The sequence below is a fragment of the Sphingomonas sp. J344 genome (genome assembly GCF_024700005.1).
Classification (GTDB): domain Bacteria; phylum Pseudomonadota; class Alphaproteobacteria; order Sphingomonadales; family Sphingomonadaceae; genus Sphingomonas.
Genome location: NZ_JAJONB010000002.1, coordinates 1 through 113,353, shown reverse-complemented (window position 1 = coordinate 113,353; position 113,353 = coordinate 1). Strand labels below are relative to the sequence as shown.

The 113,353-nt window shown below is 65.5% G+C and carries 104 protein-coding genes, 2 tRNA genes, 1 other RNA gene and 12 pseudogenes (1 of these 119 cut by a window edge); 54 read left to right on the top strand and 65 right to left on the bottom strand.

The genetic code is table 11. The features are described 5' to 3' along the window. The 5 genes and pseudogenes from LRS12_RS16615 to arsC form a co-directional block, all read left to right on the top strand. Positions 1–1,045, top strand: the 3' portion of a protein-coding gene (locus LRS12_RS16615; RefSeq protein ID WP_257845643.1) for a CHAT domain-containing protein. The gene continues 311 nt to the left of window position 1, outside the view; 1,045 of the gene's 1,356 nt are visible here — the last part of the coding sequence; its start codon lies off the left edge, out of view; it ends in the stop codon at positions 1,043–1,045. Between the two features lie 59 nt (positions 1,046–1,104). Then, on the top strand, positions 1,105–1,539 hold the full coding sequence (gene aroQ, locus LRS12_RS16610) for a type II 3-dehydroquinate dehydratase (RefSeq protein ID WP_257845642.1): 435 nt from the start codon (positions 1,105–1,107) through the stop codon (positions 1,537–1,539). A 65-nt stretch (positions 1,540–1,604) separates the two neighbouring features. Then, positions 1,605–2,080: pseudogene (accB, locus tag LRS12_RS16605) on the top strand (acetyl-CoA carboxylase biotin carboxyl carrier protein). Positions 2,081–2,084: 4 nt separating this feature from the next. After that, positions 2,085–3,445 (top strand): annotated as a pseudogene (accC, locus tag LRS12_RS16600) (acetyl-CoA carboxylase biotin carboxylase subunit). After that, positions 3,442–3,777, top strand: a complete 336-nt coding sequence (arsC, locus tag LRS12_RS16595) for an arsenate reductase (glutaredoxin) (protein ID WP_257845641.1) — start codon at positions 3,442–3,444, stop codon at positions 3,775–3,777. Before accC ends, arsC begins: the two are co-directional and overlap by 4 nt. Here the strand turns inward: arsC and LRS12_RS16590 are convergent. Then, positions 3,774–4,121, bottom strand: coding sequence for a PAS domain-containing protein (locus LRS12_RS16590; RefSeq protein WP_257845640.1), 348 nt, complete (start codon positions 4,119–4,121; stop codon positions 3,774–3,776). The genes arsC and LRS12_RS16590 overlap by 4 nt on opposite strands. 101 nt (positions 4,122–4,222) lie before the next feature. Between LRS12_RS16590 and LRS12_RS16585 the strand changes: the two genes are divergently transcribed. Beyond that, positions 4,223–5,683 carry a phospholipase D-like domain-containing protein gene (locus tag LRS12_RS16585; protein ID WP_257845639.1) on the top strand — a complete coding sequence of 487 codons (1,461 nt, stop codon included), beginning with the start codon at positions 4,223–4,225 and terminating at the stop codon, positions 5,681–5,683. Here LRS12_RS16585 and LRS12_RS16580 read toward each other — a convergent pair. Beyond that, entirely contained in the window at positions 5,666–6,007 is a 342-nt protein-coding gene (locus LRS12_RS16580) for a hypothetical protein (protein WP_257845638.1), read from the bottom strand. The genes LRS12_RS16585 and LRS12_RS16580 overlap by 18 nt on opposite strands. 239 nt (positions 6,008–6,246) lie before the next feature. Next, the gene (locus tag LRS12_RS16575) at positions 6,247–6,966 is read right to left on the bottom strand and encodes an energy transducer TonB (RefSeq protein WP_257845637.1); all 720 of its coding nucleotides are present in this window, start codon (positions 6,964–6,966) and stop codon (positions 6,247–6,249) included. A 79-nt stretch (positions 6,967–7,045) separates the two neighbouring features. Between LRS12_RS16575 and LRS12_RS16570 the strand changes: the two genes are divergently transcribed. From LRS12_RS16570 to LRS12_RS16555, 4 genes are all read left to right on the top strand, one after another. Further along, the gene (locus LRS12_RS16570) at positions 7,046–8,224 is read left to right on the top strand and encodes a cupin domain-containing protein (protein WP_257845636.1); all 1,179 of its coding nucleotides are present in this window, start codon (positions 7,046–7,048) and stop codon (positions 8,222–8,224) included. A 57-nt stretch (positions 8,225–8,281) separates the two neighbouring features. Continuing rightward, positions 8,282–10,501 carry a phosphoribosylformylglycinamidine synthase subunit PurL gene (purL, locus tag LRS12_RS16565; RefSeq protein ID WP_257845635.1) on the top strand — a complete coding sequence of 740 codons (2,220 nt, stop codon included), beginning with the start codon at positions 8,282–8,284 and terminating at the stop codon, positions 10,499–10,501. A gap of 125 nt (positions 10,502–10,626) precedes the next feature. Then, positions 10,627–11,043: a DUF3052 domain-containing protein gene (locus LRS12_RS16560; protein WP_257845634.1), complete on the top strand. Its 417-nt coding sequence runs from the start codon at positions 10,627–10,629 to the stop codon at positions 11,041–11,043. Between the two features lie 57 nt (positions 11,044–11,100). After that, entirely contained in the window at positions 11,101–12,345 is a 1,245-nt protein-coding gene (locus LRS12_RS16555; protein ID WP_257845633.1) for a DUF418 domain-containing protein, read from the top strand. Here the strand turns inward: LRS12_RS16555 and LRS12_RS16550 are convergent. Beyond that, positions 12,335–12,940, bottom strand: a complete 606-nt coding sequence (locus tag LRS12_RS16550) for a hypothetical protein (RefSeq protein WP_257845632.1) — start codon at positions 12,938–12,940, stop codon at positions 12,335–12,337. The two genes, LRS12_RS16555 and LRS12_RS16550, sit on opposite strands and share 11 nt — an antisense overlap. A 219-nt stretch (positions 12,941–13,159) precedes the next feature. On the opposite strand from LRS12_RS16550, the gene LRS12_RS16545 reads away from it, so the two are divergent. Next, the gene (locus LRS12_RS16545) at positions 13,160–13,330 is read left to right on the top strand and encodes a bacterioferritin-associated ferredoxin (protein ID WP_224919999.1); all 171 of its coding nucleotides are present in this window, start codon (positions 13,160–13,162) and stop codon (positions 13,328–13,330) included. A 133-nt stretch (positions 13,331–13,463) separates the two neighbouring features. Next, positions 13,464–13,946, top strand: a complete 483-nt coding sequence (gene bfr / locus LRS12_RS16540; protein ID WP_257845631.1) for a bacterioferritin — start codon at positions 13,464–13,466, stop codon at positions 13,944–13,946. A 12-nt stretch (positions 13,947–13,958) separates the two neighbouring features. Here the strand turns inward: bfr and LRS12_RS16535 are convergent, their stop codons facing one another. The 5 genes from LRS12_RS16535 to panB all read right to left on the bottom strand — a co-directional run bounded on the left by LRS12_RS16535 (position 13,959) and on the right by panB (position 18,930). Beyond that, on the bottom strand, positions 13,959–14,372 hold the full coding sequence (locus LRS12_RS16535) for an Hpt domain-containing protein (RefSeq protein WP_257845630.1): 414 nt from the start codon (positions 14,370–14,372) through the stop codon (positions 13,959–13,961). A 210-nt stretch (positions 14,373–14,582) separates the two neighbouring features. Beyond that, positions 14,583–15,947, bottom strand: coding sequence for a ribosome biogenesis GTPase Der (gene der, locus LRS12_RS16530; protein ID WP_257845629.1), 1,365 nt, complete (start codon positions 15,945–15,947; stop codon positions 14,583–14,585). A 26-nt stretch (positions 15,948–15,973) separates the two neighbouring features. Next, positions 15,974–17,296 carry a PQQ-like beta-propeller repeat protein gene (locus tag LRS12_RS16525; RefSeq protein WP_257845628.1) on the bottom strand — a complete coding sequence of 441 codons (1,323 nt, stop codon included), beginning with the start codon at positions 17,294–17,296 and terminating at the stop codon, positions 15,974–15,976. Beyond that, a complete protein-coding gene (locus LRS12_RS16520) occupies positions 17,293–17,997 on the bottom strand; it encodes a tetratricopeptide repeat protein (RefSeq protein WP_257845627.1) in 705 nt (234 codons plus the stop codon). The genes LRS12_RS16525 and LRS12_RS16520 overlap by 4 nt, the downstream gene beginning before the upstream one ends. Before the next feature lie 72 nt (positions 17,998–18,069). Next, positions 18,070–18,930, bottom strand: a complete 861-nt coding sequence (gene panB / locus LRS12_RS16515; protein WP_257845626.1) for a 3-methyl-2-oxobutanoate hydroxymethyltransferase — start codon at positions 18,928–18,930, stop codon at positions 18,070–18,072. 124 nt (positions 18,931–19,054) lie between these two features. Here panB and LRS12_RS16510 point away from each other — a divergent pair, with 124 nt between their 5' ends. Further along, the gene (locus tag LRS12_RS16510) at positions 19,055–19,477 is read left to right on the top strand and encodes a hypothetical protein (protein ID WP_257845625.1); all 423 of its coding nucleotides are present in this window, start codon (positions 19,055–19,057) and stop codon (positions 19,475–19,477) included. Continuing rightward, a pseudogene (locus tag LRS12_RS20115) lies at positions 19,470–19,601 on the top strand (helix-turn-helix transcriptional regulator); the annotation flags it as partial. The gene LRS12_RS16510 and the pseudogene LRS12_RS20115, both read left to right, overlap by 8 nt. Positions 19,602–19,703: 102 nt before the next feature. On the opposite strand, the gene LRS12_RS16500 reads toward LRS12_RS20115, so the two are convergent. The 3 genes and pseudogenes from LRS12_RS16500 to guaA all read right to left on the bottom strand — a co-directional run bounded on the left by LRS12_RS16500 (position 19,704) and on the right by guaA (position 22,110). Next, positions 19,704–20,138 (bottom strand): hypothetical protein, encoded by a 435-nt coding sequence (locus tag LRS12_RS16500; RefSeq protein WP_257846206.1) that lies wholly within the window; start codon positions 20,136–20,138, stop codon positions 19,704–19,706. Between the two features lie 67 nt (positions 20,139–20,205). Next, positions 20,206–20,597: pseudogene (locus tag LRS12_RS16495) on the bottom strand (ArsC family reductase). Further along, positions 20,554–22,110 (bottom strand): glutamine-hydrolyzing GMP synthase, encoded by a 1,557-nt coding sequence (gene guaA / locus LRS12_RS16490; RefSeq protein WP_257845624.1) that lies wholly within the window; start codon positions 22,108–22,110, stop codon positions 20,554–20,556. The pseudogene LRS12_RS16495 and the gene guaA overlap by 44 nt, the downstream one beginning before the upstream one ends. 155 nt (positions 22,111–22,265) lie before the next feature. Between guaA and LRS12_RS16485 the strand changes: the two genes are divergently transcribed. Next, the gene (locus tag LRS12_RS16485) at positions 22,266–22,844 is read left to right on the top strand and encodes a CHAP domain-containing protein (RefSeq protein ID WP_257845623.1); all 579 of its coding nucleotides are present in this window, start codon (positions 22,266–22,268) and stop codon (positions 22,842–22,844) included. 38 nt (positions 22,845–22,882) lie between these two features. Then, the gene (locus LRS12_RS16480; protein WP_257845622.1) at positions 22,883–24,061 is read left to right on the top strand and encodes a VWA domain-containing protein; all 1,179 of its coding nucleotides are present in this window, start codon (positions 22,883–22,885) and stop codon (positions 24,059–24,061) included. Positions 24,062–24,073: 12 nt separating this feature from the next. On the opposite strand, the gene LRS12_RS16475 is transcribed toward LRS12_RS16480, so the two are convergent. The 4 genes from LRS12_RS16475 to LRS12_RS16460 all read right to left on the bottom strand — a co-directional run bounded on the left by LRS12_RS16475 (position 24,074) and on the right by LRS12_RS16460 (position 27,465). Then, positions 24,074–24,150: transfer RNA gene (locus tag LRS12_RS16475), tRNA-Pro, on the bottom strand. A 46-nt stretch (positions 24,151–24,196) separates the two neighbouring features. Continuing rightward, positions 24,197–24,273: transfer RNA gene (locus LRS12_RS16470), tRNA-Ile, on the bottom strand. Positions 24,274–24,290: 17 nt separating this feature from the next. Then, a complete protein-coding gene (locus tag LRS12_RS16465) occupies positions 24,291–25,259 on the bottom strand; it encodes a polysaccharide deacetylase family protein (RefSeq protein WP_257845621.1) in 969 nt (322 codons plus the stop codon). Between the two features lie 82 nt (positions 25,260–25,341). Further along, on the bottom strand, positions 25,342–27,465 hold the full coding sequence (locus LRS12_RS16460) for a HAMP domain-containing sensor histidine kinase (RefSeq protein ID WP_257845620.1): 2,124 nt from the start codon (positions 27,463–27,465) through the stop codon (positions 25,342–25,344). 190 nt (positions 27,466–27,655) lie between these two features. Between LRS12_RS16460 and LRS12_RS16455 the strand changes: the two are divergent. Beyond that, a pseudogene (locus LRS12_RS16455) lies at positions 27,656–28,117 on the top strand (Lrp/AsnC family transcriptional regulator). Positions 28,118–28,169: 52 nt separating this feature from the next. Here the strand turns inward: LRS12_RS16455 and LRS12_RS16450 are convergent. Beyond that, positions 28,170–29,435 carry a hypothetical protein gene (locus tag LRS12_RS16450; RefSeq protein WP_257845619.1) on the bottom strand — a complete coding sequence of 422 codons (1,266 nt, stop codon included), beginning with the start codon at positions 29,433–29,435 and terminating at the stop codon, positions 28,170–28,172. A gap of 259 nt (positions 29,436–29,694) precedes the next feature. Here LRS12_RS16450 and gyrA point away from each other — a divergent pair. Beyond that, positions 29,695–32,447, top strand: a pseudogene (gyrA, locus tag LRS12_RS16445) (DNA gyrase subunit A). Further along, a pseudogene (locus LRS12_RS16440) lies at positions 32,444–32,792 on the top strand (DUF952 domain-containing protein). The pseudogenes gyrA and LRS12_RS16440 overlap by 4 nt, the downstream one beginning before the upstream one ends. Here the strand turns inward: LRS12_RS16440 and LRS12_RS16435 are convergent. Together LRS12_RS16435 and LRS12_RS16430 are read right to left on the bottom strand one after the other, a co-directional pair. Next, positions 32,782–33,231: a DUF488 family protein gene (locus LRS12_RS16435; RefSeq protein ID WP_257845618.1), complete on the bottom strand. Its 450-nt coding sequence runs from the start codon at positions 33,229–33,231 to the stop codon at positions 32,782–32,784. The pseudogene LRS12_RS16440 and the gene LRS12_RS16435 sit on opposite strands and share 11 nt — an antisense overlap. 3 nt (positions 33,232–33,234) lie before the next feature. After that, positions 33,235–33,624 carry a VOC family protein gene (locus tag LRS12_RS16430; RefSeq protein ID WP_257845617.1) on the bottom strand — a complete coding sequence of 130 codons (390 nt, stop codon included), beginning with the start codon at positions 33,622–33,624 and terminating at the stop codon, positions 33,235–33,237. A 40-nt stretch (positions 33,625–33,664) separates the two neighbouring features. Between LRS12_RS16430 and LRS12_RS16425 the strand changes: the two genes are divergently transcribed. The 3 genes from LRS12_RS16425 to LRS12_RS16415 all read left to right on the top strand — a co-directional run bounded on the left by LRS12_RS16425 (position 33,665) and on the right by LRS12_RS16415 (position 35,545). Continuing rightward, complete coding sequence (locus LRS12_RS16425) at positions 33,665–34,213, top strand: GbsR/MarR family transcriptional regulator (RefSeq protein WP_257845616.1); 549 nt, start codon at positions 33,665–33,667, stop codon at positions 34,211–34,213. 76 nt (positions 34,214–34,289) lie between these two features. Beyond that, positions 34,290–35,126: a fatty acid desaturase gene (locus tag LRS12_RS16420; protein ID WP_257845615.1), complete on the top strand. Its 837-nt coding sequence runs from the start codon at positions 34,290–34,292 to the stop codon at positions 35,124–35,126. Then, the gene (locus tag LRS12_RS16415) at positions 35,126–35,545 is read left to right on the top strand and encodes a hypothetical protein (RefSeq protein ID WP_257845614.1); all 420 of its coding nucleotides are present in this window, start codon (positions 35,126–35,128) and stop codon (positions 35,543–35,545) included. The genes LRS12_RS16420 and LRS12_RS16415 overlap by 1 nt, the downstream gene beginning before the upstream one ends. Here the strand turns inward: LRS12_RS16415 and LRS12_RS16410 are convergent. Beyond that, positions 35,521–36,081, bottom strand: coding sequence for a lysoplasmalogenase (locus LRS12_RS16410; RefSeq protein WP_257845613.1), 561 nt, complete (start codon positions 36,079–36,081; stop codon positions 35,521–35,523). The genes LRS12_RS16415 and LRS12_RS16410 overlap by 25 nt on opposite strands. A gap of 219 nt (positions 36,082–36,300) precedes the next feature. Between LRS12_RS16410 and trmFO the strand changes: the two genes are divergently transcribed. Continuing rightward, complete coding sequence (gene trmFO, locus LRS12_RS16405; protein ID WP_257845612.1) at positions 36,301–37,653, top strand: methylenetetrahydrofolate--tRNA-(uracil(54)-C(5))-methyltransferase (FADH(2)-oxidizing) TrmFO; 1,353 nt, start codon at positions 36,301–36,303, stop codon at positions 37,651–37,653. A 1-nt stretch (position 37,654) separates the two neighbouring features. Here the strand turns inward: trmFO and LRS12_RS16400 are convergent, their stop codons facing one another. Both LRS12_RS16400 and LRS12_RS16395 read right to left on the bottom strand, forming a co-directional pair. Next, positions 37,655–38,134: an EF-hand domain-containing protein gene (locus LRS12_RS16400; RefSeq protein WP_257845611.1), complete on the bottom strand. Its 480-nt coding sequence runs from the start codon at positions 38,132–38,134 to the stop codon at positions 37,655–37,657. A 57-nt stretch (positions 38,135–38,191) separates the two neighbouring features. Further along, the gene (locus LRS12_RS16395) at positions 38,192–38,836 is read right to left on the bottom strand and encodes a hypothetical protein (protein WP_257845610.1); all 645 of its coding nucleotides are present in this window, start codon (positions 38,834–38,836) and stop codon (positions 38,192–38,194) included. A 109-nt stretch (positions 38,837–38,945) separates the two neighbouring features. On the opposite strand from LRS12_RS16395, the gene LRS12_RS16390 reads away from it, so the two are divergent. The 3 genes from LRS12_RS16390 to LRS12_RS16380 are packed head-to-tail and all read left to right on the top strand — an operon-like array spanning position 38,946 to position 42,270. Further along, positions 38,946–41,000, top strand: coding sequence for a TadE/TadG family type IV pilus assembly protein (locus LRS12_RS16390; RefSeq protein ID WP_257845609.1), 2,055 nt, complete (start codon positions 38,946–38,948; stop codon positions 40,998–41,000). Next, complete coding sequence (locus LRS12_RS16385; protein ID WP_257845608.1) at positions 40,997–41,626, top strand: TadE/TadG family type IV pilus assembly protein; 630 nt, start codon at positions 40,997–40,999, stop codon at positions 41,624–41,626. Before LRS12_RS16390 ends, LRS12_RS16385 begins: the two co-directional genes overlap by 4 nt. After that, entirely contained in the window at positions 41,623–42,270 is a 648-nt protein-coding gene (locus LRS12_RS16380; RefSeq protein ID WP_257845607.1) for a TadE/TadG family type IV pilus assembly protein, read from the top strand. The genes LRS12_RS16385 and LRS12_RS16380 overlap by 4 nt, the downstream gene beginning before the upstream one ends. 40 nt (positions 42,271–42,310) lie before the next feature. Here LRS12_RS16380 and LRS12_RS16375 read toward each other — a convergent pair whose 3' ends face one another. The 6 genes from LRS12_RS16375 to eno all read right to left on the bottom strand — a co-directional run bounded on the left by LRS12_RS16375 (position 42,311) and on the right by eno (position 48,254). Next, on the bottom strand, positions 42,311–43,717 hold the full coding sequence (locus LRS12_RS16375) for a pyruvate dehydrogenase complex E1 component subunit beta (RefSeq protein WP_257845606.1): 1,407 nt from the start codon (positions 43,715–43,717) through the stop codon (positions 42,311–42,313). 1 nt (position 43,718) lies between these two features. Beyond that, positions 43,719–44,780, bottom strand: coding sequence for a pyruvate dehydrogenase (acetyl-transferring) E1 component subunit alpha (pdhA, locus tag LRS12_RS16370; RefSeq protein WP_257845605.1), 1,062 nt, complete (start codon positions 44,778–44,780; stop codon positions 43,719–43,721). Between the two features lie 269 nt (positions 44,781–45,049). Then, a complete protein-coding gene (locus tag LRS12_RS16365) occupies positions 45,050–45,514 on the bottom strand; it encodes a hypothetical protein (RefSeq protein WP_257845604.1) in 465 nt (154 codons plus the stop codon). 309 nt (positions 45,515–45,823) lie between these two features. Further along, the gene (locus tag LRS12_RS16360; protein WP_257845603.1) at positions 45,824–46,540 is read right to left on the bottom strand and encodes a hypothetical protein; all 717 of its coding nucleotides are present in this window, start codon (positions 46,538–46,540) and stop codon (positions 45,824–45,826) included. A 93-nt stretch (positions 46,541–46,633) separates the two neighbouring features. Beyond that, a complete protein-coding gene (locus tag LRS12_RS16355) occupies positions 46,634–46,945 on the bottom strand; it encodes a septum formation initiator family protein (protein WP_257845602.1) in 312 nt (103 codons plus the stop codon). Between the two features lie 31 nt (positions 46,946–46,976). Further along, positions 46,977–48,254: a phosphopyruvate hydratase gene (eno, locus tag LRS12_RS16350; protein WP_257845601.1), complete on the bottom strand. Its 1,278-nt coding sequence runs from the start codon at positions 48,252–48,254 to the stop codon at positions 46,977–46,979. Between the two features lie 142 nt (positions 48,255–48,396). On the opposite strand from eno, the gene LRS12_RS16345 reads away from it, so the two are divergent. The 5 genes from LRS12_RS16345 (at position 48,397) to LRS12_RS16325 (ending at position 50,301) form a co-directional block, all read left to right on the top strand. Further along, positions 48,397–48,918 carry a hypothetical protein gene (locus LRS12_RS16345; RefSeq protein WP_257845600.1) on the top strand — a complete coding sequence of 174 codons (522 nt, stop codon included), beginning with the start codon at positions 48,397–48,399 and terminating at the stop codon, positions 48,916–48,918. An 18-nt stretch (positions 48,919–48,936) separates the two neighbouring features. After that, positions 48,937–49,278, top strand: a complete 342-nt coding sequence (locus LRS12_RS16340; protein WP_257845599.1) for a phage holin family protein — start codon at positions 48,937–48,939, stop codon at positions 49,276–49,278. Beyond that, positions 49,275–49,634 carry a hypothetical protein gene (locus LRS12_RS16335; protein ID WP_257845598.1) on the top strand — a complete coding sequence of 120 codons (360 nt, stop codon included), beginning with the start codon at positions 49,275–49,277 and terminating at the stop codon, positions 49,632–49,634. Before LRS12_RS16340 ends, LRS12_RS16335 begins: the two co-directional genes overlap by 4 nt. 79 nt (positions 49,635–49,713) lie before the next feature. After that, the gene (locus LRS12_RS16330) at positions 49,714–49,962 is read left to right on the top strand and encodes a hypothetical protein (RefSeq protein ID WP_257845597.1); all 249 of its coding nucleotides are present in this window, start codon (positions 49,714–49,716) and stop codon (positions 49,960–49,962) included. Between the two features lie 120 nt (positions 49,963–50,082). Then, positions 50,083–50,301: a DUF4170 domain-containing protein gene (locus LRS12_RS16325; protein ID WP_257845596.1), complete on the top strand. Its 219-nt coding sequence runs from the start codon at positions 50,083–50,085 to the stop codon at positions 50,299–50,301. Between the two features lie 34 nt (positions 50,302–50,335). On the opposite strand, the gene greA is transcribed toward LRS12_RS16325, so the two are convergent. From greA to carA, 3 genes are all read right to left on the bottom strand, one after another. After that, on the bottom strand, positions 50,336–50,812 hold the full coding sequence (greA, locus tag LRS12_RS16320; RefSeq protein ID WP_257845595.1) for a transcription elongation factor GreA: 477 nt from the start codon (positions 50,810–50,812) through the stop codon (positions 50,336–50,338). Positions 50,813–50,895: 83 nt separating this feature from the next. Next, positions 50,896–54,228, bottom strand: coding sequence for a carbamoyl-phosphate synthase large subunit (gene carB, locus LRS12_RS16315; protein ID WP_257845594.1), 3,333 nt, complete (start codon positions 54,226–54,228; stop codon positions 50,896–50,898). Between the two features lie 328 nt (positions 54,229–54,556). Beyond that, positions 54,557–55,717 carry a glutamine-hydrolyzing carbamoyl-phosphate synthase small subunit gene (gene carA, locus LRS12_RS16310; protein ID WP_257845593.1) on the bottom strand — a complete coding sequence of 387 codons (1,161 nt, stop codon included), beginning with the start codon at positions 55,715–55,717 and terminating at the stop codon, positions 54,557–54,559. A gap of 134 nt (positions 55,718–55,851) precedes the next feature. Here carA and LRS12_RS16305 point away from each other — a divergent pair, with 134 nt between their 5' ends. From LRS12_RS16305 to LRS12_RS16265, 9 genes are all read left to right on the top strand, one after another. After that, a complete protein-coding gene (locus LRS12_RS16305) occupies positions 55,852–56,304 on the top strand; it encodes a GatB/YqeY domain-containing protein (RefSeq protein WP_257845592.1) in 453 nt (150 codons plus the stop codon). A gap of 105 nt (positions 56,305–56,409) precedes the next feature. After that, positions 56,410–57,639: a tryptophan synthase subunit beta gene (gene trpB / locus LRS12_RS16300; RefSeq protein WP_257845591.1), complete on the top strand. Its 1,230-nt coding sequence runs from the start codon at positions 56,410–56,412 to the stop codon at positions 57,637–57,639. A 41-nt stretch (positions 57,640–57,680) separates the two neighbouring features. After that, a complete protein-coding gene (locus tag LRS12_RS16295) occupies positions 57,681–57,821 on the top strand; it encodes a hypothetical protein (RefSeq protein ID WP_257845590.1) in 141 nt (46 codons plus the stop codon). After that, positions 57,814–58,620 (top strand): tryptophan synthase subunit alpha, encoded by an 807-nt coding sequence (gene trpA / locus LRS12_RS16290; RefSeq protein ID WP_257845589.1) that lies wholly within the window; start codon positions 57,814–57,816, stop codon positions 58,618–58,620. The genes LRS12_RS16295 and trpA overlap by 8 nt, the downstream gene beginning before the upstream one ends. Next, a complete protein-coding gene (gene accD / locus LRS12_RS16285; RefSeq protein ID WP_257845588.1) occupies positions 58,617–59,477 on the top strand; it encodes an acetyl-CoA carboxylase, carboxyltransferase subunit beta in 861 nt (286 codons plus the stop codon). The genes trpA and accD overlap by 4 nt, the downstream gene beginning before the upstream one ends. A 50-nt stretch (positions 59,478–59,527) precedes the next feature. Then, complete coding sequence (locus LRS12_RS16280; protein ID WP_257845587.1) at positions 59,528–59,911, top strand: endonuclease domain-containing protein; 384 nt, start codon at positions 59,528–59,530, stop codon at positions 59,909–59,911. Further along, positions 59,911–60,873 carry a folylpolyglutamate synthase/dihydrofolate synthase family protein gene (locus LRS12_RS16275; RefSeq protein ID WP_257845586.1) on the top strand — a complete coding sequence of 321 codons (963 nt, stop codon included), beginning with the start codon at positions 59,911–59,913 and terminating at the stop codon, positions 60,871–60,873. Before LRS12_RS16280 ends, LRS12_RS16275 begins: the two co-directional genes overlap by 1 nt. Beyond that, positions 60,797–61,222 (top strand): glutamate ligase domain-containing protein, encoded by a 426-nt coding sequence (locus LRS12_RS16270; protein ID WP_257845585.1) that lies wholly within the window; start codon positions 60,797–60,799, stop codon positions 61,220–61,222. The genes LRS12_RS16275 and LRS12_RS16270 overlap by 77 nt, the downstream gene beginning before the upstream one ends. Positions 61,223–61,252: 30 nt before the next feature. Then, entirely contained in the window at positions 61,253–61,738 is a 486-nt protein-coding gene (locus LRS12_RS16265) for a DUF6628 family protein (protein WP_257845584.1), read from the top strand. Here the strand turns inward: LRS12_RS16265 and LRS12_RS16260 are convergent. Continuing rightward, positions 61,735–63,090 carry an MFS transporter gene (locus LRS12_RS16260; RefSeq protein WP_257845583.1) on the bottom strand — a complete coding sequence of 452 codons (1,356 nt, stop codon included), beginning with the start codon at positions 63,088–63,090 and terminating at the stop codon, positions 61,735–61,737. The genes LRS12_RS16265 and LRS12_RS16260 overlap by 4 nt on opposite strands. A 64-nt stretch (positions 63,091–63,154) precedes the next feature. Continuing rightward, positions 63,155–63,586 carry a response regulator gene (locus tag LRS12_RS16255; RefSeq protein WP_257845582.1) on the bottom strand — a complete coding sequence of 144 codons (432 nt, stop codon included), beginning with the start codon at positions 63,584–63,586 and terminating at the stop codon, positions 63,155–63,157. Between the two features lie 106 nt (positions 63,587–63,692). On the opposite strand from LRS12_RS16255, the gene LRS12_RS16250 reads away from it, so the two are divergent. Both LRS12_RS16250 and rsmD read left to right on the top strand, forming a co-directional pair. Further along, positions 63,693–65,060: a pseudouridine synthase gene (locus tag LRS12_RS16250; RefSeq protein ID WP_257845581.1), complete on the top strand. Its 1,368-nt coding sequence runs from the start codon at positions 63,693–63,695 to the stop codon at positions 65,058–65,060. Beyond that, on the top strand, positions 65,057–65,593 hold the full coding sequence (gene rsmD, locus LRS12_RS16245; protein ID WP_257845580.1) for a 16S rRNA (guanine(966)-N(2))-methyltransferase RsmD: 537 nt from the start codon (positions 65,057–65,059) through the stop codon (positions 65,591–65,593). The genes LRS12_RS16250 and rsmD overlap by 4 nt, the downstream gene beginning before the upstream one ends. Here rsmD and LRS12_RS16240 read toward each other — a convergent pair. Further along, positions 65,590–66,849: an MFS transporter gene (locus LRS12_RS16240; protein ID WP_257845579.1), complete on the bottom strand. Its 1,260-nt coding sequence runs from the start codon at positions 66,847–66,849 to the stop codon at positions 65,590–65,592. The genes rsmD and LRS12_RS16240 overlap by 4 nt on opposite strands. Positions 66,850–66,884: 35 nt before the next feature. Beyond that, on the bottom strand, positions 66,885–67,103 hold the full coding sequence (locus LRS12_RS16235) for a hypothetical protein (protein WP_257846205.1): 219 nt from the start codon (positions 67,101–67,103) through the stop codon (positions 66,885–66,887). 88 nt (positions 67,104–67,191) lie between these two features. Between LRS12_RS16235 and LRS12_RS16230 the strand changes: the two are divergent. Beyond that, positions 67,192–69,522: pseudogene (locus tag LRS12_RS16230) on the top strand (ATP-dependent helicase). A gap of 1 nt (position 69,523) precedes the next feature. Here the strand turns inward: LRS12_RS16230 and LRS12_RS16225 are convergent. From LRS12_RS16225 to LRS12_RS16205, 5 genes are all read right to left on the bottom strand, one after another. Further along, positions 69,524–70,144 (bottom strand): transglycosylase domain-containing protein, encoded by a 621-nt coding sequence (locus tag LRS12_RS16225; RefSeq protein ID WP_257845578.1) that lies wholly within the window; start codon positions 70,142–70,144, stop codon positions 69,524–69,526. 190 nt (positions 70,145–70,334) lie between these two features. Further along, positions 70,335–71,084, bottom strand: coding sequence for an IS5 family transposase (locus LRS12_RS16220; RefSeq protein ID WP_257845577.1), 750 nt, complete (start codon positions 71,082–71,084; stop codon positions 70,335–70,337). 87 nt (positions 71,085–71,171) lie between these two features. Then, positions 71,172–71,950 (bottom strand): IS5 family transposase gene (locus LRS12_RS16215; protein ID WP_374580061.1). Its coding sequence is split into 2 segments (ribosomal slippage): positions 71,172–71,593 and positions 71,593–71,950, totalling 780 coding nucleotides; the frame shifts between segments, so codons are not numbered across the junction. Between the two features lie 267 nt (positions 71,951–72,217). After that, a protein-coding gene (locus LRS12_RS16210) for an IS5 family transposase (RefSeq protein WP_374579991.1) occupies positions 72,218–72,995 on the bottom strand; the annotation gives its coding sequence in 2 pieces (ribosomal slippage) (positions 72,218–72,635 and positions 72,634–72,995; 780 coding nt in all). Positions 72,996–72,998: 3 nt separating this feature from the next. After that, positions 72,999–73,409, bottom strand: coding sequence for a hypothetical protein (locus LRS12_RS16205; protein WP_257845576.1), 411 nt, complete (start codon positions 73,407–73,409; stop codon positions 72,999–73,001). Between the two features lie 215 nt (positions 73,410–73,624). On the opposite strand from LRS12_RS16205, the gene LRS12_RS16200 reads away from it, so the two are divergent. Continuing rightward, positions 73,625–74,326 (top strand): hypothetical protein, encoded by a 702-nt coding sequence (locus LRS12_RS16200; protein WP_257845575.1) that lies wholly within the window; start codon positions 73,625–73,627, stop codon positions 74,324–74,326. 59 nt (positions 74,327–74,385) lie between these two features. Here LRS12_RS16200 and LRS12_RS16195 read toward each other — a convergent pair whose 3' ends face one another. Further along, on the bottom strand, positions 74,386–75,273 hold the full coding sequence (locus LRS12_RS16195; RefSeq protein ID WP_257845574.1) for an IS1595 family transposase: 888 nt from the start codon (positions 75,271–75,273) through the stop codon (positions 74,386–74,388). An 88-nt stretch (positions 75,274–75,361) separates the two neighbouring features. Between LRS12_RS16195 and LRS12_RS16190 the strand changes: the two genes are divergently transcribed. Then, positions 75,362–75,787: a hypothetical protein gene (locus LRS12_RS16190; protein WP_257845573.1), complete on the top strand. Its 426-nt coding sequence runs from the start codon at positions 75,362–75,364 to the stop codon at positions 75,785–75,787. 29 nt (positions 75,788–75,816) lie between these two features. Here LRS12_RS16190 and LRS12_RS16185 read toward each other — a convergent pair whose 3' ends face one another. Together LRS12_RS16185 and tpiA are read right to left on the bottom strand one after the other, a co-directional pair. Further along, positions 75,817–76,251, bottom strand: coding sequence for a hypothetical protein (locus LRS12_RS16185; RefSeq protein ID WP_257845572.1), 435 nt, complete (start codon positions 76,249–76,251; stop codon positions 75,817–75,819). Positions 76,252–76,254: 3 nt separating this feature from the next. Further along, positions 76,255–77,001, bottom strand: coding sequence for a triose-phosphate isomerase (gene tpiA / locus LRS12_RS16180; protein ID WP_257845571.1), 747 nt, complete (start codon positions 76,999–77,001; stop codon positions 76,255–76,257). Positions 77,002–77,155: 154 nt separating this feature from the next. Here tpiA and LRS12_RS16175 point away from each other — a divergent pair, with 154 nt between their 5' ends. The 3 genes from LRS12_RS16175 to LRS12_RS16165 are packed head-to-tail and all read left to right on the top strand — an operon-like array spanning position 77,156 to position 80,614. Next, positions 77,156–78,826, top strand: a complete 1,671-nt coding sequence (locus LRS12_RS16175; protein WP_257845570.1) for a SurA N-terminal domain-containing protein — start codon at positions 77,156–77,158, stop codon at positions 78,824–78,826. Continuing rightward, positions 78,826–79,101, top strand: coding sequence for a hypothetical protein (locus LRS12_RS16170; RefSeq protein ID WP_257845569.1), 276 nt, complete (start codon positions 78,826–78,828; stop codon positions 79,099–79,101). The genes LRS12_RS16175 and LRS12_RS16170 overlap by 1 nt, the downstream gene beginning before the upstream one ends. A gap of 4 nt (positions 79,102–79,105) precedes the next feature. After that, a complete protein-coding gene (locus LRS12_RS16165) occupies positions 79,106–80,614 on the top strand; it encodes an anthranilate synthase component I family protein (protein ID WP_257845568.1) in 1,509 nt (502 codons plus the stop codon). Positions 80,615–80,617: 3 nt separating this feature from the next. Here the strand turns inward: LRS12_RS16165 and LRS12_RS16160 are convergent, their stop codons facing one another. After that, complete coding sequence (locus tag LRS12_RS16160; RefSeq protein ID WP_257845567.1) at positions 80,618–81,034, bottom strand: hypothetical protein; 417 nt, start codon at positions 81,032–81,034, stop codon at positions 80,618–80,620. A gap of 145 nt (positions 81,035–81,179) precedes the next feature. Here LRS12_RS16160 and LRS12_RS16155 point away from each other — a divergent pair, with 145 nt between their 5' ends. Beyond that, positions 81,180–82,763: a class II 3-deoxy-7-phosphoheptulonate synthase gene (locus LRS12_RS16155; protein WP_257845566.1), complete on the top strand. Its 1,584-nt coding sequence runs from the start codon at positions 81,180–81,182 to the stop codon at positions 82,761–82,763. A 9-nt stretch (positions 82,764–82,772) separates the two neighbouring features. On the opposite strand, the gene LRS12_RS16150 is transcribed toward LRS12_RS16155, so the two are convergent. The 12 genes and pseudogenes from LRS12_RS16150 to LRS12_RS16100 all read right to left on the bottom strand — a co-directional run bounded on the left by LRS12_RS16150 (position 82,773) and on the right by LRS12_RS16100 (position 96,276). Next, positions 82,773–84,692, bottom strand: coding sequence for a CHAT domain-containing protein (locus LRS12_RS16150; RefSeq protein ID WP_257845565.1), 1,920 nt, complete (start codon positions 84,690–84,692; stop codon positions 82,773–82,775). A gap of 298 nt (positions 84,693–84,990) precedes the next feature. Next, a pseudogene (locus LRS12_RS20440) lies at positions 84,991–85,125 on the bottom strand (hypothetical protein); the annotation flags it as partial. Positions 85,126–85,268: 143 nt separating this feature from the next. After that, positions 85,269–87,320 (bottom strand): tetratricopeptide repeat protein, encoded by a 2,052-nt coding sequence (locus LRS12_RS16140; RefSeq protein WP_257845563.1) that lies wholly within the window; start codon positions 87,318–87,320, stop codon positions 85,269–85,271. Positions 87,321–87,390: 70 nt separating this feature from the next. Beyond that, positions 87,391–87,787, bottom strand: an RNA gene (gene rnpB / locus LRS12_RS16135) — RNase P RNA component class A. Positions 87,788–87,973: 186 nt separating this feature from the next. Further along, positions 87,974–88,336, bottom strand: a pseudogene (locus tag LRS12_RS20435) (DUF2306 domain-containing protein); the annotation flags it as partial. 101 nt (positions 88,337–88,437) lie between these two features. After that, complete coding sequence (locus tag LRS12_RS16130; protein ID WP_257845562.1) at positions 88,438–88,809, bottom strand: hypothetical protein; 372 nt, start codon at positions 88,807–88,809, stop codon at positions 88,438–88,440. A gap of 19 nt (positions 88,810–88,828) precedes the next feature. Then, positions 88,829–90,550, bottom strand: coding sequence for a dihydroxy-acid dehydratase (gene ilvD / locus LRS12_RS16125; RefSeq protein WP_257845561.1), 1,722 nt, complete (start codon positions 90,548–90,550; stop codon positions 88,829–88,831). A gap of 7 nt (positions 90,551–90,557) precedes the next feature. Then, complete coding sequence (locus tag LRS12_RS16120) at positions 90,558–91,289, bottom strand: N-formylglutamate amidohydrolase (protein ID WP_257846166.1); 732 nt, start codon at positions 91,287–91,289, stop codon at positions 90,558–90,560. A gap of 96 nt (positions 91,290–91,385) precedes the next feature. Continuing rightward, positions 91,386–92,015 (bottom strand): annotated as a pseudogene (locus LRS12_RS16115) (enoyl-CoA hydratase/isomerase family protein); the annotation flags it as partial. A gap of 175 nt (positions 92,016–92,190) precedes the next feature. Next, the gene (locus tag LRS12_RS16110; RefSeq protein ID WP_257846165.1) at positions 92,191–93,021 is read right to left on the bottom strand and encodes a 4-(cytidine 5'-diphospho)-2-C-methyl-D-erythritol kinase; all 831 of its coding nucleotides are present in this window, start codon (positions 93,019–93,021) and stop codon (positions 92,191–92,193) included. Next, positions 93,021–94,577: a tetratricopeptide repeat protein gene (locus tag LRS12_RS16105; protein ID WP_257845560.1), complete on the bottom strand. Its 1,557-nt coding sequence runs from the start codon at positions 94,575–94,577 to the stop codon at positions 93,021–93,023. The genes LRS12_RS16110 and LRS12_RS16105 overlap by 1 nt, the downstream gene beginning before the upstream one ends. Before the next feature lie 37 nt (positions 94,578–94,614). Continuing rightward, a complete protein-coding gene (locus tag LRS12_RS16100; RefSeq protein ID WP_257845559.1) occupies positions 94,615–96,276 on the bottom strand; it encodes an electron transfer flavoprotein-ubiquinone oxidoreductase in 1,662 nt (553 codons plus the stop codon). 116 nt (positions 96,277–96,392) lie between these two features. Here LRS12_RS16100 and LRS12_RS16095 point away from each other — a divergent pair, with 116 nt between their 5' ends. The 4 genes from LRS12_RS16095 to moaB are packed head-to-tail and all read left to right on the top strand — an operon-like array spanning position 96,393 to position 99,416. After that, positions 96,393–96,866 (top strand): hypothetical protein, encoded by a 474-nt coding sequence (locus LRS12_RS16095; RefSeq protein WP_257845558.1) that lies wholly within the window; start codon positions 96,393–96,395, stop codon positions 96,864–96,866. Then, positions 96,772–97,221: a uracil-DNA glycosylase family protein gene (locus LRS12_RS16090; protein WP_257846164.1), complete on the top strand. Its 450-nt coding sequence runs from the start codon at positions 96,772–96,774 to the stop codon at positions 97,219–97,221. The genes LRS12_RS16095 and LRS12_RS16090 overlap by 95 nt, the downstream gene beginning before the upstream one ends. Then, on the top strand, positions 97,169–98,899 hold the full coding sequence (locus tag LRS12_RS16085; protein ID WP_257845557.1) for a lytic transglycosylase domain-containing protein: 1,731 nt from the start codon (positions 97,169–97,171) through the stop codon (positions 98,897–98,899). Before LRS12_RS16090 ends, LRS12_RS16085 begins: the two co-directional genes overlap by 53 nt. Further along, positions 98,889–99,416: a molybdenum cofactor biosynthesis protein B gene (gene moaB, locus LRS12_RS16080; protein WP_257845556.1), complete on the top strand. Its 528-nt coding sequence runs from the start codon at positions 98,889–98,891 to the stop codon at positions 99,414–99,416. The genes LRS12_RS16085 and moaB overlap by 11 nt, the downstream gene beginning before the upstream one ends. Positions 99,417–99,529: 113 nt before the next feature. Here moaB and LRS12_RS16075 read toward each other — a convergent pair whose 3' ends face one another. Next, the gene (locus LRS12_RS16075; RefSeq protein ID WP_257845555.1) at positions 99,530–100,732 is read right to left on the bottom strand and encodes an MFS transporter; all 1,203 of its coding nucleotides are present in this window, start codon (positions 100,730–100,732) and stop codon (positions 99,530–99,532) included. An 87-nt stretch (positions 100,733–100,819) separates the two neighbouring features. Beyond that, complete coding sequence (locus LRS12_RS16070) at positions 100,820–101,347, bottom strand: YbjN domain-containing protein (protein WP_257845554.1); 528 nt, start codon at positions 101,345–101,347, stop codon at positions 100,820–100,822. Between the two features lie 109 nt (positions 101,348–101,456). Between LRS12_RS16070 and LRS12_RS16065 the strand changes: the two genes are divergently transcribed. Continuing rightward, positions 101,457–102,548 (top strand): PA0069 family radical SAM protein, encoded by a 1,092-nt coding sequence (locus LRS12_RS16065; RefSeq protein WP_257845553.1) that lies wholly within the window; start codon positions 101,457–101,459, stop codon positions 102,546–102,548. Between the two features lie 6 nt (positions 102,549–102,554). Here LRS12_RS16065 and LRS12_RS16060 read toward each other — a convergent pair whose 3' ends face one another. The 7 genes and pseudogenes from LRS12_RS16060 to LRS12_RS16030 all read right to left on the bottom strand — a co-directional run bounded on the left by LRS12_RS16060 (position 102,555) and on the right by LRS12_RS16030 (position 112,775). Continuing rightward, on the bottom strand, positions 102,555–104,300 hold the full coding sequence (locus LRS12_RS16060) for a caspase family protein (protein ID WP_257845552.1): 1,746 nt from the start codon (positions 104,298–104,300) through the stop codon (positions 102,555–102,557). A 59-nt stretch (positions 104,301–104,359) separates the two neighbouring features. Continuing rightward, positions 104,360–105,955, bottom strand: a complete 1,596-nt coding sequence (locus LRS12_RS16055; RefSeq protein WP_257845551.1) for a long-chain fatty acid--CoA ligase — start codon at positions 105,953–105,955, stop codon at positions 104,360–104,362. 131 nt (positions 105,956–106,086) lie between these two features. Further along, on the bottom strand, positions 106,087–109,569 hold the full coding sequence (gene dnaE / locus LRS12_RS16050) for a DNA polymerase III subunit alpha (RefSeq protein WP_257845550.1): 3,483 nt from the start codon (positions 109,567–109,569) through the stop codon (positions 106,087–106,089). Between the two features lie 199 nt (positions 109,570–109,768). Next, positions 109,769–110,249, bottom strand: a pseudogene (locus LRS12_RS16045) (glutathione peroxidase). A 9-nt stretch (positions 110,250–110,258) separates the two neighbouring features. After that, positions 110,259–110,861, bottom strand: a complete 603-nt coding sequence (lepB, locus tag LRS12_RS16040; protein WP_257845549.1) for a signal peptidase I — start codon at positions 110,859–110,861, stop codon at positions 110,259–110,261. Continuing rightward, positions 110,858–111,532, bottom strand: a complete 675-nt coding sequence (locus LRS12_RS16035; RefSeq protein WP_257845548.1) for an ABC transporter ATP-binding protein — start codon at positions 111,530–111,532, stop codon at positions 110,858–110,860. Before LRS12_RS16035 ends, lepB begins: the two co-directional genes overlap by 4 nt. Then, positions 111,525–112,775 (bottom strand): lipoprotein-releasing ABC transporter permease subunit, encoded by a 1,251-nt coding sequence (locus LRS12_RS16030; protein WP_257845547.1) that lies wholly within the window; start codon positions 112,773–112,775, stop codon positions 111,525–111,527. Before LRS12_RS16030 ends, LRS12_RS16035 begins: the two co-directional genes overlap by 8 nt. Between the last annotated feature and the right edge of the window lie 578 nt (positions 112,776–113,353).

The window sequence follows — 113,353 nt, the reverse complement described above, 5'->3', positions numbered from 1 at the left end:
TGGCTGGCTGCTCGATGGATCTGGCGTGATTGCCAGCGGCAACGGCGCGGAGCCCTACCAAAGCATGGACTTTCTGCTCGACGCGCTGCGGGTCGATGCGCGGACGGCCACCCGCGCGCCGGTGAAGCGCGGCGCACCGCGACCGCCCCCGCCGTCCGCCACCGCACCGACCGATCCGCGCGCCGAATTTGCCCGCGCCCGTGACCGCCTCCTGCCCGGAAACATTGCCTCGACGCTTGCCGAGGGGCGCGGGCGTCTGCTCATCCTGCCCGCCCGCGACACCGGGTCGGCGCCCTATGCCGCGATGCCGCTTGGCGATGCGATGCTTGCCGATCGCTGGTCAACGGTCATCCTGCCCGACATCGAGACGCTCGCGGATTCGCGCCGCGTGTTCGACACGCGTCTGAACCCGCGCAACGCGCTCGTCGTCGGCAATCCGGATCTGTCGAGCGATCCTGCCTATGAATGGAGCGAGCTGCCCGGCGCCGCGGAAGAGGCTCAGGCATTTGCGCGGATATTCGGCGTGCCACCCACCCGCGTCCTCACCGGCAAGGCAGCAACCCGCGAACGGGTGCTGGCCGGAATCGACAATTATGGCGAGGCGAGCATCGTTTATCTTGCTACCCATGGCCTCGCCAATTCGGTCAACCCGATGGACGGCAGCTTCCTCGCACTGGCGGACGGGCATCTCTACGGGCGCGATCTGCGCACCAAGCGGTTTGAGGCATGGGCCGCGTGGCATCCGCTGGTGATCCTCAGCGCCTGCCAGACCGCGCTCGGCAAGACATTCGACGGCGGCACCTATGGCGTCGCACGGGGATGGGTATCGGCGGGCGCGGGACAGGTCGTGGCGAGCCTGTGGAACGTGAGCGACACCGCGACCCAGCTGCTGATGCTTCACTTTGCCGAACACGCATTCCTCAAGCGCAAGCCGCCGGAGGAGGCGCTCCGCCTCGCCCAGCTCGATGCGCGCGGAGCATTCGGCGACGATCCGGCCGCCTGGGCAAGCTTCACCCTGTTCGGGGCACCTTCGGCATCCGGTTGAAGCCTCGACCTTCGCCCACCGCGCCGCTACAGCACGGCCACAATTTCGCGAGTGCAATGATGCCCGATACGATTTTCGTCCTCAACGGCCCGAACTTGAACCTCCTCGGCACGCGCGAGCCGGAAATCTACGGCTCGGACACGCTCGACGACATTGCGGGAATGCTGGAGGACCGCGCCCGCGCACTCGACCTGACCGTCGATCTGCGCCAGTCGAATCACGAAGGGCACCTGGTCGACTGGATGCACGAGGCGCAGGCGCGGGGCGCAAAGGCGGTGCTGCTCAATGCCGGCGCCTTCACCCACACCAGCATCGCACTGTACGACTGCATCAAGAGCATCCGTACCCCGGTGATCGAGGTGCACCTCTCCAACCCGCACGGCCGCGAGGACTTCCGGCATTTGAGCTATGTCGGCCGTGCGGCTAAGGGAACCATCGCAGGGTTCGGCGCGCTTTCGTACCTGCTTGCGCTTGAAGCCGCCGCCCGACTCTGACACAGGGCGCGTTTTCCATGCGCCCGCTTGGGGCAGGGCGCGCGTATTGAACCATTCGAGGTCGCATGAGCGAAGAACATAAAAAGGGGATGCACGTGGATATCGAGCTGGTGCGCCAGCTCGCCGCAGTGCTGGACGACACCAACCTGACCGAGATCGAGGTCGAGGACGGCGATCGCAAGGTGCGCGTCGCGCGCACGATCAGCGCCGCGCCGATGGCCTATGCCGCGCCTGCTCCCGCCGCCGCTCCGGTTACTGCCGCCCCCGTCACGATGCCGTCCGACCCCGCATCGATCACCCCCCGCATGAGAATGCGGTCAAGTCGCCGATGGTCGGTACCGCCTATCTCTCCGCCGAACCCGGCGCGAAGCCGTTCATTGCCGTCGGCCAGTCGGTCAAGGCCGGCGAGACACTTTTGATCGTTGAGGCGATGAAGGTGATGAACCCGATCGCGGCCCCGCATGGCGGGACGGTCAAGGCGGTGTTGGTGGATAATGGCCAGCCGGTCGAGTTCGACCAGCCACTCGTCGTCGTCGAGTAAGCCCGTGCCGGAGATCAAGAAGCTCCTGATCGCCAATCGCGGCGAGATCGCGTTGCGCATCCATCGCGCGTGCCATGAAATGGGGATCAAGACGGTGGCGGTCCACTCGACCGCCGATGCCGATGCGATGCATGTCCGGCTGGCGGACGAGGCGATCTGCATCGGCCCGCCGGCTGCGGCGGAAAGCTATCTCAACATCCCCAACATTATCTCGGCGGCCGAGATCAGCGGCGCCGACGCGATCCATCCGGGCTATGGCTTCCTCAGCGAAAACGCCAAGTTCGCCGAGATCGTCGAGCTGCATAACCTGATCTTCGTCGGGCCGAAGCCCGAGCATATCCGCACCATGGGCGACAAGATCGAGGCGAAGCGTACCGCTGGTGCGCTCGGCTTGCCGCTCGTCCCCGGATCGGACGGCGCGATCAGCGATCTGAACGAGGCCAAGGCGATCGCCGCCAAGGCCGGCTACCCCGTCATCATCAAGGCCGCATCGGGCGGCGGTGGTCGCGGCATGAAGGTCTGCACGTCCGAGGACGAGCTCGAGACGTTGATGCAGCAGGCAGGCAGCGAGGCGAAGGCCGCGTTCGGCGACGCCACCGTCTATCTCGAGAAATATCTGGGCAACCCGCGCCACATCGAAATCCAGGTGTTCGGCGATGGCAACGGCAACGCCATCCATCTGGGCGAGCGCGACTGTTCGCTCCAGCGCCGCCACCAGAAGGTGCTCGAGGAAGCCCCCTCCCCGGTCCTGTCGACCGAGGAGCGCAACCGCATCGGCGAGATCTGTGCCAAGGCAATGGCGGACATGGGCTATCGCGGCGCGGGGACGATCGAGTTCCTGTGGGAAAATGGCGAATTCTACTTCATCGAGATGAATACCCGGCTGCAGGTCGAACATCCGGTGACAGAGGCGATCACCGGCCTCGATCTCGTCCGCGAACAGATCCGCGTCGCCGAAGGCCACGGCCTGACGCTGCGGCAGGAAGACGTGCAGTTCCGCGGCCACGCGATCGAGTGCCGCATCAATGCCGAGGATCCGCGCACCTTCGCGCCCTCGCCGGGCAAGGTGACGCAATATCACGCGCCGGGCGGGATGAATGTCCGCGTCGATAGCGGCCTCTATTCGGGCTACAAGATCCCCCCTATTACGACAGCATGATCGCCAAGCTGATCGTGTACGGCACGACCCGCCAGGGCGCCCTGCGCCGTCTGCGCCGCGCGCTGGAAGAGTTCGTGATCGAGGGTCAGGGCATGAAGACCACGATCCCGCTGCATCAGGCGCTGCTCGACGTGCCGGAGTTCCAGCAGGGCGACTATACGATCAAGTGGCTGGAAGAGTGGCTGGCGAAGCAGGACGCGGCGTGAACGCCACGATCCTGCACAACCCGCGTTGCTCCAAGTCGCGTGAGGCGCTGGCGGTCCTTCAGGACGCCGGCGCCATCGCGACCGTGATCGAATATCTCAAGACCCCAACGTCGCGCGACGAGCTGGCGCGGCTCTATGCGAAGGGCGGGATGTCGCCGCGCGACGGGCTGCGCAAGGCGGAGGCGGGCGCGAAGCTGCTCAAGGATGCGTCGGACGATGCGATCCTCGACGCGATGGCCACCGACCCGATCCTGATCGAACGCCCGCTGGTCGAAACCGACAAGGGCGTTCGGCTGGGGCGCCCGCCCGAAGCGATTCGCGAAATTCTCTAGGCCGCGACCGCCGCTCCGATGATCTCGTCGGTCACGTCGATCTTGGTGCCATAAAGGTAGCGTGCCACCCCGTCCTCGACCACGACATCGGCGGTCACCCGCATCCAGCGCAACTGGCCATCTGGGCGACGGATCTTCGCCTCGAACGTGAAGCTGCCGCACTCGGCAATCGCCCCTTCGCGCAGCCGCCGCAGCTCCTCACGCGATTCGGCGGAGTACATCGCGACAATGTCCTCGCGCCGCACGGGCGCGCCGCGTTCGAGGCCGAACAGGTCATAGACCCCGTCGCTCCATGTCAGCGGATCGTCGCTCAGGTCGCATTGCCAGCTGGCGTGGATCGGCATCAGTCGTTGCGCGGGCGCGTCCATGCACATTGGTTAGCAACCGGGTTGCTAAAGTCCAGTGAACACGTGACCTTTCCCTTGCACACCGGTATTCCCGCAACATGTCCGCCGGCCCCGACGACTCGCTGCTCCTTGAGCCCGGCCGCAATTGCTGGCGCGCGGCACAGGCGACGCGCCTGTCGGTCATCGTCGATGCGGAGGATTATTTCCGCGTGGCGCGCACCGCGATGCTGCAGGCGAAGAAGCAGCTCCTGCTGATCGGATGGGACTTCGACGCGCGCATCCTGCTGACCCATGACGATCCCCCCGAGCATCCCGAGGCCCCGCGCGAGGTGGGAGCGTTCATCAGCTGGATCACCCGCCGCAACCCGGATCTGGAGGTGCATATCCTGCGCTGGGATGTCGGCGCGCTCACCTCGTTGTTCCGCGGCAAGACGCTCCAGACCCTCGTCGCGTGGAAGCTGGCCAAGCGCATCCATCTGAAGCTCGATTCGACCCACCCGCCCGGCGCCTCGCATCATCAGAAGATCGTGGTGATCGACGACTGCCTCGCCTTTTGCGGCGGGATCGACATGACGCTGGGCCGCTGGGACACGCGGGGTCATGCCGATGGCGATCCGGGACGGACGGACCCCGGCGGCGACCGCTACATGCCGTGGCACGACGCGACGACCGCGATTCAGGGGCCTGCCGCCACGATGCTGGGGGATCTGTGTCGGGAACGCTGGCACCGTGCGGGCGGGCATCGCCTGAAGCGCCCCGATGTCGAGCAGGAATGCTGGCCCGACCGGCTCACGCCCGATTTCACCGATATCCGTGCCGCCATCGCGCGGACCCAGCCCGAGCTGAACGGCGAAGCACCGGTACAGGAGATCGAAAAGCTCTACCTCGACCTCATCGGCAGCGCGCGCCGCTTCGTCTATGCCGAGAGCCAGTATTTCGCCTCCCGTGCGATTGCCGAGGCGATCGCCAAGCGGCTGGCCGAACCGGACGGACCGGAATTCGTCATCGTTAACCCGCGCCGCGCCGATGGCTGGCTCGAACAGACCGCGATGGACACCGCCCGCGCCCGCCTGTTCCAGGCATTGAAGCAGCGGGACCCGCATGACCGGCTGCGCCTCTACCACCCCTACACGCGTGCCGGGGACCCGATCTATGTCCATGCCAAGGTGCTGGTGGTCGACGACCGCTTCCTGCGGGTGGGATCGTCCAACTTCAACAACCGCTCGCTCGGCCTCGACACCGAATGCGACGTGGCGCTGGCGTCACGCACTCCGGAGGAGGCAGGTCGCATCGCGGCGATCCGCGACGGCCTGCTGGCCGAACATCTCGGCACCGATTCGCTCAGCGTGGCGAAGGCGATCGAGGACGGTGGGTCATTGATCGCAGCGGTCGAGGCGTTGCGCGGCACCGGGCGCTCGATGCGCCCCTACCAGGTCCCCGATCTTGCCACCGTCGAGGAATGGCTGGCGGAGAACCAGATCCTCGATTCGGGTGATGAGTCACCGTTCGAGGCGATGACGAAGGGCGGCTTGCTCCGGAGGCTAGGCCGCCGACGATGACCGCGCGCGTATCCAGCGCCACAGCACGCTGAGCAGGATCGCAACGTTGATCGCGATGAACAGGCTCGACACCCAAATCCAGACGCCTTCCGCGTCGAAAAGCATGTCGATGCCAATCCCGACGCCGACGATCGCTACTGGCCATGTCGGCTGGCTCGAACTGAACGCGCGCGCCGCTTCGAGCGGCACGCGGGGTTCCGCCAGCTCATTCGCCCGGCGCAGCGCGTACATCAGGGTGACCAACATCATCACCCCGAACAGAAGTGCGACCATGAACGCCGCCACGCCAGAGCCCTGCAGGTACAGGATAGCCGGAAAAGCCACCCCCAGCGCAAGCCACCCGCCCCAGAGGAAGGGGGTTCATCCACACTCGACGCCAATCGACGAGCAACTGCGCGACCTCTGCATGCGACAGGTGAACCTCATAACCCCATTGGGTGAACAGAAATCCGCCATCCACCGGTCTAAACCGTTTCAGATACCAATGTTCCAGCCGGCTCACCCGCACCCCCTGCGCCATGTCGTGCGCAAGCTATCAAGGGTTTACGCGCTCGAACACCCATTCATGGCTTTCGCGGATCAGCGCCGGAACCGGCTTCCCCCGCCCCGCTGCGCGATGGGCGAAAGCGGAAGCGTTCGCGGATCAGGCGACAGGTGAGCGCGTCGAGACGCGGCACGCCGCTCGACCCCACCACATCGCAGTCGCTGACCCGGCCATTGGTTTCGACCAGATACAGCACGGTCACCCGCCCGCCGATCCCCGCATCGGCAAGGTCCTCGGGATAATCCGAATCGCGAATGTCGCCGCGAATCCAGCGCGGCGGGGTCGCATCGGGGTCGCCGGCGCCGCGCCCGTCACCGCTGCCGCCTGCGCCGAAGCCATCTCCCTGACCGCCCGCACCGCTCCCCGGGCCCGGAACGTCCGCAGCCCCGCTGGTCGCTTGACTGCTATCCGCTGCTTTCTCGGCCACAGGCAAAAGCGGCGGCGGCAGCGGCAATGGCACCATCGGCTCCGGCACCACCACCGGCGTCGCTCGTGAGGTGAGATTGGGCGGAGCCGCCTCCCCCTCGGGCCGGGTGTCGCGCTGTGGCGCGCGGATCGCTTCGGGCGGCGGCGGCGCATCGGGGGCGACGCGGAACAGCGCCATGCCGTCTTCCTCAACCACGACCTGCGCCCGCACCGCCAGCCCGGCAACCAGCAACGCACCGAGGCCCAGCGTCAGCGCCGCCGCTGCCGCCGCACCGCCCGCGCGCTCGCGCCGATGGGACAGGATCGCAACCATGCACCCTCAACGCACAACCCCGCTGAACCGACGCTTGCTCGTGCTCGACAGTGCGCCGACGTGCGCTAGACTGCGGCGCGTGACCTTTGCCGATTTCCTCGCACCGCTACCCGAAGGCGATTTTCTCGACCGCCATTGGGACCTCCGTCCGGTTCACATTCCGGCGACCGAGGCACGGCGCATTGCGCCGCCGATCGGGTGGAGCGATCTCAACGCCCTGCTTGCCCAGCGCGCGCCGTGGACGCCCGACCGCTTCAAGCTGATGCTCAACGGGCGCGCGGTCGATCCTGCGCACTATCTCGCCGAGGCTCCGGGCAAGGCACCCGCCGGGGATCCGGCGCGGATCGAACATCTGCTGGCGATGGGGGCCAGCCTCGTCCTCGATCATCTTGAGGATCTGCTCCCCCCAGTACGCGCGCTGGCCGATCTGCTCGCCGATCGCTTCGCCGCGCTGGTGGGTGCCAATTGTTACGTCTCGTTTCAGGGCGTTCAGGCGTTCGCCTCGCACTACGACACGCATGAGGTGTTCGCGATCCAGTGTGCCGGGGAAAAGCGCTGGCGCATCTATGCCCATCGCGCCGACATGCCGCTCGATCCGCCACAGGGCGACGACGCACAGGCGTGGATTGACGCCGCGAAGGGGCCGGTGCTGATGGACGTCACCACCCGCCCGGGCGATCTGCTCTATATTCCGCGCGGTTTCTTCCACGACGCGATTGCCACCGATACCCAGTCGCTCCACCTGACCTTTGGCGTCGCGCCGTTTTCGGGGCGGCTGTTGCTTGAACTTATCCAGCAGACCGCGCTCGCCGACCCGGCCTTTCGCGCCTGGCTCCCCGACGCGCGCGGCGAGGACGGCGATGCCCTCAACGCTCATCTGACCGACCTCGGCGCGCGTCTTGCGAGCCTTGCCAGGTCGCCCGCGCTGCGCGACTCGATCCGGCTGCGACAGCGCAAACTGGCGACCCCGGCGCATCCCGTCGCGCTCCCCGCCCGCCCGGCACTCGATTTCTACGCGCGCACCGGTCTTCCCGCACAGGTCAGCAGGGATGAATCGGGAAGCTGGCTCGCCACGAACGGTACGCGCGCGCCGCTCGGTCTGCTGGCCGACGCGGCCGAATGGATGCTCGCCCGGCCCGCCTTTTCCGCGCAGGAAGTGCGCGCCCAGTTCCCGCATCATCCTGTGGCCGAACTGGATGCACTGGTCGCCCGGATCGTGCGCGATCGACTCGCCGAACCCTATCGCCCGCGTGTCTGATCGCGATCTGCGTTCACCGGGGTGACGCGGCGCTTCTCTCCCGCTATGCGCGCGACCATGACTCAGATCACGCCCGAAATCGTCGCCGAGCACGGCCTGTCGCCCGAGGAATATGAACGCGTCCTGCACGCCATGGGGCGGGAGCCGAACCTGACCGAACTCGGCATCTTTTCGGTGATGTGGTCGGAGCATTGCAGTTACAAGTCGAGCCGCATCCATTTGAAGAAGCTGCCGACGACTGCCCCCTGGGTGATCTGTGGCCCCGGCGAGAATGCCGGCGTGATTGATATCGGCGACGGGCAGGCGGCGATCTTCAAGATGGAGAGCCACAACCACCCGAGCTACATCGAACCCTATCAGGGCGCGGCGACCGGCGTGGGCGGAATTTTACGCGACGTGTTCACCATGGGCGCGCGCCCGATCGCCAACATGAACGCGCTGCGCTTCGGTCGCCCCGATCATCCAAAGATGAAGCACCTGATCGCGGGCGTGGTCCACGGCATCGGCGGCTATGGCAATTGCGTCGGCGTGCCCACCGTCGGCGGCGAGGTCAATTTCCACAAGGCCTATGACGGCAATATCCTGGTCAACGCAATGACCGTCGGCGTCGCGCAGACCGACAAGATCTTTTATTCGGCCGCTTCCGGCGTCGGCAATCCGATTGTCTATGTCGGTTCGAAAACCGGGCGTGACGGCATTCATGGCGCGACCATGGCGAGCGCCGATTTCGGCGAAGATGCCGACGCCAAGCGCCCGACCGTTCAGGTCGGCGACCCCTTCACCGAGAAGCTGCTGATCGAAGCCTGCCTCGAACTCATGGCGTCCGACGCAATCGTCGCGATCCAGGACATGGGCGCGGCGGGCCTCACCTCGTCCAGTGTCGAAATGGCGTCGAAGGGCGGCGTCGGCATTGAACTCATCATGGACGACGTGCCCCAGCGCGAAACGGGCATGACCCCCTATGAAATGATGCTGTCGGAGAGCCAGGAGCGGATGCTCATGGTGCTCAAGCCCGGCCGTGAGGCGTTCGCCGAAGCCATCTTCCACAAATGGGAGCTGGACTTCGCCGTCATCGGTCACGTTACTGATACGGGCCGCATGGTGCTGAAGTGGAAGGGCGACACCGTCGCCGACATCCCGCTCGCCCCACTTGCCGACGACGCGCCGCTCTACGATCGTCCGCATGTCCCCACGCCCAAGCCCGCCGACCTCGCCGACGAGCCGGAAAGCACCGACATCGCTGCCGATCTCGTCAAGCTGATGGGCTCGCCCGACATCGCATCGCGCCGCTGGATCTGGGAACAATATGACCACATGGTCGGCGCCGACACCGTCCAGCGCCCCGGCGGCGATGCTGCGGTCGTCCGCGTTCACGGCACCGACAAGGCGCTGGCGATCACCACCGACTGCACTCCGCGCTACTGCTTCGCCGACCCGGTCGAGGGCGGGAAGCAAGCGGTCGCCGAGGCATGGCGCAACCTGACCAGCGTCGGCGCGACCCCGCTGGCGATCACCAACTGCCTCAACTTCGCCAACCCGCAGCGGCCCGAGATCATGGGCCAGATCGTCGGCTGCCTCGAGGGCATGGGCGATGCCTGCCGCGCGCTCGACTTCCCGATCGTGTCGGGCAATGTCAGCCTCTATAACGAGTCGAAGGCGACCGGTGGCGGATCGGCGATCCTCCCCACCCCCGCGATCGGCGGCGTCGGCATCCTCGCCGACTGGGCGAAGTCGATGACGATCGGGTTCAAGGCGACCGGCGATGCGATCATCGCGGTGGGCGAGCGGATGGGCCATCTCGGCCAGTCGATCTGGCTGCGCGAAATCCATGGCCGCGAGGAAGGCCCGCCCCCGCCGGTGGACCTGAAGGCCGAAAAGCGCACCGGCGACTTCGTCCGCGACATGATCGGGCGCGGTCTGGTCAATGCCGTGCATGACGTGTCCGACGGCGGCGTCGCGGTGACGCTCGCCGAAATGGCGCTCGCCAGCGGCATCGGCGCGACGATCGACCAGGCCCAGCCCTTCGGCATCGCAGGCAGCTTCTTCGGCGAGGATCAGGGCCTCTACATCGTCACCGTGCCCGACGAGGCGCTGACCGAATTCCTCACCGCCGCCGCCGAAGCCGATGTCCCCGCCGACCCGATGGGCCGCACGATCAAGGACCGGCTGATCTTCGAACTCGACGAAGGCGACTGGTGCGTAACGATCGATACGCTGCGCGACGCGCATGAAGGCTTCTTCCCCGCGCTGATGGGGCCGGACGCGGCACTGGCGTGACAGCCATCGCATTCCCACGATGGTCGTAATCTGCCACCTTCGGTTCGACTCGCCGCAATGCACCCAATCCGCGCCTCGTGCGTAGGCAGGGACAGGTTGCAACGATTAGACCCGCAGGAGGGGCCATGACCGCCGGCTATTCGACCACCCCGCTCGCCGACAAGTTGGGCTTCAAGCCCGGGATGCGGCTGTTCATCGCTGACATGCCCGCCAGCGTGCGGGCAGAAGCGCGGGTCGATGACCTCGGCCTCGAAGTCCTCGCGGCGCCCTGCACCGGGATCGACGCGGCGCATGTGTTCGTCACGGACCGCGCGACGCTCGATCGCGAGCTCAGGGCGCTGCGCCAGTTGATCGCGCCGAGCGGCTTCATCTGGGTATCCTGGCCCAAAAAGGCGGCGAACCTCGATACCGACATCGTCGAAGACACGATCCGCGAGATCGCCCTGCCCCTTGGACTTGTCGATGTGAAGGTCTGCGCGGTGGACGAGACCTGGTCCGGCCTCAAGCTGATGATCCGCAAGGAGTTGCGCGGCGCGTGTTGAGGCTGGCGCGCCGCAACAAGGCGGTGTATTCCTCGGCTAACACGGGGGAGACGATCGATGGCCACGACTATGGCGGGTGACCGTCATCTGACGCTCGACGCCGTTCGCGGGGTCGCGGTGCTCGGCATCCTTCTGCTCAACATCATCGCCTTTTCGATGCCGATGCCGGCCTATTTCAATCCGGCGGCCTATGGTGGCGCGGAAGGCGCAGACCTCGCCGTCTGGTTCGGCAATTTCGTGCTCTTCGACGGCAAGATGCGCGGGCTGTTCTCCTTCCTGTTCGGTGCCTCCTCCCTGCTGGTGATCGAACGCGCGACTGCGAAGGGCGAGAACGCCGCGAAGGTCCACTATTCGCGCATGACCTGGCTGCTCGTCTTCGGCCTGCTCCACCTCTGGCTGGTCTGGTGGGGCGACATTCTCAACAATTACGCGCTAATGGGCATGGTCGCCTTCCTGTTCCGCAACTCGCGGATCAAGACCCTGCTGATCGTCGGCTGTATCCTGCTGGTAGTCCAGTTCATCGTCTCTGCCTTCATTCCGATGATCGCGGCGATCGCCCAGGCGACGCCCGACAATCCGGAAATGCGCGAAGCCCTTGTCGGCATTGAACGCGGCTTTGGCCGACCATCGTCGGACTGGCTGACGGGCCAGGTCGCGATCCACCGGGGCGATTGGTGGGGCATCACGGTCGAGCGGTTCAAGGAAGTCGCCTGGGGACCGTTGCTGGGTGTCATCCAATATGGCTGGGAAACGCTCGCTTACATGCTGTTCGGTATGGCCGCGTTCCGCAACGGGATGCTGACCGGACAGTGGGAACGTCGCCGATATGTTCGCTGGGTCGCGATCGGCTTCGGCATTGGCGTCCCGTTCTACAGCGCGCTCGCCGTCTGGATGATACGCTCGGACTATGGCGTGGTTCAGGTGACAGCCTCGACGATGGTTCTGACCATCCCCGTCCGTCCGCTGATGATCATGGGCTGGGCGAGCCTGATCGTCCTGCTGATGCGCCCTGGGGGAGCGCTGACTGATCGGCTGGCGGCAGCGGGGAGGATGGCGTTCACCAACTATCTGGTGACCAGCCTGATTTGCACCACGATCTTCTACGGCTACGGCCTTGGCTGGTATGGCGAATTGTCGCGGGCAGAGGTCTATCTGGTGGTGTTCGCGGTTTGGGCGCTGATCCTGCTCTGGTCGAAGCCCTGGCTTGAGCATTTTGCCTACGGCCCGCTCGAATGGCTGTGGCGCAGCCTGTCGCGCGGGCGCCCTCAGGCGATGGCGGGTGGGGTACTGATCAAGGGTTGAGGATCGCGGTCGCGTCTGCAAGCGGACGGATGCGAACTGGTTTGCTCTGCTCGTCCAGCTTGGGAAGCGGCCGGCCATCGGGAAGGAAGCTACGCTCGATCAAGGTCCCATCGGGCTGCTCAAAGGCGATCGAGCAGACCTCCATCTGGCGCATCCGTTCGGCCATCAGTCGCACGAACATCACCGCAAAGCGCATTTCCTCGCTCAAGGGTGCGTCGCCAGGTTTCAGAATGGTCAGCGTTTCCCACCCTCTTCCGCAACGTGCGTTTCCGCGGCGCACGAGCTTTGCGCTGGCGCGCATCCAGACACCGTCGCCCAGTTCCGATATGGTTTGCCAGTGGACGTCGCCGGACATCGGCTGCCCCGGCAGGTCGAGCACAGGTTCAAGCCCCGGCGGATTCGGGAGCGTCCCCTCTCCATAGTGATCGACTGAACGATCACCCGCCATGTCGCTGATCGTCGCCGTCCGATTGATACCCTCCGGATGGGCCGCCATCCGTGCGACGAGATCGACGCCCTGGACTTCCCAGTTCGGTCCGGCTTGTTCGCCAGGCGCCAACAGTTCGGCCATAGCCCCGTTGACGATGCGAACCACCTCGTCCGGTGGAGTCAGATCGGCGGTCGGGGTCCGCGGCTTGTCTGCGGCAACTGCCGGGACCTGGGTGAGAATCAGGGCGAACGGGAGGAAAGGGCGCATACTGCATAGTTCCACGTTGCAAACCGGCGGCCAATCAGCATTTTCGCGAATGCCTCGCAATAGGCTTGCAGATCACTCTCAATCGCCTTAGCTAGAGCGAGAGAGTGAGAGGGTCTGATGGTCGTCTGCGTCTGTAACGCCATTCGTGAGAAGGATGTCCGCGCTGCGGCGCGTGACGGAGCGATCAGCGCGTGTCAGGCATATCGTGCGCTCGGTCGTCAGCCGAAATGCGGTCAGTGCGTGCCGTTCGCGCGAGCCATTATCGACGCCGAACGCGCTGCTGCGTAGCGTTCGCACCTCCGCAAACCCGCAGAAATCCGCCATTTTTTGACTGTCTGAAGCGCCCAAGTCGCGCTATACTCGCGTGCGAAAGAGATTGGTTCAGCTCCGCTGGAACAAACGAAAACGCGAAAGGTGCGACATGAAGGGCGATCCCAAGGTCATCGACTATCTGAACGAGGTGCTCAAGGGCGAGCTGACCGCGATCAATCAGTATTGGCTTCACTATCGTCTGTTCGATCACTGGGGCGTCAAGAAGCTCGCCGAGTTCGAGCGCCACGAGTCGATCGACGAGATGAAACATGCCGACATGCTGGCGGAACGCATCCTGTTCCTCGACGGCCTGCCCAATTTCCAGCTGCTCGGTCGGCTGCGCATCGGCGAGACGGTCGAAGAGGCGCTCAAGGCGGATCTCGAGCTGGAATATGAGGCGGTGGCGGTGCTCAAGGACGCGATCGAGCATTGCGAGAAGGTCCGCGACTATGGCAGCCGCGACCTGTTCCAGCGCATCCTCGACAGCGAGGAAGAGCATGTCGACACGCTCGAAACCCAGTTCGAGATGCTCGAGCGGATGGGGATCCAGAACTACATCCAGCTCAATTCCAAGGCGGAAGAGGCGGAGTAACGGGTCGGGGTCCTACGCCCCCGGGCGACGTCCGAACATCGGGCGTCGTTCGACCAGCGGGTTCGCTTCCCGCTCCAGCAACGTCAGCGTCGCCTGGAACAACGGGCGCAACTCGACAACATGCTTCAGCGCCTCGCTCGGCTCATAGCGATTCTCGACGCACTGGCGGGCGATCTCTTCGATCGCGGCGGCGCATTCGGCCAGCGGTTCGGCGCCGAACTGGTGCGATTCCCCCTTCAGCGTGTGTGCGGGCAGCACCATCGCGGCGGCATTGTTCGACCGCATCGCGTCCTCGATCAGTCCGACCGACTTGACGCCATCCTCCTGAAAATAGCCGAGGATTCGGACGAAATTCGCGCCAAGCTGCGTCCGGGCATGCGCGAACGCGGTCCAGTCCACCAGCCGGTCTCCATCGAGGGTCGCCAAATCAACCTCCAGCACACGCATTACGTCCGGATCACAAATATGGGTAAGCTGGTAAACGTCCGGTTGACGGGAAACCGTTTTCCTAACGGGCAACCGGATAGACCATCGACCCGCAAACCCTCGCCTTTTCAGCCACCGGAACACGCGTGGACGCGGCCGCCTGCAGCGAGGTCACGGATATCCACAGGCCGTCAGCGCGGCTTGGCACCCTCACTCGCGATCGAACGGGTTTTTCGACGGACGCATCGTCAGCCGCACCGGCACTGCGCCGAAATCGAACTCCTTGCGCATGCTGTTGACCAGATAGCGCTCATAGCTTTTGGGCAACAGGTCGACCCGCGTACCGAACAGGATGAAGCTGGGAGGGCGCGTCTTGGCCTGGGTGACGTATCGCGGCTTGATTCGCTTGCCGCCCGGCGCGGGCGGCGGGTTTGCCTCGATCGCGCGCTCGAACCAGCGGTTGAGCTGTCCCGTGGTGATTCGTCGCGACCACGCTTCGCGCGTTTCGAACGCGACGCGAATCAGCGTGTCGAGACCCTTTCCGGTCGCCCCGGACACCGTCAGCAACGGCACGCCCTTCACCTGCGCCAGCCCCTCGTCCAGCGCGCCTTTTACGCCGTTGAACAGGCTCGACTGGTTTTCCGCCACGTCCCATTTGTTGAGCGCGATTACGAGCGCGCGGCCCTCCTGAAGCACCTTGTCGGCGATCTTGAGATCCTGGACCTCCAGCCCCTTGGTCGCGTCGAGCAGCAGCACCACGACTTCGGCGAAATCCACCGCGCGCAATGCATCGGCGACCGACAGCTTTTCCAGCTTCTCCTGAACCTTGGCGCGTTTGCGCATCCCTGCCGTGTCGATCAGCCGGATCGGCCGATCATTGCCTTCATCATCGGTCCACAGCCACTCGATCGCGATCGAGTCGCGGGTAATCCCCGCCTCAGGCCCGGTAATCAGCCGTTCCTGACCCAGGATCTTGTTGATGAGGGTCGATTTACCGGCGTTCGGGCGCCCGACCACGGCCAGCTTGAGCGGCGCGTCGGGAGAATCATCCTCCTCTTCCTCGAACGCATCTTCCTCGCGGTCGATATAGGGCTGAAGCGCCTCGAAAAGGTCGGCGATCCCTTCGCCATGCTCGGCGGAGAATGGAACCGGGTCGCCCAGCCCCAGCGCCATCGCTTCATGGATGCCCGGCTCGGCGGCACGCCCCTCAGCCTTGTTGGCAAGCAGGACGATCGGCGCGCCGGAACTGCGCAGCCAGCGCGCGACCTCGGCATCGAGCGGGGTCACCCCCGCACGAGCGTCGATCATGAACAGCGCGACATCCGATTCGCGCACCGCCGCCTCGGTCTGCGCGCGCATCCGCCCGGGCAGGCTGGCGGCGTCCTCATCCTCGAATCCCGCGGTGTCGATGATCCGGAACTTGCAACCCAGCAGGTCGCCGTCCCCTTCGCGCCGGTCGCGGGTGACGCCGGGCTGATCGTCGACCAGCGCAAGGCGCTTGCCGACGAGCCGGTTGAACAGGGTCGATTTGCCGACATTGGGCCGGCCGATGATCGCTACGGTAGGAAGACGCATCCGCGCCTCCTACCGCAACTGCCACCTCAGCGATAGGCGGTGATCTCGCCCTTGTCGCTCAGGACATACATCATGTTGTTCGCGACGACCGGCGCAAGGCTGATCGTGTCGCCCAGCTCGATCATGGGACCGACGCTGCCATCTGCTGGCGACGCGGACACAAGCTCACCGCGCGTGTTGGCGAGCCACAGACGGTCGCCGGCCAGAATCGGACCGACCCAGTTGATCGGCCCCTTCTTGTCCTTCTCGTCACGCCACGCGCGCATCTGGCTGATCCAGCGGATCTTGCCGCTGCCGCGCGCGATGCAGACGAGGCGCGCATCGTCGGTCATCACGAAGATCCACTCGCCCGCGACCCACGGGGTCGAGATGCCGGCAAAATTCTGCTCCCAGATGCGCTGGCCCGAATTCAGTTCGACCGCCGCCATGCGCTCGCCCTGCCCGACGGCATAGACGCGGCCCTGGTCGATCACCGGCTCGGCATCGATATCGACCAGGCTGGAGACCGATGTCGAGATGGTCGAGCGCGAAAGCGTGTCGCTCCACAGCGCACGCCCATTTTCGTAGCGATAGGCGTTGAGTTCGCCCGACGAGAAGCCAGCGACGATCGTCCCCTGCGCCGCGGCGGGTGCCGCCACGCCGAACACGCCCTGCGTTTCCGGAGTACCCGACTGGGTCCACACCACCGCACCATCCGTCTGTGCCAGCGCGAACAGCTGATTGTCCTGCGACACGACATAGGCGTTGCCAAGGAACAGCGTCGGTGCGCCGCGCAGCGGGCCGCCCGGCTTCTTGCGCCACACTTCGGTGCCCGCCGCCACGTCGATCGCGACGACATCGCCCAGCCCGTTGGTGGCGAAGGCGCGCCCGCCCTCGACGCTTACCCCGCCGCCGAACGCCGCATTGCGATTTTCCTTGTCCGACGAGGTCGCGAGCGACCAGAGCTTGCCGCCGGTGGCCGCGTCGAACGCATGGACGACCGCATCGGTATCGACGACGAACAGCTTGCCGTCCGAAACGACCGGCGCGGCGGCAAGCCGCACACGGCCCGTTGTTCCGGCGATCCTCGCCGACCAGACCCGCACCGGTGCCTGGCCGAACGCGAGATGGCCCATCGCCTTCGCCGCATTGCCACCCGGCTGGGTCCATCCCGGATTGACCGTCGCCATCGGAAGGACAACCTGCACATCGGCGATCGTCTTGTCGGCGGTGATGCCGGATTCACCCGCCAGGATGGGAACGCGCTGACCCAGCACCGGGGTCTTGTTGCCGCCCCCCTTGAAGATGCCGCACGCGCTCAGCGCGACCAGCGCCGTCAGCGCGACCGAAGTACGAACCGCCTTCATCATTGTGCTTTCTTGTCCTCACCCTCGTCGACGATCGCGTCGACACCCAGTACGCCGGCCATCTGAACCGCGCGTTGACGGATCGACCGCGGAACGCTCTCGTCCTTGGCGATCGCGCCATAAAGCTTGCCTGCTTCCGCGCGCTTGCCCTGCCGCAGATAGGCGCCGGCGAGCATCTCGCCCGCGCTGCCGTACCACGGGCTGTCCTTGACCGCGAGGCCGCTCAGCCGGGCGACGACCGCGTCGGGCTTCATCGTGTCATATTCGATCATCGTCTGACGGATCAGCGCGAGATCGCGAAACTCCTGCGGCACGTCGGTATCCGCCGCGATCGCCCCCATCAGCGCCGCCGCACCTTTGAGGTCGTTCTTCTGCAGCAGCAGCGTCGCCTGGGTGAAGCGTGCGCTCGCGCTGAAGCCAGGCGTGCCGGAATCGGCCAATTCCTTCAGCGACCCTTCGGCCAGCTGCGGCTTGTTCTCGCCCAGCGCCTTGAACGCCGCAGCGAACTTGTCGCCCTCGACCGCGCGCTGCCCCTCGCTGTGGCTCTGCCAATACAGGAAGCCGCCAAATGCTAGCAGCGCGCCGACGATCGCGGCGATGATCCAGCGGCCGTAATTCTGCCAGATGTGCAACGCCTGGTCCTTGCGGAGCTCTTCGTCGACCTCACGCAGAAAGGCATCGTTGCTTTGCGGGCTCAGCGCCAAGGGGAACTCCATCGGGAAAATCGGGGGGTGTGGCGCGGACCTTAGCCGCGCCGGACGGGAAACGAAAGCGCCTCAATCCTTGGGCTTATAGACCTGCTCATCACCGGGAAAACTGCGGTCGCGTACTGCCGATGCGTAGCTCTCGACCGCGGCGGAAATGCGGCCCGCCATATCGTCGAACTTCTTGACGAAGCGCGGGGTGCGCTCGAACAGGCCCAGCATATCTTCAGTCACCAGCACCTGCCCGTCGCACTGCACCGACGCGCCGATACCGATCACCGGACAGGGCACCGCTGCGACAATCTCGTTCGCCAGCGTCTCGACGACGCCCTCGGCTACCAGCGCAAACGCTCCCGCCTCTGCCACGGCTTTCGCGTCGCCGATGATCTTGGCGTATTCGGCATTGCCGCGACCGCGCGCGCCATAGCCACCCAGCGCGTTTACCGCCTGGGGTGTCAGGCCGATATGGCCCATCACCGGAATGCCCCGCGCAGTGAGGAACGCGACGGTCTCGGCCATCGCCTGACCGCCCTCCAGCTTCACCGCCGCAGCCCCGGTTTCCGCCATGATCCGCGCCGCCGATTCGAACGCCTGTTGCGGGCTCGCCTCATAGCTACCGAACGGCATGTCGATCACCACGACCGAATGATAGCTGCCCCGCACCACCGCCGCGCCATGCGCGCACATCATGTCCAGCGTCACCGACAGCGTCGACGGCAGGCCATAGATGACCTGTCCCAGGCTGTCGCCGACCAACAGCACGTCGCAATGCGGGTCGAGCAGCTGCGCCATCCGCGCGGTGTAGGCGGTCAGCATCACCACGGGTTCCTTCCCCTTGCGCGCCTGAATCGCGGGGACCGTCAGCCGTTTCATCGGCGCCGGGGTCGGCGTCGCGCGGCTGGTGGAGGTGTCGATGGTGAAGGTCGTGGACATGGTTGGCGCTCTAGCGGGGCCAGCGCGAGCGCGCTAGCGACCTCATTCGACATGTCAGTTCTCATTGACTAGATGTTCGTTATATATACCATTGAGTCGAATATTTCTTACATGGGAGGGGCGCATGGCGTTTAGAGAGAAGATCGCATGGGTGTCGTTCCTGAGCACGGTGCTGATCTGGGGTGCGTTCTTCATCATCCTCGCCCTGACGCCGCACGCGGTGCGCGGGCTCGCGATGCTCGGCCCGTTCATCGTCGCGACCGTGGCACAGGCGGCGGTGATGATCGCCGCAGCCACGATCTGGGCAATCAGTGCCCCGAAAGAGGCCAATGCCCCCGCCGACGAGCGCGACCGCGCGGTCGGCCGCCGTGCGACGGGATTTGCCTATTTCACCCTGATCCTTGGCGTGGTCGCAGTGATCGTCTGGCTGCACTTCGGCCTGCACGGGCCGGACACGATCTTCGCGCTCGCGGGTGCCTTCATCCTCGCCGAAGCGATCCGGTTTGGCGCAACCCTGCTCGGATACCGCCGAGGCTGGCATGGCTAGTCCGCCAATTGCCAATCAGATCCGAACGCTGCGCTTCATGGCAGGGGAGATGACCCAGGCCGATCTGGGCGACCGGGTCGGCGTCACCCGCCAGACGATCGCGGCGATCGAGCAGGGCAAATATTCCCCCACGCTCGAAACCGCGTTCCGCATCGCCCGCGTCTTCGACAAGCCGCTCGAGGACGTGTTCCAGTGGGAGGGGAGTGATCCCCCCTCCCGACCGGGTTCAGCGCAACAGCCCCTTGCCCTTCGCCATATTGGCGAACCACAGCTGGAACAGCTGCACTGCGATGATGAAAGCGGGGAAATAGGTCGTCCACACGCCCTTCACCGCGATGATGTCGGTGGCGAGGAACATCCAGCCAAACTGGATCACTACCGCGACCACCGATACCGCCGACAGGATCACGGCCAGTTGCCGCCGCATCAGCAGCGCGATCGCACCGAACAGCCCGCCAAGCACGGCGACGAAATAGACGATGTTCAGCCACATTGGCAGCGATGCGTAGAGCTGCCGGTCATAGTCGGTCGCGTTCGGATCGAAATCCGGCCCCAGCACGAAGTGCATGTAAAGCGACGCGCAGCCCATCAGGCCCCACAGGATCAGCAGCACCGCGCCGACAATGAACCAGGCCGGCGCCTTTGACGTGCCTTCGGTCATCTCACCCTCCCCTAAATGCTTCGATGGGGAAAGATGATCCTAAATGACGCTCTTGCCAATCATCGCGTTACAGCAGCGCTGCGGCCCATTGTTCCGGCTTGAACCCGACTAGCAGCCCGCCACGATACTCCACCACCGGCCGCTTGATCAGCGAGGGTGCGCCGCCATGAGCGCCAGCGCCTTGGCCGCATCGATATCCGCCTTGTCCGCCTCATCGAGCTTGCGAAACGTCGTGCCCGCGCGGTTGAGCAACGGCTCCCATCCCACCGTCTCGGCCCATTTCGCCAGCCGCGCCGGGTCCGCGCCTTCTTTCTTGTAGTCGTGGAAGCTGTAGGCGAGTCCATTGGCGTCCAGCCAGACCCGCGCCTTCTTGACCGTGTCGCAATTCGGAATGCCGTAGAGCGCAATCACCGGATCACTCCCACTCGATGGTTCCGGGCGGCTTCGACGTATAGTCATAGACCACGCGGTTCACGCCCTTCACCTCGTTGACGATTCGCGTCGCGACGCGGGTCAGGAAGCTGGCGTCGAACGGATAGACGTCAGCGGTCATCCCGTCGGTACTGGTCACGGCGCGCAGGCCGCACACCGACTCATAGGTCCGCCCGTCGCCCATCACGCCGACCGTCTTGACCGGGAGCAGCACCGCGAACGCCTGCCAGATTGCATCGTACAGGCCCGCGTTGCGGATTTCCTCCAGATACACCGCATCCGCCTTGCGCAGGATATCGCAGCGTTCCTTGGTCACCTCGCCGGGGATGCGGATGGCAAGGCCGGGGCCGGGAAACGGGTGACGCCCGACAAAGATATCGGGCAGCCCCAGCTCGCGGCCGAGCGCGCGGACCTCGTCCTTGAACAGCTCGCGCAGCGGTTCGACCAGCTGCATGTTCATCCGTTCGGGCAGGCCGCCGACATTGTGGTGGCTCTTGATCGTCACCGATGGGCCGCCGGTAAAGCTGACGCTCTCGATCACGTCGGGGTAAAGTGTTCCCTGTGCCAGAAACTCCGCGCCGCCAATTTTTTTCGCTTCGGCTTCAAAGACATCGATAAACGTCTTGCCGATGAACTTGCGCTTGGCCTCCGGATCGGTGACGCCGGCGAGGCCGTTGAGGAACAATGTCTCCGCGTTCACATGGACCAGCGGGATGTTGTAATGTCCGCGGAACAGCGACACGACCTGGTCCGCCTCGCCGCTGCGCATCAGACCGTGATCGACGAAGACGCAGGTCAGCTGCTCGCCGATCGCCTCGTGGATCAGCACCGCCGCGACCGCCGAGTCCACGCCGCCCGACAGGCCACAGATCACCTTTCCGCTGCCCACCTGCTTGCGGATTTCGGCAATCTTGGTCTGGCGGAACTCCGCCATCGTCCAGTCGCCCTTCAGCCCGCAGACATGGCGCACGAAATTGGCGATCAGCCCTCCACCGTCCGGCGTGTGGACCACCTCGGGGTGAAACTGCATCGCATAGTAACGCCGGCTGTCGTCGGCGATCACCGCGAACGGCGCGCCGGGGCTGGCGGCCACCGGGCGGAAGCCGGGGGCGAGGTCGGTTACCTTGTCGCCATGGCTCATCCACACCTGATGCGTCTCGCCTTCGACCCACAGCCCGTCGAACAGCGCGCAACGATCGGCGATGTCGATGAACGCCCGGCCGAACTCGCCGCTGTCGCCCAGTTGCACGCGCCCGCCCAGCTGGTGCATCATCACCTGCTGGCCGTAACAAATGCCCAGCACCGGCAGGCCGCTGTCGAAGATTGCATCGGGGACGCGGGGCGACCCCTCCTCCAGCACCGATGCGGGCGATCCCGACAGGATGACGCCGCCCGGCTTCATCCGCTCAAACGCCTCTGCGGCGGAGTTGAAGGGGGCGATTTCGCTATAGACGCCCGCTTCGCGCACGCGGCGCGCGATCAGCTGGGTCACCTGGCTGCCGAAATCGACGATGAGGATGGATTCGCCGGGCTGTGTCATGGCGAGCCGATAGGCAGGGACGGCGGGAGTGTAAAGGCGTCGGCCCACCTCGGGAACCATTTCGCGCACTGCGGATTCCTCGCGCCGGCATGGTCACCGCGTCCTTAACCGCACCCGCAAAGCATTCGGAAGCGCAGCATGCCTATGCTGTCCCCATGCAGTCGAACCGGACCCCCCGCCGGATCATGCTGTCGATCCTTGGCGCCGCGGCACTGGTCGCGGCGCCCGCTTCGGCATCGATCCTCAATTATGTCGGCGAGTGCGTGCCGTTCGCGCGCGCGGCTTCGGGTATCCAGATCTGGGGCGACGCCTGGACCTGGTGGGGCCAGGCCGCGTCCAAATATCAGCGCGGACAGGCGCCTGAAGTCGGCGCGGTGGTTGCCTTCGCGAAGTCGTCGGCGCTCCCGCTGGGCCATGTCTCGGTGGTCAGCCGGGTGATCGAACCGCGAGTCGTCATGGTCACCCACGCCAACTGGTCGCGTTTCGACGGCAAGCGCGGACAGGTGGAGCAGGACGTAACGCTGTTCGACGTGTCGCCCGACGGCGACTGGACGCAGGTCAAGGTCTGGTATCGCGACAATCGCGGTCTCGGCTCGACCACTTACCCGGTTCACGGCTTCATCTATGGCCGCCCGGTCAGTGGCGCGAAGATCGCAAAGGCCCGCCCCGCCCCCGAACTGACCGGCGAACAGCCCGACTATGTCGGATCGCTGATCGACGCCTACGCGCGCTGAGGCTGGACGCGGGCGACGACCCGCGCCACACTCCCGCGATGTTCTTCTCCTTCGTCGACGAGCTCCGCGCCGCGGGCATCCCCGCCAGCATGAAGGAGCATCTCGTGCTCCTCGAAGCGCTCGATCGCGACGTGATCGACCGCACGCCTGAGGCATTCTACTATCTCGCCCGCGCGACCTTCGTGAAGGACGAGGGACTGCTTGACCGCTTCGACCAGGTGTTCGCAAAGGTGTTCAAGGGCATTGCCTCCACCTATGGCGTCCAGACCGCCGAGATCCCCGAAGACTGGCTCAAGGCGATCGCCCAGAAATATCTGACCCCCGAGGAGATGGAGGCGATCAAGTCGCTCGGCTCTTGGGAAGAGATCATGGAGACGCTCAAGAAGCGGCTCGAGGAACAACAGGGCCGGCATCAGGGCGGCAATAAATGGGTCGGCACCGGCGGCACCTCGCCTTACGGCAACTCCGGCTACAACCCCGAGGGCGTGCGGATCGGCGGCGAAAGCGTCCACAAGCGCGCGCTCAAGGTGTGGGAAGGCCGCGAGTTCAAGAATCTGGACAGCACCCGCGAACTCGGCACCCGCAACATCAAGATCGCGATGCGCCGCCTGCGCCGTTTCGCACGCGAAGGTGCGGCGGACGAGCTGGATATCGACGCCACGATCGACGGCACCGCGCGCCAGGGCTGGCTCGACATCCGCATGCGGCCCGAGCGGCACAATGCGGTCAAGCTGCTCCTCTTCCTCGACGTCGGCGGCTCGATGGACCCATGGGTCAAGCTGTGCGAGGAGCTGTTCAGCGCCGCCACCGCCGAGTTCAAGAATCTCGAATTCTTCTACTTCCACAACTGCCTGTACGAAGGCGTGTGGAAGGACAATCGCCGCCGCTTCACCGAACGCACCCCGACCTGGGACGTGCTCCACAAGTTCGGCCATGACTATAAGGTGATCTTCGTCGGCGATGCGTCGATGAGCCCCTATGAAATCAGCCACCCCGGCGGATCGGTCGAACATTTCAACGAGGAAGCCGGCGCGGCGTGGATGCAGCGGGTGACCAACACCTATCCCGCGACCGTCTGGCTCAACCCGATCCCCGAGGAACAATGGGGATATTCGCAATCGGTCCGCATCATGCGCGAGCTGATGAACGACCGCATGTACCCGCTGACGCTGGCGGGACTGGACGACGCGATGCGGGAATTGAGCCGGAAGACCTGAGGCTCAAAAAAATGGTCGGGGAGACAGGATTCGAACCTGCGACATCCTGCTCCCAAAGCAGGCGCGCTACCAGACTGCGCCACTCCCCGACGCGAGCGGGTCGCCTATACAGGTCCGACCACAAAGGCAATGCGCTGGTGGGCCCGGCAGGACTTGAACCCGCAACCTAGCCGTTATGAGCGGCCAGCTCTAACCAGTTGAGCTACAGGCCCACAGCGCGACACGCCGATTAGGGGCGATCCGCGTCCTCGGCAAGCGCCGCAAGTATCTGGTCGTGCGACGCCGGCGCGATGCCGAGTCGGTCGAGCAATGCAAACGCCCGCTCCCACCAGTTGCGGAACGCCGCGAGGTCGTCGGCGTCGCGAACATAGGGCGTGTAGCCCGGCGCGGCCGAGGGCGAGTGGTAGGAGAACATCAGCAACCGCACGCCGCTGTCCGCCGCCACCCGGATCGCGTCGAGCGCGAGGTCGATCGGCATGTCCTCCGGCGTCAGCGCGACGCGCGAGAGGAGTCCGAGCCGCGACGCGACGCCCCGCCCGCGCGGCACCCGGCCCAGCGCCTGGTGCAGCCCGATCCCGCCCCGCCGCAACGCGCCGGTATAGATGGTGGTCAGCGGAATCTCGATCAGATCCCCCTCCCCCGTCGCAAAAGCATGGTTGGGGATGGCGCGATAATCCGGCCCGGCTTCGGCGGCATAGCTGTATCCCGACCGCATCGACGTATCGACGCGATACCCCGCCGCCGCGAGCAGCGGGAGCGTGTCGCGACCAAGCCCATAGCGCCCCGTCCGCATCATCACGGGTCGCTGCCCGAACGCCAGTTCGATCGCGTCGGTCAGCGCTTCGATCTTCGCCGCCTGCAATGCGGGGGGCAAATTGCCCAGAAAGCTGTTGCGCGGGCTCACGATTTCGTCGTGCGGCGGATTGACCCAGGGGTGAAGCTGCGATCCGATCGCCGACCCGCCATCGGCCAGCAACCCCTGGAGAATATCGACCGAGCGCCTGCACCGCACGATCGGATCGTCGATCATATAGGTCGCGGGCACGCCATGGTCGGCGAACAGCGCATGGATGCCCGGCAGCGCGTCCATCGCCTGGGTTCCGCGGTTCGCGCGCGCCAGCGGCTGCGACCAGTCGAACTCTTCCTCGGTATCGACGAACACGGCAAAGCGGGTTCCGAACGCGTCGGGCCAATGCACCGCCGCATCTGCGGGTGGCGCAGATGGGCGAAAATCGGCCGGTCCGTTCTGTGGTTGCCTACCCCTCGTCACGATGGGGAGTTTAGCGCGCCTGTTCCAAAGACTTGGTTACCATCGCGGGGAGCTCGACCGTGATCGCTTCCGGCGTGATCGCCAGCTGGCCACCCAGCTCGCGCGCGATGTTGCGGACCAGCCATAGTGCGAACCCGGTGCCGAGCAGCGCGGCATCCTCCTGTTCGTCATCCATTGCGAACAACGCCTCGCCGCTGTGTCCGGCCAACGCATCGGGCCGGTCGAACGCAATGGCGACGACGCCGGCCGCCTCGCTCACCTGCACCCCGACCCGCTCGCCATCGCGCGCCGCCGAGAGCAGGGTGGCGAGCAGTCGCGACAGCATCCGCTCGATCGCGCGCGCGTCGCCGCGCACCACCGGATCGTCGATCGGGAGCGCGATCCACGCCCCGCGCAGCTCGGCCAGCGCGGCCAGATCGTCGGCGATACGCGCCAGGATCGGGCGCAGCGTCACCTCGCCGCTGTGCAGCGTCAGCGCCGACGCCTCGATCCGCGCGGCGATGTCGAGATCGTCGATCGCGGCGAGCAGCGCCCGGGCATGGTCGCGGATCGTGCCGGCGCGTTCCCGATAGACCGGCGGAGCATCGCCCAGCATCTCGCGCTCGATCATCTCGGCAAAGCCGGCGATGGCGTTGGTCGGGGTGCGCAACTCGTGCATCAGCTGGCGCAACGAATCCGCTGCAGGATCGGCCAGTGGTGCCGCCGCAGGTGTCGCGCTCTCCTCCCGACGTGGACGCCGGGCAGTACCACGATAGCCAGAGAAGCGACCGGTCGCGCGGTCGAACGCGGGCGCACCCGAAATGCGCCATTCACCCGCAGCGTCCGACTCGCCGATCACCGTCAGCCGCGCGTCGTTGAACACCGCGCGCTGGCGCAGCGCTCCTGCAGCCACGCCATCGGCACGCGATCCGTCACTCGCGTTGTTGAGTTCGAGCGACAGTCCGATCAGCGGCGCGCGCGACACGCCCTCGACCCAACGGATTACCCCCAGCTCGTCGGTTTCGAAACGGAATCCATCGATCCGAACCGGCGGCGGTGCATGCGCTGCGCGTTCCTGCTGCAGCGTATAGAATGCGTCGATCCGCGCGACGACATCGGCAATCTCGAACGGACCTTCAGGCGCGACATCCGCAGTATCGGCGACGACCGGCTCGGGGTCACGATTACCCAGAATGAAGACTTCTTCCATGTCCGAGGCGTGCGCCGGGGGAGACTCCGTCGCAAGAGGGATTGCGACGGACGGTTCGCCGTCCGTCCCGCTTTGGGCCGGCACGGGCCGGTTCTCGCCTTCGACAGCCTCCAGCGCCTGCGCAACGACGGGAATGCCCAGCGCCGCCGTTCCGACCGAAACAAAGGACGAGATGTTCGCGGGCACCGCCGTCGGCTCAACCTCCGGCTCGGGCTCCGTCGCGGGTGCGGGGTCGGGTTCCGGCGCGACCTCGACGACCGGCGTTTCGACCGGATCGAGCACCGGGCGCAGCCGCATCCGGATCCGCGACTCTACCCGCGCGACCGCCTCCAGCACGGAACCGGATTCGCCAAGCGCGACCGGCTCGGCATCCTCGTCCTCGGCGATCACGGGCAGCGCGACCAGCGCCGGCTCGACCTCCGTGAGCGGCACGGGTTCGTCAACGGTTTCAGATGCGATGACCGCCGGAACATCCGCAGCCGCCTCAGGCGTCGATTCGGCAACGACTTCCGCCGCGGCGCCCGAGACCACGAAATCGATCGGCCCGAATGCCTCCAGCGCGCGCTCGATCCCCGGCGGCAGATCGCGGCGGGCGCGCAGCACCGATCGCCCCGCCGACGACAGGCGGGGCAGCAATTCGACCCACTCGCCTGATGACATCCGCGCGGTGCGCAGCAACGGAGCGGCAACCGAAATATCGTCGAGGGCGCACAGTGCGACCAGCGGCGCGGGCGGGTTGACATGTTCCAGCGCGCGGGCGCTCGCGGCGCGGACGCCGATCGGCACCTCGTCGCGAATCCGGCGAAGCAGGTTGAACGCGCGCGCATCCGCCGCTACCCGCCGCCGACCGATCAGATCGACCAGCTGACGCCACGCCGACGCCTTGCCGAATGATGTCGAAACATCTCCGGCCAGAACGGTCTCCAGGGTGTCGTCGTAGCGCAAAAAACGGTCTGCCCAGTCGGGCCGGAAATCGGCCGGTAAGGAATCCTTAACCCGCCCGAAGGCCCGGAGGGAACAGGAGAATTCGTCCCGAAAGCGCGCCGTAGCATAGTGGGACAATTGCGCTTGCAAGTAATTTTATTATGTTTAACTGGCAAATGGCGATGCAAAGGCACCGTCCAAGGGAAACATTATGGCTTTCGACGACATCGACCGGCAAATCATGGCGCATCTTCAGTCCGACGGGCGCATGACCAATGTCGAGTTGGCCGACCGCGTCGGCCTGACCGCCCCGCCCTGCCTGCGCCGCGTGCGCGCTTTGGAGGAAAAGGGCGCGATCTCGGGGCTATCATGCCGATCTCGATCCCAATTGGCTTGGCTATTCGATCACCGTCTTCGCGATGGTCAGCCTCAAGAGCCAGGCCGAATCCGACCTTGAGGCGTTCGAGGCACATGTGGCCGCGATTCCGAGATTCGCGAATGCTACATGCTCAACGGCGATATCGACTTCATCCTGAAGATCGTCGCGCGCGATCTCAGCAGCTTTCAGCAGTTCCTGACCACTCGGCTGACCACCGCGCCCAACGTCGCGCATGTCCGCACTTCGCTGACGATCCGCACGTCCAAGTCAGACCCCGGCGTGCCGGTCGACTGAACGAAAAAGGGGCGGCCCATCGACCGCCCCTTCGATTCACAAAAGCTCGAAATCAGGCCGTCGGCGTCTGGTCCAGCCAGGTGGTCCAGAACCGCGCGATTTCGCTGCGCCCGGCACCGCTGACTGCCTGAAACGCGGTCTTTGCCTCGGCCTTCTGGCCCTGCATCGCCAACGCGATGCCGAGACGGGTGTTGACCAGATTCGCGTCGACGCCGCCCTTTTGCAGCGCCAGGCGATACAGTTCCACAGCCTTCACGAAGTTCCGGCTGCCCAGATAGGCGTCGCCGACATTCTTGGCCGCAACGCCATTGGCGGCCGCTGCGGCACCCTTTTCCTCACCGGCAAGCGACCCTTCGGCCTTCTCGCGAACCGTGGCGGAGCGATAGAGTTCGTTGGCGGCAGTGTTGCCCGCCAGAACCTTGCCGGCTGCGCGGCCTTCCTCGATCACCGCCTTGGCTTCCCATGGCAGGCCGCGACGCTGCGCCAGATCGGCATATTCGATATAGTCCGCCTCGCCCCCCATCGCCTTGGCAGCGCGCATCAGGCGGAACAGGTCGAGCTGCAGGTCGGCGTCCATCGCTACGCCCTTTTCACGCGCCTGCTCCATGTAGATGAGCAAGGTGCTGCGCCAGCCCTGCGCGCTCGGGTAAGCGGCCATCTGGCGACCCAGCCATTCGCTTGCCGCCGCCTTCTTGCCACCGCGATAGAGCCGATCGACGGCGAACTTGTACCAGCTCTCCGGCGCCTTGCGGCCCGCAGCCTCCTCCCCCTTGATCGCCGCGTCGATGCTGGCGATGCCCGCGTCGAGCTGTCCCGACTCGAGCTGCGCCTGGGCGATCTGCAAATTGAGGTTGCCGCCGGTGGTGACATAGCCCAGGTCACGCGCCTTGATCAGATACGGCAGCGCCTCGGCGTGCTTCTTCTGGGCGAGCGTCAGGTCGCCACGGAAATAGTTATACTGGGGCAAGTTCGCCGGATCGGTCTTGGGGTTCGCGATCAGCATGTCGAGCGCGCGGATCGTGCCGGGATTGTCCTTGGCCCCGATTGCGATCTGCAGGCGGAAATTGGCAACGTAGAATTTTTCGTCGTCATTGGCCGACAGCGCGTCGAGCGCGTCGATCTTGCCCGCCGCGCCGGCATAGTCTTTGGCCTTCAACAGCGTTTCGACCTCGATCGCGGCCTTGCGGAACGCATCGCTCACCTTGATCTTGGGTGCCTCTTCCTTCTGTTTTTTCTGCGCAGCCGCAGGTGCCGACACGGCGTAGGGCGCAGCCAGCAGAACTGCCGCGGCAAGCGCAGCCTTGGAAACAGACTTCATCCGAAACTCTCCTCACGCATTTGCGTAGCGGTTGACGCGACCGCTCTAGTAATCCGCCCCGCCCGGTCAAGGCGGTGTATAGGCGATCAGCCGCTCGCACAGGCTCGCTGAACGCTTTTTGAACGCTCCGGCTCCCGAAATGATACGCGGCCCGCCAGCCCTCGCGTGCGCGCGCGTGCGAGCGCGCGGGGTTGGCAGGTAGCCACCGCCCCGCTAGAGCGGTCACAACACTGAAACAACCCTTCGAAAGCACCGATTCTTGACCGACGAGACCGTCCTCGCGGACCCTTCCGATATCACCCCCCATCTCCATCGTCGATGAGATGAAGACCAGCTACCTCGATTACGCGATGAGCGTGATCGTGGCGCGCGCGCTGCCCGATGTCCGCGACGGCCTGAAGCCCGTCCACCGCCGTATCCTCTACGCGGCGCAGGAGGGCGGCTATCTGCCCGGCAAGGCGTATCGCAAGTCTGCCCGCCTGGTCGGTGACGTGATGGGTAAATATCACCCGCACGGCGACAGCTCGATCTATGACGCAATGGCGCGCATGGCGCAGGACTGGGCGATGCGGGTGCCGCTGATCGACGGCCAGGGCAATTTCGGGTCGATGGACCCCGATCCCCCCCGCGGCGATGCGTTACACCGAAGCGCGCCTCGCCAAGGTGGCGATGTCGCTGCTCGACGATATCGACAAGGACACGGTCGACTTTCAGGACAATTACGACGGCTCCGAAAGCGAGCCGACGGTCCTGCCCGCCCGCTACCCCAATCTGCTCGTCAACGGCGCAGGCGGCATCGCGGTCGGCATGGCGACCAACATCCCGCCGCACAATCTCGGCGAAGTGGTCGATGCCTGCCTTGCCTATATCGACAATGGCGCGATCACGATCGAAGAGCTGATGGAGATCGTGCCCGGCCCGGACTTCCCGACCGGCGCGCAGATCCTCGGCCGTTCGGGTTGTCGCAACGCATATCAGTCGGGCCGCGGCTCGATCATCGTGCGCAGCCGCTACATCACCGAACAGCGCGGCGAGCGCCGCTCGATCGTCCTCACCGAAATCCCGTACCAGCAGGGCAAGAACGCGCTCGTCGAAAAAATCGCCGAGGCGGCGAAGGAAAAGCGGGTCGAGGGAATCAGCGACATCCGCGACGAATCGTCGCGTGAGGGCGTGCGCATCGTCATCGACCTCAAGCGTGACGCCACGCCCGAAGTCGTGCTCAACCAGCTGTGGCGCAACACCCCGGCGCAGCAGAGCTTCCCGGCAAACATGCTCGCGATCCGCGGCGGGCGCCCCGAACTGCTCAACCTGCGCGACATCGTCGAGGCGTTCGTCAAGTTCCGCGAGCAGGTCATTACCCGCCGCTCGAAGTTCGAACTCGCCAAGGCCCGCGACCGCGCGCACATCTTGCTCGGCCTGGTCATCGCGGTCACCAACCTCGATGAAGTCGTCCGCATCATCCGTGGCTCGTCCAGCCCCGCTGCGGCACGCGAATCGCTGCTGATGCGCGACTGGCCGATCGCCGAGATCGCCCAGTACATCCGCCTCGTCGAAGCGGTCGAGACCGAGATCACCGGCGACACCTATCGCTTGTCGGACATCCAGGTCCGCGCGATCCTCGACCTGCGCCTCCACCGCCTCACCGCGCTGGGCCGCGACGAGATTGGCGACGAACTCAAGGAACTCGCCGATTCGATCGCCGAGCTGCTCGAAATCCTCGCCAATCGCGCCAAGCTCTACGAAGTGCTGCGCGAGGAACTCGTCGCCGTTCGCGACCAGTACGCTACCCCGCGCCGCACCGAAATCGCCGCCGCCGCCGACGGGATCGAGGACGAGGACCTGATCGAACGCGAAGACATGGTCGTCACCGTGACGATGCAGGGGTACATCAAGCGCACTCCGCTCGACGCCTTCCGCGCCCAGGCACGCGGCGGCAAGGGCCGCGCCGGCATGGCGACCAAGGACGAGGATGTCGTCACCGAGTTGTTCGTCACCTCGACCCACACGCCGGTGCTGTTCTTCTCGACCCTGGGCCGCGTCTATCGCATGAAGGTGTGGCGCCTGCCCGAAGGTGGAGCGAATACGCGCGGCCGTCCCATGGTCAACCTTCTCCCGCTCGCCGCCGGGGAAACCATCTCGACCGTCTTGCCGCTGCCCGAGGATGAGGCGGAGTGGGGCAAGCTCCACGTCATGTTCGCGACCGCGAAGGGCAATGTCCGCCGCAACAGCATGGACGCCTTCACCAACGTGCCGTCGAACGGCAAGATCGCGATGAAGTTCGAGGGCGAGGATGAGAACGATCGCCTGATCGGCGTCGCGCTTCTCGACGAGGGCGACGACGTCCTGCTCGCCAGCCGCGCGGGCAAGGCGATCCGCTTCGCCGGCGACGAGGTCCGCGAGTTCCAGAGCCGCAACTCGACCGGCGTGCGCGGCATGCGCCTGCTGGGCGACGATCAGGTCATCTCGCTGTCGATCCTGCATCGCGTCGGCACCACTGCCGAAGAGCGCGAGGCGTATCTGCGCTTCGCCCCGTGGAAGGCGGAGAAGGAAGGCGAGCCCGACCTGTCGCCCGAACGGTTCGAGGAACTGCGCGCCAAGGAGCAGTTCATCCTCACGGTCTGCGCCAATGGCTATGGCAAGTTGTCCTCGGCCTATGAATATCGCCGCACCGGTCGCGGCGGTCAGGGCATCACCAATATCGACAATATCGCCCGCAACGGCCCGGTGCTCGCCAGCTTCCCGGCAACCCAGTCGGACCAGCTGATGCTGGTGACCGATCAGGCCAAGATGATCCGCCTTCCGCTCAGCTCGCTGCGCGTCATCGGGCGCGGTTCGGCGGGCGTGCGGCTGTTCAACGTCGCGCAGGACGAACATGTCGTCTCGGCCGCGCGGATCGAGGAGAGCGAAGAGGATGCCGAGGTCAATCTGGCCGATGGCGATACCGAAACCGCTCCGGTTCCCGACGCAACCCCGGGCGACGACCTCGCTTCGGGGACGGAGGGCGGCGAATGACCCGCCCGACAACCGCCTACAAGGTTTTGACCGCCCCCCCAGATGGCCGACCTTGAAGCGGGCAGCTTCGACGGCGCGCCGATCGACATCCAGGACGGCTATATCCACCTCTCCACCGCCGCCCAGCTGACCGAGACGGTCGACAAGCATTTCGCCGACCAGCCCGATCTGTGGGTTGCGGCGGTCGACCTGGAGGCGCTGGGCGACGCGATTAAATGGGAAGCGTCGCGCGGCGGCGCGGAATTCCCCCACCTCTACGGCGCACTGACGCTCGAGACGGTGGTGGCTTATTCGCCGCTCGAACGCGCGGAGGACGGATCGGTCGCGCTGCCGGTCACCGGCTGAGCGCGTCGTCGGCGAACAGATCGACCACCTCGACCCCCTCACCCTCCGCATCGAGCAACAGCGTCCGGTGGCACATCCCCGGATCGCGTTCGAAGCACAGCAACGCACTCGGCGTCTCCGCGATCAACTCGCGCATCCGCGCCGCCTGCGCCTGCGCCTCGGGCAATTCGAGCTGCCTGGCATAAACTGACTCCAGTGTCCGCCGATCGCCCTTCTTCGCGGCATCGCGCCCCGGCTTTGGTGTGCCCAGTGCCTTCAGGTGCACATAGCCGATCCCCCGCTCGGCCAGTGCTGCGCCCAGCGAGGATTTCGAAAAGCCCGGCCGCCGCGATAGCGGCAGCTGCCGCACATCGATCACTTGCCGCACCCCCGCCCGCTCCAGCGCTGCAAGGAACGAGGCGACCGTCGCGCCCTCATAGCCGATGGTGAACACCTTCATCGCCTACTCCTCGGCGTAGCACACCGCCTCCAGATTAATCCCGTCGGGATCGTACACGAACGCCGCATAATAGTTCGGCCCATAATTTGGCCGCAGCCCCGGCTTGCCATGATCGCGCCCGCCCGCTGCGATCGCCGCTTCGTGGAATGCATCGACCTGCGCGCGCGTCGCGGCGCGGAACGCGACATGCGTCCCCTCTCCGACCTTCTCATTGTCGCCCACCCAGAACTCGCCGCCGCCCTCGACGCCAAAGCCATAGGCTGCACCCCCCGATCCATTCTCCTCCGCCGGCACCTCGGTCAGGCACTTCATCCCCAGCGGCTTCAGCGCCGCCTCGTAAAATGCCCTGGACCGCGCCGCGTCGCGCACCGCCACACCCATATGATCGATCATGATTGACTCTCTTTATTTCTGTAATTACAGAAATTACATCATGGCCCGCTTCGCAGAGCATCCCGACGCAAGAGCCTTCATCCTCCACTGGGGTGAGATGGGAACGCATTGGGGCGTCAACCGCTCCGTCGCGCAGATCCACGCCCTGCTCTACCTCGCCGATCGCCCGCTCCATGCCGAAGAGATCGTCGAGGCGCTCGGCCTCGCCCGCTCGAACGTCTCCACGGGTCTGAAAGAGCTACAGGGCTACAGCATCGTCCGCCGCGTCCATGTCGAGGGCGACCGCCGCGACCATTTCGTGGCGGAGACCGATCTGTGGGACATGCTCATGCGCATCGTCGCCGAGCGCAAGCGGCGCGAGATCGACCCGACCGTCCAGCTGCTCGGCGAACTCGCCCAGCGCCTCGCCGCCGACAAATCCGCCCCGCCGCAGGTGCGCGAACGCGTCACGCGGATGCACGAATTCATCGGCACCCTCGGCGGATGGTACGACCAGGTCCGCGTCCTGCCCAAGCCCACGCTCGTCACGCTGATGAAGCTGGGCGGCAAGGTCGCGCGGTTCATTCCCGGCGCTTCAAAGAAGGACTGACCACCCACTCCATCCGGCGACAACGCATATCCATCAGTTTCTGATCTTACAGAAATAACAGCAAGGGAGAAGCGACATGGCACGGCACCATCTCGACACGATCGACCCCGCGCTCCGCCACGTAGCCTGGCGCGATCTGGTGGCGATGCGTCCGCGCGATGGGCTGGTCGAGTGCCTCCACCCGATCCCCTGGCTCGCCGTTTCGCTGACCGCTGCCGCATTCGGCATCTGGCCGCTCGCCGCGCTCGCCTCCTTCCTGTTCTTCCTCACCGCGCTGCGGCTGAACCATGAGGCGATCCACCATAATCTTGGCTTCGGGCCGAGCGGTCACCGCGTCGTCCTCCACGCGCTCAGCGCGGTGATGCTCGGCTCCAACAGCTCGGTCGCGTTCAACCATCTCCACCATCACAGCAAGGTCGGGACCGACGACGATATCGAGGGCCGCTGCGGCCAGATGACGCTGTGGCAGGTGCTGTGCTTCGGCCCGCGCTTTCCGCTCGAGACGCATCTCTATGGCTGGCGCAACGGCGGCCCGGTCCTGCGGCGGCGCATGGCAATCGACCTGACGCTCAACCTCGCCGTGATCGGCACCGCGCTCGCGACCCTGTCCCCGCCTTTGCTCTACCATATCGCCGCAATGGTCACCGCCCAGTGCCTCACCGCCTTCTTCGCGGTGTGGATCACCCATCATGGCTGCGACGGCGCCCTGATCGCCCGCACGCAGCGCGGCCGCCTGCTCAACCTCGTCAGCTACAACATGTTCTTCCACCTGGAGCACCATTTGTTCCCGGCCGTCCCGGTGAGCCGCCTGCCGCTCCTCGCTGAGCGGATCGATAATGCTGCGCCAATGCTGGGGGCAAAGATGGTGGTGCCTGTTCGGCTTGGATTTCACGCGATGAAGGAAGTAAAATAATGCGTCGTGTTACCTATTTGGGCGGTGTTGCTCGGGCGGTGCTCGCCGCTGGTCCGATCTTCGTTCTCGCGGTTACCTTTGGTAGCCTCTTGGTCGATCCGGGCGCATTCGATCCTATCTGGCTTTTCACCATCATCCCTGTCCTGATGATGTCTATAGCAATTGGCATGTTGATCTCTGCCGTCCCGATTGTTGTCGGTGGAGCGGCCATGGCGTTTGCCGGCGTCAAATGGCCTCGAACGCGCGGACGCGAAATCTGGGCTGGAGCGGGTGCGATGCTGGGCATGGCGCTCGTCCTCCCGCTCGATATTCCCGGCACACCCAGCAGCTGGGAGCATTATGCCCTGATGGCGTTCACGGGGGGCATCTGCGCCCTGATTGTCCGGCGCGGCACCTACTGGTCCGTGGACAATGCCTGACTCACCCCCCACGCGATCAGCGCCTGCGCTGCGAAGTAAGTGGGCCAGATCAACAGGCTCGGGATCGCCGATCCTTCAAGCGGCCCGAAGCGTGAGAAAATCAGCAGGTCCGACGCCACGAACAACACCGCGCCCAGCCCGACGCGATAGCGCGGAAAGCGGCTGGTCCAGGCGAGCGCCGCCATCACGCCCAGAAACGCCGAATAGGCTCCAGCCTGCACCGCCCCACCCGTAGGCGCAGCAAACAGCGCCGCAATCCCGATCGTCGCCGGAGCGAGCAACCACCCGAAAGCCCGCTGGCTCGGCGTCAGCGCCTCCCGCCGATTGCGCCAATACAGCACGCACGCCACGAGATGCCCCGCCGCAGATGCCGCGCCGCCGACGACCAGCCCGTGCGTCTCTAGCAACAAATCGCCCAACGCCCCCAACGCCAGCGCCCCCGTCAACAACCACCCGTCCGTGCCCCGCGCCCGCGTCGCCGCCCAGATCGCCAGCAATGCCACGCCGCTCGTCTTCCACACCGGCCCCCCACGCACCCGGCTCGACCAGCCCCCATGCCTCCAGGCAATAGCTCGCCCCCGCGACCACAGCCGCCCCGAACAGCCACCCCATCCCATACCCTTTCCTACAAGCCCCGCCTTGGCGTAAGGGCATCGACAGAGGCGTCCGGCACCACCGGACATGTGTCAAGCGCGCGCATGACAACCCTCCATTTTTGTAAGTTTCCCCACCACCGGGTGTCAGGCTCGAATTCTATGAATGCCCATTTAGTCCATATCATCGGCGGCGGCCTCGCCGGGTCGGAAGCGGCGTGGCAGCTCGCCCAAGCCGGTATCCGCGTGAAGCTGTCCGAAATGCGAGGGTCTGGCGACATGACCCCGGCGCACCAGACCGATGGCCTTGCCGAACTCGTCTGCTCGAACAGCTTCCGCTCCGACGATGCCGAGCGCAATGCGGTGGGGCTGCTGCATCAGGAGATGCGCGACCTCGGCTCCCTGATCATCGCCAAGGGCGACGAGCACAAGGTTCCCGCCGGTTCGGCGCTGGCGGTTGACCGCGACCTGTTCTCGCAAGGTGTGACCGCCGCGCTCGAAGCCCACCCCAACATCACCATCGTCCGCGAACGCATCGACCAGCTTCCCGTCGAGGGGCTGACGATCGTCGCCACCGGCCCGCTCACCGCCCCCGGCCTCGCCGACAGCATCGGCGCCGCCACCGGCAGCGACGCGCTCGCATTCTTCGACGCCATCGCCCCGATCGTCCATTTCGAGAGCATCGACATGGACAAGGCGTGGTTCCAGTCGCGCTGGGACAAGGTGGGGCCCGGCGGCAATGGCAAGGATTACATCAACTGCCCGATGACCAAGGACCAGTATCTGGCCTTTCATCAGGGCCTGCTCGACGGCGAAAAGACGCAGTTCAAGGACTGGGAGAACGTCCCCTATTTCGAAGGCTGCATGCCGATCGAGGTGATGGCGGAGCGCGGTGTCGACACCTTGCGCTACGGCCCGATGAAGGGCGTCGGGCTCGACGATCCGCGGACCGCGTGTGACGAATTTCCCAACGGCCGCTGGCCCTATGCCGTCGTCCAGCTACGGCAGGACAATGCCACCGGCACGCTGTGGAACATGGTCGGCTTCCAGACCAAGCTCAAATATGCCGAGCAGGTGCGCCTGTTCCGCACCATCCCCGGCCTCGAAAATGCCGAGTTCGCCCGGCTCGGCGGCCTCCACCGCAACACCTTCATCCGCTCGCCCGAGCTGCTCGACGCGACCCTGCGGTTGAAGAGCCGCCCGCATATCCGCTTTGCCGGGCAGGTGACGGGGTGCGAGGGCTATGTCGAAAGCAGCGCCATCGGCCTGCTTGCGGGCCGCTTCGCCGCGGCGGAAATCCTCGGCCGTAACCTGACGCCACCCCCGGTCGAAACCGCGCTCGGCGCGCTGCTCGGCCACATTACGGGCGCGGCAGAGGTCGAAACCTATCAGCCGATGAACGTCAATTTCGGCCTGATGCCGCCGATCGAGGGGCGAACGAAAAAGGCCGACCGCAAACTCCTCTACACCGCCCGCGCCCGCGCGGCGTTCGCGGAGTGGCTGAAAGCGGCCTGAGCTACTCCTCCGCCTCGGCCAGCGCCTTGGCCACCTCGGCCCGGCAGTCGCAGCGCGGGGTGGTCTTGGGCTTGCGCTTCGGCGCGGTGGTGGCAAATTCAGCGCGGGTCAGCGTGCCGGACTTGTCCTTGTCGGCGGCGGCGAACTTGTCGCTGGTCCGCACCGACCATTCCTCGAACGACAGCCGTCCGTCGCCATTCTTGTCCAGCTTGGCAAAGGCCTTGCGCCGCGGCTGCTGCAATTCGGCCAGCGAAATCAGCCCGTTCTTGTCCTTGTCATTGCGGTCAAACCGCTTCTCCTCCCGGGTTCGGTCGGGGGCTTGCGGAACCTCGGCAACCTCCTCGACAGCCTCGCCACTCTGCGCGGCCTTGGCTGGCGGAGGCGAAGGCAGCGGTTCACGGGTCGCACTTCCCTGGAACAGAAACACCCCAGCCCCGGCCATCAACAGCGCCGCGAGGCCGCCCGCAAAATATCGCCACATGCCGACTCTCCCCTGTCGCCGCGACAGGCTAACGCCTTCAGCAGCGGCAGCAAGCCGTCACCGCCCGGTTATTCGGTGCCACAAGACCCGTCCCGTCCGTTGCGGCGAACCCGGCGCGACGCCCGCAAGCTCCATCCGCGCCAGATGCGCCATCGCCCCCAGCGCCCGGCCATTCCGGCTCCAAGGGGCACCGCAGGCTTCGTCCAGTGCAGCCTCCGCCATCCGGCGCGCCGCCGCTGCCTCGCCGGGATCGCTCAGCTTGCCAGCCAGATCGGCCAGCGCCCAGCCCTCGCCCCCAGCGCCAGCGGGTCGCTCCCCGCAGCACCCGCCACCGCTCCGGCGATCGCGAACAATGTCCGCCCCCCGCGCGCCGTGCAGCGTCAGCGCCGCATCGTCCAGCTCGGCCTGGAGCAGGCTCTGCCACCCCTCGACCATCTCCGCGACCCTTGCCCCGGTGATGCCATCTCGCACCACATCGCGCGCGATGCCCTGCAACACCGGCTCGGGCGGCGGCGGCGCGGCGTCGAGCCGGGACAGCGCGTCATGCCACCATTGCACCCGGATCTGCCCCAGCATCGGCTCGCTCGTGGTGCGCAGCGTTTCGGCGAGTTTGTCATCGAGCGCCAACAGCGCTTCGAGCGCCGCCGCAGCCCCGGGGCTTGGCGCATAGGTCATCACCAGGCGGCGCTCGGCATCGATCACCCGCCTACTCCGCGCCACACAGTCCTGATCGTTTCGTTAACCATGCGCCTTCAATCCCCGTTAGCCCAACTTCGCGCATAGCAGATGCAGGAACCGGGGATCCCATATCATGCCGTTGCGCCCAACCACCGTGACCAGCGCTCGCGCCACGATGGCCGCGCTTGCGCGCGACAAGCGCGGCAACACGCTTGCCATCGTCGCCGCATCGCTGATTCCCTTGGCGGGAATGGTTGGTGGCGGCGTCGACTTGAGCCGCATGTACATCGTCAAGACACGGCTGCAACATGCCTGCGACGCCGGTGCGCTTGCCGGGCGCAAGCAGATGGGCGGTGGCACATGGGCGTTCAACAACTACGCCGCGCGCGGTGCCGCCGAACGCTTCTTCGACGCGAATATCCAGGAGACGCCCTATGGCGCGTCTTCGGTGACCAAGAGCTACACCGAAAGCGCCGGCAAGGTGACCGGCGTCGCGAGCGCGACGCTGCCGATGACGCTGATGCGCGTACTGGGCAAGACGACAGAAACGCTGAGCGTCACCTGCGACGCCGAAATGCGCCTCCCCAATACCGATGTGATGTTCGTACTCGACACGACGGGGTCGATGGCGAGCAAGGCGGTCAACACCGACAGCCAGACCAAGATGGAAGCGCTGAAGTCGGCGGTGAAGTGCTTCTACGAAACCGTCGCCCGGCTCGACACAACAGAGAATTGCGTCGGCGGTGCGCCGTCAGGCGGCACAAGCAACACGGTCCAGATCCGCTTCGGCTTCATGCCCTATGCGACCAATGTGAACGTCGGGAAGCTGCTGCCCACCGCCTATATCGCTGACAGCTGGCCCTATCAGTCGCGCGAGCCGCAGTTCACCACGACGACCCAGACAATCTGGTCCGACGGCGCGACCACGCAGACGGGTACCGGGTGGGACCGCGACGATTCAGGTAGTTGGAACAACGCGCCATCCAGCACCAACACCACCGCGTCGAGCACCAGCGACTGCCAGTCCAAGGTGCCCGGCAATGAGCTCACATCAAGCTGGGGGGGTGAGTCGGGTCGACTCAACGAAAGTACGTCAGGCGGCAACCCGCGCACTGTCACCTGGTACACCCGCGAGAACGCGGAATGGTACGAGTATCGCTATCGGGACTATCGCTCGACGGACGGACGGTGCCGGTTCCAGCGGCGCACCGCAGACGGATATTTCCTGCGCTATTACAGCATGCCACAGACGGGCACTGAAACGACTGTCCAGACGTTCAACCGCTGGCGCTATGCGCAGATCACGCACAATATCAGCGGCCTGAAGAACGGCACCAGCTGGAACAATTCGGTCAGCCTGCCGATCGGCTATCAGGGCGCGGCGCGCAGCGTGAACTGGGACGGGTGTATCGAGGAGCGCGCGACCGTCTCACAGGCGAGCTACGCCCCGATCCCCTCGGGCGCGAAGGATCTCGACATCGACCTCGTCCCCAACTCGGGCGACGCGACCACCTTGTGGGGTCCGGCATTGCCCGGCGCGATCTTCGCACGCGACGTCACCACATCGTGGAACCAGCTCGACCGGAACGAGGCGCTGACGACGACCGACTATTACAACAATGTCCCCTATTATTGTCCGGAAGAGGCCAAGAAGCTCCAGTCCTGGCCGACCGCCTCGACCTTCGAGAGCTATGTCAACGGGCTGACTCCGAGCGGCAACACCTATCACGATATCGGTCTGCTCTGGGGCGCACGGTTCGTGTCGCCGACGGGAATCTTCCGCTCGGAGAATGAATATACTCCCCAGGGCGGTGAGATCGAACGCCACCTGATCTTCATGACCGATGGCGAAGCGTGTACCGGCGACACCGATTATGCCGCGTATGGCTTCCCCTGGCTCGACCGCCGCACGACGGATCCGTCAAGCGCGCCGACCGGCGGCTGTCTGACTACTGGAACGATCACGCAACAGGTAAACGCCCGGACTCAGGCCATCTGCACTGCGGTCAAGAACAAGAACATCACGCTGTGGGTGATCTGGTTCGGTGCGCAGAGCGCCACGATCGAAGGGATGATGCAGAGCTGCGCCACCACCGGCCGCTACTTCGCGGCGCGCAACTCGACCGACCTGCAGAACACCTTCCGCTCGATCGCGGACCAGATTTCCCAGTTGAGACTTACGAAGTGAAGCGGCGATTCTCCCTCCGTCGCTTCGCCCCCGGCGCGCTCAGGCGCGACGAGTCGGGTGCCACCATCGTCGAATTCGCGATGGTGGCACCCGTCCTTGGCTTTGTCCTGCTCGGCGCCTTCGACGTGGCCCACACGCTGTACACCCGCGCTGCATTGCAGGGCGTGGTGCAAAAGACCGCACGCGACTCGACGCTTGAGAGCGGGGGCGAAACGGCGACCCAGGCTTTGCTGGACGAAAAGGTGAAGGCTCAGGCCAAGGCGTTGGCGAATAACGCGACAATCACCATCACCCGCCGCTTCTACCGGACCTTCAGCGAGGCGGCCGCCGCGCGCGCGGAAACGTGGACCGACACCAACAGCAATGGCGTGTGCGACGCCGGCGAACCCTATGAGGACGCCAACCGCAACAATGTCTGGGATCGCGACGGTGGCAATGCCGGACAGGGCGGTGCGAAAGACGCAACGCTCTACACGGTTTCCGCCACCTATCCCCGGATGTTCCCCTTCTACAACCTGATCGGCGGATCGCGCACCACCACGATCACCGCATCGACGGTGCTGCGCAACCAGCCCTTTGGCGATCAGGGTAACTATGGCGCGATGCAGGTGCGCAACTGCACATGAACCGTTTCCGCTCCCTCCGCCGTCTGGGCGCCGACACGGGCGGGGTGGCGATGCTCGAATTCGCCTTCTCGCTGCCGATCCTGCTGGCGCTCAGCCTGACCGGGGCTGAGCTTACCAACTACATTATCAGCCGGATGCGGATCAGCCAGATTGCGTTGCACCTGGCCGACAACGCCGCGCGGATCGGGTCGGGCAGCCAGCTGCAAGCCAAGACGATCAATGAAGCTGATATCAATGACCTGCTGACCGGTGCCGGCCTTCAGTCGGGTGAGCTTGGTCTGTTCACCCATGGCCGCGTCATCATTTCCAGCCTTGAGCCGGACCCCGCCAACAGCGGCAAGAACCGCATCCGCTGGCAACGCTGCCGCGGCGCGAAGACCGCGCAGACTTCGGCTTACGGCAATGCCGGTGCGACCAACCTCAACGGCATGGGCAAGACCGGACGCCTCGCCACCGCGCCGACCGACGGCGTGACAATGTATGTCGAGGTCTATTACGAATATCAGCCGCTGCTGAAGGCGTCGCTCGCGCCCAACACCAATTTTCGCGAGGAAGCGTCGATGATGGTGCGGGACCGCCGCGACACGGTGGGCGGCACCAACGGCGTCTATCAGGTCAGCGGCGTCACGGCGTCGACTTGCTGATCGGGGCGCCCCTCCCCTGGTGGAGAGGAGCGCGCAATTCTCACCGATATGTAACCTTCTTCACCCCGGCCACCACCTTGTCGGCCGTGATCAGCGCGAGCTTCTCAAGGTTCGCGGCATAGGGCAGCGGCACGTCCTCGTTGGTCACGCGGATCACCGGTGCGTCGAGGTCGTCGAAGCCCTGCTCCATGCACACCGCGACGATTTCCGACGCGATCGAGCAGACCGGCCAGCCTTCCTCGACCACCACCATGCGGTTGGTCTTCTTCAGGCTCTTGAGCACGGTTGCGGTGTCGAGCGGGCGCAGCGTGCGCAGGTCGATCACCTCGGCATCGATGCCCTCTTCGGCCAGCTTCTCTGCGGCCTCGAGCGCGACGCCCACGCCGATCGAATAGCTGACCAGCGTGACATCCTTGCCCTCACGCACGATGCGCGCCTTGCCGATCGGCAGCACCCAGTCGTCGAGCTTGGGCACGTCGAAGCTGCGGCCGTACATCAGCTCATTCTCGAGGAACACGACCGGGTCTTCCGACCGGATCGCCGCCTTGAGCAGCCCCTTGGCGTCCGCCGCGTCATAGGGCGCGATCACGATCAGGCCCGGGACGCTGGCGTACCACGGGCCATAATTCTGGCTGTGCTGCGCGCCGACGCGGCTCGCCGCGCCGTTGGGACCGCGGAACACGATCGGGCAGCGCATCTGGCCGCCCGACATGTAGTTTGTCTTCGCGGCCGAGTTGATGATGTGGTCGATCGCCTGCATCGCGAAGTTGAACGTCATGAACTCGACGATCGGCTTGAGGCCACCCATCGCCGCGCCCGACCCGATGCCGGCAAAGCCATATTCGGTGATCGGCGTGTCGATCACGCGGCGCGGACCGAATTCGTCGAGCAGACCCTGGGTCACCTTGTAGGCGCCCTGATATTCCGCGACTTCCTCGCCCATCACGAACACGCGATCGTCCGAGCGCATTTCCTCGGCCATCGCGTCGCGCAGCGCTTCGCGGACCGTCGTCTTGACCATCTCGGTACCCGCAGGAAGTTCGGGATCGGCGACGCTCGCCGCCTTGTCGCTCGCCAGCTGCTTGGTGCCGCTGTCGGCCTTTTTCGGGCCGCCATCCTCACCAGCTTCAGACTCGGCAGCCTTCTGCTCCTGTGCCGGAGCCTCGGCCTTCGCAGCAACGGGCGCAGGTGCCGAAGCATCCTCGCCCTCGCCCGCGATCGTCGCGATCACGGTGCCGACCTTCACGCCATCGGTGCCTTCGGCGACCAGAATCTGCGCAAGCGTGCCTTCATCGACCGCTTCGAATTCCATCGTCGCCTTGTCGGTTTCAATCTCGGCGATGATATCGCCCGACTTGATCGTATCGCCTTCCTTCACCAGCCACTTGGCGAGGGTTCCCTCTTCCATCGTGGGCGAGAGCGCGGGCATTTTCAGCTCGATCGCCATTTCAGTACGTCTCCACCAGAACGTCGGTATACAGCTCGGCCGGATCCGGCTCCGGCGCCTGCTCGGCAAAGTCGGCCGACTCGTTCACCGCCTTGCGGATCTCGGCCTCGATCGCCTTCAGCTCGTCTTCCTTGACGCCGATCGCCTCCAGTTCCTTCTTCACGCCCTCGATCGGGTCACTCTTCTCGCGCACCGACTGGACCTCGTCGCGCGAGCGATACTTGGCCGGGTCGGACATCGAATGGCCGCGATAGCGATAGGTCTTCATCTCGAGGATGATCGGCCCCTTGCCGGCGCGGACCCATGCCAGCGCTTCCTCGGCCGCGCCACGGCACGCCAGCACGTCCATGCCGTCGACCTGGAGGCCCGGAATGCGGAAGCTCTCGCCGCGCTTGTACAGCTGGTCCTCGGACGATGCGCGGTTGACGCTGGTGCCCATGGCGTACTGGTTGTTCTCGATCACGAAGATGATCGGGAGCTTCCACAGCTCGGCCATGTTGAAGGTCTCATAGACCTGGCCCTGGTTCGCCGCGCCGTCGCCGAAATAGGCCATCGCGACGCCACCATCCCCGCGATACTTGTGCGCAAAGGCAAGGCCCGCGCCGAGCGAAACCTGCGCGCCGACGATGCCGTGCCCGCCGTAGAACTTCTTCTCGGTCGAGAACATGTGCATCGACCCGCCCTTGCCGCGGCTGATGCCCGCGGCGCGACCGGTCAGTTCGGCCATGATCTCCTTGGGATCGATGCCATATGCGAGCATGTGGCCATGGTCGCGATAGCCGGTGATCACCGAGTCCTTGTCACCGTCCAGCGCCGACTGAAGGCCGACCGCGACCGCCTCCTGGCCGATATAGAGGTGACAAAAGCCGCCGATGAAGCCGAGGCCGTACAGCTGCCCCGCCTTTTCCTCGAAGCGGCGGATGAGCAGCATCTGGCGATAGAATTCGAGCAGCTCCTCCTTCGATGCCTCGTACCGTTTTGGTTCGTTTGGGCGCTCGCGGTTTGTCGGAGCCGGTTCGATAGTGCGGCCCTTGGCCGGGGATTTTGCCACGATGATCCTCATCCTGGGGAAAGACGGAAGCGGCCCTATAGGCCGGTTATCGCCCCGGGCGCAATGGCTGGCGCCGGTAGTAACGAATGCATCTAACGTTACGGTCTGGCGGATGCGGGCCTTGCCCGGGGACACGGGGGCAAAGCGGCACGAGGGGCCAGCGCGGGGCCATGCATTCATAGCTGGGATGACCGGAATCGCGTGTGGCGCGCGAAGCGCGCCGATCATCGCCAGGTAAAGGGGGGCAGAGGCTCCGCCCCCCCCTTCTGTTGCTCTAAATGTTAGACGCTCGCTTTATCGGCCTCGCATCTGCACGCGACTGCATCATCCGAAGATCTCGCAGCGGCACCCAGTTCGGGCGACCTCGGGCAATCGGTCAGCAGCGCGCCCTGAAGGATCATTCCGGTCGGACCGTGCGGGTTCGTAACCCGCACCTCGATCGTATGTGTTCCCGCGCCGACCGGGACGCTGAAGCTGGCGAAATTGGGTACCTGGAACCCGAGATTACCGCCGGCGGTCGATGCGACCACGTTGCCGCCGATGCTCAACTGTCCGCTATTGTCGGCTCCGAAACGCCCCTTCAGCGAGACCTTGCCACCGATCACGCACTTCGGCACTACAATCGTCAGCTTGTAGATATAGGTACCCGTCGACGGTGTCGCCGGCCCGACCCATCCCGCCGGAGCGGCAGCGCCCCAAGCGGGGTTGGAGACATTGCTGACAGCCTGCGCTGCCCCATTCCCCAATGCAACCGTCCATGGTGCCGTGCGCGTGTTGATCGAAGCAGACTGCTGGCTTCCATCGACACATCGACAACAAATCGCGCGAACGACCTTTGCAGGACCGGCCGCCTGCACCGGTGCTCCCGCTGGTGCGCTCGCGGTTGTCAGCGTCATCGCCAACGCTGCGGCGACGGTGCCAATTCTAGGATATATGCTCGATTTCATAGTGCTATCCCTCTTCCCGGCCATATCTGGCGGTGGGGAGCATCCGGCGACGTGAGATGCATGTCGATTCACCTCGTCTGGTCCGTTCGGACCAGCGCATCGCAGCATTCAGGGAAGCGCCGCGAGCAATCTCACCGCCTCCGCCTGGGTCATGACGCAGCATTTGGCGAATATACCATGCAGGTGATTGCGCGCGGTGTTGTGCGCCATCCCCGCTGCCGCAGCGGCAGAGGCCAATCCCCCTGCCCGCACCAGTTCGATCGCCAGATCGGCTTCACGCTGGGTCAGCCCGAACACTTCGCGCAGCACCACCGGATCGGGAAGATGCACGATGCCAAGGTCGAAGATGTGCACCGCACAGACAACTTCGCCGCATGACGTCGCGATCACCCGGACCAGATAGGGCCGGCAGCCCGAATTCCGGGTCACCAGCATCTGCATCCGCATAGCCGGGTGCGCGGCAGGCCCTCGCGACAGGCCGCAGGATATCATCTGGCACAAACGCCGGGTTTCGGGGCCCCGCACGGCGGCAAACCCGTCACATTCCCAACGAAGGCCATCTCGCGCCGCCAATATCGCGCGCGCGCCGTCGTCGACAAAGGACGGGTTGCCTACCCCGTCAAGCAGGATCAGGCCGCTGACCCGCGCCGCCAGCGCCTGCTGAAGCAGAGACTGAACCTGCGCCGCCTGTTCGGCGAAGACCGGTATGGCGGCTGCGGTGGGTGAAGACGGGTCGACCCCACCAGCCATGCCTGGCCGGTCGATCCCCCGCGTCGCGGCAATGGGCGTTTCCGTCACGGCATCGCCGTGCACGTTCTGCGTCACCATATTTCGGTTACCCCGCGGTGACTATACCGCAACCGAAATGGTTTCGCAAAACGGGAAGGACGCGGATACGCTGGTGCGCTGCCGCTCCGCTCAATCGAGCGTGACGATCACCTCGTCGGGGTGGACGACATTGAGCTTCTTGCGGGTCAGTTCGTCGACCATGTCGGGATCGGCGCCGCTCTGCTTGAGCAGCGCCACCCGGTTGCGCAGCTGTGCGCGTTGCGCCTCCAGCTTGGCGAGTTCGGCCTTCTTGACGTCGAGCTGGCGCTTGTAGTCGCCATAGACCAGCACCCCGTTCGGACCCAGCACCGCCGAATAGGCGAAAAAGCCCATCAGGATGATCGCCACGGCGGGAAGACCGGCGCGACGCAGGATCGTGTTGAACGGGGTGGACCGGCTCATAGGGTTAATCTCGCGCAAACCGAGTCGGCGATCAACCCCGTAGAATTCCGCGACCGGCATAAACCGACGCATCGCCCAGTTCTTCCTCGATGCGGATCAACTGGTTGTACTTGGCGAGCCGGTCCGACCGCGCGAGCGACCCGGTCTTGATCTGCCCGCAATTGGTCGCGACCGCGAGGTCGGCGATGGTCGCATCCTCGGTCTCGCCCGAACGGTGCGACATGACGGCGGTGTAGGACGACCGCTGCGCCAGGCTCACCGCCTCCAGCGTCTCGGTCAGCGTGCCGATCTGGTTGACCTTGACCAGCAGCGAATTGGCATAGCCGCCATCGATGCCGCGCTTCAGCCGCTTCGGATTGGTCACGAACAGGTCGTCGCCGACCAGCTGGACCTTGCCGCCCAGCTTCTCGGTCAGCGCCTTCCACCCGTCCCAATCATCCTCGGCCATGCCGTCTTCGATCGAGAAGATCGGGTAGCCCGCGCACAGATCGGCCAGGAAATCGGCATTTTGCGCCGATGTCAGGGTCTTGCCCTCACCCACCATCTTGTATGCGCCGTCGCGATAATATTCGGTCGCGGCGCAATCGAGCGCGAGCATCACGTCGTCGCCGGGCTTGTACCCCGCCTTCTCGATGCTCGCCATGATGAAGTCGAGCGCTTCGCGAGTCGACGCGATGTTGGGCGCAAAACCGCCCTCGTCGCCCACTGCGGTCGACAGGCCCTTGTCGTGCAGGCCCTTCTTCAGCGTGTGGAAAATCTCCGCACCACAGCGCACCGCCTCGGCCAGCGAGTCTGCGCCGACCGGCACGATCATGAACTCCTGAAAATCGATCGCATTGTCGGCATGCTCGCCGCCATTGATGATGTTCATCATCGGCACGGGCAGCACATGCGCCGAAACGCCGCCGACATAGCGATAGAGCCGCAGCCCGCGCGCATCCGCCGCCGCCTTGGCGACCGCGAGGCTGACGCCCAGAATCGCGTTCGCGCCGAGCCGGCCCTTATTCTCGGTCCCGTCCAGCTCGATCATCGCATAGTCGATCTCGGCCTGATCCTCGGCATCGAGGCCGGTAATCTCCTCGGCGATCTCGCCGTTCACGCCCTCGATCGCCTCCAGCACGCCCTTGCCCAGATAGACCGACTTGTCGCCGTCGCGCTTTTCGACCGCCTCATGCGCGCCGGTCGAGGCACCCGAAGGCACCGCCGCGCGGCCGAAGCTGCCGTCTTCGAGCAGGACATCGACCTCGACCGTGGGGTTGCCGCGGCTGTCGAGAATCTGGCGCGCATGGATGTCGATGATTGCGGTCACGAAATGGCCTCCCTACGTTGGGCAATGACGGTGTCGCGCGGGCCTCTATCCCGTTCGGCGGCGTCGGGCAAATCGTGTCGTGCGGGGAACCGCGATGGGGCGGCGTGGTTGTTCGATTGGACAAGCAAAAGGATTTCGAGCGATGGCTGACGAAACTTTCCCCAAGGATCAGAGCATGGACCCCGCGACCGACGCGCTGGTCGCGACCCGCCCGGTCAAGGACACCGGCGCAGCGGGCGAAGAAGGCAAGCGCGCACCCGGCGCCTTCGTGCGCGACGAGGCGAGCAAGCTGGCCGGACAGGCGGGCGAAAAGGCGCGCTCCTTTGCCGATACCGGCAAGGACAAGGCGACCGGCGCGCTCGACGAATTCTCGAACCTGATGCGCGACGCCGCCGGGACGGTCGATGAGAAGTTGGGCGAGCAATATGGCCAATATGCCCGTTCCGCCGCCGACCAGATTTCCGGCCTTGCCGATTCGCTGCGTGGCAAGCAGGTCGACGACCTGCTCGACGATGCGCGCGAGTTCGTGAAGAAAAGCCCGGCGGTCGCGGTCGGCATTGCCGCAGGGGTCGGCTTCATCCTCGCCCGCCTGCTCAAGTCCGGGCTCGACGCCGCGGGCGACCTCGCCGACAAGGGTGATCCGGGCAACGGCCCCAAGGTGTAATCGGTGACGGGGGCGTGCGTGGACGAACGGGATGATGACAGCATCGGCGCATTGGTGGCCCAGGCGGTCGCCGATGCGCGCGCCTTTGCCGATGCGGAAATCAGCTATTGGAAGACGCTCGCTCTCGCCCGGCTGGAGGATGCACGCGCCGCGTTGATCCTCGGCGCGATCGTGTTTCTGCTCGCCAATTCCGCTGCGATCGCGCTGATCGTGGGACTGGTGCTGATCCTCTCGCCGCATGTCGGCCCGACCGCCGCGACGTTGATCGTGTTCGTCTCTGCGCTCGCCGCCGCCGCCCTCGCGGGGCGCGCGGCGCTGCGCCGCTATCGCCGCGCCATCCGCCCCCGGAACATGCCATGAGCGACCTTCTTCCCTCCGACCTGGCCGAAGCCGAAGCGCGCAGCCGCAATGCTCGCGCGCGGCTGTTCGGAACGCTCGGCCGGATGCAGGACAAGCTCAATCCGATGGCGCTGGCGCAGGACGCGGTGGAAAATGTCGCAATCGGCGTCGCACGCGACACCGTCGCCACCGTCCGCGCCCATCCGCGCACTGTCGCAACCGTGGCAGGTGCGGCGTTGCTGTTCCTCGCCCGTCGCCCGCTCACGCGCCTGCTCGTCGGCAGTGCAACCGCAGCGGCCAAGGCGAGTTTGAAGAAACGCAGCGCAACCCCCAAATCCAGGACCAAGCCCCGTCCGAAGAAAGGATCGTCAACATGACCACTCCCCCCGCAAGACCGCGACCCCCGACCGCGCCGAGGGCATCGAGAAGAATCCGCTCGCGATCGTCGCCGGCGGCGTGGCGCTGGGCGTCGTGATCGGCGCGCTGGTCCCGCGCCTGCAAAAGGAAAAGGAACTGCTCGCCCCGGTGGGCAAGCGCATCGCCGAAGGTGCCACCGCCGCCGCTGCTGCCGCGCGCGAAGCGGGGAAGGCCGAAATTGACGCGATCCTCCCCCAGCGCGACGCCGCCAAGGAACAGATCGGCAAGATCATCGGATCGGCGTTCAGCGCAGCAAAGGACGCTGCGTCCGCCAAGGCAGACGCGTAATCATCTCTTCTCCTCCCCCGCCAGGGGGAGGATTGATGAGACCTCCGTCACCGCACGGTATTGAGTGCGATGCAGCATAACGGCTAAGGCGCTCCGGTATCTCATTCCCCGGGAGCATATATGAGCAAGCTGCACCTCGTCTTCGGCGGTCGCGTAACCGACCCGATGACGCTCGATTTCCAGGATCCGACCAAGCTCGACGTGGTCGGTATCTTTCCCGACTACGCCAGCGCCGAAAAGGCATGGCGCGGTGCCGCGCAGCGCACGGTCGACGACGCCGAGATGAAATATGTGGTGGTTCACCTCCACCGGCTGATGGAGCCGGAAGCGGAGGGGTGAGAACTCCCCTCCCGCATGCGGGAGGGGAACCCGATCAGATGAACTCGATCTTGTTGACCTCGTACCAGCGGTCGCCAGCGGGAACGGTCACTTCGACCTCTTCGCCCAGCATCTTGCCGATCAGTGCACGGCCTAGCGGCGAGTTGTAGCTGATCCGGCCGGTCCTGGCATCCGCCTCGGCCTGGCCGACGATCTGGTACTTCACCGTCTTGTCGTCCTCGTCCAGCAGCGTCACCGTTGCGCCAAAAACGATCTTGTCGCCGGACAGATCGCGCGGATCGATGATCTGCGCACGGCTCAACTTGTCCTCGATGTCGGCGATCGACGCCTCCACCTGGCCCTGCCGTTCCTTCGCCGCATGATATTCGGCGTTTTCCGACAGGTCGCCATGCGCGCGTGCTTCCTCGATGGCATCCACGATCAGCGGACGCTCGGCTTTCAGCGCCTTGAGCTGCTCATTGAGCTTCTCATAGCCTTCCGCCAGCATCGGCATCTTCTCGACCGTCGCCATTTCAACACGCGTCCTTCGTCAAAGCCCCTTCCCCCGGCGTGCCTGAATTGGCTCGCCCGCACCCTAACCTTCGTTGTGGGGGATCAATTGTGCGATTGCGAATAGTAAGCCTGCAAGGGGCGGACTTCAAGGGACTGGCCACTCAAGGCGGCAATCGCCTGTGATGCGGCGACGCTGGCGGGGGCCGTGGTGAAGTACGGGACCTTCAGCGACAGCGCCGATGCGCGGATCGATTCGCTGTCCTTCAGGCTCTGCCACCCCTCGGTGGTGTTGAAGATCAGCGCGATATCGCCGTCGCGGATCCGGTCCACGATGTGCGGCCGACCCTGCGCGACCTTGTTGACCCGCTCGACCGGCACGCCCTGCGCCGCGAGATACTCCGCCGTCCCGCCGGTCGCGACGATGGTAAAGCCCTGTTCGACCAGCAGCCGCACCCCCGGGAGCACCACCGGCTTGTCGCCGTCCTTGACGCTGACGAATACCGCGCCGCCGCTCGGCAGCACCGTGCTGGCACCCAGCTGTGCCTTGGCGAAAGCGATCGGGAAATCGCGGTCGATCCCCATCACTTCGCCGGTCGACTTCATTTCCGGCGACAGCACCGGATCGACGCCGGGGAAGCGGCCCCAAGGAAAGACGGCTTCCTTCACCGCAACATAGTCGATGTTCCGGTCGATCTTGGGCAGATCCTTCAGCTTCTCGCCCGCCATCACCCGGCTCGCGATCTTCGCGATGGGAATCCCGATCGCCTTGGCGACGAACGGCACGGTGCGCGACGCGCGCGGGTTCACCTCGATCAGGTAGACCTCGCCGTCCTTGACCGCGAACTGGATGTTCATCAGCCCCTGGACCTTGAGCGCGCGTGCCAGCGCGTCGGTCTGGCGCTCGATTTCGGCAACGATCGCGTCGGGCAGGCTATAGGGCGGCAGCGAGCAGGCGCTGTCGCCCGAATGGACACCGGCTTCCTCGATATGCTGCAGCACGCCCGCAACGACCACATCGTCGCCATCGCTGATCGCATCGACATCGACCTCGATCGCGTCGCGCAGATACTGGTCGATCAGCACCGGGGCATCGCCCGACACCTGAACCGCGGTCTGGATATAGTGATCGAGCTGCTCGACCGTATCGACGATCTCCATCGCCCGACCACCCAGCACGAAGCTCGGGCGCGTCAGTACCGGATAGCCGATCCGCTCGGCCACCGCGATCGCCTCTTCGCGGCTGCGCGCGATGCCGTTCTTCGGCTGCTTGAGCCCCAGCTTCGACACCAGGTCGGCGAACTGCTCGCGATCCTCGGCCAGGTCGATGGCGTCGGGGCTGGTGCCCAGGATCGGGATGCCCGCACTCTCAAGCGCGCGCGCCAGGTTGAGCGGCGTCTGCCCGCCAAACTGGACGATCACCCCCGCCAGCGTCCCCTGCGACATTTCGACGTGCAGGATTTCCAGCACATCCTCCGCCGTCAGCGGCTCGAAATAAAGGCGATCCGACGTGTCATAATCGGTGCTCACCGTTTCCGGGTTGCAGTTGACCATGATCGTCTCATAGCCCGCATCCGCCAGCGCGAAGCAGGCGTGGCAGCAGCAATAATCGAACTCGATCCCCTGCCCGATCCGGTTCGGCCCGCCGCCCAGGATCACGACCTTCTTGGCGGACGTCGGCATGCTCTCGCACTCGGGCTCGCCAAAGGACGGGGCCTCATATGTCGAATACATATACGGCGTCTTCGCGTCGAACTCGGCGGCGCAGGTGTCGATCCGCTTGAACACCGGGCGCACGTTCAGCTTGTGGCGCAGCTTGCGCACGTCCGCCTCGGTCACCCCGCCGGTCATCGCCTTGACGACGTCCCCGATCAGGCCCGACGAGCGCGCCATCGCGTCGGTGCCCTCGCGCAGATCTGCCGAGCGGAGCGCCAGCCACGCCAGCCGCTTGTCGCTGAAGCCCATCGACTTGAGCCGCCGCATCCCCGCCGCATCCTGCGGCAGGCCACCCCGGCACACCTCTTCCTCCGCCGCGACGATCTCGGCAATCCGCTCCAGGAACCACGGGTCGTATGCCGCGAGCGCATGCACCTCGGCCACCGTGAACCCCTCACGCAGCGCCTGTGCCGCGATCAGCAGCCGGTCGGGCGTGCGCTGCGCCAATGCCGCCTCGATCACGTCGCGCGGCGCACCCTGCAGATGCTCGACATTGTTGAAGCCCGACAGGCCGGTCTCCAGCCCGCGCAGCGCCTTCTGCATCGATTCATGGATGTTGCGGCCGATCGCCATCACCTCGCCGACCGACTTCATTGCGGTGCCCAGCGTCGCTTCCGCGCCCTTGAACTTCTCGAACGCAAAGCGTGGGATCTTGGTCACGACATAGTCGATCGTCGGCTCGAAGCTCGCCGGGGTCGCGCCGGTAATGTCGTTGGTGATCTCGTCCAGCGTGTATCCGACCGCCAGCTTCGCCGCGACCTTGGCAATCGGAAAGCCCGTTGCCTTTGACGCCAGCGCCGAGGACCGCGACACGCGCGGGTTCATCTCGATCACGATCAGGCGCCCGTCCTTCGGGTTCACCGCGAACTGCACGTTCGACCCGCCGGTCTCCACGCCGATCTCGCGCAGCACCGCGATGCTGGCGTTGCGCATGATCTGATATTCCTTGTCGGTCAGCGTCAGCGCGGGCGCGACCGTGATCGAGTCACCCGTATGGGTGCCCATCGCATCGACATTCTCGATCGAACAGATGATGATGCAGTTGTCGTTGCGATCCCGCACGACCTCCATCTCATATTCCTTCCAACCGAGCAGCGACTCCTCGATCAGCACCTCGGTCGTCGGCGATGCGTCCAGCCCCTTGCGGACGATGTCGATGAACTCTTCCTTGTTATAGGCAATGCCGCCGCCGGTCCCGCCCAGCGTAAAGGACGGACGGATGATCGCCGGCAGCCCGACCTTCTCCAGCCCCTCCAGCGCCTCCGCCTCGGTGTGCGCAATCGCCGAACGCGCGCTGTCGAGCCCGATTTTGTCCATCGCGTCGCGGAATTTCAGCCGATCCTCGGCCTTGTCGATCGCCTCGGCATTCGCGCCGATCATGGTGACGCCGAACTTCTCCAGCGTGCCATCGTTCGCCAGCGCCAGCGCAGTATTCAGCGCGGTCTGCCCGCCCATCGTCGGCAGCACCGCATCGGGCCGCTCCTTCTCAATGATCTTGGCGACCACCGCGGGCGTGATCGGCTCGACATAGGTCGCGTCAGCCAGCTCGGGATCGGTCATGATCGTCGCCGGGTTCGAATTGACCAGGACGATGCGATAGCCCTCTTCCTTGAGCGCCTTGATCGCCTGCGTGCCCGAATAGTCGAACTCGCACGCCTGACCGATCACGATGGGACCAGCGCCAATGACGAGGATGGAGGAGATGTCGGTGCGTTTAGGCATTATTTTTTCTCTTGTACCGTCAAGGTCAGCTCCGGGATCGCTCCGAGGCGCTCAGTCGTGCAGATGCGCGAGTTTTCATCCGAAGCAGGCTCAAATCTATAAAGGAAAGTATCGTCATATTTATCAGGAACGGGCGGCCCGTGAAAAATGGCCACGACAGTGACAGCTGCTGAGCACGCCGCTGCCGCCTCATCAATCTTCGTCGGCGTCGTGCCTTTCGGAACCCAGTACGATCCCGTTGTGGGCGGCCCCCACGAATAGGACATATCCTTCGAAGGTGCGGCGTCCGTTGCGTATGTGCCAAGAAGCCAGAGCGCTAGAACAGCCCTCACCGCAACATCCCCACAAACCGCTCAAACAGATAGAAACTATCCTGCGGCCCCGGCGAAGCCTCGGGGTGATATTGCACGCTGAACGCCCGCCCGCCGTCGATCTCGATCCCGCAATTGCTGCCGTCGAACAGCGACACATGCGTTTCGACCACGCCTGCGGGCAGCGTCGCGCTCTCGACCGCGAAGCCGTGGTTCATCGACGTGATCTCGACCGTCCCGTCGCTCAGCCGCTTGACCGGATGGTTCGCGCCGCGATGGCCCTGGAACATCTTGGTCGTCTGCGCGCCCACCGCCAGCGCCAGCAGCTGATGGCCCAGGCAGATGCCGAACAGCGGCTTCTTCGTCGCCAGCAACTCGCGGATCACCGGCACCGCATATGCGCCGGTCGCGGCCGGATCGCCCGGCCCGTTCGACAGGAAGATGCCATCGGGGTTGAAGCTCAACACCTGCTCGGCCGTCGCGGTCGCGGGCAGCACCGTCACCTTCGCCCCGGCCTTCACCAGATTGCGGAAGATATTGTGCTTCGACCCATAGTCGATCGCCACGACATGCGGCCGCGCGCCATCGCCATCGACCTCATAGCCAAATCCCAGCCGCCACACGCCGCCTTCCCATCCGAAATGGGTCTCGGTGGTGACGGTAATGGCAAGGTCCATGCCCTCCAGCCCCGGCCAGGCCTGCGCCTGCGCGATCAGCGCGGGAATGTCGAACTCGCCGCTCGCCGAATGCGCGATCACGCCGTTCGGCGCGCCCTTGCCGCGAATGCGCCGCGTCAGCGCGCGGGTGTCGATCCCCGACAGGCCGATGCGGTCATGCTTCTTCATCCATGTGTCGAGATGCTCGACGCTGCGGAAGTTCGACGGCTCGGTCACATCCTCGCGCACGATCATGCCCAGCGCGTGCGGATTGTCCGCCTCCACGTCGTCCGGGTTCGCACCGACATTGCCGATATGGGGAAAGGTAAAGCAGATCATCTGGCCCGCGAACGACGGGTCGGTCATGATCTCCTGATATCCGGTCATCGCGGTGTGGAAGCACACTTCCCCCGCCGCCGCGCCCTCGGCCCCGAATCCACGGCCCCAGATGACCTCGCCGCTGGCGAGAACCAGAACGCCTGTAGCTCCTTCAGGCACGATAATAGGCGTGGCTTCGGCCATCAGAGAAGGTCGCTCCTGTCAGTTTTTCCGGCGATGTCGCTAAGCGCTGCCCGCTAGACCCCTACCCCCCTCGCGTCAACCGCCTGTGCGGTCTAATGGCGGATAATTCCGATTCACCTGTGGGTAGAGAGAATATGATCCGCGACGACATCAAGGCAGCCCTCGTCACCGCAATGAAGGGCGGCGACAAGGAAGGCACCGCCGCCATCCGCCTGATCCAGAGCGCGATCAAGAACCGCGATATCGAGGCGCGCACGCAGGCGCCGGTCGCCGACGACGACGCGCTCGTCGTGGAAGTGCTTCAAAAGATGGTCAAGCAGCGCCGCGAATCGATCGAGATGTTCGAAAAGGGCGGCCGCCAGGAACTCGCCGACAAGGAAAAGGCCGAAGTCGCGGTGATCGAAACCTTCCTCCCCGCGCAGATGAGCGCGGAGGAAACCACCGCAGCCATTGAGGCGATCAAGGCCGACCTCGGCGCCACCGGCATGAAGGACATGGGCCGCGTCATGGCCGAACTCAAAGCCCGCCACGCGGCAAGCCTCGACATGAGCAAGGCGTCCGGGCTTGTGAAGGCGGCGCTGAGCTGAGCGAGATCCAATCCTCCCCCGCAAGGGGGAGGATAAGGGCCCCAAGAATTCCTTCCGCCAACAACGCTTGGCGTCGCGCCAATCCCCGCCTAAACGCGCCTGACCATGACCGCACCCAACAGCTTCCGCGCCCAGCCTGACGAGCGGGGACATTTCGGCCAGTTTGGCGGGCGCTATGTCGCCGAAACGCTGATGCCGCTCGTGCTCGACCTCGAGCGCGAGTATAAGGCCGCGAAAGCCGACCCCGCCTTTGCCGCACAGTTCGACGATCTGCTCGAACATTATGTCGGCCGCCCCAGCCCGCTCTACTACGCCGAACGGCTGACCGAAGCGCTGCGCGAAAACGCGCCCGAGGGCATGGGTGCCGAAATCTGGTTCAAGCGCGACGAGCTCAACCACACCGGCGCGCACAAGATCAACAATTGCATCGGCCAGATCCTGCTCGCAATCCGCATGGGCAAGACGCGGATCATCGCCGAGACCGGCGCGGGCCAGCACGGCGTCGCCACCGCCACCGTCTGCGCGCGCTTCGGCCTGCCCTGCACCATTTTCATGGGCGGCAAGGACGTGTCGCGTCAGCAGCCCAACGTGTTCCGCATGAAGCTGCTCGGCGCCGAAGTTCGCCCGGTCACCAGCGGCGCTGGCACGCTCAAGGACGCGATGAACGAAGCGCTGCGCGACTGGGTCGCCAACGTGCACGAAACCTTCTACATCATCGGCACCGCCGCCGGCCCGCACCCCTATCCGGAACTGGTTCGCGACTTTCAAAGCGTGATCGGCAAGGAAGCCCGCGCGCAGATGCTCGCCCGCACCGGCCGCCTTCCCGACCTGCTCGTCGCCGCGATCGGCGGCGGCAGCAACGCGATCGGCCTGTTCCACCCGTTTCTCGACGATGCCGATGTCGCGATGCTCGGCGTCGAAGCGGCGGGCGAAGGGCTGGACAAGAAACACGCCGCGTCCCTCGCGGGCGGCGAACCCGGCATCCTCCACGGCAACAAGACCTATCTGCTGCAGGACGAGGACGGCCAGATCACCGAAGCGCATTCGATCAGCGCCGGACTCGACTATCCCGGCATCGGCCCCGAACATGCCTGGCTCAAGGACATCGGCCGCGTCACCTATACCAGCGTGACCGACACCGAAGCGCTCGACGCATTCCAGCTGCTCTGCCGCACCGAAGGCATCATCCCCGCACTGGAGCCTTCGCACGCGATCGCAGCGGTCGCGGTCAAGGCACGGGAAATGCGCCGCGATCAGGTGATCCTCGCCAACCTCTGCGGCCGCGGCGACAAGGACATCTTCACCGTCGCCGAGGCGCTGGGGGTGGCGATATGAGAATCCTTGGGTGGCTTTTCGCGTCGGCACTTGCTGCAAGCATGGCCATAGGCATTTGGGCATGGTTGTTCACTGAGCGCAGCGACGCGGATTTTATCAGGAATGCTACCGTCGTGAGTATGGCGCTGTTCATGATTGGCTTGGGAGTCGTTGAACATTTTGAGCGCAAGAAGAATGGCTGACCGCCTCGCCACCACCTTCGCCGCCGCCGCGCGCGACCATCGCGCCGCGCTCGTCACCTTCGTCACCGCCGGTGACGGCGACACCGCCGCCATCCTCGACGCGCTCGTCGCGGGCGGGGCCGATGTGATCGAACTCGGCATGCCGTTCACCGATCCGATGGCCGACGGCCCGGCGATTCAGGCGGCGAACCTGCGCAGCCTCGCCGCCGGCACGCGCACGGCCGACGTGCTCGCCATCGCCGCCGCCTTTCGCCAGCGCCACCCGGACACCCCGCTGGTGCTGATGGGCTATGCCAACACCATGACCCGCCCGACGCCAGAAGCCTTCGCGCAAAAGGCGGCGGACGCAGGCGTCGACGGCGCGATCATCGTCGACATTCCGGCCGAGGAAGCGGACGAGATCGCCGCCTTGGCCCCGCACGGCATCGCCACCATCCGCCTCGCCACCCCCACCACCGACGCCGCGCGCCTGCCCGCCGTGCTCAATGGCGCGAGCGGGTTCCTCTACTACGTCTCGGTCGCCGGCATCACCGGCAAGCAGCAGGCGGCACAGGACAGCATCGAAGCCGCCGTCGCCCGGCTCAAGGCCGCAACCGACCTGCCCGTCGCGGTCGGCTTCGGCGTCCGCACGCCCGAGCAAGCCGCCGCGATCGGCCGCGTCGCCGATGGCGTCGTCGTCGGCTCTGCGATCATCGACATCATCGCGGCACAGGGCGCCAATGCCCCCGCCGCCGTCCGTACCTATATCCAATCCCTGTCGGCCGCACTGGCCGCAGCACGCAAGGAAATCGCCGCATGAGCTGGCTCACCCGCGTCCGCAACGCGATCTCGCTCGTCATCCCGAACAAGGCGGAGACGCCCGACAACCTCTGGCACAAGTGCAAGGGCTGCGGGCAGATGGTGTTCGTCAAGGAACTCCAGGAAAACCAGTCGGTCTGCCCGATCTGCGACCATCATGAACGCATCGGCGGCCGCGCGCGGTTCGAGCAACTGTTCGACGCGGGCAGCTACACCGTCCTCCCGAACCCCAAGGTCGCCGAAGACCCGCTCAAGTTCCGCGACCAGAAACCCTACCCCGCCCGCATCAAGGCCGCGCGCGCCAGCACCGGCGAGCAGGACGCGTTCCTCAACGCCAGCGGCACCATCCTCGGCCAGCGCGCGGTGATCGGCGTGCAGGATTTCGCCTTCATGGGCGGATCGATGGGCCAGGCGGTCGGCGAAGCCTTCATCGCCGGGGTCGAGGCCGCGATCGGCGCCCGCGCCCCCTACATCGTCTTCACCGCTAGCGGCGGCGCGCGCATGCAGGAGGGCATCCTGTCGCTGATGCAGATGCCGCGCACCACCGTCGCCATCTCGATGCTCCACGACGCCGGCCTGCCCTATATCGTGGTGCTGACCGACCCGACCTCGGGCGGCGTGATGGCGGCATACGCGATGCTCGGCGACGTCCAGATCGCCGAGCCCAAGGCCACCCTCGCCTTCACCGGCCGCCGCGTGATCGAAAGCACGATCCGCGAAAAGCTCCCCGACGATTTCCAGACCAGCGAATATTATCTCGACCACGGTCTGATCGACATGGTCGTCCACCGCAAGGACCTGCGCGAAAAGCTCGGCGCCCTGATCGGCCTGCTGGTGGAGGAAAAGGCGGCGGCGTGAGGCATTCGTAAAGCCCTCTCCCCTCCGGGGAGAGGGTTGGGAGAGGGGCAGTGCCACAGACCAACCCCAAGTTACTCGAACGCGCCCGCTCGATGCGCAGCGAGATGACGCAGCCCGAGCGCGAACTCTGGACCGCCCTCCGCGCCAAGCGGCTCGAAGGGGTCAAGTTCACCCGCCAGGTCGTGATCGGCCCCTATATTGCCGACTTTGTCTGCCGCTCGCGCAAGCTCATCATCGAACTCGACGGGGCCACCCACGACGATTCAACGCACGACGACGGGCGCACGGCCTATCTGGAAACGCAAGGCTACCGCGTGATCCGCTTCTGGAACAACGATGTGATGAACAACCTCGATGGCGTCCTGGCCGCCTTGAGCGAAGCCCTCGACACCGCCCCTCTCCCAAACCCTCTCCCCGGAGGGGAGAGGGTTTGATGGACCACGCGACCTCCTCCCACCCCGCCGTCCAACGCCAGCTCGACCGTCTCTGGGCGCTCGGCCCCGGTGCCGATGTGCTCGGCCTCAGCCGCATCACCGCACTGCTCGACCGGATCGGCAACCCGCATCTCAACCTGCCCCCCGTGCTCCATGTCGCGGGGACCAATGGCAAGGGCTCGACCTGCGCCTTCCTGCGCGCCGCGGTCGAGGCCGCGGGCCTCGCCGCGCATGTCTATTCCAGCCCGCATCTGGTCCGCTTCAACGAGCGTATTCGCCTTGGCGGTAAGCTGATCGACGACGCGACCCTCGCCGCCCTGCTCGAACAGGTGCTCGACGCCGGCGGCGACATCGGCGCGAGCTTTTTCGAGGTCACCACCGCCGCCGCCTTCCTCGCCTTCGCCCGCACCCCGGCGGACGCCTGCATCATCGAGGTTGGCCTGGGCGGCCGTCTCGACGCCACCAACGTCATCTCCGCCCCCGCCGCCTGCGCCATCGCCCAGCTCGGCATCGACCATCAGGCGTTCCTCGGCGACACCGCCGAAGCGATTGCGGGCGAAAAGGCGGGCATCGCCAAGCCCGGCGTCCCGCTCGTCACCATGGCCTATGGCGACAGCGTCTCCGCGCGCATCGCGCAGGTCGCCGCCGCCGCGAACGCTCCGGTCCACGCGCGCGGCACCGCATGGGACTTCACCGTCACCCCCGATCGCCTGCTCTACCGCGACGCACAGGGCGAGGTAGAAGCCCCGCTCCCCCACCCTCGCCGGCCCGCATCAGCCCGCCAATCTCGCGCTCGCCATCGCCACGCTGCGTCACCAGCGCACGCTGACGATTCCCCACAGCGCCTTCGCCAGCGCCGCCAGCGCCGCGCGCTGGCCCGCGCGGATGCAGCGTCTGACCCCCGGCCCACTCCACGCGCTTCTGCCCGCCGGAGCCGAAATCTGGCTCGACGGCGGCCATAACGAGGCCGCCGCCCAGTCGGTCAGCGCCACGCTGGCGCAGGTCGCAAACGGCCGCCCCGCGCACCTGATCCTCGGCATGTTGTCGAACAAGGACGCGACCGGTCTGCTCGCCCCCTTCGCCCCGCTCGCGGCCAGCTTCACCGCAGTCCCGGTCCCCGGCCACGCGCATCACGACCCGGCGGACCTCGCCGCCACCGCCCGCGCGCTCGGCATCCCCAGCACCGCGACCGCACCCGACGTTCCGACGGCACTCGCCAGCATTCAGGCGGCGGCCCCGCTCGTCCTTATCCTCGGCTCGCTCTACCTGGCGGGCGAAGTGCTCCGGGAAAACGACGAACTCCCCGACTGACCCTTATTGCGATTGACTATCAATAGAAGGATGGCAGACTGGCACTCCAGAGCAAGGAGTCGCCCCGTTGCGCCATTCATCCCCCGCCCCCTCACCGCCGCCACTCTCGGCAACGCCCTCCCCCGCGTCCAGCCCGAAGACCCCGCCGCGCGCCTGTTGCTGTTCGGCGTGCGTCAGCTCGGCGCACAGGGCCTCAATGACGCGGCCACCGCCCATGCCTTCATCACCGCCTTCGGCAAGGGATTCCGCGGCCCGCTGCTGCTGCTGCGCGCGCTGATGGCAGAGATGTCGGCCGCCAGCGCCGGCCCGATCCAGATCGCGCCCTGGTGCTGTGCGCGCATGACCGCGTCCGAAGGCGCGCTGATCGAAGTGATCGCCAGCATCGAGCGCGATAGCGAACGCGCCCGCCTCCTCCTCTCCGACCTGCTCGGCATCCGCCGCGTGGACGGCGTGCTGGCGACCGCCAACGCCCTCGCCAACGCCTTCGCCGACGCCGGGATGCCGGTAGAGGTTTAGGTCACGCCCGACCGCGCCTTGCGCACACTTTCGACGACAAATCCCTTGCGCCACAACAGCCACAGCAATGCCATGCCGGGCAACGCGACGAGCGTGGTGAGGAGCCAGAAGCCCGTCCAGCCCAGCGCATCGGCCGCGATGCCCGCCGGACTCGAGAGCCAAGTCCGGCCGACGCCCGCAAGCGACGAGAGCAGGGCATATTGGGTCGCGGTATAGGCCAGGTTGGACAGACCGGAGAGGTACGTCACGAACACCGTCAGCCCCATTCCGCTGGTCACCTGTTCGGTCGCGACGGCGATGGTCAGCCAGGTCACGTCATGCCCACGGCTGGCGAGCATCGCAAATGTCAGATTGCTCACCATCATGAGCACGCCCGACACGAACAGCGAGCGACCGAGCCCCAACCATGCCATCAGTGGCGCGGCGAGCGCGGTGCCGACGATCAACCCCCAAAAGCCGACGACCTTGTTGATCGCCACAAACTCGGTATCGGTAAAGCCGAGCTCGACGATCATCGGGTTCAGCATCACCTGCCCCATCGCGTCGCCCAGCTTGTAGATCAGCACGAACAACAGGATCAGCACCGCGCCCTTGCGTCCGAAAAACTCGCGAAACGGGCCGACCAGCGTCTCCTGGAGCCACCCGCCGATGCTCTGGCGCGCCTTGTCCCGCATCACCGCCTCGTGCAGCCCCGGCCCGGCCCAGAACGCGGCGATGATCCCCGGCACGATGCACAGTCCGGTCAGACCATAAGCGGCCGCCCAGCCAAGGTTGAATCCCTCCGACGATGCAAGCGCGATCGTTCCCACGCCCGCCGCGAACGCGCCCAGCCTGTATCCGAACTGGTTGTTCGCGGTGCCGTGCGACAATTGCTCGTCGGGCAGGATTTCGATGCGATAGGCGTCGATCACGATATCCTGCGTCGCCCCGAGGAACGCCACGACGATCGCCCAGAAGGCGAACGGCCCCATATTGCCGTCGCGCGGATCGCTCGCGCCCAGCATCCAGACCGCACCGAACAACAGCGCCATGATCAGGAACAGCCAGGCCCGCCGCTGCCCGAAAAGATCCGAGAGCAGGGGCAAGCGGATCCGATCGATCAGCGGCGCCCACAAGAATTTGAGCGTATAGGGGGTCGTCAGCCCGACTGCGAAGCCGATCGTCTTCTTGTCGATCCCGACCTTCGCCAGCCAGAACGTCATCGTGCCGAGCAGCAGCGCAAGCGGAAATCCGCTCGAAATCCCCAGCAGCAGCGCGGCGAGCGGGCGCGGCTTCACATAGGGCAGCATGACCTCGCCAATGCTGCGCTTGCGCGCCTCCACCCCTGCTTCCAATCCCCCCGCGTCGCTCATCCAAATCCTCCCTAGGTCGGGCGACCCTAGCGACAAATTCGACGCTGCAAAGCCCGGCGAAGGATTATTGCGCGGCGGGCTGGAACAGGCGCAGGGCGGATGGAATGCGCTTGGGGCTTTTCCCTTCGGTCAGCGCCTCGCAAATGTCGATCGCGGCGATCAGGTCACGCTGCTTGTACGGCTTCGTCAGGCAGCCAAGACCGACCGCCTCGATCTCGTCGGGATTGCGGCCCGTGACGATCAGAACGGGGATATTCTCGGCGCAGGCGGCATGGGCGACATCCGCGCCGCTCCCATCGCTCAGGCCCAGATCGACCAGCACGATATCCGGCTTGTCCGGCGCAATGATGTACCCAATCGCCTCGCCTACCGAATCGGTCGTGGCAACGACGGTAAAGCCTTCTTCCGACAGGAAATGTTCGGTGTCGAACGCCACCAGCGGCTCGTCCTCGACGATCAGCACCCGAACGATCCGCCGCTTCTTCTTCCCGAACACGCTGCACCCACCCGAATGTTACGGTTGCCAAACGCATTGAACGCTTTCGGGTTCGTCCGCGCACAAGAATTTTGCGCCCCGGCCCAACCCGCTGTATCGCGCGCCAATGTCCCCCTCATCCACCAATGAACCTGAACGGCAACCAGCCAAATCCGGTGAGCGTATCGCCAAGCTGCTCGCCCGTGCCGGAATCGCGTCACGCCGCGAAATCGAACGCATGATCGCTGATGGCCGCATCGCGCTCGACGGTCAGGTCCTGACCACCCCCGCAACCGTGCTGACCTCGCTCCATGGCGTCACCGTCGATGGCAACCCGGTTGCCGCCCCCGCCCCCGCACGCCTGTTCCGCTTCCACAAGCCCGCCGGGCTGCTCACCACCGAACGCGACCCCGCCGGTCGCCCGACCATCTACAGCAAGCTGCCCAAGGGGCTCCCCCGGCTGATGCCGGTCGGCCGCCTCGATCTCGCGACCGAGGGGCTGTTGCTGATGACCACCGATGGCGAGCTCAAGCGCCAGCTCGAACTCCCCGCAACCGGGGTCGAGCGCAGCTATCGCGCTCGCGCCTATGGCCAGGTCAGCCAGGAGCAGCTGGAAGAGCTGATGTTGGGTGTCGAGATCGACGGCGTCCGCTATGGCTCGATCAACGCCAATCTCGAACGCCGCACCGGCGCGAATGTGTGGATCGAACTGACCCTGACCGAGGGCAAGAACCGCGAAGTCCGCCGCGTCCTCGAACATCTCGGGCTCAAGGTCAGCCGCCTGATCCGCACCCGCTACGGCCCCTTCCACCTCGGCGACATGCCCATCGGAGGAGTGGACGAGATTCGCCAGCATGATCTGGTGGTGTTCCGCAACACGCTGACCGGACCCGGCGGCGGCAAGGCGGCGTCGAACCTGCAATTGTCGGGCAAGCCCAAGGCGGTGGACGCCGACCCAGAGGAAACGCCCGCTGCACCCACTGCCGCGCTCCCGACCAACCGCGCCGAACGCCGCAAGATCGTCGCGCAGGCCCCCGCCAACGCTCGGGAGCCCGAGGCTTATAAACCCGCGCGTCCGCAGCGCTCCGCAGCGGAAAAGAAAGGTCCCGAGAAGTTCGGCGTGGCCCAGCGCCGCCGTCATCAGGCCAGGACCCAACGTCAATCCAACCCCGCCCCGTTCGGCGACGGCCAAGGGGAAGGGCAGCGCCGACAGCGGCCCGATGCAGCTGCAGGTGCTACACGGCCCCCGCGCCCGGACTCCTCCGGTCGAACCGCTCCCCCGAAAGGGAAGCCGTTCAGCAAAACGCCCGCCGCGCGTCACGCCCAGCATGACGACGACGCCGGCCCGTTGCTCGACCGGCCCAAGCGCGCCTACCGCCCCAATGACCGCCGCCCCGGTGCGGCTCCCGGCAACCGCCCGCCCGCCGGCAAGGGCGGACCGCCCAAGCCCCCGCGCGGTACGCCCGCGCCCGGCAAGCGAGGCCCGCGCAAATGAGAATCATCGCCGGCACCTGGCGCGGCCGCCCGCTGGTCGCGCCCAAGGGCGACGCCACCCGCCCCACCGCCGACCGCACGCGTGAGGCGCTGTTCTCGATGCTCACCAGCCGCGTCGGCAGTTTCGAGGGGCTGGCCGTCGCCGACCTGTTCGCCGGTTCGGGTGCACTTGGCCTCGAGGCCCTGTCACGCGGTGCCGCGTCGTGCCTGTTCGTCGAACAGGACCGCGCCGCGCTCGACGCGCTGCGCACCAATGCCGAAAAGCTCGGCATCCGTCCCGACATCCGCGCCAGCTCGGTAATGGGGCTCGGCCCCGCACCCAAGCCGCTCGACCTGATCATGATGGACCCGCCCTATGGCACCGGCGCGGGATCTGTCGCGCTCGACAAGCTCGCCCGCCTCGGCTGGACCGGTCCCGCCACCTGGATCAGCATCGAAACCGCCAAGGCCGAAAGTGTCGACGTCGCCGGTTTCATCACCGATACGGAGCGGGTTCACGGCAAGGCCAAGCTGACGATCTTGCGGCCCGCCTAGGCTTTCGAGCGCATCGCCACCAGTGCCACAAGGCTCACCGCCGCAGCCCCGCTCAGATACCAGCCCACCGGGGCGAGCCCGTAGCTCATCGCCAGCTTCTGCGCGATCACCGGGGTCAGCCCGCCGCCGATCACTCCCGCCACGTTGAACGCCATTGACACGCCGGTATAGCGCACCCGCGCGGGAAACAGGTCGGTCAGCCATGCGCTGAGCGGCCCATAGACAAACCCCATCAGGAACAGGATCCCCGACAGGAACACCAGCACCCCGGCAATTCCGCCCGCCATCAGCGGCGCCATCACGAACCCCGCGCCGACCACCGCGACGCACCCGCCCGCAAGCACGCGGCGCGGGTCGAGCTTCGCGTCGGCCAGCCACGCGGCGAGATAGATGCCCAGCGCCATGAACAGGATCGCGACCAGCTGGCACCCCAGGAACGTCTGCATTGAATAGCCCAGCGTCTTGGTCCCCCAGCCGAGCAGGAACGCCGTCGCAACGTAATAGGCCGCAAAGCACGCGATCGCCCCCACCGTGCCCGCCAGCAACGTCGCGCCATGCTTTTCGATCAACTCGCCCAGCGGCACCCGCGGCGGCGGCGCTTCGGCGAGGCACGCCTTGAACTCGGGCGTCTCGCCCAGCTTGAGGCGCACCCACAGCCCGACCAGCACCAGTGCCGCCGACAGCGCAAACGGAATGCGCCAGCCCCATTCGGCGAACTGCGCCGGAGTCATCCAGCTCAACAGCAGCAGAAACAGCCCATTCGCGGCGATGAACCCAGCCGGCGCGCCCATCTGCGGCGCACAGCCATAGCGTGCGCGCCAGCCCGGCGGCGCATTCTCCACCGCCAGCAACGCCGCCCCGCCCCATTCGCCACCCAGGCCGAACCCCTGCCCGAAGCGCAGCACGCACAAGGCCAGCGGCGCGACGACCCCTGCGGTCGCATAGGTCGGCAGGAACGCCACCAATGTCGTGGAAAGCCCCATCGTCAGCAGTGACGCGACCAGGGTCGCCTTGCGCCCGATCCGGTCGCCATAATGGCCAAACACCGCTGCACCCAATGGCCGCGCGAAAAACGCCACGCCCAATGTCGCGAAGCTCAGCATCTGCTGAACCCCGGCATCGCTCTTGGGAAAGAAGATCTGCCCGAACACCAGCGCCGCGGCGGTCGCGTAGATATAGAAATCGTAGAACTCGATCCCCGTCCCCACGAAACTCGCCCACAGCGCGCGCCGTCGCCGCGTCCGGTCAGCGTCCATCCGTCCCTCCCAAATTCAGCGCCCCCCGGCGCCGCTTATTTCTTCGCGTCCTCAAAGCATGTGGTGCGCGTCACCTGCACCACCTTGCCGTCCTTGTCCTTGATCTCGTTCCGCCCCTCGACGCACGGCTTTTGCTCAGGCTGCTGCTCCTGAAACCCGCCCGTGCGCCACCCGACATACAGCCCCACCAGCGCCAATGCCGCGATCAGCACCAGCCTGCGTCTGTCGAACCGCTTGCGATATTTCTCGAACATCGCGCATCCCTGCCTCACTCCGCGCCGCCCGGCAACTCCCCACGCAATCGCGCTTGCCCCGACTCGCTCCGTTCCCTACCTGTTCGCAATGTCCGTACCCCAGCCTTCCGCCGACGATCCCCCTATCTGCGTGGCCTCAACGCGCCGCAGCGTGAAGCGGTGCTCACCGTCGACGGCCCCGTCCTCGTCCTCGCCGGCGCCGGCACGGGCAAGACCGCCGCGCTCACCGCGCGCCTCGCCCACCTGCTCTGGACCCGCCGCGCCTATCCGTCGGAGATCCTGTCGGTCACCTTCACGAACAAGGCCGCGCGCGAGATGCGGGAGCGCGTCCGCCACCATGTCGGCGACGCGGTCGAGGGGATGCCCTGGCTCGGCACCTTTCACGCGATCGGCGCGAAGATGCTGCGCCGCCACGCCGAGCTGGTCGGGCTGCAGAGCAACTTCACCATCCTCGACACCGACGACCAGCTGCGCCTGCTCAAGCAGCTCATCGTCGCCAACGACCTCGACGAAAAGCGCTGGCCCGCGCGCCAGCTCGGCGGCCTGATCGACGGGTGGAAGAACAAGGGCCTGACCCCCGACATGCTCGACGCGGGCGAGTCCGAGCATTTCGCCAACGGCAAGGGCCAGTCGCTCTACCAGCAGTACCAGGACCGCCTGCGCGCGCTCAACGCCTGCGATTTCGGCGACCTGCTGCTCCACATGCTCACCATCCTGCGCACCCACCGCGACGTGCTGCAGCAATACCAACAGCGCTTCCGCTACATCATGGTGGACGAGTATCAGGACACCAACAGCGTCCAGTATCTCTGGCTCCGCCTGCTCGCGCAGGAGCGCAAGAATATCTGCTGCGTCGGCGACGACGACCAGTCGATCTACAGCTGGCGCGGCGCGCAGGTCGAAAACATCCTGAAGTTCGAAAAGGACTTCCCCGGCGCCAAGGTCATCCGCCTCGAACAGAATTACCGCTCCACCCCCCCATATCCTCGCCGCCGCCGGCGCGGTGATCGCCAACAATAGCGGCCGCCTCGGCAAGGAATTGTGGACCGAGATCGATGCGGGCGAAAAGGTCCGCGTCATCGGCGTGTGGGACGGCCCGGAAGAAGCGCGCCGCGTCGGTGAGGACATCGAAAGCGCCCGCATCCGCACCGGCAAGAGCCTCGACGATTTCGCTATCCTCGTCCGGGCCCAGCACCAGACGCGCGAGTTCGAAGACCGCTTCATTGCCATCGGCCTGCCCTATCGCATCGTCGGCGGCTTCCGCTTCTACGAACGCGCCGAAATCCGCGACGCGCTCGCCTATCTCCGCCTCGTCCACCAGCCCGCCGACGACCTCGCCTTCGAACGCATCGTCAACGTCCCCAAGCGCGGCCTGGGCGACAAGGCGATCGCGAAGATCCACATGCTCGCCCGCGCCGAGGGCATCCCGCTCCTGACCGCCGCCGCGCGCATCCTCGACACCGACGAGCTGACGCCGCAGGCCCGCCGCGCGCTCGGCAGCTTCGTCGGCGACGTCGCCCGCTGGAGCCAGATGCTCCGCGCGCCCGTGCCCACGGAGGGTGAGGCGCTGCCCGAAACCCGCATCGGCCAGCTGCCCCACACCGAACTCGCCCAGATCATCCTCGACGAAAGCGGCTACACCGCGATGTGGCAGGCGGACCGCACCGCCGAAGCCGCCGGCCGCCTCGAAAACCTCTCAGAACTCGTCCGCGCGATGGAGGAGTATGAAACGCTCGGCGCGTTCCTCGAACATGTCAGCCTCGTCATGGATAACGAGAATAACGCCGACGAGCCCAAGGTCACGATCATGACCATCCACGCGGCCAAGGGGCTGGAATTCGACACCGTCTTCCTCGCCGGGTGGGAGGAAGGCCTGTTCCCCAGCCAGCGCGCGCTCGACGAAGGCGGCCTCGCCAGCCTCGAGGAGGAACGCCGCCTCGCCTATGTCGCGATCACCCGCGCCCGCCGCCAGGCGACGATCCTCCACGCCGCCAACCGCCGCATCTACGGCCAATGGACCAGCTCCATCCCCAGCCGCTTCGTCGGCGAGCTACCCAAGGCGCATGTCGACGAGGAATCGACCCTATCCGGCGGCGCGAGCCTGTGGCGCGCCAACTGGAGCGAACACGCCGACCCCTTCGCTGACGTAGGCCGAGGCACCGGCCGCGGCCCCGGCTGGCAACGCGCCGCCGCCCCCAGCTCCAGCTTCACCACCGCCCCCAAACGCGTCGTCGAAAACCGCGGTAGCGCGGTGAGCCTCGGCAACAAGGGCCGCGACGACCTCTCGCTCGGCATGCGCGTTTTCCATCAGAAATTCGGCTATGGCGAAATCGTCGAGATCGAAGGCAACAAGCTGGAGATCGAGTTCGAGGCCGCCGGGCGGAAGCGGGTGATGGATAGTTTTGTGAGTTTAGGGTGAACTATGCCCGAAGAACAGTATCTTGTCCGACCAGATTTATCCGCCCTGCCTTACCCTGATCCCGATAAATTCTACCAATTTTGGCGACATCCGTAGATCTGATAAGCCCCTTCTCTCGAAGACTGCGCAATAAGGCTTCAACTCTTTTTTTAGGAAATGTGCCAGTCACATTGGATAGCCGTTCAAGCAGAAAGAAGCGCTGTGCAATATCCAGCGGCTTGCTCAGTTCATGTTGAGGAAAAAAATGCCTGATCGCAGCCGGAAGGCCAATAACACCTCGCTCATATCTCACAGAACAGAGATACAAATCTAGAATTGCGGACTTTGAGAACATCCTGTTGACCCAAGGCGCAATTATCCATTCAACTATTTTACGCGATATAGGCCGCTCTATCGACTTGAGAAAATTAGATCGTACAAGTTGATGATGAATTGTCGATGCACCACTCCGAGTCCCATAACGCACTCTGCGATATAGAGCAGCAGCAGCAGCTTTGATACTGTTTCCATTATGCTCAAAGTGCCTCTTATCCTCGATGAAAACTAGCATCGCATGGTATTTTGTTAAATCGATTCCCAACCGACCCGCTTCGAAAACGGACAATCTCATGCGATACAGCACATGGCCAATTCGCTCCTTCAGACGAGAGCCAACCAGCCACGCTACCTTTCTACCAAGATAAAGCCGAGTATTCTCGTACTTCGCGGAGCGACCATCGATACAATGTGAGCAACAGCACTAATGTGAAGCTAGCCAACGCCGCCGCGACCTTCGTTTCTGAAACAAGCACCTGCCCCCCTAGGGTCGGGACTCATAACCACCATGTGACGGCTGCGGCGAGGTAGATGGCGCTGAGGAAGTTGGTGGCGAGCTTGTCGTAGCGGGTGGCGATGCGGCGATAATCCTTGAGGCGGCAGAACATGCGCTCGACGGCGTTGCGGCCCTTGTAGAGCGTCTTGGAGAAGCAGCTTTTCCAGCGGCGGTTCGTCTTGGAGGGGATGTTCGGAACGGCACCCTGCCGCTCGATCAGGTCGCGGATCGCATTGCTGTCGTAAGCCTTGTCCGCGAGCACGATGGTGCGCGGCGCGAGATCATCGAGCAACACATCGGCTGCGCGGCAGTCGGCGACCTGGCCACCGGTCAGCAGGAAGCGGAGCGGCCGACCTTCGCCGTCGGTGAGCGCGTGGAGCTTGCTGTTGCGGCCGCCCCGGCTGATCCCGATCGCCTGGACGAGCGCCCCCTTTCCACCGCCCGCGGAGCGGTGCGCCTTCATATGCGTGCTGTCGATCAGGACCTCGGCGGGCGGCCCGCCTGCTGCCGCGAGCGTGACGAACAGCTCCTGCCACACACCCTTTGCCGCCCAGCGCACGAACCGGTTGTAGAGCGTCTTCCTCGGCCCGTAGCAGGCCGGCGCGTCGACCCAGCGCCCGCCCGACTTCACCACATGAATGATGCCGCTGATCACCCGCCGATCATCGACCCGCGCCACACCGCGCACCTTGTCCGGCAGCAGCGGACGCAGCCGCTCGAACTGGGCTTCACTCAACCAAAACTCGCTCAAATCCACGCTCCTGCTGGCGCAGCGCATGAATCACATCCCAGCCGCCAAGGGAATCCCGTTTATGGGTCCCGACCCTAGGGTCGGGACTCATAACCACCATGTGACGGCTGCGGCGAGGTAGATGGCGCTGAGGAAGTTGGTGGCGAGCTTGTCGTAGCGGGTGGCGATGCGGCGATAATCCTTGAGGCGGCAGAACATGCGCTCGACGGCGTTGCGGCCCTTGTAGAGCGTCTTGGAGAAGCAGCTTTTCCAGCGGCGGTTCGTCTTGGAGGGGATGTTCGGAACGGCACCCTGCCGCTCGATCAGGTCGCGGATCGCATTGCTGTCGTAAGCCTTGTCCGCGAGCACGATGGTGCGCGGCGCGAGATCATCGAGCAACACATCGGCTGCGCGGCAGTCGGCGACCTGGCCACCGGTCAGCAGGAAGCGGAGCGGCCGACCTTCGCCGTCGGTGAGCGCGTGGAGCTTGCTGTTGCGGCCGCCCCGGCTGATCCCGATCGCCTGGACGAGCGCCCCCCTTTTCCACCGCCCGCGGAGCGGTGCGCCTTCATATGCGTGCTGTCGATCAGGACCTCGGCGGGCGGCCCGCCTGCTGCCGCGAGCGTGACGAACAGCTCCTGCCACACACCCTTTGCCGCCCAGCGCACGAACCGGTTGTAGAGCGTCTTCCTCGGCCCGTAGCAGGCCGGCGCGTCGACCCAGCGCCCGCCCGACTTCACCACATGAATGATGCCGCTGATCACCCGCCGATCATCGACCCGCGCCACACCGCGCACCTTGTCCGGCAGCAGCGGACGCAGCCGCTCGAACTGGGCTTCACTCAACCAAAACTCGCTCAAATCCACGCTCCTGCTGGCGCAGCGCATGAATCACATCCCAGCCGCCAAGGGAATCCCGTTTATGGGTCCCGACCCTAGAAACCAAGTTGGACTACCAGGAAACGCTACGCGAAATGCGGTGAATACCACCCCCTGCCCTGCCGCTGCCAACAACGCCACCGATAGGGTTGGAATTGCTTGTAGGGACGTCCAGCCAGGGAACATATGGATGGCAAAGGGCTCGTTCGCTCCCTCAAGTCGATCGGCTGGGAGCACTGTTTCAATGCTCCCATAATCCAATCCTAGGGTCGGGACTCATAACCACCATGTGACGGCTGCGGCGAGGTAGATGGCGCTGAGGAAGTTGGTGGCGAGCTTGTCGTAGCGGGTGGCGATGCGGCGATAATCCTTGAGGCGGCAGAACATGCGCTCGACGGCGTTGCGGCCCTTGTAGAGCGTCTTGGAGAAGCAGCTTTTCCAGCGGCGGTTCGTCTTGGAGGGGATGTTCGGAACGGCACCCTGCCGCTCGATCAGGTCGCGGATCGCATTGCTGTCGTAAGCCTTGTCCGCGAGCACGATGGTGCGCGGCGCGAGATCATCGAGCAACACATCGGCTGCGCGGCAGTCGGCGACCTGGCCACCGGTCAGCAGGAAGCGGAGCGGCCGACCTTCGCCGTCGGTGAGCGCGTGGAGCTTGCTGTTGCGGCCGCCCCGGCTGATCCCGATCGCCTGGACGAGCGCCCCCTTTTCCACCGCCCGCGGAGCGGTGCGCCTTCATATGCGTGCTGTCGATCAGGACCTCGGCGGGCGGCCCGCCTGCTGCCGCGAGCGTGACGAACAGCTCCTGCCACACACCCTTTGCCGCCCAGCGCACGAACCGGTTGTAGAGCGTCTTCCTCGGCCCGTAGCAGGCCGGCGCGTCGACCCAGCGCCCGCCCGACTTCACCACATGAATGATGCCGCTGATCACCCGCCGATCATCGACCCGCGCCACACCGCGCACCTTGTCCGGCAGCAGCGGACGCAGCCGCTCGAACTGGGCTTCACTCAACCAAAACTCGCTCAAATCCACGCTCCTGCTGGCGCAGCGCATGAATCACATCCCAGCCGCCAAGGGAATCCCGTTTATGGGTCCCGACCCTAACAGGCGCCTGAGCACGATTATCTTCCGTGCGGCATAGACTGCCGACCGCTGCAAAAGCGCGAAATATCGCACCGTGATACTTGAAACGGTCAGAAGCATCAGTGAGATCACAATCTCGGCGTTGGTGCCTAACTTAGTCGCCATGTTTTGTAGGCTGGCCAAATTTCCCGTAGATCCCACAATAGTGATCAAGGTTCCGCTGAAAAACAGCGCAAGCCCTGCCGCAGCGGTGAGGCTTCTCTGGTCGGCTTGTAGTGCCGTGGCGGCGAGTTCATATTCTTTGATCCCAACCTCAGCACGATCATTGTCGAGCTTATAGGTTGGGAAGTATTGTTGCGCGGCTTGCAAGTGCGACGGACCCATGGATGCACTGTGGCGCGCATCTATTCACGTAGCAAGGTGACACGAGCGAACGGAACAAGCGCTTGCCGTTTATCGGCACGCCATAGCCCCCTCGACAACCGATGTGGACAAACCACAAACAAACCCCTTTCCGGCGTCTATCCCCTTTGGACATGTAGGAGCAAATGTAGTAACGCACCACCATGCCGGAAGCGAGTCGGCGTGATGGGGGAGGTATGCGTCCAGCGATCATTACAGGCCTGTCGTCGGTGGCCTTCGCCATTGGCGGGTGGGTATTGCCGATGAGATACCCGAACCTTCAACCTTGGGTGGCGGATGCTCTATTGTGGGCCGCCGCCGCCATGCTTTTTATAGCTGTTATTTTGTGGCTCTGGGGACTTCGAAAGCCGAATTCATCGCCGACGATGCCAGGGTCTTCCGGCCCCAACTCGCCGATCATAACCGGAAATGATAATACTCTCGCTATCGGCGAAGGAGCGAGGATCATGGGCGACGACAATCGCAAGGGCAACTTTGCCGGCAATAACTTTGGCACGCAAAATTATCACGAAGCGCCGCCGCAGCGAAGTGTCGGATCTACGTTCGCTCAAATGTTGGCATCTGCTCCCGCGCCCGTCCCCGTCCGAACCCGGTCATTTGGCACAGAACACGAAAAGAAGGTGCTCGAATCGTCGATTAACGCGGCGTTTCAGGAGCTAGGGTTCGAGGCTGGTTCGCAGGGTATGTTTGGAGGCGGCGAGACCTTTGTTGGCGTTCGTGTGAACCCCGCAGAGAACCAGCAATCAATAGATTTTGCCACAGTCATCGCGAACGCGCTGTCCGCATCGGGCCTTGAAGGCGTCGACCTGAGGGCCGGCAATCCAGCATGGTCGACCCAAAGTTTCGTGCGTATTGAGATTGGAGAGAATGGTGCCTGACAACCCCAACACCCGCTTCGACCGCCTCCTAGACGCGATGGCCCACGGTCACGCGCCTGTTACCGGGCGAAAGAAAACATCAGACGATCAAGCATCAGGTGAGGCGTCTGACGCATGTTCCAGCGATACTCGAACTCGCCCAGATACTTCGGAAGGTGACGACCGCTGACGTGAATATGCGTGCCGTTGATGCCGCGCTTTAGCTGCGCCCAAAAGCCCTCGATTGCGTTCACGGTCGCGCCGGTCTTGCGGCAAACATACTGGTCAAGCGAGTGGTTCACGGTGGCGTGCTGATAGCCCATCGTGCCAACGCCGCCATAGCCCAGCCAATCGTCGGTATGGACCTTGCTGGGGCGCTTCACGGTCGCGCGGATGATCGGAAGCAGGGTGCCGCTCTTGCGGTCGGGAACAACGTGCGTGACCAGATCGCCGCCATGCTCAAGCATCCCGAACACGACCGTCTTGTTTGACGCGCCAGCATCGCGCTTGTCCTTGGCGCTCTGATAGCCACCGATGAACGTTTCATCGACTTGGACCGTGCGGCCTAGACCGCCAATCGGGGCGCTGCCGTCAACCGCGCCCATGTATTCGCGGATCATGTGGCACATGCGCCATGCCGTCTTGTAGGTCACTCCCAGCTGACGCTCGACTTCCTTCGCCGCGACACCGTTCCGCGATGCGCAGAACTGGAACATGACGAAGAACCAGTCCCGCAGCGGGGTGCGGGTGCGGTCGAACGGCGTGCCAGCGGTCGGATAGACCTGATAGGCGCACCACTGACACTGATACGAACGGCGAGCCTTTACGCGGGTGAACTTCGCGGGGCGGTCGCAACCGGGGCAAGCGAAGTCGGTGCCGTAGCGAACCTGAAACAGGTGATCCAGGCACGCATCTTCGGTCGGGAAGCGGTCCTGAAACTGACGGAGCGTTGGGGCTTTGTTCGACATAGGGATTGTATGCCACAAAGCCTTACATGTCGCAAGGGGATAAGCGCCCCCTTTCCTACAAGCCCCATCCCAGCACATAAACTGGTGGATGAACGACTCACCCACCCCGCCCGCCGCGTCTGACGAGGATGAAGCCATCCTCGCCTTCACGCCCGCCCCCAATTGTGGCCGCGCCGATGGCTGGACTGCGCGCCGACAAACCGACTTCATCCACGCCCTCGCCGTCATGGGCACCGTCACCCGCGCCTGCAAAGCGGTCGGGATGAGCCGCCAGACAGCCTACAAATTGCGCGAGCGGCCCGAGGCGGCCGACTTCGCCCGCGCGTGGGATGCGGCACTAATGATGGGCTATGACCGCATGTTCAGCATGGCGATGGACCGCGCGCTCAATGGCGTCACCCGCCGCGTTACTATCGCGGGCGTGAGATCGGCACGATCACCCGCCCCGATTTCCGCATGGCGATGGCGGCGCTCGCCGAACCTCCCAAACCGCCGCAGCGCCATCGCAAACTGACAGAATGAAGCGCGTTGCGCGGAACTTCGTCAGTTTCGCGACGCCGCGACGCCCCGCTCCACGCGCACCGCGCCGACCGCCCACAACGCCCACGCGATAATCAACGGCTGCGCCAGCAACCGCGGCACATGATACCACGCCGACAGCCCCGTCCCGCTCCCGCCCAGCCACGCCAGGTCGATCATCGCGTGCTTCACATTGGCCGGCCACACGCACAGCGCATAGAGCGCCAGCGCCCAACCCGCCGCCAGCCGCCACCGCCGGGTGATCAGCGCGGCGGCACAGATCAGTTCTGCCGCGCCGGTAGTCAGCACCCACTCGCGCGCGTCCCACGGCACCCATGCCGGCACGATCCGCGCCATCGCATCGGTGAACAGGAAATGCGCCACCCCTGCCGTCGCATAGAAGATCGCGAGCAGCCACCGCCCGATCCGCCGCCCCCGCGTCTCCGGCAGCTCCGCCATCGCCTACAGCTTGGCGGCGGCTTCGATGATCGGCACGAACTTCGCGGCGGTCAGGCTCGCCCCGCCGACCAGCGCGCCGTCGACATTGTCCACCGCCAGGATCTCGCCTGCATTCGAACCCGTAACCGACCCGCCATACAGGATACGAATACCCTCGGCCTTCTCCGTCCCGACCATCATGCCCAGCTTGGCGCGGGCGATGGCGTGGATCAGCTCGATTTCCTCCAGCGTCGGGGTCCGCCCGGTCCCGATCGCCCAGCGCGGTTCATAGGCCAGCGTGAACCAGCTGCCGTCGGCATCCTCGGGCACCGATTTCTCGATCTGCGCCTGCACCACCCGCTCGGCGCGACCGGCATTGCGTTCCGCCTCGGTCTCCCCAACGCAGAGGATTACGTTCAGGCCATGGCGATGCGCCGCCGCCGCCTTGGCCCAGGCGTCGTGGCTGGTCTCGTTCTGGTCCGCCCGCCGCTCGCTATGCCCGACGATGGTCAGCGTGGCGCCGGCATCCTTCAGCATCGGGGCAGAGATGCATCCGGTATGCGCACCGCTGTCATTCTCATGACAATCCTGCCCGCCGATCGGCATGCCGCCTGCCACTGCCACTGCCCGGGCGATCAGCGTCGCCGGTGGGCACAAGGCGACATCAACGCCGGAATGGGCAGCCGCCGCTTCGGCAATCGCCGCCACTTCGCCCAACGAATCGGTGACGCCGTTCATCTTCCAGTTGCCCGCCACCAGCTTGCGCCGCATCCCGCTTCCCCTGTTGTCCATTATCGGACAAGCCCGATAGGCGGCGATCCCACGCCGCACAAGCATCTTGCCCGCCACCGCTGCCGTTGTCGCTTGATGCCAATGCCCCTGCCCCCTAAAGCGAGGCCAATCTTTCCCATTTCAGCGGGTTTCCATGCTCACCAACTTCCGCCGCGTCATTTTCTCGACCCCCGGCAAGATCGTTGCCCTGCTGCTGCTGGTGGCGCTCGGCGTCGGCTTTGCGATGATGGACGTCCAGAATCTTGGCGTCGGCGGCCCGTCGTCCAGCGGCCCGCTGGTTCAGGTTGGCAACAAGAAGCTGACGCAGCAGGAGCTTCAGGACCGCCTCCGCAACGCATTGGAGCGGGTGCGGCAGCAACAGCCGATGCTCGACATGGCGCAGTTCGTCCGTACCGGCGGGTTCGAACAAGTGCTGAACCAGGTCATCGACGGTATGGCGCTGGAGGAATATGCGACGCAGCAGGGCATGGCGGTGTCCCCCGCCGCAATCGACGGCCAGATCGCGTCGATCCCCGCCTTTCAGGGCTTCGACGGCAAGTTCAGCCAGCAGCGCTTCGACCAGCTCCTGGCGGAACAGCGGCTGACCGCAGAGCAGGTGCGGGCCGATATCCGTCGCGAAACGCTGGTTCAGTGGCTCATCAGCCCGATCGCGAACCCCGGCCCGGTTCCGGTCGAACTCGCGCTGCCCTATGCCTCGCTGATGCTGGAGCGGCGCAAGGGTTCGGTCGGCTATGTCCCAATCGGCGCGATTGCCCCCGGCAACCCGCCGACCGACGCCGAACTTCAGGCATATTACCAGAAGAACTCGGGCCGCTACACGCTGCCCGAACGCCGCGTGGTGCGCTACGCCGTGGTCGATCCCGCCCAGTTTGCGGAAAGCGCCAAAGCGACCGAGGCGGAGATCGCCGCCGAATACCGGAAGAATGCTGCGCAATATGCCGCCAGCACCCGCCGCAACCTTGCCCAGATCATCGTTGCCGACGAAAACGCCGCGAAGGGCATCGCTGCAAAGGTGAAGGGCGGCGCGTCGATGGTCGATGCCGCCAAGGCTGCTGGCCTGCAGGCATCGACCATCCCGAATGCCGAGAAGGCAGCCTTTGCCCGCGCCAGCAGCACCGCGATCGCGGACGCCGCCTTTGCCGGGGCTCAGGGCACTGTGGTCGGCCCGCTCCGCTCGCCGCTCGGCTGGCATATCGTCCGGGTCGAGGGGATCGAGCAGGTCGCGGGCAAGTCGCTGGACTCGGTCCGGGGCGAACTCGCAGAAGCGATCACCAAGACGAAGCTGGAGACCGCGCTGGCCGATCTGCGCGCCAAGATCGATGGCGAGATCGCCGACAATTCGACCTTTGACGAGCTCGTCGCCAGTTCAAAGCTGACCGCGCAGACCAGCGCGCCGCTGTTCGCCGATGGGCGCGCGGCCGTCGCCGACGAAGCCGCACCCGATCCCATGCTCGCGCAGATCGCCCAGGCCGGCTTCAGCATGGAGCCGAGCGACGACCCCCAGCTGATCCCGGTCGGCACCGATGGCGGCTTTGCGCTGGTCAAGACCGACAAGGTCGTCGCTGCGGCACCCCGCCCGCTCGCCGAAATCCGCCCAGGCGTCGCCGACGACCTGGTCCGCAGCCGCCAGCTCGACGGCGCGCGCAAGGCCGCCAACGCGATCCTTGCCAAGGTGAGCAAGGGCATGCCGCTCGCCCAGGCGATGCAGGAAAGCGGGCTGAAGCTGCCTCCGGTCGAAGCACTCGACGCCTCGCGCGGACAGCTGTCGCAGATGGGCGATCAGCTCCCCCGCCCGTCCGCCTGATGTTCAGCATGGCCGAAAAGAGGGCCAAGACCGTCCCGGCACCTCAAGGCGGCGGCTACTGGATCGTCTGGCTCGACGATATCGAGGAAGGCAATGCCAAGGGCAACGCCGCGCTGATCGGCCAGACCCGGGGCGGCCTCGCCCAGCTGATCGGCAACGAATATGTCGAACAGTTCGCCGCTGCGGCGCGCAAGGCGGTGAAGGTCAAGCGCAACGAAGCCGCCATCGCCGCACTCAAGGCGCAGCTGAGCGGCCAGGCAACCGGCGGCAATTGATCCGATGCGCGGCGGGATTGAGGGCCTCGACGCCGCCCGCGCGGCGCTGGCCGATGGCCGCCCGGCCCTGGTCTGGCGGAAACAGCTGGCGGACACCGATACCCCGGTCGCCGCCGCGCTCAGGCTGATCGAACCGGGCCGCGGCGACTTCCTGCTGGAATCGGTAGAGGGCGGCGCGGTGCGCGGTCGCCACAGCCTGCTTGGACTCGCTCCCGATCTGGTGTTTCGCGCACATGGCGAAGCGGCGGAGGTCAATCCGCACTGGCTGACCGACCGCGACGCATTCAGCGCCGCCGAAGCCCCGACGCTCGATGCCCTGCGCGCCCTCGTCCAGTCGTGCCGGATGGACGTGCCGCCGGAACTGCCCCGCGCCCTCGCCTGCCTGGTCGGCTATTTCGGTTACGACACGATCGGGCTGGTCGAAACCCTACCCCGCGCCGCGAACGACGCACTGGGTCTGCCCGACATGATCTTCGTGCGACCGACGGTGATCCTGATCTTTGACCGGCTGGCGGATTCGCTGTTTGTGGTGGCGCCGGTCTGGCCCGGTCGCGACCCCGAACGGCTGATCGAGGAAGCCGCCGACCGGATCGAGGCGACCGCCGCGCGGCTCGCCTCCGCCCCGCTTCCGCCGCGCGCCGCGACCGATCCGATGGATATCGTGCCCCAGCCGGTGGTGCCCGCCGCCGACTATGCGGCGATGGTCACCCGCGCCAAGGAGTACATCACCGCCGGCGACATATTTCAGGTCGTCCTTGCCCAGCGCTTCACTGCGCCGTTCGCGCTGCCGCCGATCGAGCTGTACCGCGCGCTGCGCCGGATCAACCCGTCGCCCTTCCTCTATTTCCTCGATCTGCCCGGCTTCGCGCTGACCGGGTCGAGCCCCGAAATCCTCGTCCGCGTCCGCGATGACGAGGTGACGATCCGCCCGATCGCTGGCACCCGTCCCCGCGGCAAGGACGCCGCGGAGGACGAAGCGAACAGAACCAGCCTGCTCGCCGACGCAAAGGAGCGCGCCGAACACCTGATGCTGCTCGACCTGGGTCGCAACGATGTCGGCCGCGTCGCAGAAGCTGGATCGGTCAAGGTCACCGACAGCTACACCGTCGAATTCTACAGCCATGTCATGCACATCGTGTCGAACGTGGTGGGTAAATTGCGCCTCGACGCCGATGCGCTCGACGCGTTGTTCGCGGGCTTCCCCGCCGGAACCGTCAGCGGCGCGCCCAAGGTTCGCGCGTGCGAGATCATCGCCGAACTGGAGCGCGACCAGCGCGGACCCTATGCCGGGGGCGTCGGCTATTTCTCGCCCGACGGCTCAATGGACAGCTGTATCGTCCTGCGCACCGCGATCGTGAAGGACGGGACCATGCACGTCACCGCTGGCGCGGGTATCGTCGCTGACAGCGATCCGGCCTATGAACAGCGGGAATGCGAGGCGAAGGCAGGTGCGCTGTTCGCTGCGGCGCGGGAAGCAACCGCACGTTCCGGCGAAGCCAGGTTCGGCCAATAAGGCTCAGTCCTCGCCGCCCGGGATAGCTGCCTCTTCGGCCTTCTTCGCCCGCTGCTCGGCCTTCCATTGCTGGAGCATGCGGATGGTGCACCCGCTCTGGCCATAGCTGCCGATCGGGTTGCAGCTTCCCGGCAGCACCGCACGGTTAACCTCGTCGATCAGCTCGGCGCGGCGCACCCAACTCGTGCCCTCCGGTCCCGGCTCGGTCTTACGTAGCGCCTTGGGGATCCGGAACGGCGAATCGCCCGGTCGCGCGCAAATCACGACCTCATCGGGACTCTCCGGCTTGGGACAGCTCTCATCGCCATATAGCAGGACGCTGCGCACCTTCTGCGGCGGCGCACCGGCCCCGGCGGATTCCCCCTCCTGCGCCAGCACGGGAGCAGCGGCCAGCATTGCGATCAGGAAGGGACGGATCATACAGGTCTCCACAGGTCCGCTTCCTCTATCGCACATACGCAGATGAAGCACGGCTGAACTGTATCAGCCGTGAAGTGCGGCATTTACCCCTGTGGGGTGAAAATTGCGCTTGCCATTATTTACCCACAGGGGGTAAGGGCGGCGCATGACGACACTTGCCGGTTCCAAAATCCGTCGCTTCCGCGAGGAACGCTCCATGTCCCGCGCCGCGTTCGGCGCGTGGTTCGATACGCCCGGATCGACGGTTCAGGGCTGGGAAGAGGACGGCAAGCGCGCGTCTCCGGCGGTGCTCAACCAGATCGCGGCGAACGGCATCGCGCATCATCAGGACTGGTACGTCCATGTCCGCAACCTGGAGCAGGCGATGGACTGGACACCCGACAGCTGGACCCGGGCCGAAGCGCGTCAGCTTCCGGTTTACCCCGACGCCGCTGCACTGACCGCCGCGACCGACACCCTGTCCAGCTTTCCCCCGCTGGTCTTCGCGGGCGAGGCGCGCGCACTGACCCAGGAGCTTGCCCGCGTATCGCGCGGCGAGGCGTTCCTGTTGCAGGGTGGCGACTGCGCCGAAAGCTTCGCCGAGTTCCACCCGAACAATATCCGCGATACGTTTCGCGTCATTCTCCAGATGGCGGTGGTTCTCACCTTTGCGTCGAAACTCCCGACGGTGAAGCTCGGCCGCATGGCGGGGCAGTTCGCCAAGCCGCGTTCGGCCGATACCGAGACGATCGATGGCGTGGAACTGCCCAGCTATCGCGGCGACATCGTCAACGACATCGCCTTCACCCCCGAAGCGCGCATTCCCGACCCCCAGAGGCTGATCCGCGGCTATACCCAGTCGGCGGCGACGCTGAACCTGCTGCGCGCCTTCGCCAGCGGCGGCTATGCGAACCTCCATCAGGTCCACAAATGGACGCTCGACTTCATGGGCCGCAGCCCCTGGGCCGACAAATTCGCCGACGTCGCCGACCGCATCGGCGAAGCGCTCGATTTCATGGAGGCGTGCGGGATCAACCCCGATACCGTGCCCCAGCTGAAGCGCACCGATTTCTACACCAGCCACGAGGCGCTGCTCCTGCCCTATGAGCAGGCGCTGACCCGGCAGGACAGCCTCACCGGCGACTGGTACGACACCAGCGCGCATTTCCTGTGGATCGGCGACCGCACGCGCTTCGAGAATTCGGCGCATGTCGAATTCCTCCGCGGCATCGGCAATCCAATCGGGATGAAGTGCGGGCCGAGCCTTGAGCCGGACGCGCTGCTGCGCCTGCTCGACACGCTCAACCCGACCCGCACGCCGGGGCGGATGACGCTGATCACCCGATACGGCCATGACAAGATCGAGAGCGGCCTGCCCGCGCTGGTTCGCGCGGTGAAGCGTGAGGGGCATCCGGTCGTGTGGAGCTGTGACCCGATGCACGGCAACGTCATCAAGGCGGCCAACGGCTACAAGACGCGCCCGTTCGAGCGCATTCTGGCCGAAGTACGCGGCTTCTTTGCCGTGCATCGCGCCGAAGGGACCTATGCCGGCGGAATCCATGCCGAGATGACCGGACAGAACGTCACCGAATGCACCGGCGGCATGATCGACATCGGCGAGCATGACCTTGCAGACCGCTACCACACCCATTGCGACCCGCGACTCAATGCCGGTCAGAGCCTGGAGCTGGCGTTCCTCCTCGCCGAAATGCTCAATGAGGAGATGGCGGAGCGGCGCAAGGCGGCGTGAGCGGCGGCTCTATTGCCAGTTCCCCAACAGAACGAACGGCGCCCAGTAGAATGGGTGGGCGTAGCCGGTGACAGCTGGTCCAGTCGGCTGGTCAGGCCCGGCGCGACCCGCGCCCCGATCGGCGCCCGCCTCTCCCTGAGCAGTCATCAGTGCGATCTGCGCCTGGCGCAGCGCCTCCGCCTTGCTCGTACCGCCCTTGGCATGGATCGCGTAGAAGCGCTGCATCAACACTGCGGTGGATTCGTCCGCCACCGACCAAAGCGAGGCCAGCACCGCCGACGCGCCGGCCTTTTGCGCCAGTTCGGCTAGGCTCGCATCGACCTCCGACCCGTTCTGACTGCTGCCTGGCACGCCGGTCTGGCACGCCGACAGCGCGAGCAGGTCGACGTCGATCGCGGTGAAACTGCCGTCCTTGATGAATTCGGTCAGCGGCAACTCCTTGCCCGTGCCGAGCAGCAGGAACGACTTGTCGGCGCTCGCGGGATCGAGCGCGAAGTGCGACGCGATATGGATCACGCGATAGCCGCCGGCCATTGCGGTGCCGAGCGCGGTTCGGTCGAATGCCGCGTCGAGCTTCACGACACCCGGCAACACACCGGTCGTCGTGCCATCGGCACGGACAATACCGGACAGTTCGGCGGGAACGGCGGGTAATGGACTGAGCCCCGCCCCACCCTGGCTCGCCCCCAGCGCGGCGACACGCCATGATTTCGCGTCGGAGGGGCCGGTCTGCACCTCATCGATCGATCGGAAGGCGCTGAACGCATAGCGTTTCGCCAGCCAGTCCTTGCCGTCGTGCAGTGCCGCCATCGGCAGATAGCGCAACGCATCGTCGAGCGAGAGCATGACCCGGCTGATCCCGGCGGCGCGCAGCGCTCTGTCCACCGGCTCGAACATCGATCTGTACAGCTTCGACGCGGGATCGGTGATGAACACCGCCTTGTCGCTGATCGCCTGACGATACAGGCCGATATCCTTGCGCACCGCGGTAGTGTCGACGTGCACGACAATCGTCTTCTGGAAATTGGCTGTGGTCAGCAGCCAATGAATCCTGTCGGGCAGCACGACGGCGTGCAGCGCGGCGACGTCCTTCCCCAATCGCCGGACGGTTGAAATGAGGCGGGGCTGGATCGACGCGACGCGATCCGCTTTTGCTGCCTGATCCTGCGTCACGGCAGCATCCAGCCCGGCGACGACATCGGCCAGTTCGCCCAGTTCGCCACGGAACGCTGTCTGCGCCGCCCCCAGAGCCGTCGTCGCCGCAGCCAGCTTCTGCTGCTGCTCCGGGCTTAGCGCCCCCTTCTGCTGAAGCGCGATCAACCGGTCACGCGCGGCTCCGGCCTCTGCGAGCGCGGTCGTCGCGGCTTCGAACGCTGCGATGCTCTGTGTCTGCTTGGCATCGAGCGGCATCTGCTCGAAGGCTTCGCCCTCTCGCCGCCGGTCGCGAGTATAGTTGTAGCTCTCGAAATCCTTGAGCATCGCCAGCACATGCTCGGCCTCACCGAACCGCCCCATCTCCATGAAGATGCCGGCGAGGTAGCGATAGCGGTCCTGATGCACGCGGATGAAGCATTCGCGGATCGACGGATCGAGGTCGGCGATCCGCTTGCGCGCGTCCTGCAATTTGTTGACCGCGACCTTGGCGAAGAACAGCGCCGCCTCGCGCCGTCCGCCGCCACTCGCCTCCTTGGCCGCGCTCGACCAGTGGCACGAAGATTCGATCAGCGCGAAATAATTGTCGCGGCTGCCGAACCGGTTGGTCAGCGCGGCTTCCTTGATCGCCAGCGAACGGACCTTGGTCGCGAGATACCGGTCCATCTCTCCGAAGAGGAGATAATGTTCCTCGAGCCCGCGAAACCCTTCGAACACCGCGAATTCGGAGCCATTCTCGACCGCGGCGTCGAGTTCCTTCTTGAGCGTCGCCCTCACGCGCCGCGAATGTCGGTTCAGGCGCAATGCCCTCGGTTTCTGGGCCGATCGGCAGCGGGGTAAAGCCCTCGATCTTCACCAGACACTTGATCGTGGCCTGAATTCCGCACGCTTCCTGCCATTTTTTCGCGTCGTCGCTGCCACGCCGTACCGCTTCGGCGAGCCACAAGCGGGTCTGTTTGATGTCGGGCTTCATCCCCCAGCCAAGCGCAGACGCGCGCACCATCGCCACCGCGCCGCCGCTCCAGCCCGAGCCTGCCGCGTGCTTGAACCAGCGCAGCGCCATGTCCGGGTCTTTCGCTACGCCGGAGCCGTGGAGATACGCCTCTCCGAGCGCCACTCGCGCGCTGTAATCACCGCAATGCACCGCCCAGCGCAGCAAGCGGATCGCTTCCTTCGGATTGGCTTTGGTACCGTCGCCGGCCAGGTACATCCGCGCGAGCAGCACGGCATTGGCAAAGCTTGCCGACGCCGCGCGCTGCATCCATTCGAACGCCTGCGCAGCGTCACGTTGCGGCGCTCCTGCCAGTTCCGCTTCGGTAAACTCCAGATCGCCCTTGTAATAGAGCGCCAGGCTCAGTGCCGCATAGCCCTCCCCCTGCGATAGGCATCCTCCCACGCCCGCACCGCCTTGACCGCGCTCTTGTCGACGCCGAACCCCTTGGAGTGGAGATAGCCGATCGCCCGCTGCGCATCGGCCGATCCGCGCTCGGCGGCGATCACGAACCACTTCATCGCTGCGGCAGAATCCCCCTTGCCGTCGTCGAGCAACCGCCACGCATATTTGGCAGCCGCCTCCTTCATCCCGAGATTCGCAAGCGCGGCAAAGGTCGGAATATGCGACGCATCGCCGTTGAAGTTGAACATGTACGGCGTATCGAACTGCGCGAGAAAGACTGTGCGCCGCTCCTCGGGCAATGCCTTGAACTCATCGGTTTCGGCGTAGCGGACGAGTTCGCGCTGCGCTGCCTCCTGCAACCGAAGATCCATCATCAGCTTGAGCTGATATTCCTTGGCCACCGACGGGTCGCTCGCCGCCTTGGCATATTGCACCGCCAACCCGAATTGCTGCTTCGCCAGCTTGCCCGACTGCAGGGCCTTGGCAACGTCGGTCAGCACCTTGGGGTCGGTCAACGCAGCGACCTTCGCGCGCCAGGCGGCACTATCAATTTCGAGCCGGGCTGCGTCGATCATCGGTCCAGGGTGCGCCAATGCCGCGAGCGCCCAGCCCTCGCCCTTCTCTGCGCGCTCGATCAGTATTTTCAGTGCGTAGGCACGCTCGGCCTCGCCGGGATTGTCGCGCAACACCGTTTCGACCAGCGGCCGCGCGGTATCGGCGACATCGGCGGCAACGGCCTTCTCATAATATTTGCGCGCCGATTTGAGGTCCATCGGCACCGCCTTGCCCTCGGCCAACGCGTCGGCGGCAAAGGCAGCATCCTCGGGATCGTCGGTCTCGGCGAGCTTGTGATACCATCTGATCGCGGCGGGATTGTCGCTCGGGACGCCGGTGAACTCGCTCGACGCGAGCCCGAGCGCCAATTTCCGCATGCCGGCCCCGTTCCCGGCCTCTGCCGCCTTGCGGTACCATTCGCGCCCTGCAAGCTCGTCGCGCGGCATCCCCCGCCCGTTGGTTGTCATGTCGCCCAGTTCGACCATCGCGTCGGAATCATCGGCATCCGCCGCCTTGCGGTACCAGGCGATCGCCATCTGGGTGTCGCGCTCCAGGCCGATCCCGTCGCGATAATAGGTGCCCAGCCGCCGCATCGCGCCGGTCTGCCCACGATCGACCGCCAGACGCATATAGTCCGCAGCGCCCTTTTCGTCCTTGGCGCCGCCCTTGCCGACCTGAAGCAGGATCGCGTAATTCTCCGCGCCCCAACCCGATCCGCGATCGGCACCGAGCTTGTAGAGCCGCCGCGCCTCAACCGGATCCTTCGGGCCGTCAAGACCCATCTCCGCCATATAGCCGAGCGCCACGATGGCGTCGGCCTCTCCCAGCTCCATCGCCCGCTGATACCATTTGCGGGCGAGCGCCAGATCCTTGGTCACTCCGCTGGTCCCGAACCGGTAGTGATCCGCCAGCGCCTTCGCCGCGCCATCATGGCCAAGGTCGGCGGCACGAACATAGGTGGCGATCGCCGCCTCGACATTCTTCGGCGTGCCGGTGCCATTCAGATAATATTCCGCCAACCGCCCCAGCAGCCAGATGTTGCGCCCCCTCTCCCCCGACTTGGCCAGCGCGAAGGCGCGAGCCGGGTCGTTGGGCACGCCATTGCCGGTCTCATACATCGACGCGAGCGTGTTCACTGCCTGAAGACTGCCCGCCGCCGCCGCACGTTCGATCAGGCTCAGCGCCGCCTTGCTATCCCCGGCCTTGCTGAAGGCACGGCCGAGATTGGCCATGACTGCAGCGTCGCGCGGATGCGCCTCCAGCGCGCGGCGACACAGTTCGATCGCGCGCTCGGCGACCATGTCGTCGAACTGCACGCCAGTCTTGTCATCAGGGGTGGGCAGCCGCGCTTCCTGCGCGCACGCCCTGCGCAAATCGCCGTCACGCGCCTCTGCATGACCGCAGATCAACGCCGCGATCGAGACGCCGGTGCCAAAGAGGATGCCGCGTGCCATGGATCCGCCTCCACCCTCTTATCCCCCAGTGGGAGATGCCGTGACAAGCCTTTCAATTCAGACGAAACCAGTTGCCAGAGGGCCTGTAAGCCGGGTTCTGTCCACGCGGCCCTTTCCCGCAAGGGAGGTGCGCGCGATAGGCGACCATTCCTCTAGGCCCACATTTGCATGGGGGCTCAAGCAATCAACCCGGACCGCGGGGCGGAACTCCCCATATGCGGTCCCTATTCGATCTTGCTCCCGGTGGGGTTTGCCGTGCCGCTTCCGTTGCCGGTCGCGCGGTGCGCTCTTGCCGCACCCTTTCACCCTTGCCCTCAGTCCGAAGACCAGTGGGCGGTCTGCTCTCTGTGGCACTTTCCCTGACCCCGGCGAACCGGGACCGCCGGGCGTTACCCGGCACCGTGTTTCCGTGGAGCCCGGACTTTCCTCGGTGCATCTTCATGCAACGCGGCCGCCCGGCCCTCTGGCGTCGGCTGCGATAGGCTCAATCCCGGCGCGGTGCAAATAGCGGCTTTGCAGCCGGCCACCACGACAACCACACTTCCGCTACCAGCAGCGGCAGGACGAAGCTCAGCCACCCCCCGCGTCGCCGCACGCAGTTCCGAATTCTCGATAAAGCCCAACAACGCACCCTCCCCCGCCGCCATCATCCGCAGCCACACGAACGACAGCGCAATCGCGGTCGCCCGTATGACGAAGCCGCGATGCAGGTCGAACCGTCGCCGACACGCCGCCTGCCACGCCACCACGACGAATCCGATCCACACGGCTGCGAACAGCGTCAGGGGCACCTGCGTCTCCTGCGCTGCGATGCTGCTGCCAAGATGCAGCGCGAACAGCCCGGCGAGCAGCGATGCGATGAGATAGGCCCGGCCAAGCGCGCGATGCAGCCATGGCCAGCGCCCGCGCACCGTCGCCGCGAACTGAACCGGTGCGATCAGAAGCACGGGAATGGCCAGCGCAACATGCGCGAAATACCAGATGCGACGCCCCCAAAACGTCTCGCCGGTCGGCACCTCGCGCGTCGCGATGAATCGGAACGAGTCGCTCAGGAACCAGGCAGCTGCGGCCGCCACGACCAGCCAGAACAGCGCCCAGCCCCATCGTCTCGCGGCGTTCACCTCTTGCGCGCACCCTTCACCGTCGCGGGCAGCCGATAGCGTGCGTCGTCGATCGCCACCTCGATTGCGTCCTTGTCGATGATCGTCACCGCCGCCGCCTGCGCGCCATCAGCGGCGATCACCCCGCGCCCGTCGCGCGTGACGCGCAGCCGGTGGAACCCGCCATCGGGGTGGCGGATCGTCAGTATCAGCCCGTCCTGCGTCTGCGCGCGGTCGATCGTGCAGCGCGTGGAAAAGTCATCGCCACCGCCCAGCGCGCAGGGGATCCGCCCCTCGGCTTCGTCACGCGCCGCTTGCGCGCGCGCGTCCTTGACGTGATCCGCCTTGGTCTTGACCGGGCCGGGATCGCAGGCGGCGACCGCAATCAACGCCGTCGCCCCCAAAACTCTAGATATCCGCAAATACATGCGTTTCGGACTTTGCCCCCGGATGCGTTACCGCGCCCTTATAGGCAGGTCCGACATTCTGCGCATAGCGCCACAGAGCGCCCGATTGATAGTCGTTGGTGCGCGGCTGCCAGGCGGCGCGGCGCGCGGCCAGCACGTCTTCGGCGACGAGCAGGTCGATCGTCCCCGCCTCGGCATCGATGCGGATCGTGTCGCCATCCTCGACCAGCGCGATCGGCCCGCCCTCGGCCGCTTCAGGTCCGACATGGCCGATACAGAAGCCGCGCGTCGCGCCCGAGAAGCGCCCATCGGTGATCAGCGCGACCTTCTCGCCCATGCCCAGGCCATAGAGCGCGGCGGTGGTCGACAGCATCTCGCGCATGCCGGGGCCGCCCTTCGGCCCTTCATAGCGGATCACGACGACCTCACCCTCAAGGATCGACCGCGCCTCGACCGCCGCGAACGCATCCTCCTCGCAATCGAAGCAGCGCGCCGGGCCTTCGAAGACCAGGCGGCTCATGCCGGCGACCTTCACGATCGCGCCATCGGGCGCGAGGCTGCCGCGCAGGCCGACAACGCCGCCGGTGGGCGTGATCGGGGTCTTGACGTCGTAGATGACCTTCTGGTCCGGGTTCCACGTGACCTGATCGATATTCTCGCCCAGCGTCTTGCCGGTCACGGTCATGCAATCGCCGTAGAGCAAGCCATTGGCGAGCATGGTCTTCATCAGCATGTAGACGCCGCCAGCTTCGTACATATCCTTTGCGACATACTTGCCACCGGGCTTGAGGTCGGCGGCATAAGGCGTTGATTTGAAGACCTCGGCGACGTCGAACAGGTCGAACTCGATCCCCGCCTCGCTCGCCATGGCGGGGAGGTGCAACGCGGCGTTGGTCGAACCGCCGGTCGCCGCCACGATCCGCGCGGCGTTGACGAACGCTTCGCGCGTACAGATGTCGCGCGGGCGGATGTTCCGCTCGAGCAGCTCCATCACCTGATAGCCCGCCGCAACCGCGATCTGCTCGCGGCTGGTATAGGGCGCAGGGACCATGTTGCTGTTGGGCAGCGACAGTCCGATCGCCTCGCCGACGCACGCCATGGTGTTGGCGGTATACTGGCCGCCGCATGCGCCGTGACCGGGGCATGCGACCTTCTCGAGCGCATGGACTTCGCTGATCGGACAGGTGCCGGCGGCGAACTTGCCCACCACCTCGAACACATCGACCACGGTAACGTCGCGATCCTGATAGCGGCCGGGCAGGATCGACCCGCCATAGACGAAGATCGACGGGATATTGAGGCGCAGCATCGCCATCATCATGCCCGGCAGCGACTTGTCGCACCCGGCAAAGCCCACCAGCGCATCATAGCAATGGCCGCGAACGCTGAGCTCGACCGAGTCGGCGATCACCTCGCGGCTGACCAGCGAGGATTTCATCCCCTGATGCCCCATCGCGATGCCGTCGGTCACGGTGATCGTGTTGAAACGGCGCGGCATCCCGCCATTGTCATTCACGCCCTTGCGCGCGGCATCGGCTTGCGCGTCGAGCGTCGTGTTGCACGGCGCGCTGTCATTGCCCGCGCTGGCGAGCGCGACGAACGGGCGGGCGATTTCCTCTTCGCTGAGCCCCATGGCGTAATAATAGCTGCGGTGCGGGGCGCGCTCGGGGCCGACGGAGACGTGGCGCGAGGGCAGGCGGGACTTGTCGAAACGGTCGGTCATGCGGCGCCTATGTCGCTGCAAGCCACCCCTGCGCAAGCGGATTGCGCACAAATGTTACTAAATTTCGTAGAATTTCGCACCACATCGTCACGCCGGCGTCATCGGAGATTAGATCATTGCGGATTTCGATGCCCAGATAGGGCGTCCCGGTCGCCTCGGCGTGGCGGTTCATCGTCGCGTTGAGCAGGCGGCCCGAATAGGGCTCGTTATCGCCGGTCACATGCCCCTGGCGGGTTAACCAGTCGACCGCTGGCAGCGCCGCGCGGGCATCGCGATTGTAGAGGATGCCGACTTCCCATGGGCGGGGTGCGACGAACCCGCTTTCCAGCGCGGGGGTAAAGCTGTGGACCGACACGATCAGCGCCGGGCGCTGCGTCCGGACCTGCGCAGCGATGGCGCGGTGATAGGGTGCGTGGAAGCGGGCGATTCGTGCGACCCGGTCGGCACCGTCATTGCCGGAGATCGCGTGGCCATCGCTGGCGTGCGGGATGAGGCCCAGCGCATCGGCCTCACGGTTCAGGTCGATCACCAGCCGCGAGACCGTGGCGAGCATCGCGGTCGCGTCCAGAAGCTTCGCCAGCCCGCGGCTCACCGCCGCCGCACCGATGTCGATCGCGATATGCTTGTCGAGCAATTGGGGGTCGATACCAAGGTCGATATCGGCGGGCACATGGTTGCTGGCATGATCGCACAGGATCAGCATATCGCCGCTGCCTTCGATGCGCTCGACGACGTTCATCTCTTGCCGCCCAGAAAGGCTTCGAGGTCGCTCGGCAAAGCCGGACGATCCGAAGGCGTCTTCGAAGGACCGGTCATGCGCCGGATCGCCGGGATCGCGCAGAACCGCCTTGAGCATCCGTACCGCGTCGGGATCATTGGCGGCGATCATTTCGGCCATCGCGCGCGCTTCACCGTCGGCATCCGCCACCCGGCGATGCGCCAAGCCGATCCGCGCGGCCTCGTCCGCGTCGATTCGGTCGCCGGTAAACAGCATCCGCGCCGCCTGTCCGGCCCCGACTCGTTCGCGCAGCCGTGCAACATCGGTCGCGGGGTAGCCGATGCCGAGCCTGGCCGGGGTCGTCGCGAAGAGCGCCGCGTCCCCCGCTACCACAATGTCGCACGCCAGGGTCAGCGCGACCGCCGCACCGAAACACCCGCCATCGACGGCGGCGATCACGGGAACCGGCAATGCCGCGGCTGCCTCGATCCCCCGCGCCATCGCGGTGCGGAAGCGGGTGCGCATCGCCGGGTCGCGGACCAGCGCCGAAAACTCGGAAAGATCTGCCCCAGCGGAGAACATCCCGGGCATCGCCGACTCGATGATCAGCACCCGCGCATCGCTGGCGGCGACCAATGCGGTCGCATCCGCGATCGCATCCCACGCTGCGATCGCCAGCGCGTTGCGCGCGCCGCCCCGGTCGAGGGTCAGCAGCGCGGTCGCCTCATGGAACTGAAGGTGGATCATCTGCGCCCCGCGGGGCGGGGATGGCGCCCGTCCGAAGACGGGGGCCACCCACGGGCGTCTCGCTCCCGGCGCATGACCCGCAATGTCCCTTGAGCAAGTTCGGGGCCAAATGGGCCGCCCCTCCGCTGCGGTGCCGCGAGGGCGGCGGCGCGTCCCGAAACGGGGCAGCGACCTGTCACGACAGCACCGTTTCGAGACACCACCAGCCCGGCTGCTCAGCCACCAGTCGCTCTGCCGCCGCATGGCACGCCGCTGCATCGGCAAAGGTCGCAAAGCAGGTCGCCCCCGAACCGGACATGCGGCACAGCTCTGCGCCGGCCTGCGCCTCCAGCCATTTCACCGTGTCTGCGATCTGCGGCGCGACGGTCAGCGCGGGCGGATACAAGTCGTTGCGCCCAGCCCTCGCCCGCTCGATCAGGCTCTCAGCGTCCGGCACCGGCCCCCGGTCCACACCATCCCAAGCCGCAAATACCGCACCGGTCGGCACCGCCACCCCCGGGTTGACCAGCAGAACCGGCACGCCCGGCGCGCCGTCGATCCATTCGAGCTGCTCGCCCCGCCCGGTCCCGATCGCGCTGCGCCCGTACAGGCACGCAGGAACATCCGATCCCAACGCATCCGCCACCGCGAACAGGCGCAGATCATTGATCGCTACCCCAGCACGCCTTGCCAACAGCCGCAACGTCGCCGCCGCATCAGCCGATCCACCGCCCAGCCCCGACGCCACCGGCAGGCGCTTGTCGAGAATGATCCGCCCCGGCGTCGCCACCCCGAACGTCGCGCCGAACGCATCGCGCGCACGGGTCACGAGGTTGTCCCCCTCCCCGCTCAGCGCAGCGCCGAACGGCCCTTCGACCTCGAAACCTTCGCCATCCGGGTCGAGCCGAACGACATCGCCGTCGCGCACGAACGCGAACAGTGTCTCCAACTCGTGAAAGCCATCGTCCCGCCGCCGCCGCACATGCAGCGCCAGGTTGAGCTTGGCCGGAGCGGACTCGATCAGGATCAGTTTGCCGCCGTCCTTACCACGACGCCGTCCGCGAGCTTGGTCGCCAGCCGCGCCTTCTGCTCACCCTCGGCATACAGAGACGCCGCGCGCCAGGCATAGCGTGCCTCGAACCGCCGCCCGGCGCGCCAATAGGCATCACCCAGATGCTCGTTGATCGTAACGCTCGACGGCTGGCCCTGCGCCGCGCGCTCGAGCAGCGGGAGCGCGCGCGCAAGGTCGCCGCTGCGATAATAGCCCCAGCCGAGCGAATCGGTGATCGCCGGATCGTCGGGCCGCAACCGGCTGGCGCGTTCGAGCAGTACCACCGCCTCGGTCAGATTCTCCCCGCGCTCGACCTGGGCATAGCCCAGATAGTTGAGCGCCACCGGCTCGTCGGGTGCCAGTTCGACGGCCTTGCGCAGATGCGGCAGCGCCGCCGCCCAGTCGCCGGCCCGCTCGAGCGAGCCGCCAAGCTGGAGATAATGGACCCAATTCGCCGCCGCCCCGGCGCGCGCCAACGCGTCGGCATAGAGCTTCGCCGCCTCCGCATCGCGCCCCTGATCGGACAGGATATCGGCATAGCGGCGCAGATCGCGCTCACTCGCTCCGCGTGCCGTCGCCAGCGACCCTGCGAGCGCCAGCGCCTGCGCCGAATCCCCCTGCTTGCGGCGCAGCTCGATCCGCTCCGCCACCGCAGCGCCGTAGAACGGGCTGGCGGGCTTGATTGTCCCAAGCACCAGCTGCGCACGGTCGAACGCACTTTCCTCGCTCAGCGCCGCAGCCAGAAGCAATCGCGCGCGATCGTCGCCCGGTTCGAGCGACAGCGCGGATCGTGCAAGCAGGATCGCCAGTACCTGCGTCTCCTGCCCCTGAAGATCGGCGGCGAGCCGCGTCAGCAACCGGCTGGTGCCGAACGCCGCGCCCGGCCGTACCGCGACCAGTCCGCTGCGCAATCCCGCCATGGTCGGGTCGTCTCCCGCCAGCAATTCCAACGCCACACGCCGCTCACCAATCCCCGCGAGCAGGCTCGCCGCATTCCAGCGCAGGTCGATGCTTCCCGGGTCGGCTCCCATCGCCGCGCGCAGCGCCGCCAGCCCTTCCTCGCGCCGGTTCGAGGCCAGCAACAGCAGCGCGCGATGCTCGGCGATGTAGCGGCGGCTCAGCCCGCTTTCGGTCGCATTGTCGAGGACCGGGAACGGATCGCCGCCGCGATCGAACGCGATCCATGCGCGCAGAACCGGGCTGAGGAAATCCAGCGGCCCCGCCCCGATCCGCCCCAGCGCATCGTCGGCGGCAAGCTTGTTCTTTGCCTTAATCGCATCAGCGAAGGCGAGGATCGCGGTATCGGGCGGCGCAACGTCCGACCGGACAAGCACCGCCGCGGCGCGCCGCGCCAGCGCCAGATCGCCCGCCGCCAGTGCATTGCGATAGGCGCGGATCGCCACCACCTCATCGCCCGGTGCCGCCGCCAGTGCCGCAGCATAGCCCGCCGCCGCAGCATCGACCGCGCCGTCCGCCGCCGCCGCGCGCGCCTTCACATAGGCACCCAGATCGGCACGTGCCGCCCCCGGCAACAGGACCGCTAACGCCGCGGCGGGCAGGACGAGATGCTTACATATTGGGATAGTTCGGACCTCCGCCGCCCTCGGGGACGACCCAGTTGATGTTCTGCGTCGGGTCCTTGATGTCACAGGTCTTGCAGTGGACGCAATTCTGCGCGTTGATCACGAACTTCGGATCGCCCACATCCTCGCCGACGATCTCGTAAACGCCCGCCGGGCAATAACGCTGCGCCGGCTCGTCGTACATCGGCAGATCATATTCGACCGGGATATCGGGATCCTTCAGCGTCAGGTGGACCGGCTGGTCCTCCTCATGGTTGGTGTTCGACAGAAACACCGACGACAGGCGGTCAAAGGTCAGCACACCATCGGGCTTGGGATAGTCGATCGGCTGGACCAGATCCTTGCGCCACAGGCTCTCATGATCGGGCTTGTGGCCCATCGTGAAGGGCATTTTGACGCCCCAGCTCTCCAGGAACATCGTGACGTTGGCGAGGCCCGACCCGACCAGATCGCCGAACTTCTTGACCAGCGGCACGACGTTCCGGACGACGCTGAGTTCCTTGTACAGCCAGCTCGCCTCGAACGCTTCCGGATAAGCGGTCAGCTCGTCGCCCGACCGGTCCGCCGCAACCGCCGCGAACGCAGCTTCGGCCGCCATCATGCCGCTCTTCATCGCGCCATGCGTGCCCTTGATCCGCGGCACATTGAGGAAGCCCGCGCTGTCGCCGATCAGTGCGCCGCCGGGGAACACCAGCTTCGGGATCGACTGCAATCCGCCATCGCTGATCGCGCGCGCGCCGTAGCTGACGCGCTTGCCGCCCTTGAGGATCTTGGCGATCGCCGGATGGGTCTTCCAGCGCTGCATCTCCTGGAACGGCGACAGATAGGGGTTGGAGTAATTGAGCCAGGTCACGAACCCGAGCGCGACCTGTCCATTGGCCTGATGGTACAGGAACCCCCCGCCATTCGACCCGGCGGTCTCGTTGAGCGGCCAGCCCTGGGTATGGATCACCCGGCCCGGCTCGTGCAGTTCGGGATCGATGTCCCACAATTCCTTGACGCCCAGGCCATAGATTTGCGGCTCGACACCCTCGCAAAGGTTGAACTGGCGCTGGATCTGCTTCGACAGATGCCCGCGCACGCCCTCACCGAACAACGTGTAGCGCGCGTGCAGCTCTAGGCCGGGCTGATAGTCATGCTTGTGCGTGCCGTCGCGCGCCACGCCCATGTCGCCGGTTGCGACGCCCTTCACCGACCCATCCTCATTGTAGAGGATCTCGGCGGCAGCAAAGCCTGGGAAAATCTCGACCCCCAGCCCCTCGGCCTGCTCCGCGAGCCAGCGGCACAGGCTAGCGAGGCTCCCGGTGTACGTCCCCTCATTGTGCATGAACTTGGGGGTGATGAAGTGCGGGATCGCCCATTTGCCCGTCTTCGACAGCAGCCAGTGCTGGTTGTCGGTCACCGGCACCTGCGCCAGCGGACAGCCGGTCTCGCGCCAGTCGGGCAGCAGTTCGTCGAGTGCCTTGGGATCGATCACCGCGCCCGACAGGATGTGCGCGCCGACCTCGGACCCTTTTTCGAGCACGCACACGGCGATCTCGCTGCCCGCTGCATTGGCCAGCTGTTTCAACCGGATCGCCGCCGCAAGGCCCGCCGGCCCTGCGCCCACGATCACCACGTCATAGGGCATCGACTCGCGTTCGCTCACTTCCCGTCTCCTCTCGGAACACCGGCGTAACATCTCGTCGTGTGTCCGGCGCACTCTGTCCCTGCCCCGATGAAGGTAGATTGACGGTGGCGTCAAGGCATGACTCTAGTGATTGCATGGGTATCGAGGGGGTCATGGACTGGCGGGCCGAAGCCGCAAGCGCACTCAACTGGTGGCGCGACGCGGGGGTTGATGTGCTGGTCGACGACGATGCGCGCGACTGGACCGCGCGCCCTGCCCCTACGGCACAGCCCGACGCGCCACCGCGCCCCGGCCCCAAAGAGCCGGAGCCCGAAGCGCCGTTGCCCGCGACGATCGAGGCGTTTCTCGACTGGCGATATGGCGCAGGCGCGCCGGAGGCGGCGATGGGGGAACCCTTGGTGGCGGCGGAGGGCGATGTCGCCGCGCCGCTGATGATCGTCACCGACTTGCCGGAATTCGACGGTGGCACCCCCGCCTTGCTCGACGGTGCGGCGGGAAAACTGTTCGACCAGAATCCTTGCCGCGATCGGCCAGTCGCGCGAGTCGGTCTATCTCGTCCCGCTCTGCGCCGCGCGCCCGATTACGGGTCAGGTGCCGCGCGAACTTGAGGAAAAACTTGGCGAAATCCTGCGGCACCACATCGCACTGGCGGCTCCAACGCACCTGGTTCTGCTCGGCCAGGCGACGAGCCGTGCCGTTCTCGGGACCGATGCCGACAAAAAACCTGAGGGTTTAACGCCATTTAACTATTCTGGAGGACAATCAGCCGTCGTCGCCATCCGCCATCCGCGCTTCCTGTTGAACAAGTCGGCGGCAAAGGCAGACGCCTGGAAAGACCTGCAATTGCTGATCGGGGGCAAAGCCTGTGAGTGCGCGTATCCTGCTGGCCGTTTGCGCATTGATCGCGCCGATGACGGCCCATGCCTCGGACGACCGCAGCCCGTCGAGCTTCGAGCGCCGTGAGGCGAGTGACGGCGTTCCCACCCAGCTGTCGCGCGAAGAGCGCGACGCCTATCGCGCAGTCTTCGCTGCAATCCGTGATCAACGCTGGGCCGACGCCCAGATCAAGCTCGACGCGATGCGCCCCGGCCTGCTTCACGCCACGGCGCGCGCCGAACTCTATCTCGCCAAGGGTTCGCCCAGAGTCGAGCTGCCCCAGTTGATGGCGGTGCTCGGCGAAGCGCCCGAACTCCCCCAGGCCGACCAGCTCGCCCGGCTCGCCAAGCTGCGCGGCGCGACCGCGCTTCCCGCGCTCCCCGTCGCTCAGCGCATGATCTGGCACGCCGGTGCACCGATCCGCAAACGCTACCGCTCCGCCAAGTCGGATGCCGCCGCCGCGCAGGTAGCGACCGCAATGGCCCCGCTGATCAAGCTCGACGACGCCCCCGGCGCGGAAGCGCTGCTCGACACCCGCACAGTCGATCTCGATCCTGAAACGCTGACCGAATGGCGGCAGCGGATCGCGTGGATGTATTACACCACAGGGCGCGACGCCGATGCGCGCCGTGTCGCCGCACTGGCGCAGGCAGGAGCGGGCGAATTTGCCCCGCTCGCCGATTGGGTTCAGGGCCTCGCCGCCTGGCGCCAGAATGACTGCGCGGGCGCTCAGGCCGCCTTCACCGCAGTCGCCCAGCGCGCAGCGGATACAGAAAAGCGCACCGCTGGCCTCTATTGGGCCTCGCGCGCCGACATGGCGTGCGGCCGCCCGGACCTGGTCAGCGCCCGCCTCAAGAGCGCGGCGCAACATGACGAGACCTTTTACGGCATGCTCGCCCGCCAGGCGCTGGGCATGAAGGAAGCGCCCGTTCGCGCCGAAAAGTTCGTCGCCGCCGACTGGAAGGCGCTCGACCGCCGCCCCAATGTCCGCGTTGCCGCCGCACTGGCAGAGATCGGTGAGGACGCGCTGGCCAGCGACGTCATCAAGCACCAGTCGCGGATCGGCGACGCCCGGGAACACGCCTCGCTCACCCGGCTCGCCGGACGACTTGGCCTGCCCGCGACCCAATTGTGGCTGACCCATAACTGCCCCGTCGGCGCACGCCCGGTCGAGGAAGCGCGTTACCCCGCTCCCGACTGGACACCCGATGGCGGCTGGCGCGTCGACAAGGCGCTGGTGTTCGCCCACACGCTTCAGGAATCGCGCTTCGACGCCAAGGTGCAGAGCCCGGCGGGTGCCTTTGGGCTGATGCAGATCATGCCCGCCGCCGCGACCGACATCGCCCGCAAGCGCGGCGTCAGCATCGGCCGCGCTGACCTCTCCCGCCCATCCACCAATATCGAGGTCGGCCAGTCCTATATCGAGCAACTCCGCGACCAGCCCTTTACCGGCGGTCTGCTGCCCAAGGTGATTGCGGCGTACAATGCCGGCCCCACCCCGGTAACCGCATGGAATGCCCAGATCCGCGACAAGGGCGATCCGCTTCTGTACATCGAGAGCATCCCCTATTGGGAGACACGCGGATACGTCATGACCGTGCTGCGCAATTACTGGATGTACGAGAAGCATGCCGGGCGCGACAGCGCGAGCCGCGCGGCGATGAGCCAGGGGCTGTGGCCCAAGGTGCCGGGCAGCACCGGCGCGACTGCAGTGCGAATGACCGCCTCCATCCCTCAGGACGACAGCGTCACCGGTGCCAATTGACGAAAGCGTTGCGTTTCGGCCCGTCCGGATCGCAATCCTCACTGTTTCCGATACGCGGACGCACGCAGACGACCGTTCCGGCGACACGCTGGTCGAGCGGCTGACCGGGGCAGGCCATGAACTCGCCGACCGTGCGATCGTCCGCGACGATCCCGATCTGATCGTCGGCAAGCTCCATGCGTGGATCGATGACGACACAGTGGACTGCATCATCGCCACGGGCGGCACCGGCGTCACCGGGCGTGACGTCACGCCCGAGGCGCTGGAGCGCGTCGCCGACAAGATGATCCCCGGGTTCGGCGAACTGTTCCGATTCCTCAGCTACGCCAAGATCGGCACCTCGACGATCCAGTCCCGCGCCACCGCATGCGTCGCGCGGGGCACCTATATTTTCGCGCTTCCGGGATCGACCGGCGCGGTCAAGGATGGGTGGGACGGGATTCTCGCCACCCAGCTCGACATACGCCACCGCCCCTGCAATTTCGTCGAGTTGATGCCGCGATTGCGCGAGGAATAATCCTTACCCGCACCACGCGATGACGGCCCCCAGCGCCACATCGACCCCGACGACCTGCCACAGCCACCATCCACCCGCGAGCACCACCGCCACGCCGATCAGCGCCAGCGCCTTCATGCCGCGGCCGCCTGCAATCGCGCGACTGGCCGCTCGGAAATCGGCAAATGCAGCAGGGCGGCAATGAAACCCAGTGCGACCGAAGCCATCCAAATGCTGTCATAGCTTCCAGTCCAGTCGAACATCAGCCCCGCGATCCACGCGCCGCAGAAACTGCCCAGCTGATGTCCCAGGAACACGATGCCGTAGAGCGTCGACAAATAGCGCATCCCGAAAATCTGCCCGACCAGCCCGCTGGTCAGCGGCACCGTGCCAAGCCACAGAAACCCCATCGCCGCCGCGAACAGCAGCGCGCTCACCGGGGTCAGCGGCGCAACGAGAAAGGCGATCATCACCACACCCCGCGCGGCATAGAGCGCGGCGAGCAGCCCCTTCTTGCTCCACCGCCCGCCCCACAGGCCGAACAGATAGGAACCGAAGATGTTGAACAGGCCGACCAGCGCCAGCGCATTCGCGCCGATCGCCAGCCCCAGCCCCTTGTCGGTGAGATAAGCGGGGAAATGCGTCGCAATGAACGCGACATGGAAACCGCACACGAAAAACCCGGCATTGAGCAGCCAGAAGCCGCGATGCCCCGCCGCCTCGCTCAACGCTTGGCGCAGCGTCTGCCCGTCCCCACCATCCTGAGACCCCGCCACAGCCGGCTTGCCTGAAACACCAACCGCCAATGCCAGCATCACCGCAATCAGCCCCGCCAGCGCCACCAGCGCCATCCGCCAGCCGAGCTCGCCAATCAGTAGCTGCCCCGCAGGCACCACCAGAAACTGGCCGAGCGACCCACCCGCAGTCACGATACCGAACGCCATGCTCCGCCGCTCCGGCGTGACCACGCGCCCGACCGCACCCAGCACGACGACGAAGGTCGTCGCCGACAGCGCCATCCCGACCATCAGCCCGAACGACATGTGCAGCCCGATGGCGCTCCCCGCCACCGACGCCGCGAGCAGCCCGATGGCGTAGAGCAAGGTCCCGCCCGCCACCACGCGCCCCGCGCCATGCCGATCGGCCAGCGCGCCGACGAAGGGCTGGACCAGCCCGAACAACAGATTCTGCAACGCCAGCGACAGGCCAAAGCTCGACCGGCCAATGCTGAGGTCGGTGCTCATGTCGGGCAGGAACAGCCCGAACGCCTGACGCACCCCCATCGCGATCGTCACGATCGCCGCGGCGCTGAAAATCACCCAGCCTGTACGCTTCATCCGGCCCTCCACGGCGTCGAGCGCCTCAGCTAGGCGCTCGACGGCCAATCGACCAGAGCGGTTGTGCACCGCGAAGAATTGCTTGGGTCAGCCTTCCTTCTTCGCCGCCGGCTTGGCCGGGATATGCTCGTCGAAAAATTTGCCAAGCTCGCCCAGCACCGACTCCCAGGTGGCGAGCACATCGCCGAAATTCTTCTTGTTCAGGCCCCCGACGGTGGTGACGTCGAAATTGACGATCAGTTGCCCCTCGTCGGTCACGTACATGTGCGAGAACCGCTTCCTGGCGTTCCATTTGTTTGCCAGTTCAACCGTGTTCTCCGGCTCCTTGATGAATGTCACACGGAACTGGAGCGAGTCGCACGCATTCGTCTCGACGCAGCCGTAGAAGAACGTGTCGAAATTATACCCCGACGCGGCGCTTTCGATCAGCGGATCGCCCTCGCTGTCCAACACCAGCTTGGCCTTCAGCCCCGCCTCGCGAAACGCCTCGACCACCGATCTGGGATTGCTCGCACACACCATCTCCGCGGCGCATGGCTCCTTGTCCTCCGCCATCGCCGGCGTCGCGCTGGCAGCGAAAAAGGGCATGGCTACAGCCAGATAAACACGACGCATCGATTCCCCCTGTTGTTCAAGCGATGATGTGGTGGGAGGCCCAGCGGCCGGTCAACCCATTTCGGGGATTGATCGACAGCTATTGGGATCGTTCTTGTTTTGTTTCGTCATGCGCGCTACCGTCATGCCATGGCCGCCCCCCCGCCCCGTTCGCGGCGCGACGCATAATCGCGAAAGCACCCGTTTCGCGCTCCCGACGCGTGAGGCCGATGGCGATTGGCTCGACGCGCGCGAGGATATCGACGGCGAGGCACCGCCGCTGCGCACCACTGTGACCGTCGAGCATCCGCGCACGATCCTCAGCCGCAACCAGTCGCCCGACATTCCCTTTGACCGTTCGGTGAACCCGTATCGCGGGTGCGAGCATGGCTGCATCTATTGCTTCGCGCGCCCGACCCACGCTTGGCACGACCTGTCGCCGGGCCTGGATTTCGAGACGAAGCTGTTCGCCAAGCCCGACGCCCCCGCCCTGCTCCGCGCCGCCCTCGCCAAGCGCGGCTATGTCTGTCAGCCGATCGCGTTCGGTACCAATACCGACCCTTATCAGCCGATCGAGGCGACCTGGCAGATCACGCGCGGCTGCATCGAACTGCTGGCCCAGTGCAACCACCCGATTACTATCACCACCAAGTCACATCGGGTGACCCGCGACATCGACCTGCTGGGGCCGATGGCGGCCAAGGGGCTGGCAGCGGTGATGCTGTCGATCACCTCGCTCGACCCCAAGGTCGCGATGACCGTCGAGCCGCGCGCACCGCACCCCGAACGCCGCCTCGCCGCAGTGGCAAAGCTGCGCGCGGCGGGCATCCCCACCTTCGTCTCGCTCTCCCCCGTCATACCGGCGATCACCGACCATGAGATCGAACACATCATGGAGCGCGCGGCGGAGGCGGGTGCGCTCGGCTGCTTCTTCCTGCCTGTCCGCCTGCCGCATGAGGTCGCACCGCTGTTCCGCGCCTGGCTCGACGAACATTTCCCCGACCGCGCGGCCAAGGTCATGGCAACGATCCAGTCGATCCGGAGCGGGCGCGACAACGATCCGAACTTCCACAGCCGGATGCGTGGCCAAGGGCCTTGGGCCGATCTGCTCCGCACCCGATTCAGGATCGCGGCGAAGCGGTACGGACTCGATCAGCCCTTTCCCCCGCTCCGCCGCGACCTGTTTCGTCCGCCGACCGGGGATCAGGGTGAGTTGTTCTGACGCTCACTAGCGGATCGACGAACGGCGATACTGACTCACGCACACTTGCCCGGTGTTCACCGGTGCTGGGGCTGCAGGTGCTTGCGCGATCCTGTCCTCCACCGGGTCGATCAGGCGGAAATCCCGCATTCCCATCGTGCACACGAAGATCGGGGATTGGAATCCGTCGGTCATATCCTCGACCTCGACCCGCATCAGATTGGCCGCCTGCAGCACAGTCAAACCCGGACGGGCAAGCGTGTTAAGCAGAGCGATGCTGTAGGGGCTGCCACGGCTGTCACCTTCATAGGCCGAGCCGAAGGGCGTAGTCGCATAGATGATCCCTATTTCAGGACGCGGCGGACTCGCTGGCTTACCCTTTCGGGTGCCGTCATTGTCGCGCATTCGCGCTTCCCCGCTCAGGAAATTGTGCAAAAACCGGGTCTTCCGCTCAAGCATGCCCACCTCGCTGCTGAGGCAAGCATCGACAAGATAGAGGATGCGCGCAGGCTTCTCGCCCCGCAGTGGACGCCCCGCGCCCCGCGTCGCCGCCTTATCGTCAGTCTCCGCAACAGGAACGTGCGCGGCTTCGATCGCCGCGTTGATTTCCCCCAATCCGATCGGGAACACGCCCATGCCCGCCGCGCGGCCCTGGTTCTTGACCGGGTCACCCGACAGCAGCATCGCGCCGTCCTCATCGGCCATGACCCCGTGCCCAGTCAGGTAAACGATCTTGGTACCGGCACTCGCCGTACCCAAAAGGCGGGCCTCTTCTAAAACCTGTTCGCGACTCGGCTGATGAATCCACCTTACTGCTACACCCAGCGCCGACAGCGTCGCGGTCATACGCTTCGCGTCCCGTAACGGATTATCCAGCTGAGCCATCCATCCGCAACCGCCATTGTCCGACACAATCAGCGCTTGGGCATCGGGGATCAGGCCCCATTCGGTGCCGGCCGGTGCCGCACGCGCCACCGCGCGAGGCACTCCATCGAGCCATATCTCTCCGGCCGTCTGGTCGTAAATCGCCGGGTTCTGCTCGTGCCTCGCGCGACGGGCAGTCAGCGCGACCTGAACCCGGGTTCGCTTGATCACCGCGTCGAACGGGATCAGCGGCGACAGATTTCGCACAAAATGCCGGGTAAACACGCCGTTCGGGTCGGGATCATATCCGGCCAACCCGTCGAGCGCGGTCTGGCCCGATCCGGCCGAGTAGGCGACGTAGAAGTTGTTCGGGGCCTGGACCGAAGAGAAGCCAATTGCCGCGTTCCGGTCGGTGACGATCGGTGGCCCGTCGCGGCACGCGTCGAACACCGCAATCGTTTGCTTCGGCGCCCTCGCCGCGATGTCGCGCATCATTCGCGACAGCGGTACGCCGCGCTCGACGATTCCATCGGCGTCGGCGTCCACCGGCAACAAATAGTTCTCTCCGGCAATCTGAACGCCATGCCCCGCGAAGAAGAGAAACGCGGCACTGCGCGGATCAAGCGAGCGGATAAACGCATCGAGGGCTTTGGAAAGCGACGCCGCATCAGGGTTGTCGGCGTGCTGCACATCATAGCCGAAAGAGACCAGCTTGTTGCGCACAGCATCGGCGTCGGCTCGCGCTCGCGACAGGGGACGCAGTCGGACATAATGATCGGCGCCGACGACCAATGCTCTCAGGCTGGAACGCGCCTGAGCAGACGCCCCGAAATCGACCAGCCCCAACGGTAAGCCCGCCGCAGCACCGATAAAGGACCGTCTCCCTAATCCTTGCACCCCGTCCGCCATGCCTCCGGTTTTACAGACGACGCCTTAACACGGAAAGGGACGCATTCTGACGAACGGACTCACACTCCCGCGAACTGGAAGTCGCGATACTTCTCGCGCAACGCGGTCTTCAGCAATTTGCCGGTCGCGGTGTGCGGCAGGTCTTCGACGAAATGGATCTCGTCGGGCAGCCACCATTTGGCGACCTGTGTCGCCAGATGCGTGCGGATCGTCGCCTCGTCGACATCGCTGCCCGGCTTGCGCACGACCAGCAACAGCGGCCGCTCATCCCATTTGGGGTGGTAGACGCCGATCGCCGCCGCCTCGGCGACGCCGGGACAGCCGACCGCCGCATTCTCCAGATCGACCGAGCTGATCCACTCGCCACCCGACTTGATCACATCCTTCGCGCGGTCGGTGATCTGCATCGTCCCGTCTGCGTGCAGTACCGCCACGTCACCGGTGTCGAACCAGCCGTCATCGGTCAGGCACGGTCCGTTGGTGTCCTGGAAATACTGCTTGATGATCCATGGCCCCTTGATCTGGAGCCGCCCCGAACTGGTACCGTCGCGCGGGAGCAGCTTGCCGTCGTCATCCACCGTGCGCAGCTGTACCCCGAACGGTGCGCGCCCTTGAAATACGGTCTGATCGACCTTCTGGTCGAAGCTCAGTTCGTCCCAATCATGCGTGGGCGCACCCATCGTCCCGATCGGCGAGGTTTCGGTCATGCCCCAGGCATGGTTGACCCGCGCGCCCATCTTCATGATCCGCTCGATCATCGCGCGGGGTGCCGCCGATCCGCCGATTGTTACGACCTTGAGATGCTCGGGCGTCGCGCCGGTTTCATCGATATATTGGAACATCGCCAGCCACACGGTCGGCACGCCCGCGCTGTGCGTCACCTTCTCGCGGTTCATCAGGTCGCATAACGTCTTGCCGTCATTGACCGCCGACATGACCAGCTTCACTCCGGCCATCGGCGCGGCAAAGGGCAGGCCCCAGCCCACCGCGTGGAACATCGGCACGACCGGGAGCACCACCGACTGGGTCGACAGGTCGAACACAGCCGGCTGCAACTCCGCCATAGCGTGGATCATCGATGAACGGTGGGTGTAGAGAACACCTTTCGGATTGCCGGTCGTGCCGCTGGTATAGCACAGCATGCACGGCTCACGTTCGTCGCCTTCGACCCAGGCATAGTCGCCGTCCTCGGCCCCGATCACAGCCTCAAAGCTGTCCGGCCCGTCGCCGTCGAACACGATGTAATGCTCGATCGTCTTCCATTGCGGCTTGAGCTTGTCGACGATCGGCTGGAACGCCTTGTCATAGATCAGCACCCGGTCCTCGGCGTGGTTGCCGATATAGGCGAGTTGATCCTCGAACAGCCGCGGGTTGATCGTATGGACGATGCCGCCCATCCCGATCGTGCCGTGCCAGGCGACCAGGTGACGGCTGTGGTTCATCGCCAGCGTCGCAACGCGGTCGCCCTTGCGGATACCGCGCCGCTCCAGCGCCTGCGCCAGCTTGCGGCTGTCACGCCCGATCCCTGCCCAGTCGGTGCGCGTCTCGCTGCCATCGGCCCAGCGGCTGATGATCTCGCGCGATCCATATTCACGCTCGGCATGCTCGATGACCCGGGGTACCCGAAGTTCGAAGTCCTGCATCGCGCCCAGCATCGCTCTCTCCCAAATCTGCGCGGGTTTCCGCGTCCGTCACCCATAGTGCGATCAGGACGCGGTTTAGGAAAGAGGAAAGCGGATTTGTTCGCTTTCTGCGCCAGCTTTTTATCTTTTGGTGCCAGTCACGCTCAGCTTGCCAGCGCCAGTCGCGGCTGCGCGGTGGGCTTGAGCTCTGCGCGCTCGATTCCCGGCAGCCCCACGATCCGCGTTGCCAGCTCGCCGTCGAGCCGGAAATTGCGCCCCAGCACCAATTCCGCCTCGCCGCCGTCGGGCAAGGGCGCATCGACCACCACCTCGCATCGCCCGCCGCGCGCATCCTCCAGCAGCTTGGCGACCGCCGCCATCGTCCCGGCCTCGCGCACCGCCATGCGCAGCGTCAGCCGCACATCCTTCGCCATCCCCTCGAACGGCTGGACCTTGCGCACTGTCACCCGCGCGCTGTCCTCGCCCGGCCGCCGGTCGAGCTCGACGGTCAGGATGCCGCAGCCGCCGACACGCGCCGCATCCTCCATCTCCTTGGCGCTATGTTCCTCGAAACAGGTGCACGGCACTGTCCCGCTCGCATCCGACAGCGTCGCCATCATGTAGCGCTTGCCCCGCGCGGAGGTGCGCCACCGCGCATCTTCGATCAGCGCGGCAATCGTTGCGCCCGCACGCCCGCCCTCGGCGATTTCGATGTCGTTGAGGCTGGCAATGCTCCGCGCTGAATGCAGCTTCGCCAGATGCTGATAGCGGTCGAGCGGGTGCGCCGAGAAGAAGAAACCAAACGCCTCCTTCTCCGCCTCGATCCGCTGACCCAAAGTCCAGTTCGCGCTCTTGGGCAGCTGGATCGCCGACCCGACCGGCTCGGCCTCACCGAACAGACCGCCCTGCCCGCTTGTGCGATTCTCGTGCGTGCGCTGCGCCACCGCCATGATCGTCTCGGCGGCGGCATGGACCTTGGCGCGGTCGGGCGCGACGCTGTCGAACGCCCCCGCCCCGGCCAGTGCCTCGACCTGGCGTTTGTTGAGCAGCCGCGGGTCCACCCGTCGCGCGAAATCGTCGAGGCTCTGGAACCGGCCCTTGGCCTGGCGCTCCTCGACCAGCAGCTCCATCGCGCGTTCGCCCACGCCCTTTAGACCCGCAAGCGCATAGCGGACAGCGAACCCGTCACCATGCTCGGCCACCGAAAACTCGGCCTCGCTCGCATTGATGTCGGGGGGCAAACACGGCGTACCGAGCCGCTTCATATCCTCGACAAAGATCGCCAGCTTCTCGGTCTGACCGAGTTCGAAGCACATCGACGCGGCGTAGAATTCGTGCGGATAATGCGCCTTCAGCCACGCGGTGTGATAGGCGAGCAGCGCATAGGCCGCCGCGTGCGACTTGTTGAAGCCGTAGCCAGCGAACTTGTCGATCAAGTCGAACAGCTCGTTGGCCTTGGCCTCGGGGATATTGTTCACCTTGGCGCAGCCCTCGACGAACAGCGCGCGCTGCGCGTCCATCTCGGCCTTGATCTTCTTGCCCATCGCGCGGCGCAGCAGATCCGCGCCGCCGAGCGAATAGCCGGCCAGAATCTGCGCGGCCTGCATCACCTGTTCCTGATAGACGAAGATGCCGTAGGTTTCCTCGAGGATCCCCTCCAGCAGCGGGTGCGGATATTCGATCGGCTCGCGCCCGGCCTTGCGCGCGCCGAACATCGGGATGTTGTCCATCGGGCCGGGGCGATAGAGCGAGACGAGCGCGATGATGTCGCCGAAATTGGTCGGCCGCACCGCCGTCAGCGTGCGCCGCATCCCTTCGGATTCGAGCTGGAATACGCCCACCGTCTCACCGCGCTGGAGCAGTTCGTACACCGCCGGATCGTCCCAGCCGAGCGCGGCAAGGTCGATCGTGATGTTGCGCGCGGCGAGCAGATCGACCGCCTTTTGCAGCACCGACAGCGTCTTGAGTCCAAGGAAGTCGAACTTCACCAGCCCCGCGCCCTCGACATATTTCATGTCGAACTGCGTCACCGGCATGTCCGAACGCGGGTCGCGATACAGCGGCACCAGCTCCGCCAGCGGCCGGTCGCCGATCACCACGCCCGCGGCATGGGTCGATGAGTGGCGCGGCAGCCCCTCGAGCCGCATCGCAAGATCGATCAGGTGGCGGACATCGGCGCCGCCGTCATACTCCGCCTTGAACTCGGAAACGCCGTTGAGCGAGCGCGACAGCGTCCACGGATCGGTCGGATGGTTCGGCACCAGCTTGGCCAGCCGGTCGACCTGGCCATAGCTCATCTGAAGCACGCGCCCGGTGTCCTTGAGCACCGCGCGCGCCTTCATCGTTCCGAAGGTGATGATCTGCGCGACCTGATTGCGCCCATATTTCTGCTGGACGTAACGGATCACTTCGCCGCGTCGCGTTTCGCAGAAGTCGATGTCGAAGTCGGGCATCGACACGCGTTCCGGGTTCAGGAACCGCTCGAACAGCAACCCCAGCGCCAGCGGGTCGAGGTCGGTGATGGTCAGCGCCCAGGCGACAACGCTGCCCGCGCCCGAACCGCGCCCCGGCCCCACCGGAATCCCGTTCGCCTTGGCCCATTTGATGAAGTCCGCAACGATCAGGAAATAGCCGGGAAATCCCATCTGGACGATGATGTCGGTCTCGAACGCCAGCCGGTCGAAATATTCCTGCCGCTTGGCCGGATCGGTGATCCCGGCATACTCCAGCCGCGCCTCAAGCCCCGCGCGCGCGTCGTCGCGCAGCTGCCGTGCCTCGCCCTCGATATCGCCGGCCAGGCTTGGCAGGATCGGCTTGCGCTTTGGCGCGGCAAAGGCACAGCGCTGCGCGACCACCAGCGTGTTGTCGATCGCCTCAGGCAGATCGTCGAACAGCCGCTTCATCTCGGTCGCGGGCTTCATCCAAGCGTCGGGCGATGACCGCTGGCGCTCGTCGCTCGCGACATAGGCGGAGCCAGCGATGCAAAGCATCGCGTCATGCGCCTGATGGAAATCGGGCACCGCATAGCTGACCGGATTGGTCGCGACGATCGGAATGCCGCGGTCATAGGCCAGGTCGAGCAGCTTGGGCTCGGCCCGCGCCTCGACCTCGTCCAGCCGCCGGATGATCTCGATGTACAGTCGGTCGCCGAACAGCCCCTGAAGCCGATCGGCATAGGCGATGGCGGCGTCGTCCTGTTCTTCCGCGAACAGACGGGTCAGCCCACCTTCACGCCCCGCAGTCAGCGCGATCAGCCCGTCGGTGCGTCCTTCCAGCGCGGAAAAGGGCACATGTGCGTCCTTCTCGATCGGTCGGTCGAGATGCGCCATCGAGACAAGGTGGCAAAGATTTTCATATCCCGTCGCGTCCTGCGCAAACAGAGCCAGCCAGTCGAGCGGTGGCGTGACGCCGTCGGGCATGTCGGGGCGCTCGACGCAGAGCAACGACCCGATGATCGGCTGCACCCCCGCCTTCTTCGCCGCATCCGAGTAGGGCATGGCCGCGTAAAGCCCGTTGCGGTCGCAGAGGCCCGCCGCCGGAAACCCCAGCTCGCGCGCCCGCGTCGCAATCGCCTTTGGCTCGATCGCGCCTTCGAGCATCGTGTAGGCGGAGAAGACGCGGAGGGGGACAAAGCCGGAATGGGGCATAGAGGTGGTTATATGTATCCTTCAGCGGTGGCGGAACCCGCTCGCGAAGGTTCTCCACAGCTTATCCACACGACTCATCGTCACCCCGGCCCTGTGCCGGGGTCCACCAGAGGGCAAGCGCGGTGGCGGAGGCTGAATCGTGGCGTTGGCGGATGAGTGGACCCCGGTACAAGGCCGGGGTGGCTAACTTCTGGATCGCCTAAAGCAATTTTTCGATATCCGCCGCGATATCCTCGGGCTTGGTCTGCGGCGCATAGCGCTCGACCACATTCCCTTCGCGGTCGATCAGGAACTTGGTGAAGTTCCACTTGATCCCCCTCGGTCCCGAACAGCCCCGGAGCCTGTTTCTTGAGCCACCGATACAGCGGCGCTGCGTCCGTGCCATTGACGTCGATCTTGCCGAAGACCGGGAAGGTCACGTCATAGGTCAGCGAACAGAAATTCGCGATCTCCGCCGCATCCCCCGGCTCCTGCGCGCCAAACTGGTTGCACGGGAAGCCCAGCACCTCGAACCCGCGCTTGCCATAGCGGCGGTGCAGTTCCTCGAGCCCCGTATATTGCGGCGTAAACCCGCATTTCGACGCGACGTTGACGATGAGCAGCACCTTGCCCGCGAACTCGGACAGATCCGCCAGCTCGCCGCTGGCCGTGGTGACCGGGATTTCGGTGATCGTGGTCACATCGCTCTCCTATTCAACGCCCAGATCTTCTGCGCGCACGATCCCGTAGACATCCGCAAACGCAATCATGCCGCTGCCGCCGGTCGGTTCCGCCGGGAACCGACTGTCAGCGGCGTTATCGCGGTTGTCGCCAAGCACGAACAGCCGTCCCGCCGGCACGTTGATTTCGGGCATGTTGTCGCCGGCCGTGTATCCGAGATCCAGCACGCGATACGAGCTGCGCTCACCCGGTAGTGTTTCCGCCAGGATGCGGGCCTGCTCGCCTTCAATCGACAGCGTTCCCGCATCGGATTGCGGGACCAGGGTGCCGTTGAGCACGACGCGTCCCTCGCGCATCGCCACACGATCGCCCGGCACGCCAATGACTCGCATCACCCAAAAGGAATCACCAACCGAAAATACCGCAATGCTCCCGCGTCGCAGCGTCTCAGGGGGCGTCTTGCGCGCGGTGACCCGCATCTCGGGTCTCAGCGTCGGTGCCATGCTCTCGGACACGACGCCCAACGTGCGGAACGGCAAGCCACCATGCTCGATGAGTGTCGCCGCACCATAGCCAGCAGCGCCAAGCAGCACGATGCCCGCCCCGGCCAGAGCCAGATGGGCAAGCTTCATTCCAACAGCCCCTCATGCAACCGCACCACGCGGTCCATCTTCGCCGCCAGCCGCTCGTTATGCGTCGCGATCAGCGCTGCCGCGCCCTCGCCGCGTACCAGCCGGAGGAATTCGGCGAGCACCACGTCGGCGGTCTTCTCGTCCAGATTGCCGGTCGGCTCATCCGCCAGCACCAGGGCCGGCCGGTTGGCGAGCGCCCGGGCGACCGCGACGCGCTGCTGCTCGCCGCCCGACAACTGGCTCGGCCGATGGGTTAGCCGCGCGCCAAGGCCGAGCGCGGTCAGCAGCGCCTCCGACCGTGCTCGCGCATCGGCGACGGTCGCGTTCTGAATGAGTTGCGGCAGCACGACATTCTCGAGCGCGTCGAAGTCAGGCAGCAGATGGTGGAACTGATAGACGAAGCCGAGCTTGTCGCGCCGAGTCACGGTTCGCTCATGGCTCTCTAGTTTCGCCACTTCGATCCCCGCGATCCGGATCGATCCTTCGAACCCGCCTTCCAGCAAGCCGACCGCTTGCAACAGCGTCGACTTGCCCGACCCCGATGGACCGAGCAGCGCGACGATCTCGCCCGGCTCCACCGACAGGTCGATGCCGCGCAGCACCTCGATCGTGGTATCGCCCTGTGTAAAGGCGCGGCGCAGGCCCATTGTCTGGAGGACTGGCTCACTCATAACGCAACACCTGTACCGGATCAGTGCTCGCCGCCTTGAACGCGGGGTAGAGCGTCGCGAGGAAGCTGAACCCCAGCGCCATCAGCGCAATGCTGGCGACCTCCACCGGGTCGGTCTTGGCGGGCAATTCGGTCAGATAACGCATTTGCGGATCCCAGATCTCCTGCCCTGTGATGAAGCCGAGGAAGCTCAACACCCCCTGGCGGAAATAGAGCAGGATGAAGCCGAGGATCAGCCCGGCGACGATCCCCAGCCCGCCGATCGCGGTGCCGACCGTCACGAAGATCTTGATCAACCCGCTGCGCGTCGCCCCCATTGTGCGCAGGATCGCGATGTCGCGGGTCTTGGCGCGGACCAGCATGATCAGCGACGACAGGATGTTGAACACCGCGACCAGAATCAGGATCGACAGGACGGTGAAGGTGACCAGCCGGTCCACCGCCAATGCCTCGAACAGCGTCGCGTTCAGCGTGCGCCAGTCTGACAGCTGCGCGCTCTGCACCACCTTTTGCGCCAGCGGGGCGAGGATTTCGCCGACACGGTCGGGGTCTTCGGTATCGATCTCGACCATGCTGACCGAATCGCCCATCAGCAGCAATGTCTGCGCGGTCTCCATCGGCATGACCACGAACGCCTTGTCGTAGTCATAGACCCCGACCTCGAAAATCGCGGCGACGCGATAGGATACGATTCGCGGCACGGTGCCGAACGGCGTTGACGGCCCCTGCGGGCTGATCAGCTGGACATTGCTTCCCAAAGACGCGCCCAGCGTCATGGCGAGGCGCGACCCGATCGCTACGCATTCGCAGTCGGGGGTCAGCTCGGCCATCCGGCCCATCACCACATTGCGGTTGAGCGTCGGGTTGGCGCGCAGGTCGGCGACGGTCATGCCGCGGATCAGCACGCCTTCGACCCGCCCCTGAAAGCTTGCCATCAACGGCTGCTCGATCAGTGGCGTGGCGCTGGTCACGCCCGGCGTCCTGCGCGCCTCCGTCGCCACCTCGCGCCAGTCGCGCAACTGGCCGCCATAGCCCTGCACCACTGCATGGCCGTTAAGTCCCGTGATCTTGTCGAACAGTTCGGCGCGAAAGCCGTTCATCACACTCATCACGATCACCAGAGCGGCAACGCCCAGCATCACCGCGACCAGGCTGATCGACGCGACCAGAGCGATAAAGGCCTCGCCCCGGCCCGGCAGCAGATACCGGCGCGCGATCATGCGTTCATATCGGGAAAGCAGCATGGGCGCGGTGTTAGGGGGTGGCGGGGGCACAAGCAATCGCGCTGTTGCCAAATCAACACAGGGTGAACGCAAAGAGTCCCAACAGGGTTATCGCCCCGTGACAACACTCCGTCGCCATCCTAGCAAAGCGCCACGAAGCAATGGCAATGGCCGTGGTTCGGGGAGGCTCTTCAGCCCCGTCCTGCAAAGGATGCGCGGGCAGAAGTGGCCACTTAAGGGGGCTGACGAGGCATCGTCACGCAGGCGCCCGGGTCGGAAACGGCCCGGGCGTTTGACATTTTGGGGCAAGGCAGCGGCCCGCTCCGCTGACCGAACACTTACAAGATACCGGTGTTGGTGGGCACGATCGCACGCCCGGAGCTGCCGTCGCGGTAAAGCCGCCAAATTGAGTCGGGGAGGAAGCCCTGGGAGCCATCCCGGCCCCCTCCCCTGTTCGACGACGTTCGGCCCCGCGTTCAGAACCCGCAGCGTCGCCGACATTCCATCAGAAGTTGAACTTGATCGTCCCGCCAAAGGTCTGCGGGTCGCCGACCTGCGCCGCGATCAGGCCGGTGTTGCCGCCCGTGCCCGCGAGGTAG

Excerpts from the sequence above, each read along its gene's own strand:
- LRS12_RS16140 (WP_257845563.1), bottom strand. The coding sequence starts at position 87,320 with ATGGCACGCGGCATCCTCTTTGGCACCGGCGTCTCGATCGCGGCGTTG.
- LRS12_RS16375 (WP_257845606.1), bottom strand. The coding sequence starts at position 43,717 with ATGGCGATCGAGCTGAAAATGCCCGCGCTCTCGCCCACGATGGAAGAG.
- LRS12_RS16295 (WP_257845590.1), top strand. The coding sequence starts at position 57,681 with ATGGCCATAGGCATTTGGGCATGGTTGTTCACTGAGCGCAGCGACGCG.
- trpA (WP_257845589.1), top strand. The coding sequence starts at position 57,814 with ATGGCTGACCGCCTCGCCACCACCTTCGCCGCCGCCGCGCGCGACCAT.
- LRS12_RS16500 (WP_257846206.1), bottom strand. The coding sequence starts at position 20,138 with ATGACCGAAGGCACGTCAAAGGCGCCGGCCTGGTTCATTGTCGGCGCG.
- LRS12_RS16120 (WP_257846166.1), bottom strand. The coding sequence starts at position 91,289 with ATGAACGTCGTCGAGCGCATCGAAGGCAGCGGCGATATGCTGATCCTG.
- LRS12_RS16190 (WP_257845573.1), top strand. The coding sequence starts at position 75,362 with ATGAACGACTCACCCACCCCGCCCGCCGCGTCTGACGAGGATGAAGCC.
- LRS12_RS16435 (WP_257845618.1), bottom strand. The coding sequence starts at position 33,231 with ATGAAGGTGTTCACCATCGGCTATGAGGGCGCGACGGTCGCCTCGTTC.
- LRS12_RS16380 (WP_257845607.1), top strand. The coding sequence starts at position 41,623 with ATGAACCGTTTCCGCTCCCTCCGCCGTCTGGGCGCCGACACGGGCGGG.
- aroQ (WP_257845642.1), top strand. The coding sequence starts at position 1,105 with ATGCCCGATACGATTTTCGTCCTCAACGGCCCGAACTTGAACCTCCTC.
- LRS12_RS16200 (WP_257845575.1), top strand. The coding sequence starts at position 73,625 with ATGCGTCCAGCGATCATTACAGGCCTGTCGTCGGTGGCCTTCGCCATT.
- LRS12_RS16205 (WP_257845576.1), bottom strand. The coding sequence starts at position 73,409 with ATGGGTCCGTCGCACTTGCAAGCCGCGCAACAATACTTCCCAACCTAT.
- LRS12_RS16060 (WP_257845552.1), bottom strand. The coding sequence starts at position 104,300 with ATGGCGGACGGGGTGCAAGGATTAGGGAGACGGTCCTTTATCGGTGCT.
- LRS12_RS16325 (WP_257845596.1), top strand. The coding sequence starts at position 50,083 with ATGAGCAAGCTGCACCTCGTCTTCGGCGGTCGCGTAACCGACCCGATG.
- guaA (WP_257845624.1), bottom strand. The coding sequence starts at position 22,110 with ATGACACAGCCCGGCGAATCCATCCTCATCGTCGATTTCGGCAGCCAG.
- LRS12_RS16095 (WP_257845558.1), top strand. The coding sequence starts at position 96,393 with ATGGGTATCGAGGGGGTCATGGACTGGCGGGCCGAAGCCGCAAGCGCA.
- LRS12_RS16415 (WP_257845614.1), top strand. The coding sequence starts at position 35,126 with ATGCGTCGTGTTACCTATTTGGGCGGTGTTGCTCGGGCGGTGCTCGCC.
- LRS12_RS16305 (WP_257845592.1), top strand. The coding sequence starts at position 55,852 with ATGATCCGCGACGACATCAAGGCAGCCCTCGTCACCGCAATGAAGGGC.
- tpiA (WP_257845571.1), bottom strand. The coding sequence starts at position 77,001 with ATGCGGCGCAAGCTGGTGGCGGGCAACTGGAAGATGAACGGCGTCACC.
- lepB (WP_257845549.1), bottom strand. The coding sequence starts at position 110,861 with ATGAAGCTTGCCCATCTGGCTCTGGCCGGGGCGGGCATCGTGCTGCTT.
- ilvD (WP_257845561.1), bottom strand. The coding sequence starts at position 90,550 with ATGACCGACCGTTTCGACAAGTCCCGCCTGCCCTCGCGCCACGTCTCC.
- LRS12_RS16030 (WP_257845547.1), bottom strand. The coding sequence starts at position 112,775 with ATGCTGCTTTCCCGATATGAACGCATGATCGCGCGCCGGTATCTGCTG.
- LRS12_RS16585 (WP_257845639.1), top strand. The coding sequence starts at position 4,223 with ATGTCCGCCGGCCCCGACGACTCGCTGCTCCTTGAGCCCGGCCGCAAT.
- LRS12_RS16250 (WP_257845581.1), top strand. The coding sequence starts at position 63,693 with ATGTCCCCCTCATCCACCAATGAACCTGAACGGCAACCAGCCAAATCC.
- LRS12_RS16165 (WP_257845568.1), top strand. The coding sequence starts at position 79,106 with ATGCGCGGCGGGATTGAGGGCCTCGACGCCGCCCGCGCGGCGCTGGCC.
- LRS12_RS16555 (WP_257845633.1), top strand. The coding sequence starts at position 11,101 with ATGGCCACGACTATGGCGGGTGACCGTCATCTGACGCTCGACGCCGTT.
- accD (WP_257845588.1), top strand. The coding sequence starts at position 58,617 with ATGAGCTGGCTCACCCGCGTCCGCAACGCGATCTCGCTCGTCATCCCG.
- LRS12_RS16450 (WP_257845619.1), bottom strand. The coding sequence starts at position 29,435 with ATGAAGTCTGTTTCCAAGGCTGCGCTTGCCGCGGCAGTTCTGCTGGCT.
- carB (WP_257845594.1), bottom strand. The coding sequence starts at position 54,228 with ATGCCTAAACGCACCGACATCTCCTCCATCCTCGTCATTGGCGCTGGT.
- LRS12_RS16195 (WP_257845574.1), bottom strand. The coding sequence starts at position 75,273 with ATGTCGAACAAAGCCCCAACGCTCCGTCAGTTTCAGGACCGCTTCCCG.
- LRS12_RS16335 (WP_257845598.1), top strand. The coding sequence starts at position 49,275 with ATGAGCGACCTTCTTCCCTCCGACCTGGCCGAAGCCGAAGCGCGCAGC.
- LRS12_RS16275 (WP_257845586.1), top strand. The coding sequence starts at position 59,911 with ATGGACCACGCGACCTCCTCCCACCCCGCCGTCCAACGCCAGCTCGAC.
- LRS12_RS16425 (WP_257845616.1), top strand. The coding sequence starts at position 33,665 with ATGGCCCGCTTCGCAGAGCATCCCGACGCAAGAGCCTTCATCCTCCAC.
- LRS12_RS16055 (WP_257845551.1), bottom strand. The coding sequence starts at position 105,955 with ATGCTGGGCGCGATGCAGGACTTCGAACTTCGGGTACCCCGGGTCATC.
- LRS12_RS16075 (WP_257845555.1), bottom strand. The coding sequence starts at position 100,732 with ATGAAGCGTACAGGCTGGGTGATTTTCAGCGCCGCGGCGATCGTGACG.
- LRS12_RS16235 (WP_257846205.1), bottom strand. The coding sequence starts at position 67,103 with ATGTTCGAGAAATATCGCAAGCGGTTCGACAGACGCAGGCTGGTGCTG.
- LRS12_RS16400 (WP_257845611.1), bottom strand. The coding sequence starts at position 38,134 with ATGTGGCGATATTTTGCGGGCGGCCTCGCGGCGCTGTTGATGGCCGGG.
- bfr (WP_257845631.1), top strand. The coding sequence starts at position 13,464 with ATGAAGGGCGATCCCAAGGTCATCGACTATCTGAACGAGGTGCTCAAG.
- LRS12_RS16590 (WP_257845640.1), bottom strand. The coding sequence starts at position 4,121 with ATGCCGATCCACGCCAGCTGGCAATGCGACCTGAGCGACGATCCGCTG.
- LRS12_RS16035 (WP_257845548.1), bottom strand. The coding sequence starts at position 111,532 with ATGAGTGAGCCAGTCCTCCAGACAATGGGCCTGCGCCGCGCCTTTACA.
- dnaE (WP_257845550.1), bottom strand. The coding sequence starts at position 109,569 with ATGCCCCATTCCGGCTTTGTCCCCCTCCGCGTCTTCTCCGCCTACACG.
- der (WP_257845629.1), bottom strand. The coding sequence starts at position 15,947 with ATGCGTCTTCCTACCGTAGCGATCATCGGCCGGCCCAATGTCGGCAAA.
- LRS12_RS16480 (WP_257845622.1), top strand. The coding sequence starts at position 22,883 with ATGTTCTTCTCCTTCGTCGACGAGCTCCGCGCCGCGGGCATCCCCGCC.
- rsmD (WP_257845580.1), top strand. The coding sequence starts at position 65,057 with ATGAGAATCATCGCCGGCACCTGGCGCGGCCGCCCGCTGGTCGCGCCC.
- LRS12_RS16270 (WP_257845585.1), top strand. The coding sequence starts at position 60,797 with ATGCAGCGTCTGACCCCCGGCCCACTCCACGCGCTTCTGCCCGCCGGA.
- LRS12_RS16085 (WP_257845557.1), top strand. The coding sequence starts at position 97,169 with ATGACGGCCCATGCCTCGGACGACCGCAGCCCGTCGAGCTTCGAGCGC.
- LRS12_RS16170 (WP_257845569.1), top strand. The coding sequence starts at position 78,826 with ATGTTCAGCATGGCCGAAAAGAGGGCCAAGACCGTCCCGGCACCTCAA.
- pdhA (WP_257845605.1), bottom strand. The coding sequence starts at position 44,780 with ATGAGGATCATCGTGGCAAAATCCCCGGCCAAGGGCCGCACTATCGAA.
- LRS12_RS16355 (WP_257845602.1), bottom strand. The coding sequence starts at position 46,945 with ATGAGCCGGTCCACCCCGTTCAACACGATCCTGCGTCGCGCCGGTCTT.
- LRS12_RS16525 (WP_257845628.1), bottom strand. The coding sequence starts at position 17,296 with ATGATGAAGGCGGTTCGTACTTCGGTCGCGCTGACGGCGCTGGTCGCG.
- LRS12_RS16430 (WP_257845617.1), bottom strand. The coding sequence starts at position 33,624 with ATGATCGATCATATGGGTGTGGCGGTGCGCGACGCGGCGCGGTCCAGG.
- LRS12_RS16185 (WP_257845572.1), bottom strand. The coding sequence starts at position 76,251 with ATGGCGGAGCTGCCGGAGACGCGGGGGCGGCGGATCGGGCGGTGGCTG.
- LRS12_RS16240 (WP_257845579.1), bottom strand. The coding sequence starts at position 66,849 with ATGGACGCTGACCGGACGCGGCGACGGCGCGCGCTGTGGGCGAGTTTC.
- LRS12_RS16070 (WP_257845554.1), bottom strand. The coding sequence starts at position 101,347 with ATGCGTCGTGTTTATCTGGCTGTAGCCATGCCCTTTTTCGCTGCCAGC.
- LRS12_RS16155 (WP_257845566.1), top strand. The coding sequence starts at position 81,180 with ATGACGACACTTGCCGGTTCCAAAATCCGTCGCTTCCGCGAGGAACGC.
- LRS12_RS16545 (WP_224919999.1), top strand. The coding sequence starts at position 13,160 with ATGGTCGTCTGCGTCTGTAACGCCATTCGTGAGAAGGATGTCCGCGCT.
- LRS12_RS16560 (WP_257845634.1), top strand. The coding sequence starts at position 10,627 with ATGACCGCCGGCTATTCGACCACCCCGCTCGCCGACAAGTTGGGCTTC.
- greA (WP_257845595.1), bottom strand. The coding sequence starts at position 50,812 with ATGGCGACGGTCGAGAAGATGCCGATGCTGGCGGAAGGCTATGAGAAG.
- LRS12_RS16175 (WP_257845570.1), top strand. The coding sequence starts at position 77,156 with ATGCTCACCAACTTCCGCCGCGTCATTTTCTCGACCCCCGGCAAGATC.
- LRS12_RS16420 (WP_257845615.1), top strand. The coding sequence starts at position 34,290 with ATGGCACGGCACCATCTCGACACGATCGACCCCGCGCTCCGCCACGTA.
- LRS12_RS16065 (WP_257845553.1), top strand. The coding sequence starts at position 101,457 with ATGCGCGCTACCGTCATGCCATGGCCGCCCCCCCGCCCCGTTCGCGGC.
- LRS12_RS16260 (WP_257845583.1), bottom strand. The coding sequence starts at position 63,090 with ATGAGCGACGCGGGGGGATTGGAAGCAGGGGTGGAGGCGCGCAAGCGC.
- panB (WP_257845626.1), bottom strand. The coding sequence starts at position 18,930 with ATGTCCACGACCTTCACCATCGACACCTCCACCAGCCGCGCGACGCCG.
- LRS12_RS16160 (WP_257845567.1), bottom strand. The coding sequence starts at position 81,034 with ATGATCCGTCCCTTCCTGATCGCAATGCTGGCCGCTGCTCCCGTGCTG.
- LRS12_RS16575 (WP_257845637.1), bottom strand. The coding sequence starts at position 6,966 with ATGGTTGCGATCCTGTCCCATCGGCGCGAGCGCGCGGGCGGTGCGGCG.
- LRS12_RS16485 (WP_257845623.1), top strand. The coding sequence starts at position 22,266 with ATGCAGTCGAACCGGACCCCCCGCCGGATCATGCTGTCGATCCTTGGC.
- LRS12_RS16265 (WP_257845584.1), top strand. The coding sequence starts at position 61,253 with ATGGCAGACTGGCACTCCAGAGCAAGGAGTCGCCCCGTTGCGCCATTC.
- LRS12_RS16345 (WP_257845600.1), top strand. The coding sequence starts at position 48,397 with ATGGCTGACGAAACTTTCCCCAAGGATCAGAGCATGGACCCCGCGACC.
- carA (WP_257845593.1), bottom strand. The coding sequence starts at position 55,717 with ATGGCCGAAGCCACGCCTATTATCGTGCCTGAAGGAGCTACAGGCGTT.
- trmFO (WP_257845612.1), top strand. The coding sequence starts at position 36,301 with ATGAATGCCCATTTAGTCCATATCATCGGCGGCGGCCTCGCCGGGTCG.
- LRS12_RS16390 (WP_257845609.1), top strand. The coding sequence starts at position 38,946 with ATGCCGTTGCGCCCAACCACCGTGACCAGCGCTCGCGCCACGATGGCC.
- LRS12_RS16510 (WP_257845625.1), top strand. The coding sequence starts at position 19,055 with ATGGCGTTTAGAGAGAAGATCGCATGGGTGTCGTTCCTGAGCACGGTG.
- purL (WP_257845635.1), top strand. The coding sequence starts at position 8,282 with ATGACTCAGATCACGCCCGAAATCGTCGCCGAGCACGGCCTGTCGCCC.
- trpB (WP_257845591.1), top strand. The coding sequence starts at position 56,410 with ATGACCGCACCCAACAGCTTCCGCGCCCAGCCTGACGAGCGGGGACAT.